A 115,343-nucleotide genomic window follows, 5' to 3' on the forward strand; every position below is an offset into this window, starting at 1 on the left:
GGTGAAAAACAAAGACTCGCGCCCAAGAATTCCCACCGACATATGAGCTAGCAGATTATACTCAGCCCCGTGAACACCATAAAGCTCTTGCAATTCCGCTTTATGCGCGACCAAGGCATGAATGAAAAGACGAACTTTTTCCGTACGCACTTCTTCGTGGGTTGGAAGCAACAGGATGTCACAATTGGCACAATCATTTTTCATCCACTCCCATTTTTGATAGCCATTACTATCTAATAGAGAGTGCTCCTGGATCAGGGTCTGTTCCAGAGGTGAAAGGGCAAAGCTGCTGTCAACAAAACCGACAGAGACAAATAATGCCACTAAAATTGAGAGCCAAACGCGATTTAAAGACATTACGTCCTCCGCCCGCCTGTTATTGCAACTGGCACACCAGGGAACTAGTTCTGCGTTTTCTTAAGATGAAATATAAAGTCTGATTCAAATATGTTTGCTGGATCGACTTGCTCTTTCATTTTAAAGAACGATTGAATATTTTCTCTATCCCGATGATTGATTTGATCAACACTCCACCATCTGTGGTAGGGCCAATAGAAAGTGCCACCAAGGTCTTGGGATCCCTGAATAAGCTCCTGAGTCCAGACCGAGCCATCGTACTGAACTTGAAGACCATTTCTTAGATTCTTTGCCTCTTTGATATTGAAATACAAAACCACCGCGACCAGATCTTGCTTATCCGAGTATGGCGACAATATACCGTCATTTTTCTTTTCAATTTTAGGGATATATCTCATGGTCACATTCATCAGGTCTAACTGATGTTTATTCGTGGTCTCTTTGAGTCGCTCCAGAAATGGTTCGAGCTTATCCACGGGCAAGAAGTACTCTTGTAGAATATCCACAGATTCTTTTTTATTATAAAAACTATCAAACAAGAACTGAACGGGGTTGTTCAGAATATTGTTTTTTGTTTTTCTGGCCCCTGTCTTTGGCAACCCCAAAAACTTGTCGAGGAAGTCCTTTACATACTTTCCAAAGTTGGATGTCGGGCGATAGCGCATGAGATTCATGACCATCGCTGATGCCCATCTGTTCTTTTCAACCAAATCCAGCTTCCACCCCTTCCAAGTTGCAGGTTCAGCCTTCTCATTGATTGGCTTCCACTCCACATAGCTGACTTTCTGAAAGGACTGATTCCCAGAAATATTCACTCGCGCATAGTGCATAATATCGTCAGGTTTCTGGGGTAGATTTTTGAGATATTCCATGTATTCGCTCACGGAAACATCTTTGGTCGAATGAGCTTCATAGAGATAGTTTTTCTCAACCTTCAAAGTGACTTCGGTAATCACCCCAAATGCGCCGTAACCACCGATAATGGCACGAAAAAGTTCAGGCTCGATTTCGCGACTGACTTTCCTTTCCACTCCATTCGCATCGATAAATTGAATCGCTTTTATTGAATTCGCCAAAGGGCCATGCACATCTCTACCATGAACATTTGTCGATACACTTCCACCGATACTAAAAATATTCGACGATTGCTCTGTCATCGCAGCAAGACCCCGCTCATTAAGAAAAACTGAAAGGTCTTTCCAAGTGACTCCGGATTGCACTGTCACTTCATTCAACGCAGGTTCAAATTTAAGAATTTTATTATAACCGATCATGTCGAGCTGAATAGCTCGGGGATTTCCATGTGTGTCTTCAGATTTGCGATTGTGCCCGCCATGACTGTGATTGGTCCCTTTGACGGTGATCTTCAAATCATGCTCTTTGGCGTAAGCAATCGCCTGAAGAATCTGCCCTTTGCTTGAAGGCGCAGATATATAGGTCAGGGCCTTTTCCGTTCGCGAAACATCCATCACCTCACGTGTCTCAAACTGAGACTTGACGTCAGTGACAAAGATGGCCTCACATCTGTTTGCAGAGTGCGCAGTAGCCCCCACTAAAAATGTATTTAATAGCAAACAAATGGTTAATTGCTTCATGACAATTAATCACTTCAATTTTGATGCTCAATTTTATGGGCGAACTAACGAAATGAGGCTCACCCCCCAAGCCCGAAGCAAGGGGGAGAACTTAAATTGATTCTATCTAGGGATTCAACTTCAGAAGCGTTTCAACAGTCTTCTTTAGCTTCTCAACATCAAAAGGCTTTTTGATGTAATCATCAGCGCCGATTTCGAACGCTTTCTTCATGTCTTCTTCAGAAGCTTGTCCTGAAACGAAGACCAAGGGAATTTTCTTAAGGTCTTTGTGCTCTTTCAACAATTGCGCGAGCTCAAAACCATTCACCCAAGGCAAACCCACATCCATCAAGATCAAATCGACAGAGTGATCATCCAGAACTGTGGACAGCTCTGTGGCATCAGCCGCCATCTTGATCACATGCCCTTCCATTTCCAAGATTCTTTTCATCGCGTGGCGCATAGTTTCGTCGTCTTCGATAACCAAAATCACTTTTGGGTCGAGCTTCTTCTTTACTTCACGGAACTGATCTAAAGACACCACATCCTGACTTGCGATGCGGGCCTTTGTCATCTTCTCAATCTTGGTAACCAAATCCTTGGTATTGATCTTTTTCATACTATCCTTAGTGTGATTCTTGACCTTCAAGCCATCTTTCAGCATCAATTGCCGCCATACATCCCGTACCCGCTGCAGTGATTGCCTGACGATATACGTGATCTTGTACGTCTCCCGCGGCAAACACACCGGGAATATTCGTATAAGTCGTATTTGGCTGAGTCACAAGATAACCTGTCTCGTTCATATCGAGAACACCTTTAAACAAATCAGTGTTCGGCTTATGACCGATGGCTAGGAACAGACCCGTCACTGGCATCTCTTTAACCGTTTCATCGACCACATTACGGATTTTAGCGCCCGTCATGCTCTTACCGTCACCGATAACTTCGATAACTTCAGAATTCCAGATCACTTCGACCTTAGGATTCTTCATAGTTCTTTCAGCCATGATTTTAGAAGCTCTGAAATGATCGCGTCTGTGAACAAGGTAAACCTTTGAAGCAAAGCGAGTCAGGAATTGAGCCTCTTCCATTGCCGTATCACCACCGCCAACAACGACGATCTCTTGATTGCGGAAGAAAGCTCCATCACATGTTGCACAAGCGGAAACGCCGCGGTTCATGTAAGTTCTTTCAGAAGGAAGTCCCAAGTACTTCGCACTTGCACCCGTCGAGATAATGATAGTTTTCGCAAGGTGAAGTTTGTCACCAATCCAGACTTTGAATGGACGTTGAGAGAAATCAACTTTAGTGACGTTGCGAGTGATGAAACGTGTTCCAAATCTTTCGGCTTGTTTTCTCATCACACCGATCAACTCTGAACCAGTCACACCGTGTTCGAAGCCTGGGAAATTTTCAACTTCAGTTGTAAGCATCAACTGACCGCCGGCTTCTTCGCCTTCGATCATCAATGGAGCCAAGTTCGCGCGAGCGCTATAAATAGCTGACGTCAAACCCGCTGGGCCTGAACCGATAATAATAACGTTTTCAATTTTTGTATCTTGAACTTCTTGAGACATAGGTACCTTTCACACTTCGGTTTCACCGAAGTAAGCTCTACACTTCGGCTTCACCAAAGTAAGACCATAATTACGGACTTAGGCTATCAATAAACACCCCCCTTTTCATTAGTTCTTTACTTGTTTTGGACCGCGTCAGTACAATGAGCCATGCCTTTGATTTCTTTTAAGAAAAACAGAACTCCCCTAACAGTTCCCATGGGGGCCAACCTGATGCAGGCCCTGCTCGACGCTGGGTTGCCGGTCGCCTCCAGCTGCAGCGGGGATGGGGTTTGCGCCAAGTGCAAAATTCAAGTCATTGAAGGGATGCGGAATATTAGCCCGGAAAATGCTACTGAGAGCTTTCTTCGTGAAAGCAAAGGCCTTCCCGGGGATCAGCGCATAAGCTGCCAAGTTCAGGTCCTTGGGGACATTACCATCGATACTACTTACTGGTAAAAGTTCCGACTTCATTTTCTCACTAAACCTATGTTGAAACTCACTCGAATCTCCTAAGTGTTGATTTGAAAGTTTGCTGTAGTAGCTTATTCAGAAGGCCCGTCTTCGATGGGAAAATAGCGATCTTCACACAGCGAATCCCCATCAAGATATTAGGGAGTTAACTATGTTGAAACGTTTCTTGAGCTCTCCAATTTTAAAAACAGCACTGGCTCTCTTTTGTTTTTTAAATTCTGGGCAGGCCCTGGCAAAAAGACCGCGCATTGGCTTGGTCTTGGGGGGCGGCGGCGCCCGCGGATTCTCTCACGTCGGTGTTATCAAAGTTCTCGAGGAAAACCGCATCCCCGTGGATTGCATCGTCGGCACCAGTATTGGCTCCCTGGTGGGCGCGTCTTATGCCGCAGGTCGCACCCCAAAGGAAATGCAGGAGCAAATCGAAGCTGTCGACTGGGACGACATCCTATCTTCAGAAGTCCCACGCCAAGCCAATACTTTTCGCAAAAAACAAGATGATTCGCTTTCACTGCTGGGTCTCGAGGCTGGAATTACCGATAAGGGCGAACTCAAATTGCCTCTTTCAGCCATAAGCACTCAGAAAATTGAATTTTTCTTACGCACTTTAACCTTTGGTGGAACGACACCCACTTTTGATCAACTCTCGATTCCCTATCGTGCTATTGCTACGGACTTGGCCACTGGCGATATGATTGTACTCAAAGATGGCGATCTCGTGACCGCTATGCGCGCCAGTATGGCCGTGCCAGGTGTATTTCCCTCTGTACCTGTAAAAGGACACACTCTTGTAGATGGTGGGCTGGTTCGAAATCTTCCTGTCGATATCGCGCGACAGACCTGCGCCGATGTTGTCATTGCGATTGACGTTGGCTCGCCTCCGTTGAAATCGGATGAACTCAATGATATTTTTACCGTCGCCGATCAATACACTCGTCTGATGATGATACAAAATGTCTATCCGCAAATTAAAAGTTTATCGGCGGATGATTTGTTAATTACACCACAACTTGGTTTATTGAGTTCTTCAGATTTCAAACAGAACAGAGCCTTCATCGATGCCGGGGAAGCGGCGGCCCGCGCGGCATTACCACAATTGAAGCGCTACTCAGTCAGTCCGGCAGAATATAAAACCTGGCAGGATCAGCATTTCTCCAAACGCCTGAAGCCAGCACCTGTAAAAAATGTGATTGTCAGTCCAAGCAAATGGGTCAATCCCGAAGTGATGAAAGGCGCTCTGGATGTGAAACCAGGAGCTCTACTTCCACAACAAACCTTTCACTCTCGCCTCCTTGAACTTTATGCCCGCGGTGACTACAGCCAACTTGACTATGAATTGCTCTACAACCCTGAAGGACAGACTGTTTCGCTATTACCTGTAGAAAAAAGCTGGGGGCCGAACTACCTCAATTTTGGTCTTAGCTTAGGAACAGATTTCCAAGGTTCAAGTCCCTGGAATATCGCAGCGATGTATCGCCGCACCTGGGTGAACTCTTTGGGGGCTGAGTGGAAAACAATCGCGCAGATGGGTAGCTCAACACTGCTTAGTACTGAATTTTACCAACCACTCCAGCTGAGTGGTTATGCCTTCACATCTCCCTACCTGGTTTACACAGAAAATCCATTGGCCCTTTGGAAAGAAGATTCAGAGATTGCTGAATATCGATACTCTAAAACTTCGACAGGAATAGACATAGGTTCCGGATGGACCCGATTTGGTGAAGTGCGGTTCGGGCCTCTTTACAGCACCTATCGCGGCACTCGGCAGATTGGATCAGCGCTTTTGCCAGACGTTAGAACTTTTGATTACGGCCTGCGTTTGAACTTACTCTATGATCAACTAGATCACTTTTTCTTTCCAAGATCCGGTCAGTATTTGAATATCTATGGGTACTACTCACTGGGAGGCGAAGACGTCATTAGCAACTACAATCGCTATGGACTGAACTTTCGCGCCGCCATTCCCACCGGGCGCGGTGGTGCCTTTCAAGTAACCCTCAAAGGACAAAATGCCAATGGCGACCGTCCCGCATTTGTGGATGTGAATTGGCTGGGTGGATTCCTGAATCTTTCAAGTTACCGCTATCAGCAACTCATTGGTGATCAATATGCCTATGGATCACTTCAGTACTATAAGATGTTTGATTTCTTATCTGGGAGTTACTGGGGCTTAGCCATGGAGGGTGGACGGTTGTTCAATCCTGTGGATCCATCGGTGACAGATGCGTGGCATAGCTCTGTCACAGCTTATTTAGCTTATGACAGTATTTTGGGACCGTTATACTTTGGTGGCTCCTACGGGGACAACCACCAATCGCGTTTCTATTTGATGCTGGGGAAACAGTTCTAAGCTTTTTGCAAACGCACGAAGTTGATTTTGATTCCTTCGCGCAAGAAGATTTTTTCGAAAGCAGTTTCGAAGTTTTCTTCTTTGATAGGCGAATTGTGCAAATCTTGTGTTTCAAAAAGAATTTTGTATTTGGACTGACGGATTTCATCCATGGCCCATAAGAAATAAACCAAAGAATCCGTTTTGAATTCGATGATAGATCCCGGTTTTTGCATTGAATGAAGAATGTCTAAATTTCTTTTACAAACCACGCGATTTTTTGGTTTCTTCGGTGAAGTCCATGGATCCGGGAAGTGAATAAAGACATTGTCGATTTCACCCTCAGTGAAAAGCTCTTCAATATTGAAAGCATGAAAACGTGCCACGGCTGCATTTGAGCAGTTGGCATTCATTGCACGACGGATCGTCTGGATAAGAGGTTTGTATTTCAATTCCAAACCAACTAAAAGACGTGATGGATTTTTTTGTACGTAATGCGCGAAGTGAGTTCCATTGCCAGTACCGATCTCAACGTCCATGGGAGTTGCAGCCTCAGCTTTGAAAACGTCAGAGCGCCATTTTCCTTTGTTTAAAGGAGCACGAACCTCATCAAAAGCAACATGAGAGTACTCACCATTCAGAGCCAAAGTGTACTCTGTTTGATGAGGCAAATTCGTGGTGATATTAATCTGACGTCTAGTTGGATCGATTGGCATTTTCATAGGCCAATGGATTAGTCGCCGCCGGCCCGCCGGTCAAGCTTTTCACTGTGAACGGACGCAAAGTTTTAAAAGGAACCCGTCTAATTGGACAATTTTCGAGATCACAGATTTCACAAAAGGATTTTTTACAAGGATCCAAGTGAAAGGCGATTTCGCCATCCACGGGATAATCTTGAACCACTTTTCGCTCAAAATCATGAGTTTCGTTATGAGCTTGCAGCATATTCCAAAACTCCGGAACAACTAAATGTGCATCCACGTGATGAAAACTTCCCGAGCGAATGATGCGCAAGTGATGAATATCAATAATCCCTGGCATACGGTTTTTCTGAAGGGCATTGGTCAAATTTTCTAAAGAGCCCTCATCCATTTCATCCAGCAGTCCGCCCCAGGATTGACGTACAATTTTGAATCCCTGGAAAGCCAACTGCAGGCCCACCAAAATCGCAATTGCCGGATCCAGCCACTCAATCTTAGTCCACAGAACCAAACCAAGACCCACCATCACACCGACAGTCGTCGTCACATCTGAAATAACGTGGGCACCGCTGGCTTGCAAAGCTTCAGAGTGATGCTTTTTGCCCATCTGCTTAAGATAAACGCCCAAAAGCAGATTCAAAAAGGCCGCGCCACCAATAATCAAAACACCCAGCTCAAGTTTCTGAGCGGGTTCGTGATTAATCAAGGCCTTCAAACTCTCGCCAATGATCATCAGGGCGGCGAAGAAAATCAAACCGCCTTCAAAGGCTGCAGAAAAATATTCTGCCTTGCCATGCCCATAGGGATGTTCGGCGTCCGCTGGTTGAGATGCAAAACGAATCACGAAAAGCGCAACGATGGAGGCCACAACATTAACGATACTCTCAAGAGCATCAGACAAAACCGCCGCTGAGCCCGTCAGACGGTAAGCTCCCATCTTGATAAGGAAAATGAATACGCTCGCAATCGCGGAAATCCATGCGGCTCTATTGCGATATTTTTCTGAGGGATTAACGTTAGTTGCAACCATATTAGGGTTGTCCTAGCTTAGACAAAGACAGTCAATGAATTACTGTGTGGATTATTCGCCCGCGGCTTTTTTGCGCTTTTGCGAACCGGTTTTTAACTCGACAACTTTACTGATTTCCGGCTTGTGAAAGCAAACCTGATTGCGGCCGCCGCGTTTTGCATCATAAAGGGCATGATCGGCTCTGCGCACTAGTTCACGAGCACTCAAAGACTCCCCTGGAATCGTAATCGCAAAGCCCAAAGAGGCCGTGAGCTTAATTGAATCTTCTTCTGTTTTAAACGTCGTCTTTTCAATATTCTCACGCAAACGCTGACAGAAATGCATAGCGCCTTCGTGATTGGTTTCAGTCAGCACAACCAGGAATTCGTCACCGCCATAGCGCGCAGGAATATCGATATTGCGAGTGCAAGCTCGAATGATCTTACCCACCTCGGAAAGAACATAACTTCCGAATAGATGATCATGACCATCATTTACAGTTTTAAAATAGTCCATATCCATCATCACGACGCAGACATCACGATTGAAACGTCTTGCACGCTCCATCTCGAAGTCAAGACGTTGATAGAGTGAGCGCATATTGTACAGACCCGTAAGATCATCGGTATCAACCAGCTCTTTGAGCCGCTCATTTGCATAGAGCAATTGCTCATTCAAATCACGAATGCGCAACTGTGTCCGAATGCGGGCGAGAAGTTCAAGAGGAACAAAAGGCTTTACGATGTAGTCGTCAGCTCCCGCATCCAGAGCTTCAATGATCGCTTCGGTGCTTGAGTTCTCTGAAACGAAGACACAGGAAACATGAGCCAGACGTTCGCGCACCGTTTTCAAAACACGCAAACCCGCCATTGATGGCGCCATCCAATCCAAAATCACAACATGAGGAACCCACGACTCAATCAACTTATGGGCATCTGCTTCCGTGGTTACACCACGGGCATCGTAGCCTTCCCAACGGAGAGGCTCGAGCAAGATTTCCATGCTGTCTTGGTCATCGTCGATTACTAGAATGCGGCGACTTTTTGGATGTTTAATAGTGCCCTCGAAATTCATCTTACATACCAGTGTAACTTCAGAGCTTCTTCTCGGTTAATTTGTCGATTTTATTTAGGACAAAATCTCTTCCTACGTCTGTCCTTCGACTTAGATCTCGGTCGGGTTCAGAGGGCTGGGAGAGCTGCACTCATCGCTTCGGACAGTCCTCGCTCGACTGGGCTTGGGTCTTGAAGTAGACCTTTGCCGAGCTTGCGGAACTCGCGCTGAGTGCAGCTCTCCCAGCCCTCTGAGCCCGCGAAATTTATGTCTTTGATGTGTGTTCTTAGGGTTTGAATTGTTGTGAAATTTTCGGTATTTACATAGAGGTTCAAAGAAGCTTTTTGGGAAGTTTTGCGTGAGTGGGATTTTCTGGGGGTTTTCTTCGCTTTTTTATTTTTTGTGGAGCGTGTTTTTATGGGTTTGAATTTTAGTGAGTATGAATCGAAGTGGCAGAAAAAGTGGGCTGAGGCTAAAGCGTTTCAAGCTGAGACGACTTCTGCGAAGCCTAAGTATTATGCTTTAGATATGTTTCCTTATCCTTCTGGATCGGGGCTGCATATTGGGCATATGGCTTCTTATACTCCGGGGGATATTGTTTCGCGCTACAAACGTGTAAATGGTTTCAATGTTCTTCATCCGATGGGCTATGATGCGTTTGGTTTGCCGGCTGAGCAGTATGCTATTCAAACTGGAATTCATCCCGCTATCACAACTGATAAGGCTATTGCCAGCTTCCGCAAAACACTTCAGTCATTTGGGTTTAGCTTTGACTGGAGTCGTGAGATTTCCACTTGCGAGCCTAAGTACTACAAGTGGACTCAATTTATTTTCTTGAAACTCTATGAGCGCGGACTGGCTTATCAAAAAGAAGTTCCTGTGAACTGGTGTCCAGCTTTGAAAACTGTTTTGGCCAACGACGAAGTCATCGATGGAAAATCAGAGCGTGGTGGACATCCGGTCATTCGCGTTCCAATGAAACAGTGGATGCTTAAAATCACTGATTATGCGGAACGCCTTTTGAATGATCTGGATAAAGTCGATTGGCCTGAACGCACGAAAGAGGCACAACGCAATTGGATTGGAAAATCTGAAGGCGCGCGCATCACTTTCAAAATTGAAGGAGAGAGTGAAACCTTTGAAGTCTTCACCACCCGCCCTGACACTTTGTTTGGCGTAACTTTTATGGTGATGGCTCCAGAACATCCACTTGTTAAAAAAATCACTTCTCAGCCGCAGCATGCTGCTGTCGAAGATTATGTTTTGGCGACTTCTCGTAAATCTGAAGTTGATAGAAAAGCGACGACTGACAAAACCGGTGTTTTCACCGGTGCTCATGCTCTTCACCCAATCACGGGAGAGAAAATTGAGATCTGGATTGCTGACTATGTTCTGACTGATTACGGTACCGGTGCAATCATGGCAGTTCCTGGTCATGATGCTCGCGATTTTGAGTTCGCGAAGAAATTCAATTTACCGGTGAAGAGAGTCCTGTCTCCAGCCGCCTCTGGCGGTGGTGAAGGTGGCGATGAGTTGCCTTTCGAAGGCGAAGGCACGTTAGTGAATTCTGATTTCTTGAATGGTCTTTCTAAAGCAGAGGCCATCAAGAAAATGCTTTCTCACTTGGAATCTAAAAAATTAGGAATTCGCGAAGTTCAATACAAGCTTCGTGATTGGCTCTTCAGCCGCCAACGTTACTGGGGTGAGCCCTTCCCTATTGTGAACTTCCCGAAAGCAGGTCAATTGGGCGTCCCTGTGAACGAACTTCCTGTGATGCTTCCAGAAGTGGCGGACTACGAGCCATCAGATTCGGGTGAAGCTCCGTTGGCAAAGATCGCTGACTGGGTGAACTATGCTGGCAAACCTGGATTTGGCGAAGGCGAACAAGGCCGTCGCGAAACAGACACGATGCCAGGTGCTGCCGGTTCTTCTTGGTACTTCCTTCGCTACATCGACCCGAACAACGACAAGGCTCCGTTCAGCCCTGACGCTGAAAAATACTGGATGCCGGTAGATTTGTACGTCGGCGGGCCGGAACATACTGTGGGTCACTTGCTGTACTCTCGTTTCTGGATGAAGGTGCTTTTTGATGTGGGCTTGGTCACTCATGATGAGCCTTTCAAAAAACTGGCTCACCAAGGGATGATTTTGGGACCTGACGGTCAGAAGATGTCAAAGTCTCGTGGCAATGTGATTTCTCCGGAAGAGATCGCAAAAACTCACGGCGCTGACTCGATCCGAACTTTCATCAGCTTCATGGGGCCTTTGGATACCGACAAACCTTGGTCTCCGACAGGAATTGATGGCGTGAAGCGCTTCTTGGACCGTGTGGGTCGCTTGGTTGTGACTGACGACGGTCAATACGTGGCGACGAAGGATGCTTTGCCGCCAGCGACTGAGAAATTACTTCATAAAACCATCAAAAAGGTCACAGAAGACATCGAGAGCATGAGCTTCAATACAGCCATTGCGGCGATGATGATCCTCGTAAATGACCTGTATAAGGCAGAATGCCGCTCGGAATTAGCTCTCAAACCTTTGACGCAGATCCTGGCTCCTTTTGCTCCCCATTTGGCAGAAGAATTGTGGGAAAAATTGGGCGGAACGGGACTTTGCTCTTTGGCTCCATGGCCAAAATATGATAGTACCCTCTGCGCTGATGACACTGTAACTATTGGCGTGCAGGTGAACGGAAAAATGCGCGGCACGATTGAGCTGGGCGTGACGGCTTCCGAAGAGGAAGCACTTGCGGCGGCGAAAGAAGTTTCAACTGTTGCAGCTGTTCTTGCTGGTAAAAATCCCGATAAGGTGATCTACAAAGCAGGAAAAATTTTGAACTTGATTGTTAAATAGTTTGTTTGCACTCCGACTTCGTCGGAGTAGGTATGACGGTAAGTCAGAAAGGTCTACAGAGATGTCACAGACACCAAATTGGAGTCCTGAAAAGAGCGCGGAGCTTTACGGTATTAACAACTGGGGCAACGGTTATTTCAGAATTAACGGATCAGGCAATGTGTCTGTTACTCCGATGGGTGCAAATGGCCCCGCTGTAGATCTTCATGAGTTAACTCAAGATCTTTTGGATCGCGGTATCCGCGTTCCAATCATGATCCGCTTCCCTGACATCATCAAATCTCGCGTTGAGCTTTTGAACGGTTGTTTCAAAAAAGCCTTTGCGGATCATGGCTACAAAGGCAACTACAACGGCGTTTACCCGATCAAGGTGAACCAACAAAGACATCTCGTTCAAGAGATTGTGAAATACGGCAAAGACTTCCAAATGGGTCTTGAGTGCGGCTCTAAGCCTGAACTTCTTGTCGTTCTTGCTTTGATGAACACGGAAAACGCGTTGATCATCTGCAATGGCTTCAAAGACGCTGAGTACATCGAAACAGCTATTCTTTCGCAAAAACTAGGTCGCAACACCATCATCGTTGTTGATCGTAAAGAAGAATTGAAAATGATTGTGGAAGTGGCGAAGAAATTCAACACTCGTCCAAAAATCGGCTTCCGCGCGAAATTAAATACGCAAGGCGCTGGTAAATGGGTTGATTCTTCTGGAGCACGTTCTAAGTTCGGTCTGACTGCAACTGAGATCGTGGACGGCGTTGAGTACTTGAAAACTGAAGGCATGCTAGATTGTCTTGAGTTGATGCATTACCACATCGGTTCACAAGTTCCTGCCATCCAAAGCATCAAGTCTTCTTTGAAAGAGGGCGCACGTTTCTATACTGAACTTGTAAAAATGGGCGCGGGCCTTAAGTACATCGACGTCGGTGGCGGTCTTGGCATCGACTACGACGGCTCTGGCCACTCTGACAGCTCTGTAAACTACTCTGAGCAAGAATATGCGAACGACATCGTGTCTGTTCTGCAAACTCTTTGCGACGAAAAAGGCATCCCACATCCAAATATCGTGACAGAGTCTGGCCGCTTCCTAGTGGCGCATCACTCTGTTTTGGTGTTTAACGTGATGGGCGTGAACGATCTTCATCGCCAAGAACCACCTCGTCCTGCAACGAAATCTGATCCATCGATCATGAACGATATGCAGTACATCTTTGAAAAAGTGAACAAAGACAATATCAACGAATGCTTCAATGACCTTGAGCAATCGAAACAGGAAACTTTGCAGCTTTTCACTTATGGCGTTCTTTCACTTGAACAACGCGCTTGGTGTGAAAGCATGTACTTCACTATCGCAACTAAGATGGTGAAATTGGCGAAGACTGTTCCTGATACGGAAGATATCGTTACCGCTCTTTCTAAAGAGTTGTGCGATACTTACTACTCAAACTTCTCTTTGTTCCAATCGCTTCCTGACTCTTGGGCCGTGGGACAACTGTTCCCAGTGATCCCTATTCACCGCTTGGGTGAAGAGCCTGTGCGTGAAGCCACATTGGCCGATTTGACTTGTGACTCTGATGGTGTGATCGAGAAATTCATCGATACAGAATCTGGCGAACCAAAGGAAACTTTGCGCGTACACCAATTCACAGAAGGTCAACAATACTACTTGGGCGTATTCCTCACGGGTGCTTACCAAGAGATCCTAGGCGACTTGCACAATCTCTTCGGCGATACCGATGCAGTCCACATCTCTTTGAACGGAATTGGTTATACAATCGACCATTATGTTCCTGGCGATACTGTGACTGAAGTTTTGTCATACGTTCAATACGGTCGCTCTGAGATGGTAGACAACGTTCGTCAAGCAACGGAAGAATCCATCCAAAAAGGCACGATCACGAAGCAAGAAGCTAAACTTTTGATCAAGCACTACGAAGAAGGCCTCTCAGGTTACACATACCTCGAAGAAGCCGAATAGGTACCTGCTTCCTATTAGTTCAACAAAGTACACAAAAAGGCGCTCAAAAGGCGCCTTTTTCTTTCAAGAGGTACCTGCTTCCCTTTGTACCAAAAAGTGCTCAACGTTGTTAAAATATTCAAGCAATCCAGAATCCATGCATCGGACCTGAGAACTTATTTGAAGCTATTAGAATAGCTCCCAACTGTCTGGGGAAATTGCATACCCTTCCGACATATGCCAAGAAAACAACAAATATACACTTCAGAGTTCCCGTATCACATATCAGCGCGGTGCCACAATAAGGAATGGTTTGGTCTTCCTTTGGAAGAGGTTTGGGCCACAATGTCGAATTATCTATTTTTTATTTCAACAGCCTACAAAATTGAAATTCACTCTTTCGTTCTTATGAACAACCACTTTCATCTTATTGCCAGGTTTCCCGAAAACAACATGTCAGAGGCGATGAATTATTTTATGCGAGAGACTTCTAGAGTCATTTCTAGATCCTCTATGCGAATCAATCAAACTTACGGCGGAAGATATTTTCGTTCAGCCATCACCAAACCTCATTATCTTGAGCACGTGTATAAGTATGTTTACAGAAATCCCATCGAAGCTGGTCTTGCTTCAAATGCTGAAGAGTATCCTTACAGCACACTCTCGATTCTTCTTGGCAAGAAAAATGGAATAATCCCACTAATTCGTGACCCTCGCCTCGAACCGAAACTGCTGGAATCTACCTTGAGATGGCTTAATAAAAAGCCTGTTAGCGAAGACAAAGAAGAGGTCCGAAAAGCTTTAAGAAAACCTCAATTCACGTTAACAACGAAGGCAAAAAATATGTTCGTACACCATCTTGAGGTAGACCGATTGTAGAATCGAATAGAATGATGTATCCGCTGAAAGTGGAAAGCAAGAAAGCTGCCTTTAAAGCGCACTTCGAAATGTCGCACACAATAGAATATGTCACAAAAGATCTAACAGAAGTGGTGCAGCACTTTCAAACCGACAAGTTATTGAGTCTATGAAAATAAAAAAGACGAAGTCGCCTTCGTCTTTTTATCTTTTTAAATCTATGTACCAATTCTTACTAAAAGGAAGCAGGTACCTTTAGACTACATTTTAGAGTCGAAAGCGTCGCGGACTGCTGTACCGATGTTGTTCAAAAGAATCAAAGTTACAACGATCGCTACCAACGGACCCCACACCAACCACTCAGCGATGGTGAACCATTTTTGAGCTTGTGCCATCAACTCACCCCATGAAGGAGTAGGCGGACGCAGACCCAAGCCCAAGTAATCCAAGATCGACAAAGAGTACACGTTTGCAGAAATCGCAAACGGTGCAAATGTGATGATCGGAGTCAGAGCGTTCGGCAAGATATGTTTACTGATGATACGTGTGTGATCTGCACCGATAGCGCGAGCCGCTTCCACGTATTCACGTTTACGCAAAGACAAGAACAGGGCACGCATATAAGCCGAGATACCTGTCCAGCCGAACAACGCTGAGAATACGATCAACAAGCCTAAGCTTGGAGTGAAAATCGAGATAATCGTAATCAATACGAAAAGGTACGGGGTACTTTCAACGATCTCAACCACACGTTGGCCGACCAAGTCCCATTTACCACCAAGATAACCCATCATCGCACCGAAGGTGATACCGATAAGATAAGTCACCGCCCAAGCACCAAAAGCAAAGATCATCGTGTAACGGAAACCATAAAGAAGACGAGTCATGACGTCACGACCGCTTTCATCTGTTCCGATCCAATTTTGCTTCGAAGGAGCTGAAGGATAAGTGTCTACAGATTTATTGCTTTCATAAGGGTCCCACTGAATAACCGGCCAAATTGCCCAGTCATCCTTGCCCATTTCCAAAGCGCGATAGTCCATCACATAGATGTCTTCGCGATCGAAAGCTGTTGGATGGTAATCTACAAACAACGGGAAGAAAGTCTTCCCATGGTAATGCATGATATGAGGACGGTTGTTCGCCCACAATTCAGCAGTAAAGCTGAAGAAGAACATCGCCAGAAGGATCCAAACAGACGCAACCGCAACGCGATCACGTTTGAAGCGCTTGTATCTCTTGAGAGTAAGCTCATTTTTAATAAGGTATTTCTGGATCATTTGAAGTCAATCCTTGGATCGATAAGAACATAGATGATGTCGCTCAAGATACGACCCACCATAAGTAGCATTGATGAAATGAAGGTCAAACCCATGATCACGTTATAATCACGAGACAATACAGATTGGTAACCGAGCAAACCGATACCATCCAGATTGAACATTTGCTCGATGATCAAAGAACCCGCAAGGAAGGCTCCCAAGAAGCCACCAAGACCGGTCGCAATTGGGATCAACGCGTTTCTAAGAGCATGCTTGAACACAACCACGCGTTCAGAAAGACCTTTTGCACGAGCTGTTCTAACGAAGTCAGACTTAATAATGTCCAACATCGAGTTACGCATCAAAATAGAAAGTTCTGTAAATCCACCGATCATGTAACAGATCAAAGGAAGTACAAAGTGATGAACACGGTCAACGATCTGCTGCCAGTTTGTCATTGAGTCATAGTCATCAGACTGGAAACCACCAATAGGGAAAAGATTAAGCTTCCCGGCGAAAACAACGATTAAGAAGATACCGAGGATGAGTGGCGGAATCGCATATGTGAAATTGAGAATAATAGAAGAGATACGATCGAAACTTTTTCCTGCCGTAATCGCTTTGCGCACTCCAAGCGGAATACACACAAGATAGGTCAGGATCAAAGAAGCAATACCGAAGGTAATAGATACCGGAAGTTTGCTTTTGATGACGTCGATAACTGGCTCTTGATAGGTGAAGCTTTCACCGAAATCCAGAGTTGATAGGTTCTTCAACCAAATCAAATATCGTACGTGCATAGGTTTATCGAAGCCGTATTGTTTTTTTAAGGCTTCGATAACTTCTTGGTTTACAGACGTGTCACCACGGCTGTTAGCACCACTTGATCCGCCGCCGCTAGCAGCCGATCCGAAACGGATCGCCTGCAGCTTCTGCTCAATAGGACTCCCTGGAGCCAAATTAATTAGGACAAAGGTAACTACAGTGATCCCGAGAAATGTCGGGATCATTAGCAATAATCGACGGATAAGGTAAACGAACAAGGCCCTACTCCAAATTTCTTCTTAAGGTTTCATCCACCAGTAGTCTTTACCAATATCGAACTTGAAAGTCTCTGCTGGCATACCTACTTTTGAAGAATTTGCATAAAAATCGAACTTATCGTTGAAAAGGAACGCGTACGGAGCATCGTCAGCGATCTTTTTGTAAACTTCTTTAAGCAATTTCACGCGTTTAGCTTTAACTGGCTCAACACGAGCTTCGTCGATCAATTTGTCAACTTCAGGGTTTTTGTAAGCGATGAAGTTAGATCCGCCCGGAACTGCGCCAGATGAATGCCAGATTTGTTTAGGATCTGGATCTACTGAACCGCCACCCCACGCCATTGTCACAGCGTCGAAGTTACCTTCATCAACCAATTTCAAGAATGAGTTCCATTCAAGATACTTAAGCTCAAGGTCGATACCGGCTTTTTTAAGGTCTTCGCGGTACATTGTGTAGTATTTCTCAACGTCTTTGTTCGGGTAGATCAACGTGAATTTGAATTCAGTCTTTTTACCGTTCACAACTTTATCAAGAACACCGTTCTTGTCTGAATCTGCCCAACCAGCTTTAGCCAAAAGTTCCTGAGCTTTTTTCGGATTAAACTCAATCGCTTTGTTGCCAGGGTTGTATTCAGATCTCAAGTAAACAGCACCGTTTGCAAGATCAGACATTCCATAACGGAATTTTTTGTTCATCTCTTCGCGGTTCAACAAGTGAGCTAGCGCGATACGAACATCTTTGTCTTTGAAAAGATCTTTACGGAAGTTCCAACCGATGAAACCGAAAGATTTCGGAGCGTCGTTAGCAACTTTGTGTTTGATAACTGTTTTGCCCCAAGGAGCGCCTTCAGTTTTCTTCATGAAAGACTCGATACGGAGATCGATGTAGTCCAACTCACCTTTTTTAGCGCGCTCAAGAACAACGTTGTCGTCTTTGTAGAAACGCATAGTGATGTTTTCGAAATTGTACATGCCTTTGAAAGCAGCGTCTTTGTTGCCGTACCATTTGTCGAATTTTTTCAACTGGATCAATTGACCACGGTCGAATTTAGACAAAACGTAAGGACCCGCACAGATCAACTCTCTGTTCATTTTTTTAGACTTAGCAACATCGCCGTAAACGTGTTTCGGGATGATTGTCATAGTCGCAGCAGATTCGAAGTTTTGGAAGTAAAGGTCTTTTGCTGTGATTTTCACAGTCAAAGGATCTACAACTTCTACTTTTGCCAAACCTTCATAGTAAGGGCGCAAGTGAGCCGCTTCATATTTTGGTTCAAAGATAGCATCGAAAGAGAATTTAACGTCTTCAGCAGTTACAGGCTTACCGTCGTGGAAAACGGCATCTTTGCGAAGTTTGAAAGTGAAAGTTTTGTTGTCTTTAGAGATCTCCCACTTTTCAGCCAGACGTGGAGTCCAGTTGTAAGTTTCGATATCGTGAGTCGCCAAAGTATCACAAACGTAGTTCTGAACATAACGTGCGTATGTATCAGTAGCTGTGATCGGGTGAACCGTCGGTGGTTCGCCACCTAGGTTGTAAACGAAATTTCCGCCAACTGGAGCATTTGCATTTGGTGCAGCAGCCATAGCGGGAGCGGTCAAAGCTGAGCTCAATACGAGCGCCAGTAGTCCCATCATTTTCATTGTGTCTCCTCCAAAGAATTTCGTAGGGAATTTCAATAGTTCCCAAAGTGGGCTTAAAATCGGTTATGCCGGAAAAATAATCAAGTTATTGCTCGATTAACGCTACGCCCAAATGCTATATACGTGGAGAATTTTCAAGGAGAAAAAGATGTCTGAAAAGACAGCGGAAAACGCATCAAAAAACCCAGCCAGCCAAGCACCAAAGTTCGACCCAACAACAACCATTTCTGCCGAGTTCGGAATCTTCGGAATTCCGATGACTGAAGAAGAATCCAAAGTGGTTCTCGTCCCGGTTCCTTGGGAAGTGACGACTTCTTACGGCGAAGGTGCTTCTCGTGGCCCTCAAATCATCCGTGCTGCCAGTGAGCAGATCGACCTCTTCGACATCGAAGTGGGCAAGGCTTACGAAGTCGGCTACCACATGCGCGACCTCTCTGAAGACTTATGTAACATGAATGACAAATTCAAGGGTGTTGCCCAAGAACTCATCGGCATGCGCACAAATATGAGCACTGACACAGCAAAGATGAACTCTTTGGCAGCGCAAGTGAATGAAGCCTGCGAAGAGATGAGCCAATGGGTCTACGATCAATGCTCGGATGTATTAAAAAAGGGCAAGCTTCTGGGTCTTGTCGGCGGAGACCACTCCACTCCTCTGGGTGCAATTCGCGCCGTGAGTGATAAATTCAAAGGTGAGTTCGGTGTTTTGCATATCGATGCCCACGCGGATTTACGTAAAGCTTACCAAGGCTTCAAACAATCTCACGCCTCAATCATGTACAACGTAATGACGGACGCGAAGAAGCCGCAGAAACTTGTCCAAGTCGGTATTCGCGATTTCTGCGAAGAAGAATATGACTTCAGCGAGTCTCGCAAAGACATTAAAACTTTCTATGACCTAGAGTTGAAACGTCGCCTTCTAAAGGGTGAGACTTGGGAAAAAGTTTGCCAAGACATCATCAAAGAACTTCCGCAAAACGTTTATATCTCTTTCGATATCGACGGTTTGGATCCGGCTTTCTGCCCTCACACTGGAACTCCGGTTCCTGGCGGCTTGAGCGTGGATCAAGTGTTCTTCCTTTTCCGTGAAGTTCACGCTTCAGGTCGCAAGATCATCGCATTTGATTTGAACGAAGTTTCTACCGGTGGTCTGGACGAATCCGAAGTTGAATGGGACGGCAATGTGGGCGCACGTATTTTGTATAAAATGTGCGGCTGGTTGGTGAAGAGCAATGCTTAAAGTTTACGAATACGCCAAGTGCTCAACTTGCGTAAAAGCATTGAAGTTTCTAGATGCGAAAAAAGTTTCGTACCAGAAACTTCCTATCGTGGATAAAGCTCCCTCACAGACAGAACTGAAGAAAATGCTGACTGCGCTGAAAGAGCGCGGCGGCAGCATCAAAAATCTTTTTAATACTTCCGGTGTTTTGTACAAAGAATTCAAGATCAGCGAAAAGCTTCCGAATATGAGCGAAGCCGAAGCCTTGAAACTGTTGTCTGAACACGGAAAGCTCGTCAAAAGACCATTTGTTTTGGGCGACGATGTCGCCTTGGTTGGTTTCAAGGAAGATGATTGGAAAAAAGTTTTCTAGTCTGACTTCTGACACAAAATCGGCAATGCGAATATTTAGCGTAGGTTAAATATTGTAAGCTGATTGTGACCAAGGAGGTCTATATGGTAAGCCTCTCGATAGTAGTCTTAACCGTGGCGATCGTCGGCACGGGGCTTTGGATGGTTTTCCGCTTCTCAGCAGGTGGCGAGCTGAAAAAAGAAACCTACCATAAAATTCCCGCCCATCATTCAGATAAAAAAAGGAGAGTATAAACTCTCCTTTTTTTTTACAAACTGATCGCTAAGCTATTAGTAGCAAAGAGTTGCGCCCATCTCAGGAGAGCAACCATTCCAGTTTGTAGACTTGCAGTACAGATTTTGCGGAGTTCTCCACTTCCCTTTAGCCATACAAGATTCCCAGTAAGGGCTTTCAATATCTGCAGCTTGCGCCTCAAACTCACGATTCATGGAAATCAAAAGGTCACGAGACTGCGCTTCTGACATATCTAGTTTTGTCGCCAAAGATTTAATTGCAGCCGAAGACGGCAGGTCATGCTTCATCAATGTTTCGATATCTTTTTTATTCAAACCAATTTTTGCCAATGAAGACAGACCCTCTGTTTTTACTCCATTCAAGGCAGTCTGCACCTTCTCTGCCGCTGTCATGCTAATGTTGTGTTTCAGAGCGAAGTCAGCGGCTGCAACGTTTGCAGACTCGCCCGTGGTTGGCAAAGTGATACTGGCAGTGGAAACGAAGTTGCGGCGACCTGGACGAACTGGGCGATAAGGGGCTGGGCGGCGATCATGGTGATGATGGCCATCGCCAAGACCAATACCGATGATCACGCCAATCGCACCGGCGGTGATTTCTTCGTCAGTACAGCCAGCGTTGAATAACATTGCAATCGTGAGGACACTCAAAAGAATAACTTTTTTCATGGTGGTGGTTCCTTGTTTTATTTGGCTTCGCGATGTCACAATGTCACCGCGTTTTTGCGAAAGAACCTTAAAGCAACTTAAGTGCCAGCCTGACTTAGCCGAAAGTGCACCACTTTAATTAGATAGCGAATTTTAACTGCGAGGTTACAGGTTCGTTAGATACTTTGTTTTGAGTGCCCAGCCTAACTCCCAAGCCCACAAGGCGAACTGCGACACCACGGCGCGACCAGGCTCGTTCCAAAAGTCTTTCAAAATCTTTCTCGGTGGGAATTCCATGAATCACTTCTTCATGCGTTGTTGATTTGAAATCAAAGAACTTCAACTTCACAACCATACCGCGCACGCGATCTTCGTACTCACCTTGAATGAGGCGCTGATAGAAATCTTCGTAGAGAGCAGGAATGCGCTTTCGGCACTCCTCATAGGTTTGCAGATCAGTATTATAAGTCTCTTCCACAGTCAGAGATTTTCGCTCCCACTCGGTGACAACCTCGCGATCATCAATACCTCGCGAGAAATCATAAAGCTCTTGAGCGCGTGAACCAAACCAACGATGCAACTCTGGCACAGAAAATTTTTGAATATCAGAACAGGTGTACAAACCAAGCTCGTGCATTTTTTGAGCGGTGACTTTACCGACTCCGAAAATCTTTTCCACCTTCAGGTCTTTGACGAAACCTTCCACGTCTTGAGGCCGAACGACGAATTGCCCGTTAGGCTTTTTCCAATCGCTGGCAATCTTGGCGATGAACTTGTTGGGTGCAATGCCCGCAGAGGCTGTCAGATTCAGCTCTTCAAAGATAAGGCGGCGGATTTCCTGGGCGATCAAAGTGGCACTGCCACCAAACTGCTTACAATCAGTCACATCAAGATAAGCCTCATCCAAAGAAAGGGGCTCAATCTTGTTCGTGAAGCGTTCAAAGATTTCGCGAACCTTGCGGCTTTCCTCTTTATAAAGATCAAAATGCGGAGGGATTAGAATCAACTGCGGGCACAAACGCACCGCCTGGGAAGAGGGCATCGCCGAGCGCACACCAAACTTGCGCGCTTCATAACTCGCCGTGCAAAGTACACTGCGAGTATTCGGTGGCCCGCCAATGCCCAAAGGTTTCCCTTTAAGTTGAGGGTTAAATTTAACCTCAACCGCAGCATAAAAACAGTCCATGTCGATATGGATGATCTTCCTCATTTACACATTATTTACATATCTAATTATGAGGGTCAAGGCAGAAAGTTTCAGTCCAAGACCAAAGAATGCCCGCTACCTTTTCCGAAAATGTGACAGGCACCTTTTCGGAGAAAACGGCAGGCACCTTCTAAGTGGTTTCGAGTTCGGGAGGAACTGCAGGGACTGCGATGCCTTTTACTGGGACAAACTTTTCTGAGATCAGGCTGTGTGCTTTGTCAGCGATCAAGCCGCGGTCGTCTTCCGGGGTTGTGTGAATCTGTTCTAGGAACTCGATTTCGGCGTGCAATGATTTAAGCGTCAGAGCTTTCCACAAAGAGGTCGCGAACGTGATGTCGCCGTACCAGCACAAGTGATCGCGCCATTTCAAAGAAAAGTCTTCTCCGTTCACTTTGCGGAAGTTGACTACTGCAGGCTGAATTGGAACTCCAGCGTGGGAAGCAGCCATCATCAAGGTTCTCTTGAAAGGAAGTACCTGCTCCCCGTTTGTCGAAGTGGCTTCAGGATAAAGCACGATGCGGAAACCATTTTGCAATGCCGTCACGATCGACTTCATCTCATCCAGGATTTTAGTGCGACTGCGACGTTCAACGTACATGCAACCACCCATCTCGGTCAGAAGACCCAAGAAAGGAGTTTCACGCATTTCGTTGGAAGTTACAAAAAGCAGCGGAAAGATCGAACCCATCAACAAGATGTCGACGAAGCCCATGTGATTGCTCACCAACAAAAACTTTTCGCCGTCTTTAGGTTTGTTCTTCACGGTGAGATTCATTCCGAAAGCTTTCAGAATGATCCGACAGAAGAAGGTCACATTTTTTGAAAATTGCGCTCTTCGTTTTTCAGGATTGCGGATCACCAAATGACAAAGGAATGACCAAGCCAAGAAAGTGACAATAACTAGAACGAAATAAATTAGATTTAGGACTCCGCGGAGCCCAGCTTGAATCTCTTCCACAGAGTTCTATTTAAATCTTCTCTGTGCAGAATGGTCAAGAAGTCTATGCATTGGAACTCTTTATCCCAGGCTGGCTCTCCGCCTATGTAGGCGCCAATCTTGAGGTAGGCTCTACATAGCGGGGGCAAAAGCTCTTCTGCTTCTTCTCGTTGCGTCTGAGTCAGAGGATTGCGCAGTTCATCCTTAAAGAAACTAAACATCGGCATCGTATATGCCAAAGTCGGGCGAGTTCTAAATCCAGGATTAATTCGGCCTTCTTCTTCAAAGTACCGGGTTAAAAGAGCCGCATCGCGAGGATCATCCGTTTTCACAGTCGCGCAACCAAATAGAAATTGCGAGTCGGAGGCCGCAAGATAGTCAGCAATTCCTCGCCACAACAAAGAGATCACAACACCTCTGCGGAAATCCTTGTGAATACAAGCGCGACCGAGTTCAAGCTTCACTCCAGGTTGTTGAAGGATGGAGCTCATCATGAACTCTTTCGCGGAATAAAATTGATTTGTAAATTCAGAGCAGCGCACGCGATAAGTGCCGACCACTTTGTTCGAACGCTTTTCCTTGATAATCAAGTGATCACAGTCAAAATCGAACTCGTCGATATCCAAGCCCCAGGGAGTCGTCTTGCCAATCATCTCTCGATGGAACACTTCAAAGCGAAGTGCCAAGGCCTCTTTCAGCTCTTCGGTCGTCGTCACTGTTTTAATCATGAAGGGTCCCACCTCAGATTGAATCGCAATCTTCGGCTTGAACTTATGCATGTTATTAGAGCGCATTTGATAGAAAGACTGAATGTTCTGAGAAATCCGTTCAACCATGCATCCTCCGTGGATAGCATCAGGCTAACAAACTTCAGATCTCAACATTGTCAGGACTCAGTAAGGAAACTGTCAGGACTTAAATGATCAGGCTCGCGGCTTTATTTAAACGATCGAACAAAGACTCCCAGCGCTCCCCGACCTGATGTTCTTCGCGGTAGAAGATAATGATATCTTTGCCTTTGGCTGCTACGTCGCGCAGATGTCCGTAAAATTCACGGGTTGCCAGCAGGGGATCTTTGGAAAGGTTCAACACTTCCGCAGAATGGACTCCATTTTTAGGTTTGATGATCTTAATGCTTTCGATTTCCTCTGGCAGCGTCGACAGTTTTTCGTTCACCTCTTGGATGATACTTTCAACTGAGCGGTTCTTTTCAGTGCAAACAATCAATGGAACCGGCGGCATATAGTGATGCTTCATATGCCCTGGAGATTCCCGTTTATCGACTTGTTCCAAGAATTCAAACTCAAAACCTTTTTCGGCAAGAACTCTTTCAATATCTGATTTCAGAATATGCCCACGACGTAAAATTGAAAGCACAACTTTGTCAGGGCGATGACGAATCAACAGCACTGTCGATTCAATACCGATTTGACAGTCTCCGCCATCCAGGACAAAAACATTTTCATTTTTGAATTCAACGCGCACATGGCTTGCCGATGTCGGTGAGGTTCTTCCAAATTTATTTGCACTAGGCGCAGCAAGCGGAATACCCACTTCCTCAATCAACTCTAAAGCCAACGGATGATTCGGCATGCGAATACCCACTGACTCCAAGCCAGACGTGATCATTCCATTCACAGAGGGATCTTTAGGCAGAATCATCGTCAATGGACCCGGCCAGAAAACTTCAGCCAAAGCCTGAGAAGCAGGCCCCCAGTAAGCCGTCACTTTTTTGGCCATCTCGATCGAAGAGACATGCACGATCAAAGGATCGAAAAACGGGCGCTCTTTGACCTTAAAGATCTTTTCAATCGCTCCAGGGACATCAATGCGCGCAGCCAAACCATAAACAGTCTCAGTAGGAAGCCCGATGACTCCCCCTTCTTCCAATATGACTTTCGCTTTAGCAAGACCCTCGTTGGGCGACATCATGAAAAAATCCTTTGATGTCCCCAACTTACCGCAAAACCCAAACCCGCGCTATCTCAAAAACCAAAAAGGTGCCTGCCATCTTTTCCGAAAAGATGGCAGGCACCCCCGGGAACTTAGGATTCGCGGAGGATGCTGAGGGCGCTTTCTTTTACTATGTCGAGGCTTGCGAGGAAAGAGATGAGCAAGCTGAGGGCCGTGATGATGAGGACTGAGATGAGAGGTTGGGCGAGGGAGAACTCGAAGGAGCCTTCGAAAAGGAAGCGGTTCAGGGCGTAGCTGACTCCGATACTGAGGAAGGCGCCGACGAAGGAGCTGATAAAGGCTAAGAAGGCGAATTCAGTCAGGATGAAGCCTGAGACTTCCTTGAAGCTGGCGCCTAGGATTTTTAGCATGTTGAGTTCCCAGCGGCGCAGTTTAATTTGGCTGCGCACGATTGAGAACAACACGATGTAACCGGTGATCAGAGCCAGATAAGCCATCAGCTCCAGGGACCAGCTCATCTTTTCTGCAGTACTCAAAATTTCATCCACCAAACGAACCACGTCGATAACGGATACGTTTGAAAACTTCTGCGCAATTTCTGTTTGCAGATGATTTCGCATCTCTGCATTCAAAGATGGTACCGAGGTGATAAAGGTTTTAGGAGCATCATTTAGAACTCCGTTTTGAACCAAAATAAAGAAATTCGGTTGGAAGCTGGTCCACTTCACTTTGCGGAAGTTGGCAATTTGCGCTTCGACTTCCACCCCTTGAACGTCGAAGACGACCAGGTCATTCAAATGAAAGCCCATGCGCTCCGCAAACTTCTGCTCGACAGAAAGTTGCGGATACTTTTGCTTGCTGGCGTCGAAGTCACCTGTGATCGGTTGCCCCTCGGTGATCTCTTCCGTTTCAGAGAGTTTAGTCCGATAGGACAAGTTTACGCCGCGATTACGGAAGCGTGCTTCACGCTCTTCTTCGCGGGTTTTAAATCCTTGAGCTTCGATCTTTCTTTCATAGTCCTGACCGTTGACCTTAAGGATACGCGCGCGAACCATCGGTGACTCACCCAAGGCTTGCACTTTGTTGTCAGCAAGAATTTTTTGAACTCCACCGAGCTGTTCATCCTGGATATCAAACAAGAACAGCGAAGGAATCTTTGAATGACTGTCGACGCGGAAATCAGCCTGCAGGGAGTTTTTTAGCTGAGGCAGAATATTGATCAGCAACGCTCCCATGCCTAAAGCCACAAACACCGCCAAACTGGCAGCGGCTCTTCGGGATACGCTCAAGAAACTAAAGCGCATGAACCAACGGTGAACGTTTTTCAATAGTCCCGCACCACGCACGGTCAGATATCCCACCGAGACAAGGACTGCGACTACGACCAGCAGCGCCCCCACAAAGATCGAACCAATCTTCCACGAGTGAGCTTGATAAACCGAAAGACCAAAGAACAACACCGCCGTCGGCACATACGGCCAGTATCTGCGCGGTCCTTCACCGACTGAAAACTTCTCTTCACTAAAGAGCTTGGCGGCGCGAAGGTCAAAGATCTTAATCATAAATGGCAAGCTGACAACAAAACTGCCCACCACCGCCATCAACAAACACAAGCCCCACGCCTCAAGAGTCACCCGCGGTTGTAAGTTGAAAGGAGTAAAGCTGCCTAGCAGTTTGGTCAAGAGTGGCAATACCAACTCACTAAAGAGCAAAGTCGGAATCGTCGCCAACAGCCCCAGCAAAGAAGCTTGAATCACATAGACACCGACAGCTTCTGCACTTTGCAAACCCAAAGTTCTTAAGATGGCGATCTCTTTCATACGACTTGAGAGGAACAAACGATAGATATAGGCGGCTCCCAAAGCCGACATAAATAAAGCGACCAAAGCCACCAGACCTAAATAGTCTGACAGATAACCTAACTGCCGCCCTGAATCCTCACCCGCGGTAGCGGGGGTATCCACAGAAACCTGCGGGTCGGTGAGTTTCTTATACAAAGACTCTTTAAGAGTCTCTTCCTGCGCTGCCACAGGAAGCTTGAATAGATAAGCTAAGGAAAACGTACTGCCGTACTGAATCAAGCCTGATTCCGGCAACAAAGCGCGGTTGATAAACACCCGCGGCGCCATAGTGGCCGCTCGGAAAGTCTGTGTTTCATCTTTGGTGATCACATCAGAAATTTTTAACTTAAGCTGTCCCAGTTGAACATCATCACCGGTCTTTAAGCCCATCTGAGATTCGAGCTCTGGATACACCCAAGCTGTTTTCTCTCCGATGATGTCTTTGGGACTGCCGCTTGCGATCCGCTTTCCTGATTGCAACTGCAAGTCACCATAAAACGGATAAGCTTGATCGACCGCTTTGACCAAAACCAAGCGCGAGCCTTTTGCTGAACTGAGCATCGCAAAGAATTCGTAGTTCTTTGCCTCCAAAGTTCCCTCTGGCAAAGCACTGCGCATGTCTTTCAGTTCAGTCTCTGTCAATTCACGGCGAGAAGACACGGCAAGGTCCGCAGAAAGAATCGACTTCGCGTTGTTTTTGATTTCACTCTCTAAAGCACTGTTAAAGGCCTTCAAAGAGACAAAGCCCGTCAGCCCCAAACTAAGATTGAAGATGAAAAACAAACCAAAGCGCCAGCTGCGCCTCATTTCCCTGATGGCTAAGCGAATTAAAATCATCGCTCCCTCAATTGACCATCTTCAAGGCGCAAAGTGCGTTCGCATCTTTTTGCAAGGGCCTCACTGTGAGTCACTAATATGGTGGTAATCTTGTGTTTGCGAATAACATCGAAGAAGACATCCATGACTTTATCGCCGGTATGAATATCCAAGTTTCCACTGGGCTCATCGGCCAAAAGGATTTTTGGTTTTACGACAAGGGCACGGGCGATTGCTACACGCTGGCATTCTCCCCCGCTCAGTTGACTTGGAAAATGCTCTAAGCGATGTCCCAGGCCCAACTCGCGCAAAGCTTCTTCAGCACGTACTCTAGGGTTTTCCATTTTCAAAATTTCCAACGCCAACATCACGTTCTCGAGCGCAGTTAGGTGCGCAATCAAATGATACTGTTGAAATACGATGGAAATATTCTGCGCCCGAAATAGAGTCAGCTCCTGTTCAGTCATTGGAACAAGATTGGCTTTATCCACCAAGATATCCCCACGATCCGCGCGCTCCAAGCCCGCAAGAATAGACAGCAACGTGGATTTGCCGCTTCCGGATTGACCAACAATCGAGACAATCTGTCCTGGCTCAATATTGACATTCAGTCCTTTGAGAACTTGAATCTCGACATCCCCCTGATGAAAACTTTTGCGAACATCGTTTAAGATCAAACTCATAAAGAACCTTTCAAGGCTGTGAACACAGTATCGGCGATAATTTTATGACCTTCTTCATTGGGATGAATGCCATCGGCGAGATTGTATTTGGGATTACCCGCCACTTTATCCAAAATGAAGGGAACGAAAGTCAGCTTGTATTTTTTCGCCAGGGATTCGTACATTTTTTTAAACTTGTCAGAGTAATCTTTGCCGTAATTGGGAGGCATATAAAGTCCGCCTAAAATCACGCGAACTTTTTGGGCTTGAGCATACTCGATCGCACTCGCAAGATTCTTCTCACTTTCGTCGACTTTCAAACCGCGCAAACCATCATTGGCTCCCAAGGCCAAGAACACGGCATCTGGTTTCGATTTAAAAATCCATTTCATACGACCAATACCAGAGGCGGTGGTTGAACCGCTTACGCTGGCGTTAAACACGGTCCACTCTTTCTTGCCAGCTTCATGCAATTTCTTTTCAAGCAATACTGGATAGGCGGCATCTTTCGCAACGCCGTAACCTTCGGAAACAGAATCACCGAGGACAACTAATTTTTTTTGTGCCGACGTTTGCGCGAGTGCGGAGGAAAAACTCAAAGAGGAAACTATAAGAAGAGCTGCAAATAAAAAAGGTCTCATAGTTTCCTATGAGACCTTTTATGAATTCTTAATTCAAGGCTGACTTAGTCAAACTGGCTCTTATCAACATCTGATAAGGACTAATTAACTACGACGTCCAAAGTTTCAACTAGCGACGACCGCCGCCACCGAAACCACCACGTCCGCCGCCGCCACCGCCGCCGCGTCCGCCACCGAAGCCACCACGACCACCGCCGCGACCACCTTCACGTGGTTCTTGTGGACGAGCTTCAGATACATTGATCTGACGACCGTTCAACTCAACGCCGTTTGCTCTTTCGATAGCAGCGTCAGCAGCTGAATCATCAGCCATTTCAACGAAGCCAAAACCTTTTGAACGGCCTGACTCTCTGTCCATGATAACTTTTGCTGAATCTACTGCACCGAATTGTGCGAAATGAGAGTGCAAAGCCTCGTCATCAACTGAATAAGGCAAATTGCCTACGTATAACTTCTTAGCCACAAAGACCTCCTGTGGATTTGTTAAACCCGAGGAAGCCTTCGAACAACATAAAATCGAGAACAATCACTTCGGGACCTGTACCTATAAAAAACCTACTTAAAGGCTAGCATAGCGTAAGTCCCGTGCAAGCCCAATTTTACGATCTCATATTATTAAATTGTAAGGGTACTGCGAAGCTTCCCCCTCGTACCAGGGCGATACATTCCTGAAGATCATCGATACTTTTACCAGAGACCTTCAGTTTATCATCAGCGATTTGCGGCTGTACTTTGAGCTTGGAATCTTTGATGACTTTAATAATTTCTTTAGCAACTTCGCGGTCAATGCCTTGCTGTAAAGTGACCTTCTGGCGGAGCATTTTGCCACCAGCTGGTTCAACTTTATCAAACTTCACAGCTTTGATATCCACCCCACGGCGATGGAGCTTGGTCTGCAAGATGCTTCCCATCTGCTCGATCTTGTAATCATCTTCAGCGTTCAAAGTAATTTCTTTTTTATCTTTGTCCCAACCGATTTCAGACTTGCTGCCCTTAAAATCATAACGACCATCAACCTCTTTACGAGCCTGATTAACAGCATTATCAATCTCTTGAATATCAAGTTCAGAAACAATATCAAACGAAGGCATTGTGCTCTATCTCCGAAAAAAATTAGTGACCGTGGTGGTGACCAGCGTCTCCGTGCAATCCGTGTGGATGTCCGTGCTGAAGTTCTTCAGCAGTTGCTTCACGAATTAGAACCATTTCGATTGCGAATTCCAGAGGCTGACCTGCCAATGGGTGATTTCCATCAAGAGTTACGTGAGTGTCTGTGATTTTTGAAACGCGAACAATGTGGGCTCCACCGCTCAACTCAAGGCGAAGGTGCGCGCCGATTTCAAGTTGTGGCAAATGAGCAAGTTCTTCTTTAGGAACTTCCATGAACATGTTGTCACGAACTTCGCCGTAAGCATCTTTCGCTTCCAGCTTAACAGTTTTTTTATCGCCTTCTTTAAGGTCTTTGATTTCTTCTTCAAGTTTAGGAAGGATTTGTCCAGCGCCTTCAAGGAAAGGAAGTGGTTGGCCTTGCTCTGAAGCATCCAAAACTGCTCCGTCAGGTCCTTTTAAAACATAGTTAAACGCCAATACTCTTCTCATTTTGAGGCTCCTTTTTTATGGGGGCAGGTATCCCATTGAACTGGACCTTTGGCAACCGTAATGCCCCGTATTTCTCAATATTTAACAGCGGGGGCTTGAAAACCCTAGGCCCACTTAGGTATAATTAAGATAGAGAACGCACCAGAAGGGGGATTCATGCATCACATGGCCTCAGTGAGGTCTTTGTTGCTCAACGCAAGTTACGAGCCCATGCGGATTGTAAGTTGGCAAAAAGCCTTGGTTTTGTGGTTTCAGGATAAGGTTGAGATACTCGAATATCATTCAGCCTTCGCTCGGTCGGTCCATTTAAGGTTTAAGCTGCCCAGTGTTTTGCGGCTGAGGACCTACGTTCGACCCCGGGCCAATCATGCCGTGCGGTTCTGCCGCGAAAATGTATATATCCGCGATAATTACACCTGCCAATACTGCGGCACAAAGTTTCACGCCAAGCAGCTCACTCTTGATCACGTCGTCCCCGCATCTCATAACGGACCTAAAAATTGGACAAATGTTGTTTCCGCTTGTCGCGATTGCAATCAACGCAAAGCAAATCGCACGCCGCGAACAGCAAATATGCCTTTACTGACAGAGCCGCGTGCTCCATCGTGGTTACCAACACTGGAATTAGAAATCAGTGCCGACCACGTTCCGCCCGATTGGGCGCCCTATTTAAGGCTTAAAACAGGATGACATCGAAGTACGAAATCAGGCTGAACTCCAAGATTGATATCCGACGGATATACACAAATGAAACTCTTCCTTTACGCAAAAAAGTTTTAAAACCTTTTCTGACAGAGGAAGAGTGCATAAACCCCGGTGACGACCTGACGTCGACTTATCATTTCGGATTGTTCCAGGAAAATAAACTCATCTCGATCTCGACCTTTATTCAAGAAGGTCATCCTGATTTTCTCTCGACATTTCCTTATCGCCTGCGCGGAATGGCCACGGATACAGAATTTCAAGGACAAGGTCTTGGTGGAATTCTGCTTCAACACGGTGTTGAATATTTGCGACAAAAAGAATGCGACTTTTTATGGTTCAATGCTCGCATCAAAGCATTTCCTTTTTATGAAAAATTGGGCTTTTCATACTATGGTCCACTCTTCGACATCAAGGACATCGGCCCCCATAAAGTCATGTACAAGATTCTTATTCCCAAGTAGTCTTTCCAGATGCATCTGCTAAGGAGAAACCGGTGAATAAGGATATTCATAATCAACTCGTTTCGGCTTTGACCACGATCATCAGCGAAACCAACGGCATCTCCTTATCCGACACGATTGATCTTCTCTTGTCGTCCGATTTGCAAAGAACTCATCGCGAAGCCTACGATCTCGTTTTCGAATTTCGGGATTTACTCAACCGCTTTCAAATAAACCAAGTTGTAATCTCGGCTTTATTGAAGCACCCGGTTTCTGCGGCGCTTTTTGAGTTCTTTAAAAACTTCCCTTTAAAATATCATGAAGAGCATATCCATCTGACTGGAGCGATCTCCGCAGAGTTTCTATATCCTCGCCTGATGAAGCTTCTGGAAGGCCCGGATAAAAAACTTTATGAGGAAAAAATCACGGAAGTTTATGGCGCCGATGCTTTGCCGATCCGCACGGTGGGCGATGTCGACCGCTTGATTCGCCTGCAAGAAAACGAAGGCTTTTCACGCTATCTTAAAATTTTGTATTTGCCGAAGTTGATCTTCCTCAATCGTGAAGTGCATGCCGAAGCCGCCTATCATATGGCAAACGAACTGCGCGAAAAGTACAACGTGGGCTCCATCCGCCTGAAGTTCTCATTGTCGCGTTCGACTTCCAGCTCTTCCGAGCAGATCCCGGGTATTGAAAACGTCACCCCGGAAGATGTCGTCTTGGGTCTTTATGATGGCTTTAAAAAATTCAAAGATGAGCATCCTGATTTTAATTTTATCCTTTCGCCGTCATTCAGAAAAGAAGCCAATCACTTTGACTCAGAAAGATTTAGCAATCGCAAAGATCACTTCATGGAGCAAATTGACGAGCTGGTGCAGATGCTCGACAAGCATCCGTTTCTTGTGCCCCATATGACGGATGTGGACACTGTCGGCGATGAGCGCGAGCTTTACCGCAAAGAGCATTTCAATGAGATGCAGGCCGGGTTTAGAAAGTTGCAATATCGTGGCTTTAAAATCCGCTCGCATCACGGAGAAACTTGGCACACTCTCAAGAAAGGCATTCAAGCCGTCGACAATGCCATGAACATTTGGCATATCGACACGCTCGAGCATGGAATCAGCCTGGGGATTAATCCCAACAAGTATTTCCATCGCCTGTATCAGGAAATCTTGCGAAAGAACCAGGGCGGACTTCCAATCACGAACAAGGACCCTCTTTACCGCGAGTTGACAGAGCTTGATTGGGGCCACCACCACGCTGTCCTTGAAAAACTGAAAAAGGGTGAACCGCTTAATGAACAAGAAGATATTCTTTTCGTAAAGGCGAAGTTCCATACAGCACGCGAAGTGGAGCACTATCAGCATGACGTTTTGAATCGTATGATTCAAAAAGGCGTGACGCTGGTGTCGCTCCCCTCTTCAAACAACAAATTGACCGGTAAGTTTGAGGACTACAAAGACCATCCGTTCTCATGGTGGGAGAAAAAAGGCGTACAATTGGGCGTCGGAACCGACAATCACATCACGCTGAACACCAACTTCATCTATGAAATGCTGATTTTGCTTTACACGGACGCTGTAAATCTTAAAATCACTAAGCTTCTTATGGTTACCACTGGCGAGACTCGTCGTCCGTTCATCAGTCATCTGCTGTGGACCATGAAAAAGAATTTACGCAAAGTAACCTCGTAAAATATTCTCTTAACAGAAAGATTCAGCACGGAATGACAGCAAAGAAAAATCTTCTTAAAGAACTTCTCAGCAAACAGATGCTTATCATTTTCCTTCTTGGCTTCTCCAGCGGTCTTCCGCTGGCGTTGACGGGCGGAACTTTGAAAACCTGGCTCTCCCGCGAGCATGTGGACATCAGCACAATTGGTTATTTTAGCTGGGTGGGCATTGCCTACTCTTTGAAATTCCTTTGGTCGCCACTTTTAGATCGTTTTACTTTGTTTAAAGTCGGTCGTCGTCGCAGCTGGATGCTGACCATGCAAGTGGCCCTCATCGGCAGCTTGGCATATATGGGAACTTTGGAACCAACTTTGAACTTGCCGGTGATGGCAACCATGGCCGTTTTGATTTCATTCTTCAGTGCGACTCAAGACATTGCGATCGATGCTTATCGCCGCGAGCTATTGACCAATGAAGAACTGGGACTGGGGTCTTCGCTCAATATTTACGGCTATCGTATTGCCATGTTGATTGCTGGCGGTGCCGGTATCGGTTTGGTCGGTTCAAGTATTTGGCCGATTAGCTGGGGTCAGCTCTATTTCCTTATGGCCGGCTGTATGTTCGTGGGTTTGATTACAACACTTCTTGCCCCGGAACCAAAACTCGACAGTCCTCCTCCAAAAACTTTGTTGCAAGCGATCGTCGATCCCTTTGCAGAATTTTTGAAACGTCCGGGGGCTTGGTACATCCTGGCTTTCGTTTTGTTGTTTAAACTTGGCGATGCTTTGGCGATTGCCCTGTTGAACCCTTTCTATGTTGAGATTGGTTTTAGTAATGCCGACATCGGCTTGATCGCGAAAACTTTCGGATTGATCTCTTCACTGGTGGGCTTCTTCTTGGGTGGCGTGGTGATTTACTATCTAGGTATTTACCGCTCCCTGTGGACCTTTGGCATCTTGCAAGCCATCTCCACGGCGTCTTTTGCAGTGCTAACATACACCGGCGCGCAACTTGTTCCGTTTGCACTAGTTGTAATCTTCGAAGATGTCAGCACGGGTATGGCCACTTCTGCTTTTGTCGCCTTCATGGCGGCGCTAAGTAACAAGAAGTACACGGCCACTCAATACGCTATCCTTTCTAGTATTGCGACTCTAGGAAGAACCTTTTTCTCTGGTTTTACCGGAGACATGGTGAAATATTTAGGATGGGCGAATTTCTATTATGTGTGCGCCCTGATCGCAATTCCAGGATTGTTAATGCTTCTGGGAATGCGCAAATATCACACTGATGACATGCTCAAATCTGCCTAGTGTTTTGTTACACTGGATCTGTCTTCAAAAAAATGTGCCCTCTAAACTGGGGGCATGTATCTAGAAAACTTTTATTCAATAAAGCCGCCGTATTCAAGCACTCAAGAAGAGTGCTTTCTTTGGTTGTCTGAAGCTCACCACATCGCTCAAAAGGATCGGCATGATACGACGGAAGGGTACCTAAAACTCTTTCACCGTGTCGGCTGCACGCAAGGACAAATTGGACGTCGTTACTTTTTCACGTCCGACTTGTCTGAAGGCGATTGGGATCACAAACAGATCTACCCAGTGCACGCTTCCGCTCGCGGAGCAACCATGCAACAGCGGCATGAGTTCTTTCATAAAACCGTCAAAAAATTATTTGATGATATTTATGAAGAACGCCCATTCCCGAATGACATCATCCATGTCAGTTGCACGGGTTATATTTCACCGAGTGCGGCACAACTGACGGCGCTCAAATCAAAAAAACCTGTCACCGTCACTCACTCTTATCATATGGGCTGCTACGGCGCCTTTCCCGCTTTGCGTATGGCTTCGGGATTTTTGGCGAACCAAGAAATCCTGGGCAACAAGAAATCCGTCGACTTGGTTCACACCGAACTTTGCAGCTTACATTTGAATCCCCAGGACAGCAGCCTGGAACAACTGGTGATTCAAAGTTTGTTTGCGGACGGATGCATTGCCTACTCGATGACCCATGAAGCGCCCAAGCAAGGATTTAAATTATTATCCCTTTATGAAGAGCTGATTCCCGAAACATCAGATGCGATGGAGTGGATGGTTTCTGATTGGGGTATGAAGATGACTCTCTCCAAAGATGTACCCAGCATGGTGGGCTCGAAAGTCCGCGATTTCACTTTCCGATGGCTCAAGGATCGCAATTACAATATCGACCACATTCAAAAGAATGCCATTTTCGCCGTTCACCCTGGCGGGCCGAAAATCATTGATCAAGTAAAAGAAAAACTCGAACTTCGCGAAGACCAAGTCGCCGCGAGCCGTGAATTGCTGCGTGAACGCGGCAACATGTCTTCCGCAACTTTGCCTCACCTGTGGCAAAAAATTCTTAATGACGACAAAGTTCCTTCAGGCACGCCCATCATCAGCTTTGCTTTCGGCCCAGGTCTGACGATTTGTGCAGGATACATGGAGAAACTCTAATGAGCGCCTTTCTGATCGTTTCCGCCATTCAAGGGACTTCCATCCTGGTCGATGAATTTTTCTTTCATCACCGGCGAACGATGCCCCGCTGGGAACGCCTGGGGCATCCGATCGATACGGCCACAGTCTTGGCTTGCTTGTACTTTCTTTATTTTACGGATCCGACCCCACTCAACATTACGATTTACTACGTGATGGCCCTGGCATCTTGCCTTTGCATCACCAAGGATGAGTGGGTGCACTGGAAGTACTGCGGCCCGACCGAGATGTGGCTGCACGCTATGCTCTTCGTCACGCACCCCTTACTGCTGTTTTCAGCGATGGCCGAATGGCAAACCGAGCGCCCCGCCTTCCTGATGGTCGCCCTGGGGGTCACGGTCTTTTTCGTCTATCAGATCGTCTTCTGGAATTTCCTAGAGCCTTACCTTCGCAGGCTAAAGGCCGAAAAGCGCAATCGCGCAATTTCGAAGGATGAGTTGTATGAATACTTTGGGGAATAGCTAAAATTTAAGGCCTAGAGCTCTTGCTTTGCCACTTTGCGACATGTTATCTTGATCTTCCTATTGCGGAGGGTTGGCCGAGTGGCTGAAGGCGCTCGCTTGGAAAGCGAGTTTACACCAAAAGTGTAACGCGAGTTCGAATCTCGCATCCTCCGCCATTTTTGATAGTAGTCGAACCCTCGATAGGGTGAACCTTAGAATCCTTTAAATTTGAATAGCCTCCGTAAACCCCAAGCCTCAGCTTGGTCGCGTGTATTTCTGCGAACTGAATGGCGTTATCAAAGACTTCGCGGTGCTTTTCTTTTGGGGCCTCGCTGAGGTGTTTGATGGCATACTCAACCCGAGCCTTTAAGGAGCTTTCGCTAACACTCGATTGCGAGGACTTTCTTTTTTGGGACTCTAACTCCAATAAACCTGCCTTAAGCTCTTGGGTTTTTTTATTGATTTCCGTTAGACGTTTATAAAAAAGCTCTGCGGAAAGCTCCGAAGGAAGCTCTTCTATCCGTTGTATAATATTTTGCGCCTTCTTTTCGTTGACCTTGATGTCTTCGGCAATTGTTTTGATTCTGGATTCAATCAAAGGCAGTTCTTTATTATTCGCGTTTTCATAGGCTTCAATTGCTTTAGCCATAAGCTCTGGTCGCGCAAGGATCTGCTTGAGGGAACTTAAAACTAAATCCTCGAACTTCATAGCTCGGACTCTTTGGACTTGGCATTTGTGCTTTGCGACTCCGGCCATGTTCAAAGTGCGGGCATGATCGTAATAAAAGTGCTTCTGGATTTTGCCATGAGCACTCTTACCATTGAGATGCTTGCCGCATTCACCACAAATCACTTTCCCTGTGAGCGGATAAGGATAGGTCTTCCATTCATCGGGTTTGAATCTTCTTCTGTTTGATTCAAGGATATTTTGAACCGCTGCAAAATCCTTCACCTCGATGATTGATTGCCATGAAGCCTTCACTTGACGAACATCGCCGCGTTTCTTATTGATCTCGCGCATTCCGATAAAAGTTGCATTAGTTAATAAATGATAAAGACTGGCCACTGTGAATTTGTTGCCGCCTTTGGATTCACCTTTGCCATTGATGTAAGACTTGGTGCGAATACCAAGGTCATTTAATTTCAAACAAGTCTGACGCAGGTTTTTTATCTCTAAGAAAATCTTAAAAATTATTTTAACGGAATCAGCGTCCGTCTCATCAATTAAAAGACTTCCCGGATTTTCAGGATTGCGCTTGTACCCAAGCGGAATCACGCCGCCATTCCATAGGCCACGTTCTGCGCGACTGGTAAAGTTGGCGGTAATCCTTTCACCAGTTTGTTTTCTTTCGAACTGATTGAAGTTCACAAGATTAAACATCATTAGCTCGCCAGCCGCCGTGGTCGTGTCGAACTGTTCACGAAGGGTGACTAGCTTGACCTTATGTTCTTTGAAAAAATCTAACAGACCACAAAAGTCTTTGATGGATCTTGATAGTCGCGAAAGTTCCGACGCCAGAACCAAATTGATTCGGCCAACGCGAATGTCTGAAAGAAGTCTTTGGAATTCAGGACGGTTCATGTCCTTGCCTGACTTAGCTTCGTCGCAATAGACATCGACGATAGTGCCCCAGTTGGGCTCGCGTCGATTTTGTCCATCGATGTATTCTTCAGCTCGTCGTCGTTGTGAAACTAACGATCCTTCAAGAATCTTGGCCTGCTCTTCTGTAGAAACGCGAAGATAAATTCCAATCCTATTCATGCGGCCTCCTTCCAAACGACCTCTTCTTTTCGGTCATTCCGTGTGATTTCTAAAAGCTTTGCATTTTGATTTCTTAAGAGTGTTTCAATCTCAAGCAGTGCCGCCACTAGCTGAACTCTTTTACGGTTTAATTCGTTCTCACTAATGCAAACTTCGCGCTGTTCGATCTTTAAGTCCTCTATAATCAATTTAAAAATTCCTTCGCCACAAAATACCTCCTTTTAAAATTTGTTACCTTTGCCTTTTTACTTCCTTTTTTTCTACTTCTCTCCTTTCTTATCCACATTTCTTTAACTCACTACTTACACTAAACGCCCTCATTCCATCCCCCTCTCGGTTCTCTACTCCTGACCCCTTACCACCACTCGTTGGGGGTGAGGGGTCAGGAGTAGAGAACCCGCCACGCAGTGGCGCTGGAAAGAGGGAGTTGGGTTGTAAATCCGAGGGCTTAGGTGTTGCTTCCAACTGCTCCCCCGGATCGTTTTGCCTGCTCACCCCTTGAGCGGGGGTGTGAGCGGGGGAACTGATCGTTAGATGATCAAATAAGATCCGCGTTAACGGCATCCATTCAGGTTCTTGAATAGGATAGATATCGGGTATTGGTTCTTTCAAAAAATTTGAAGTAATTGAAAAGAACAGATTGCCTTCATCAAAACCGAAGGTTCTTTCTGCGGCCTGATATATTTTGAAAAGATCCTTGGTGTCGTTTACGAAGTACCAAATGATGTCGTAACGAAGATCTTTGTATTCCCTGAATATGCGCTTGTAACGTGCTTCACTTTTCCTGGTTAACTCAACTTCAATGGCAATCCTTTGCGGTTTTCCCGACATAAGTTCAATCATCAATCCGTCAGGGATTACTCGTTCCTTGGCGTGCTTGTAGCGATAGTTTCTGAAGGTCTCAGCTTTAATTTGATATTCAGGTGTCCACTCTGAGGCCAGCCCAAATGACTCGAGTTTCATTCTGACGTCGTTGACAATGATGTCATGCCGAATAGTATTGCGATTTGAAAACTGCAAACGATCCTCAATTGCTTGTTGATGCTTTCCTTTGAACGCTAGTGTCCAAGTATTCGTGGCATCTTCCAATGGAACTGCTCGGCGAATAAAGTGACCTGCCTCCAATGCACGAAGACGTCTTAATGCGGTTTCTTTTGCGATCCCGACAAAGTGGAGGCGTTGTATTTGCGGTGTGGAGAGTACTCCGAATTTTTTTAGATTCTCCAAGAGCAAAATATCTCTTAATTGAAGAATCACGTTAAAAGCCAGCCTCTTTGTGGCTGAAGCATTCAAAAAATTTGAATAAGTCCATAGCTACCCCCTTGGTTGTTGATATTTTCCTTTTTAGACTTTTCTTAGTTAATTCGGGAAGTTGCTAATTTGTTCCCTGAAAAATAAGGTCTTTGAAGAAAAATACTTCAACCCATAGACAGCACTATGTGTGCCAATGTTGCTGGGGTGTTGAAATAAGAAAGGCGCTGAGTTTTTAGAAGTCAGCGCCTTATGGTAAAATTTTTGGCTAAGTTAGTAGGGTCATCTGACCGAGACAAAGACCATTGCATCGGTCCACCCTTCGCTCATCGGAATAAACCTGCGCCGAATTCCTTCCTTTTTCATTTTTAAAGCACGAGCAACTTTGATCGAGGCCTTGTTCGAGGCAGGCATCACTGCCTCAATTCGGTGAAGATCTAAGAAGTTGTGCCCAATTTCTAGAACAGCCGCAGCGCCCTCTTTGGCAAAACCTTTGTTTCGATAGTGACTATGGATTTCATATCCTAGGTTAGCCCATCGAAAATTTCGTCGTACGATGATGTTAATTTCAATTTCACCAAGATGTTCGTTTGTTTTTTTATGAAAGATGCCAAACACATAAGATCGGTCTTCCTTCCTAAGCTGCCTATTTTTCAGAACTTTTTTTCTAAATGAATCCTTGCCCCCATCTACCTCACAAGCTCGAATAACAGCTGTCGACCAGGACTTATAATCAGATAGCTTATAGGGACGAACACATAGTCGGGGAGAAACTCCATTGAGCTGGTTATTACTTTTCATGACCCAATTCTAAAGTCGACATATTCCCTGAGCAACCATCTTGTTCATTAATTATTTAAGCCACTGTCTGACCAGAAGGGCTCACCCCAAACCAAATGGTTTCAATAGTTACCATAGTCAACAGTGCGTGGACTTGTAGGCATCGCTTGGGTACTCAGATGGACGAAATAAGAAAATCAAATTTTGTTGCGCCATAGACACAGAATCTACGTCGGTCGTACCCCCCCCGCCACCGTGGCGGTGGGCTGTATAAACCATTAGCTATCAATCCAAAAAATATCGCCAATAAAATTGGCCATATCAGCGATCACTCTGCGCGAGAAAGTTTAAAATATCCTGATGGGCCATGGAACTAATTGGCTCAGCTTCGTTATCAATCTCATGAAGGGCACCGTGATACTGTTTCAGCGAAAAGTGCGGTGCTGTCCTTCTAAGAATACGCCGTGTTTCCTTGGCATCGACGTAGGTGTCTTTGTTACCAGAAAGAAGCACAAATCCCTTCATTCTTCGACTCATGGGCGTGGACCGCATCATTTTGGCGGTCAGGGCCAAGTCGATTGAAAAGCAGGGGATTTTAACCGGAGAGTCTGGCTTAATCGGATCGATGTGAGGGTCTAAAATTCCCTCGCCATAAATTTGTGTCGTTAAAGTCGGAATGGTGATCAAATCTATTTCGCCACGAAGGGGATGCTGTTCTCCTACGAAGTATTTGGGCGATATTCCGGGAGCAATCAGTACGACAGTGTCGACGTCGCCTTCAAGGGCTGCTTGGGTATAAGCGGCCAGGCCCCCCGTAGACCAGCCAAGGATTGTTTTCTTTGGAAAGTTCGTTAAATCTCGAGCGTGCAAATTCCAAATCTTATTTCCCAGTTTGCCAATCTCCAAAATACGCGTGTCGTCCATGGAGCCACTGGAGCCGCCTTGTCCCATGTAATCAAAAGCGATCACTCGATACCCAGCATCTGTCAGTTTTTGAAATAAAGGTTGATGGTTTACCATCGAATCGCCAAGCCCCTCGTAGAAGATGATGTTTCCGTTAAAGGGAACATTTTGATTTTCTTCAAGGTAGCCGTTGCGAATAAATACGACTCCGTCAGTCTTTAAAATGAAAGGGGTAACTTCACAGTTCCACGGAGCCGGGCAGGGGGTTAAAGAAGGCTGCTCGCTGGCTAGGGCTGATAAAGAGAGAAACAAAATAGTTAACGCCAATAGGGGTCTAGTCATTTTACTTTCCTTTAAGGTGAAGTGCTAGATGGGTTATAGTTGCCCTTGGGACCTTTTTCATTTACCTAGGTTAATAAATGGATGCTTATACTGCTTTAAAAGACTCTCTCGCGGCTTATCTGCCTATTCCCCCTGATCAATGGCTTCAGTTTGTTCGCTATTTGAATGTCAGGAACCTGAAGGCCGACGAGGTCTATTATTCACAAGGACAGAAATACGAAGAAATTGGTTTCGTCGTGAAGGGCCTCGTTTATAATTTTTATTCGAATGATAAGGGCGAAGAGTTTGTAAAAAACTTTGTTGCTGAAGGCAGTACTGTTGCAAGTTACATGAGTGTGGTTCGAGAGCTTCCCGCCGTTTATAGCTGTGTGGCTGTTGAGGATACCCATTTAGTGACTGTTAAATATAGCGATCTAAAAAAGCTCTACGAGTCCCATTCTTGCTGGGAGCGACTGGGAAGACTGAACGCGGAAGAATGTCTTTTTGAAACCGAACAGCGCGAGCAACAGCTTTTAATGATGAATGCAACGGAACGCTACGAGCTTTTCATGAAGCAAAACGCAGCGCTTGCCAACCGTTTGCCACAATATTTAATCGCATCCTACATTGGTGTGTCGCCAGTGACTCTTAGCCGAATTCGCGGCAAGTAGCCTGCGCATACGTTATCGACTAAAGGCACTGACTTAAAAATCAGGCCTTTTCTTACCTTCAGCAAAAACTTGGTCTCTACAAAGCAACTTCTGTAATTTGAAGAGTTCCTTTGAAAATCAGAGCCTTAACTGCCCATGGGCCTCGCGAGCTATCTCGTACTATTTTCGCAGACCACCCTCTCAATTGTTGGCTTACAATTGGGTAAACAGAATTTTCAGTCACACTTAGCGGGATGGTTAAAGTAGTTTCACTCATAAGAGGTCTTCCAGCGAGCGCTGTAAACTGCAACTTCAAGCTTCCGGAGCCATCAGTATTTTGAAGAAGAGCTTTATAGAAAATTGTTGGTGAAATGCAGCTGCCATCGCCTCTGAAGTTTTCGCAGGCAACTGACACCTGTGATGACGATGAAATACCGCGTTTCACAGGAACCACATTGTTAGCAAAGCTGGCCGCATTTGTGATGCGAGCATCGTGTGATGTGACGTCAGCTTTCTCTGGAAGAGTTCTTAAAAATTTATAGACAACTTCATGGTTAATAAGAGCGGCTTTGCTTAAAGAGTCCAGCGAAAACCAGATTTCCTGGCTTATTTCTACTTGATCAGTTCCGTCATAATAGATTGCTAGTTGTTCAATACTGCAGTTTTCGGGCACAGAGATCACACTTCCAATGTCGCCGACGTTCGGTAGCTTTTCGTCTTTAGGCAGCCATTTTACTCTATTTTCGAAGCGCGTTAAATTATCTCGAATTTCTTGTTCGGAAGCGGGTGTTACAACTCCTTGCAGTCGGTACCCATTTTTAACTGCACGAGTGTAATCTCGGAAGACATCGCCGGTTGAAGGCATTATATCAAAACCTAATTCTTGACGTGCTTCGTATAAATCCAAGACCTCAGCAGCTTGAATCTTTCCTTCTTGATTGCGGCAGACGACGGCATTTCCGCCGCCACTAGTTGACGGCCCTACAAGGCCCCATGACGAAGAGCAAAGTAATAAACTTGCTAACAATACTTGAGATTTCATTTCTATCCCCCTTTTCGTATAGCAAAGATAGGGAAACTTTTCGATGGGCTCAATTATTTAGTTATAACAAATAATCTAAATTCGTGATAACTTATAACGATGAAAAGAGTCTTTGGCTATCATTCCTATAAAAAGTACCTAAAAGATATTTCCGAAATGCAAGGACGGGGAGCGATTTCAAAACTTGCAGAGGCTGCAGGCTGTGATCGAACGTATTTATCTCAGTGTCTTTCATCAAAGGTGCAACTTACACCAGATCATATATTAGGTCTTGCTGAATATTTAAATCTTTCTGAAGCGGAAGAAGAATACTTCCTCCTTCTTTTGTTATTTGAGCGATCTGCTTCCAGAACGGCGCAACTTAAAATCAAGAAAAAGATGGAAAAACTTAATCAGGCAGATTTGATATTGAGTAAGAAGATCGCCCAAAAGGACGACAGCAATGAACTCACGGAGATTCAAAAGGCAAAATACTATTCCAGCTGGAAATACGCGGCCCTTCATACGTTATCAAGCATCAACGAATTTCAATCTACTCAGACGATGACCCGAAAGGCTCGTTTGTCTGAAATAGAAGGCTTAGGTATTCTCAAGGATTTGGAGAAAGCCGGGCTTCTGTCTTTCCAGAATGGGAAATGGATTCATTCGGGCAAGAATATCCATATTCCAACAGGCTCGTCCCACAATGCTCAAAACCACATGAACTGGAGATTGAAGGCCGTCGATAGTGTGAACAATAAAAACGCGATTCACTACACAACCTTATTTTCAGTTTCCAAAAAAGATTGGGAACTCTTGCGCACGCAGCTTCTCGCTTTTATCGACCGACAAAGAGATACCATTCATGCTTCCGGCTCAGAGGAAATGTATTGCTTTTGTTGTGATCTTTTCCAGCCGTTTGATTGATGATGAACCACCGCCACCGTGGCGGCAGATTCCGGGCATAAAAAAGAAAGAAGCCAGCGCACTTCGTGGCAGGCTTCTAGTTTCACCCTGATCTATTTTCGCTGTTTAGTTTTTCTTATAAATTAAGAACTGTACTCCTTTAATAAGAAACATATATTTCGAAGGATTAGCTATCGTTCCGGCGCGAGTGAAACCATTTTTTGCTAAGCGGTCGGTCAATAACTCAAGCGAGTTGCTTTCCATGTCGCCATCTTCACAAATCAAGGTATGCGGATATCTGCTATCCGCTGGAAACACTTGAACGATGCAATAAGTTGCAGTGTTGTCATCGGCATTTGTCGAAAATAGATCTAATTTATTCGCAAAAGTTGATAGAAAAGTGATGCTATGCTTTTCTTCCACCAGCTTGCGAGTGTCCTCTTGAAACTTCGGAATATTAGTTTCTTTTAAAATATATTTTTGTGCTACTAGATCCAGATCATTTGTTTCGCAAGATAGATAATATTGATAATTCCAATATCCCGGAGAAGTAACTCTTCCCACACAAAATTCACCTTTATGTTTTAGTTCAGCAGGTTTCACTACGAGTTTTTTGATTGTCACATCTTCCAAGAAGCCCGAAATTTGATTGGAAGTGTCGTACTTTGAGTCGGCCTGATCCGGTAATTCGATCTGAGCAAGTCCCGCGTACTCGTGATGAATTAGGACGTACTGATCCGATTCGTTTGTTGCATTGAATTTTGATAAATCACAGGTGATCGAACCTCTATCGGCTTGATCAAATCGGCAAACTTTCGGGGTCTTTCCAATCATGATTGGAAAGCCGCGATCATTTGGGCCCACACAGCTGATTTTAGCAGAGTCGATCTGTGCCATCATTTGATCGGAATATTGTGCGACAGTTAAGCCGCCGGGCAACTTAAGCCCGTTGGGACCACCATCTAGTATCCATTTTCGTAGATCCTCGCGAATAACCTGAATTCTGTCTTCACAAAGATCGCCACCGCCACTGTTCATTCCGCCCATGGACTTCGTTAGTGCTTGAGCACTTTTGGAGTTCAATGCCGCCTTTTGTTCCAGTTTATCAACGCTCTGAAGATAGCTATTCAGGCCCTTGCCTTCGCTTTCGTTAGCGGGTGAAGTTTTGATGGCTCGACCGTCTACAATCTTTACGCTGGACAATTTTTGTTGAGGGCCTGGACTTTGTGCTGGTGCTGTCAGCGGTAACAACAAAAATAGCGCTACTAGGTTCTTAAAAAGCACTTGTGAACTGTTCATAAGGTCTCCTTCGGTTAAATGATTCAAAAGTGGGACCGTTATAATGCGACGGGCTATTTATCTCCATATCAATTTATTAAACGATTGACGATAACTTTTATTATTTAATAAAGAATGTTAAGTAAATATCCGATATAACAAAGGTATGTCTATTTTTGAATTTAACGATTACAAAGCATTTTTAAGATCCGAAATCAAAAAACGCCCTGGAGCAGGAAGGGGCGAGCTATCTCGGTTGTCAGAGTTTTTGGGCATCAATGCGACGATGGTTTCGCAAGTTATGTCAGGCCCAAAAGACTTCACTTTAGAGCAGGCAAAAAAAATTGCTGAGTATTTTGTTCTTCCAAAAGTTGAAACGGATTTTTTCATTACTCTTATTCAAATCGAGAGAGCTGGCACTCAGGATCTTAAAAATTATTTCCGAGAAAAGCGCGACGAAATAAAAAAAGAATCCCTGAAAATTTCTAATAGAATTGTCAGCGAAAAAAGACTGACTGATTTAGAGCGGTCTATTTTTTATTCCAGTCATTTATATTCTGCAATTCATCTTTTTTGTTCGGTGGGCAATGGGCAAAGCCTTGAATCTATCCTGAAGAAATTTGAAATCAGTCGACAGCGCGCCCAAGAGATTTTGCAATTTCTTCTTTCAAATGGTCTGTGCATTCAGAAAAATGGACTTTATATGATGGGAACCCAATCGACTCATGTGGAAAAAGGTTCTCCTTTTTTGATTAAGCATCATTCCAACTGGCGTATTGCTGCTATTCAGAAAAGTGAAAACATCGCCGACAACGAAATGATGTTCACCGCTAATATTTCTTTGAGCCAAAAAGACTTTGCAAAGATACGCGAAACCCTGATGCAAACGATTCAAGAAATTTCTGAAACTGTCAAAGCCTCTCCGGCAGAAGAGATCGCGAATTTAAACATCGATCTTTTTTGGATTGATAGCTAATGGTTTAGATAGCTACCTTCCCCACCGCCACCGTGGCGGCAGATTCCGGGCATAAAAAAGCAAGAAGCCTGCGCACTTCTTGGTCTTCTTATCGATAACAAGTGGTTATTGGCACTCAGGATAGGTGCGCATTAAAGACAAACACTTGTTGTAAGTTTGAATGTCTTCGTTGGTATGTTCAATTCTAAAAACAGGATCATCGTTATACTGCTTCAAAGCAGAAATCACTGCTTTGTTTCCTGAAGAATAATCAAGCTTCATGAATGAAATTTGGTAGTACCCTCCATGAGTGATGTCCTCACAGGCGCAATAGTACTTGCCAGTTGGATTGCAATTACTTGCATCTGCATAAACATTTAATGAACCAAAAAAAATGACTGCGGCAATTGAAAAAAACTTTATCATTTGATTTCCCTTCAAGATCGGGACTACACGATGTAATCAATCACTACCTTCTGCAAATGAAAGGCCAGGTTACTAATTGCAATGCGCACCATGCGGGGTGTTAGTTGAGGCAAATCTCTAAGAGCCTAAAATCGAATATATTCGCGCTGGCTTATTGATTCCCCGCTGTCGTGGCCTAGCGCCATCATATCGGTATCGGTCGCCAAAGGGGCGCCGCCAAAGACCAACCCCTAATAACCAACATTACAAGCGATCTTAGCCGGAGACAAAATTGTCTGGTTATGAAGCCAACGCCAAGATTTGCCGCCGAGACCCCAAAAAGATTGGATTTTAATCACAACTTGAACCTATATCATTTCTAGATACACTTATACGTATGAGTGAGAACGATGTTTGGCAAAAATATAGCGCGGTAACTTCAGAGTCAGCTGCGCGCCCAAGGCTTTTGGAAACTCTTAATACTTTTTTTCCTTCTTTTGCAGGGATGGCGCTAGATCTCGGTTGCGGAGGCGGAAGAGATACAAGAGAGCTTCTCAAAAGAGGCTGGTCCGTTGATGCTCTTGATGCTAATGAATCAGCGCTTACACTGGTATCAAGCCTTCAGACCAATGATAATCGTTTAAATTTGATCCCTCAGCATTTTGAAGACGCTCGCTTTGAAAAAGAGTATTATGACTTAATCAATGCAAGTGCATCACTTCCTTTTTGTTCTTTAAAAGAGCTGAAAGTTTTGTGGCAAAAGCTACTATCGTCATTAAAACCTGGTGGGATTATTTCTTGCGATTTCTTTGGAATCAATGATGAGTGGAACGATGGAACACATGGTTCAATGTCGTTTTTGTCTAAAGCTGATGTTGAAGAACTACTTGAGAATTTAAAAACCGAATCTTTGGCAGAAAAAGAGATGATCGGCCCCACCGCATTAGGTGCTTCCAAGCACTGGCATATTTTCACATGCATAGCTCGCCGAATTTGACTATTTAGCGCTAGATTCTGTCCCGTGTTTTGCCAAACAATTCACGGGACCACAAAATCAAGCCAAATCCCTCAAAATCAACAAGGCTTGTCTTCTTAATAACCTTCTTACTTCTTCCGCTTCTTACCATCACTAAGCCGCTGCCAAACATGCGCCTGGCTAGCCCCAATATGCTTAGCTACCTTCACCGTCGATCCAAATACCCGCATTAGCGCCTCCAGATCCACCGCAGACGCCGCCTTAGGCTCCGGATAAGCCTCCAACTCAAAGATAACCACCGCACAGTGTTCGTCTACTTTGCGGCTCTCTCCGCCAAATTTTGCGCCAGCAAAATTTAATCTATTCTCCAGATCCATTTTCTCTGCGATGCCGTTAGGCGAGCTAGTCTTCCCGTGCGCAAAATTTAGATAATAGATTTGGAAAATGGAAAATTGATTGATGCGGGGATCGGATAATACTTTTATCTAAGTATGCTCTCTCTTCTGTCAGCCCGAGTCTGAGGATTGCACTTGGGCCTTGCATGGCATTTCCATTTGAAAATCTTGACGTTTATAAGCGCTCCATCGAATTCAACACCGCTATCGCAAGCATCTTAGAACGCAAAGGCATCACACGCACTCTCACCGATCAACTTTCTCGTGCGGCCCTTTCCATTCCCCTCAACATCGCGGAAGGTAACGGGCGGTGGCATAAAGGTGACAAGCGCCAATTCTTTTGGATCGCGCGTGGTTCTGTTTTCGAATGTGTTCCTTTGATCGAGATTCTAACGATCAAAAAAATACTAACTACTGAAGAGAACGAAACCTTCCGAGAACAACTCGAGGTCTTGGGAAAAATGCTTACAAAGCTTGCCCAGATAAATGAAGTAGATAATTCTACCGTCTGATTTTGGCCAAATGAATCCGATGCGTCTACTCTATCGAACCATCTAAAAACTGAAATGTAACTGAGTGATCTTTCTCTGCAACTAAGCGTATCGGCGAAAGTTGCGGAACAGAGATCATTGGGACTGTGTGACTACAGTCAAAGTTGTAAATAATCGGATACCGACGTGGGCCAATGATTTCCTGAAAAAGATCTTCGTAGTTAAATGGCGCGCCTTCTTGATTATAGACTTCAGGCTTACCAATAACGAGTCCGCTAATTTGATCAAAAACCCCAATAAGTTTTAACTGTTGCAAACTTCTTTCCGTTCGACTCAGCGGCGCTTCCATATCTTCAAGAAGAAGAACTTTCCGGCTGAAATCGGGCCAAAAAGAAGTTCCAGCACTACTCATGAGCGTGTTTAAGTTTAGCGCAAGAATAGGCGCTTCCACGGACCCTGGGGTGAGTACTCGCCATCCATCGTTCTTCTGCCAAGCTCGTGGAAGAGTTTTCCATTCGTCGTTATCCCAACGACGCTTGTGATTGCTCCAGCGCGAGGGGGCATCTACGCTCCGTACACCAGACTTGTGATTTACGGCTGCATCAAGAAACCAGGCTGAACTCTCCTCAACTCCATTTGGCCAATCGCCAAACCAACACATCACGCTTGGACCATAGAGAGTTCGAAGGCCCGCGAATTTTAAAATTGATACATGAAGAGAGGTTACATCACTGAATCCACAGATCAATTTTCGTTCTTTACGAATAAGATCAAAATCTAGAAATGGAATGAGGCTAGAAGAATTCATGCCACCAATAGTGGACATTAAAGCATTCACTTCTGGATCACGAATTAATGACATGAATTCGTCGGCTCTGTCTTTTGGGGTACCAGATCGATATCCTTGATGCCCACGACGTGCAGTAAGATTTCCTAACTTGACCTTGAAACCGAGTCGCTTCAATGTTTCAAGTCCATTCAAAAACAGACCTTCATTCCATTGATAAGCCGGCGATGAGGGTGTGAAAATTCCTATTGTATCGCCAATTTTTAAAGCTCTGGGTTTTATAACTTGCTGAAACATGCCTAAGACTATCAAGTAAACGAATTTGAGCAAACTGTTTCGAAGGAAACTCGCCCTGCCGCAACGAGGAACGGCTTATTTTAAAATAGGCAGTAAGTCCTCGCACCCGGTTCAAAACTCATCTATTCGTGTCCGCCATTTTTTGCTCCAAAAAAATTCCTCTATTGCTCCAATTTCCAATTTCAAAGCGACGCCGCCAGGCCAGCCAATCATCCCGTGCGCAGATCCTTTCACGAAGTAAGAATTTACATCCATCCTTATTGATGGCAACATCCTCAACATATGCTTTCATGGAAATTCTATCACAACCCCCAATGTAGCAAGAGTCGCGAAGCTTTAAGCTTGTTAGAAGCTGAAGGACAAGATTTTCAAATTATCGACTATATTAAAGAACCACTTTCCGTTGAAGATCTCTTGAAAATGATTGCTCAGCTGAGGGGACCACTTTCATCCTTAGTGCGAGCAAAGGAAGCAGATTTCTTCCATGCTCCGTTTGATTTGACCTCGGCTGAAGAGGTCGCTTTGCGCCTTTCTGAAAAACCGCATCTAATGGAACGTCCTATTCTGCAAGGAAAGGGTTCCGCGGTTATTGGACGTCCTTTAGAAAACTTAAAAGCCTTACTTAAAGGCCAATACACGACTCAACCTGCATTTAAGTTTTTATCGTTTCCCGGAAAAATTCATCTCATCAACACTGATCAAGAGCTCCAAGCGATTGCGCTTGCACTTGAATCCCATAAAGAGCTTGGTTTTGACACTGAGACTCGTCCCGCTTTTAAAAAGGGCGAGTCCTATCCCGTGGCCTTGTTGCAATTGGCGACGGATACAGATGCCTATATTATTCGTCTTAAGCACATCAAAAATATTGAAGTTATTAAAAATATTTTTGAGAATCCTGCAGTGGCTAAAGTAGGTGCTGCGATTAGAGATGACCTCAAACAATTGCAGAAGCGATTTCATTTCCAACCGCACGGCTTTATTGAACTGCAGACCGTAGCTAAAAATAAGAATCTTAAGAATATTGGTCTGAAAGGTATGACTGAAGAAGTTTTGCAGGCCACGATTACCAAAGGGCCCAAAACCACAAACTGGGAAGCGCAAGAATTAACTGAGAAGCAAATTCTGTATGCGGCAACGGATGCCTGGATCGGCCTGAAGCTTTATCAAAAGCTGACTTCCGATCCTTAGCGATCCTTCAATTAATTACATCCCTCTTGACTATCTCGGCTGCAGTCAGCTTCTTCTTTGCCGACATAGAGAGGATACTTTGTCATGTATGCAGAGAATCGCGGCACATACTGAGGTCTTCCGTCCCCACGATCTATAGTCACCTCAACTTCGAAATCAAAGTTAAGCCTCATGCGTGTATAGCCACCATGATATCCATCCGCGAAAGTAACAACTGCTCTCAACATCTGAGTTTTTTCATTAGACCCAGGAAGGCGTACAATCTTTAAGTTTCTTGCATCAAAATTCTGACAGTAAAGTGCATTGCGATTGAAGTATGACTTCCCCTGAGAAGCATTGCGACCATTGTTGCCAAGCTCTGCAAGAATATCGGCGACCTGATCGCGCATGGCAGAGTCATTATTGAATTCATCACGAATGCCAGACTCATAAACACTCAATTTATTAAGATTTTTTAGCGGCTCTTGATTTACCATCAATGATCTGCGTTCTCGTTTCGCAGCTGCGATGGCAAGAGCTTTGTTCTTTTCGATAGTTTCTGGATCTCTGTAACAAGACGGGACAGCTAAGGTCACGCTGCCGACGTCACCAACACCAGCAGGGTTACGCGGATCCGATTTAGTTGTGCTGTGACTACAAGCCGTAAGCAAGGCGAAAGTTGAAAGGCATAAGACGTACTTCTTCATATAAACTCCCTCTAATATCGTTATAAGAGATCCATCTGCATAGTTACAAATGTAATCATTTTGATGTCAGAGGAGTTTTTTATAATCTGGACCTATTTCCGACTAGGACATAATTTCCGTACTCGGAAAGAATGAAAAATTGAGCTGGTACAGTCTTCGATTGAATAAGTGATCGACGTTTCTTTTGGCCGACTGCTCCTGGACAAATGTTTCGAAATCTCTCAGGAAATCCTCGAACTCGCTCGCGCTCATCGCAACAAAAAGATTTCTAAAACGACGTTCGTGCGCTTCATATTTTTCGATAGCTTCTTCCGCACGCCTCCAAGCGTCCTTATAAAATTCTTTGTAACCAAGACCTCTGAAGTTATTTGGAAGACGCCATGATTTTTTCACCACGACCCATTTGCTTTCGCCGCCGACCTCTTGCTTTTCAAGCAGTCCCATTTTTTCAAGCTTGCTGCACGAATCAAAGAACTTCTGTACTGAGATCCCCAGAATCTGCGCTGCTTTCGCAGTGTCTTTTGCAACATCTTCAAAACTTAGAAGAGTCTGAATTCGGGGCAATAGTTCATCGGCTAGAAACTCATAGTGATTTTCAACCTCCAAGAAGTCTTCTGCGTTCATCTGAAAGCGCAAAAGTTTTTTAGCAAAAGTACGTTTTTGTTCACCGGTTTTACATTGATTGTAGTTAACAAGGGTCATGAAGTAATCAGATTCTACATCGTTGAACTGCAATGCCGCGACAAATGCCTCTGCGATACTTTCACTGATTGGGCGTTCACCCATAACAACCATACGTAAGTAAGCTCGATTCTTTAAGCCGAGCTCTTGTGCCCACTTTGTATAAGAGAAAACATCCAGACCTTTTCGATACTCATAATAGTGTTGAAGAAAAAGGACGACATTTTGATAAGAAAGAATGGCAGGCTTTTGAATCATTCCAAAAGCATTATCAATTCAACTGCCTTTTGCAATGCTGAAATAAATGGCTGATTGATCTGCTTCCTCCACTCCGCGTCAGGACCTTTAAGTCTTAAAAAATATCTCTTTACCTTGCCCTAGGGGCGGGCTCGAGCCTTATAGTCAGAGGTCGATGATGAAGAACTGGCTATCTATTGGAGAATTTGGCAAGGCAACGGGTCTTTCGATTAAGGCTCTGCGTATCTACGAGGAAAAGGGAATTCTGATCCCCTATACTCGCAGTGAAAGCCGCTATCGCGTTTACACCGCCGAGCAAACAGCCATTGCTCAGCAAGTGGTGCAATTTAAGCGATTAGGATTTTCTTTAGAGCAAATCAAGCTGTTACTGCAAGAAACCGACGGACGATCCCTGCAAGAAATCCTGGAGAGACGTCTTCAAGAAAGTCGCGTGGCGGTCCATATTCTCGCAAATCAGATTGAAAGTTTGGAAACCATTTTGACCTCTTTAAAACTCGGACAGGAATTGTCCGAACACGAAAGGGGTCAAATTATGAATAACGTTTTAGAAGTCAGTGTTAATAATTTAAAACGCAAAGGAATCGTTGATCAGAATTCCATTGCTCAGGTGAGTGAAGAGGTGTCCCTTTATTCGCCTGAGAAAATACACTTCATCAACGAGTTTCGAAAGATTCTGGATTTTGCCAAGAAAGAAAATATCCTGTTGGGGCCAGGCAGAGGAAATTCTGGAGGCAGCCTAGTATTATTCGCAGAAGGCTACTCCCCGATGAACCCCCTTCAGTATGGCTTACTTCCGGAACTATTCAGCGAAAGCAAATATATTTGGTTAGATGTCGAGTACTCCCAACATCAAAAAATCGGTCAGATGTGTGACGAACTTGCTACCAAAACCTGCTTCGAAGTCATAGCTTACCGCAGTCCCATCCTGGATATTTTAAAGAAATTGGAAAATCAAATCGGCAAGATTGAGTTCGACTCCTTTTCTGATCTTGATCCAATGATTTTGCAAGCCCCTCAGCACGGGACCCGCGGATTATTTTGGCTCGAATGGAATCCCAATTTTCATGCCTTCCAGGATATGTCATTGCAAATGCAGGAAGAATTCAACTGGGACAACGGTGTCTTAGAACGGTTTTATGCTGAGCATGGATTCAGCAGTCCCATGGACTATATCATTTTGGATTGCCTAAGAAGCCTCATGGAGAGGGATCTCTTTTTTTCTTATCCCCGAAGAGCTGTAGATGCCTGCCCCGACTCCCTTCCCGAATTGCAATACACCAAAGGTCTTCTGATCTTCCGCGAAGATTGGATCAAGCTTTTAGCAAAACATGCAAGCGTGAGCATCAGTGAAGCAAATAGAATTCACAGGGCCCTATTGAAAGACCCTCAGGGAGTTGAGCGCGAAATCCTAGAACAAATCGCCATCCCTGAAGTAAAAAATCTTTTGCTTGAACGTGTAAAAAAAGTTTACTCCAAAGCTCACGCTATAACGGGATGGTGGCACTACAAACGCACAGCCATCTTAAAAAGCCTGTGGCCGAAAGAATATCTTGCTGCTTTGGAAGAGTGGGAAGCAGAACACAAAATGGTCTGGTTCGAATTTGGCTACAAAACCAAAAATAATGATTTTTATCTAAAGGCAAATTCCTAATTAAGGTACTTCATCAAAAATATTTAAACTAGAAGCGCCAGGGAGCAGGTCTGGCGCTATCTTCGGTGCTGTTCGAAACTCAGCTCCTCTCCCAGTCCGAGCGCAGCAGCCCAAAGATAACCATGTCTGAAACTTGCCCGTAACGAATCATGTCCTGACGTAAATAGCCTTCTTGCTGCATGCCTGCCTTGAGCATCACCTTGCCTGAGGCGGGATTGTGAGCGAGGTGTCGCGATGTAATTTTATTCAAAGAAAAATGCTGAAAGCAAAAATCAATTCCAGAGATTGCAGCTTCGGTACAGTAGCCTTTTCCCCAGTACTCCTCGCCGATCCAATATCCCATCTCAGCTCGTTTGTGGGTCTTGCTCACACCATAACTGATGCAACCAATTAAGTTTCCGGAAGACAGTTCCTCCAAAGCCCAAGTCACTGCATCGCCATCAGTGAACTGCCCCAGGTGAGTCGAAATCCAGCTTTCCGCCGCGCCGTCTGGATAGGGATGTGGAATGGTGGCCGTCATCTGCGCCACTTTAATACTTCCCGCCATTCGTTGAACTTCAGGGGCATCAGCCAAAGAAAATGGGCGAAGCTTCAAGCGCGTCGTTTTAATCGTTGGAATTGCGGCGAGAGTAGTGCTGGTCACTTTAGAACTCCTTGGAAATCTAGCAGATCCCATTGCCTCAAAATTTTCACCTCAGCGCAAGAATATTTCCACTAGGTCATCGCCACCAAGAAGCCCTCGGCATTTCCAGCTCTCAACCCATCCGTGCGGGTAGCGAAATACTTTTGATAAATATCTTCACCTGAAACATATTGCGTATTTTTAAATCCAGCGTCCTTCGCCATCGCCAATATCTCAAGCGGAGAGAAGAGACTCAGGAAAGGTGTTCCCGCCTCGCCTGCTTTCTTCATCACGAACTCGAGGATTGATCTTTCTTTGGCTTCAAGAAGATCCAGCGCAAGCATGAAAGTCATCGCGAAGGTCGATCCATGAGCCAGCTTTGCTAGCTGCTGAAAGGTCGCCAAATTTGTTTCTTTTGTGAGATACATAGAAACCCCTGTGGAAACCACAACGGCAGGCTTGCTGGTATCAAAGCCAGCAGCAATCAACTGCTCCCACCACGATTGTCCCGCCTCAAAGTCGACGGGGACGAAATGCAGCCATTCTGGAGTGGCCAAGCCAATCTCAGCAAGACGTTTTTGTTTCCACGCCTGAGGCCCTGGCTGATCCACCTCAAAAACATGCAGGTGCGAAGCGATTTCTGGACGGCGTTGTGCGAAGGTGTCCAAACCCGCACCTAAGATCACATACTGGCTCACGCCCTGCTTGGCTTGATCTTCAACGATGTCTTCAATAAAGCGAGCACGTCCAACAATGGAAGCGCGCATTCCCTTTGAAAAATCAGGGTTCATATCTGGACGAAGGCGCCAATCCTGTTCGCCAACCAGTTTTAAACCGATTTCGTCGTTAAGTACGTGTGGTTCAGGATCAATTTGCACATGCAAGGCTCGCCATAAGGCAACTCGGACGGCTGTATGCTCTGGTGCTATAATCTGCTTGTCTGATGTCATGTATTTAATCTTACTGGATGAAATTTGTGAGTGTAAGTAGAAATCTAAATTATTTACTCTGGCTTTTCGCAGATATTTTTTGAATGACACGCTCACGTGACTTCTTAGCCACATCAGCATCTCGAATGCGTATACATGTCGGCCCATTTTCAAACTCATTCACAAGATAGTCGAGCTGATCAAGAGACTTTTGCAAAGATACTTTATCAGCTCTTTTCTCAAAACACTCAGATATCTCTAGAAATTTTTGAACATAGTAACTCGTATCGGGACATCTTATGTCTTTCGTAGATTCATAGGTATAAACAGAAGTTGGAAATAGCATTTCAAAATAGGTCATGTTTTTGGTTTCGTTCGGACAACCATAGCGGCATCTTCCCATCAATATAAAATCCAAACCAACAGTTACTGGAAGTGTACTAACGTACGCGACGTAACCAATAGTACCCTGATAGATTCTAAGAAACTGGGTGTCGTCTTTTTCTAGGGGAACATTATTTTGGGCATACTCACACTCCCCCTCGACAATGCTTTGGCGATACGAAGTGGTATAAAGCTTATTAGGCTTTGAGCTACACGACACCATGATCCCAAATAAAAGAAGGACTGCAATCTTCATCATAAACTCGAAATAGATTATCAAAATTTCAAGATGATTGAAGCTCCAAAAAAGATGCTAGACCAGAAACTAGTCACATCCTCAGAGTGCGGCCGTCTAACTTTTGATCAAAGAACTCAGAACAGAGAGCACCTTACATCAAAGTTTTTTGTGTGGAGGAAAAAATAGAAAAGTACTTTCCGCGCCGGTGTTGCATTCCAGCATTGGACGATCCGACAACGAACTTCCGCAATATTCACGGCTCTTGTTTTCAAGAAGAAAAGCCCGCGCTGCCGCGGGCTTTGGAATAGAGTAAATTCTGACTCTAATGCTTCGGTTTAGGTGCTTCCATTTCGAAACCTGTGACTGCGAACCATTTCTCTTCTGACCCAGCCATCACAAAAACAATCGGAGCTAAACATGGTGAGGGAAGCTTCACCTTTCCGTTGATCTCTGAGTTTCCTGATTTCGTTGCGGGAAATCCGGCTGTTAGAACATTTTTCGTAGAAACTCCCCCACTGGCAGTTTCAGACATGCAACTGACCATCCCGCGAAATTCTTTTTCGTCGTTGATTCCGCGAAGTTCAGGTGGGACCACATCATCATCACTAAAGACCAAACCTTTGACACTGATCTTTAGATCTCCTGCTGTGGAAAGAGACCCCGTTGCACTTTTAATTGTCCACGGCAGCTCATCACCAAGGACTCCACGAATTTGGGTTCCACCCACAAAGGGACCATCGACACCATACATGGTTTCAAATTTAACGATGGAGGCGGCACTCGCAAAGACAGGTGTTAAAATGGCTAACGCTAAAAGTAATGATGTTTTCTTCATACAAACTCCGATTTGAAATAGTTTTATTGGTTATGCTTCGAAGTAGGATCATCAAAACACTCAATGGAATAGGCAATTTTCTATTTCGGAATGTGCAAAAGATCATCGCACGAAATGTCGATACTCATTTCGGATAGGTGTAGCCTGTTGTTTCTTCTTTCGTTTTAACAGGACGTACTTCAATACGTGCCGTTGTGCCATATTCAAATTCAGGATTGTTCTTCGCAATCTCGACGGCCTCATCCAGGTCCCTAGCAAGAATGTGATAGTAGCCAACTTGAATTTCTTTCTTCTCATTGATTGGCATCACAGTCCAATTTCCCTTAGAGCCAGTAATAGACCTTCCCTCCCTCACAAGAGGTTGTGCAATTTTAAGCTTTCCATCTAGCTTCAATTGGTTGATGTAGCCTTCACAACTTTTGAGAAACTGATGATGATGCTCTGGCGACCAGGATTTCTGATGATCGATTTGATTGTAGATAAGGAGCATATATTCTTTGATAAGTTCCTCCCTGCGAATTGCCCTTATTGAACAAGAAGACATTGGAATACGTCAAACGGAGTGGGAACCATCTTGTCATCTCACTCTGTTTGATCGAGGACAGGACTCACCTTATCCGAAGTGTGGAAGTCCAATCCTTGAAAATGCTCATATTTTAAGCATTAAATCGGCGATTTTTACGTTTTTTTTACGCCCACGTGGTTTGAAATTAACATATGTTCAGGACACAAAAGCTTCGGCTATAAGCTTTCTGTTTTAATACTGTCTTTATGGAGTATGAGTGGGCGTCGTTCGTCGCATCAAGAGAACCCTGGTTGGCAATCCTTTAACCTTAGAACATCAATCCCACGAGTTGATCCCAAAATGGAAAGCCTTGGCAGTTCTGTCGTCAGACGCCCTGTCATCCGTGGCCTACGCAACAGAAGAGATTCTAATTCCCTTGTCTTTGTTTGCGGCTGGAGCCGTGGCGTGGTCTCTTCCTATTGCGTTTGCTGTCGCGGCTCTATTAGTTATTATTACGCTTTCTTATCGCCAGACTATTGATGCCTACCCGAATGGTGGCGGTGCTTATACTGTTGCCAAGGAAAACCTGGGAAAGAAAGCTGGCCTGGTTGCGGGCGCCTCCTTGTTAATTGACTATACTCTCACAGTCGCCGTTTCGGTCGCTGCCGGAGTAGAGAATTTCACCTCCGCCTTCCCCGGCCTGGCTGAGCACAAGGTTTTGATTGGCGCTGCAGTTATCTTGTTTGTGATGTTGATGAATTTGCGTGGCGTAAAAGAATCCGCCAGCATCTTTGCTCTACCGACTTACTTCTTTGTTCTTTCGATCATTGCTTTGGTCGTTGTCGGTGGCTTCAAACTGATGATGGGTTATGAGATTGCGAAGGCTCCCCTCGTTCATGAGATCTATCCCGAGATTCCGATCTTCCTTTTGCTGAGAGCTTTCTCGTCGGGATGTTCGGCCTTAACCGGTATTGAAGCCATTTCAAATGGGATTCCCATCTTTAAGCAGCCCGCACAGAAGAACGCCAAAATCACCATGGTGTGGATGTCTGGGCTTTTGGGATTCATGTTCTTAGGAATCACTTTCCTGGCGCATGTCATGGGAATTGTCCCTCATGAAGGTCAAACAGCTGTGTCACTCTTGGCATCGCAAGTTTTCGGCATGAATTTTATGTATTACTTCGTGCAGATCTCGACGGCCTTAATTTTGTTTTTGGCGGCGAATACCAGCTATGCGGACTTCCCCCGCTTGGCAAGTTTGCTGGCAAGAGACGGATACTTGCCTCGACAACTTGGAAGTATTGGTGACCGCCTGGTCTTTTCAAATGGCATCATGGGACTTAGCTTTGCCGCGATCTTTTTGTTGATCCTTTTCGGAGGAGTCACCCATCACCTGATTCCTTTGTATGCCGTGGGTGTCTTCTTATCTTTCACTTTGTCTCAATCGGGAATGATTCGTCATCACCTGCGATTGCGCGAGAAGGGTTGGATTCGAGCTCTCATCTTTAACTCCATCGGTGCCTTGACCACCTTTGTGATCTTGCTAGTGATCGCCATTACGAAGTTCACAAGCGGCGCATGGATCATTGTCCTCCTCATTCCAGGACTCGTTTGGTTTTTCCTGCAAATCAAAAATCACTATCTGTATGTTGCTCGTCGCTTGGGAAGACTGTCTGGAGATCACTCTTTAGAGGTCTTGCCGTCATTCCACACCGCACTGGTTCCAGTCTCAAATCTGCATCCCGGCGTGCTGCAGGCTTTGCATTACGCTCGGTCGATCTCTCAAGATGTTCGTGCTTGTTACGTAGAACTCGGGGCAGAGCAAACTGAAAGACTGAAAGAACAATGGCAAAAAGTCGTACCTGAGATTCCGTTAGTCATCTTACCTTCACCATTTCGTTCTGTCATAGAGCCAGTCTTGGACTATATCGATCAAGTCAAGGATGAAGGAAGTCAGAAAAAACTTGTGACCGTCATTATCCCCGAATTCGTGACCAGAAAATGGTATCACCAGTTCCTGCACAATCAGACGGCCTTTGTATTACGCGCTTACCTATGGTTGAAACCCAATACCGTTGTGGCAAGCGTTCGCTATCATATATAAAGCGCTTGTTTCCCTACATTGCTGAACAAATAAAAAAAGGGAATCTCAACCAAGAGATTCCCTTTTTATTTCTTAACTAAAATTCAATTCTTAGAAGTGCTTTTTCACAGTATCGCAAACATACTGAAGTTCTTCAGTTGTGATGTAAGCGAAGCAAGGAAGATTCAAAACCGCTTGAGAAATGTAGTGAGCATTTCCATTATCGATCTTACCAGCCAAGTGGTCTTTTGCTCCAGATTGAAGGCTCATCGCACCTGGATAAATTGTTCCGTGACCGATGTTAGCTTTTTTCAAAGTTTCAATAAGAGCCGGTCTTAGAGCAGGATCAATCATACCAACCTGGCAGTATCCATTCTCAGTCACTTTCGCACCAGCTCTTACTGGCTTGAATGGAAGACCTTGCAAAGCTTCTGTGTAGAACTTCACAGCCTTCATACGGCTTTCGATACGTGCACTGATATGTTTCAAAGACATATTCAAGAACAAAGACTCATAAGCACCGATACGTGAATTCCAACCGATCATACCGTGAGAGTAGTGATCTGTTCTTCCGTGATTGATCAAAGTACGGCAGTTTTTTGCGTACTCATCATTCGCAGTGAAGATTGCTCCGGCATCACCTGATGCACCCAATACTTTTGCAGGGTAGAAGCTGGTTGTCGAGATCAATGCAGAGCCAAGAATAGATTGGCCTTCAATTTCAGTTCCAAAACATTGTGCACCGTCTTCGATCAAAAGAACGCCTGCGTCCTTCGCAAACTTTCTGATTTCCATAGTGTCTGGTGAAGCCCAACCGTAAAGGTGAACCATCACAGCAGCTTTTGGCTTAAATTGCTCAACTGCTTTTTTGAAAGTTGCCAAATCCCAGTGGCAAGTGTCGCGATGAACGTCCACAGTCACAGGATTTGCGCCCACGTTTACAACCGCTTCAAAGGTTGCCCAGAAAGTCATATCTGGAACAAGGACCTTGTCATTCTTTTCAACGCCCACCGCGCGAAGAGCAATCTGGATCGCATCCGTTCCATTTGCACAACCGATCGCGTGTTTTGATTTTGTGAACGCTGCCAAGTTCGCTTCCATTTCAGCGACAATTGGACCACCTACGAATTGAGTTTTATCAAAAAGAGAAGCGACGCCGTTTAAGAATTCATCGCGGAAGCCAGGTTCAAAACGATTGAGTGTGATAAATGGGACTTGTTGAATGCTCATGTAAATCTCTCAAGGAAAGGTGTTAAAACAATAACAAGATTTTCCAATAGACCGAGATAAATTGCAACTGTGCCCGACTATCAATTATTCCTAGGTCGCTGGTGTATCTTTTTTCACCACAAAATTTGGTGCTTTCTTACATCACCACACAGCGAGTCGTCTGGAAAAATGAACATTTATTAGAAAAACAGACAACCTCGAGACCGCCGAGCGCCATTTATGATGGCGCCAAACGGTCCTGGCCCAATTTAAGACCGAAGGATTACAAGAACTACTTACGCTTAAAGAGCTGCTTTACAGCGCCAGAATAAGGCTGTGCAAAGAATGAAAGATAGATCATCAACAAGCCCAGCACGATCGCCAAAGGCAAACCACTTGGCGCCATGAACGCGTGGACCAGGAAAATATTCAAAACAACTGGAGCGAGTACGACAAGAGCTAGCGGGACAAAAAATCCAGTCAAAAGCATCAATCCACAGATTGTTTCTACTGATTTAAGGAAGGGCAAGAAATAGACGGACGCCGCAAGACCATTGTTAAATGTCACCAAACGTTCCGGCAAATCCGGAGGCACGGGAACCAGATTGAGCAGTCCCGCCAAGCCAGAGGCGAAGAAGACAAAACCAAGAAGAATACGAGCGATCAAGGGAAGTTTAGATTTCATTGTTGAGGATCTCCTTTTCCTTATCCCATCCTATTTCCAAGACGAGGGCTAGAAAATTCAATCCATCATACCAAAATTTGTTTTATTTTTTCTTACGCTTTGATTTCTTGAAGGTGTCTTCGCTATCCAACAAGTCCTGCAGGCTTGCATCGATCGCTGACTCTGGCTGAGAAGCGATGATCTGGTAGTCCTTCTTACTGACTTTGATGACTTCGATTTTTTTAGTCAGCAACGTTTCAATCTCAGCCAACAAGGGCTTCTCTTCCTGACTGCAGAAAGAAACAGCGATTCCTTTATTAAAGCCACGGCCTGTGCGCCCGATTCGGTGCACATAGTTTTCAGGTTTTTCCGGAAGGTCATAGTTGATCACATGAGTGACATCAGGGATGTCGATGCCGCGAGCACTAAGATCTGTGGCAATCAAGATCTTGCAGTCTCCGCTGCGGAAAGCTTTCATCACCTCGGCACGGTCTGTTTGGTCTTTCTCTCCGTGAATGGTCAAGGTCTTGATATCAACTCTTTCCATGGCCTTTGCCACGCGCTCTGCACGGACGCGAGTACGAACGAAGATGATAAATTTGCCTTCAGGATTTTGTTTCAAATATTCAGCCAAGAAGAAACGCTTGTCATCCATCTCAACGTTCATCACGAAATGCGAAACATTCTTAGACACTGGATCTTCCGGAGAAATCTGGATACGAATCGCACTGCTGCGGACTTGAGAGAACGCAAGCTTCTTAATTTCAGGACTGATAGTCGCAGAGAAGAACAAGGTTTGATGACGACGAGTCATTTTGCGCTTAATAGATTCGATGTCGTCGATAAAACCCAGATCTAACATGTGATCGGCCTCATCCAGAACTAGAGTTTCAATGTGGCTGATATCGATAAACCCCTGACTGATCAGATCGAACATACGCCCCGGAGTCGCAATCAAAATATCAATTCCATCCTGAAGTTTTTTAATTTGCGCATCCTGTTCAACGCCGCCAAACAAAGCAAAAGGTTTCACCTTCGTGTGCTTTGACAGACGATTGAAAACCTCGCCGATCTGCTGAGCCAACTCTCGGGTTGGCACCATGACCAAGCATTTGATCCCCAAAACACGCTTGCTGCTTTTATTGCTGTGAATTCCATTGATGATCGGAATCGCAAAAGCGGCCGTCTTACCGGTTCCGGTCTGCGCGATTGCCAAAACGTCTTCGCCCTTCATGATCGAAGGAATAGCCTTGAACTGAATATCCGTCGTACGGAAAAAACCGTTATCATTGAGATTGCGCAAAAGATCTTCAGACAGGTGGAATTTTTCGAATTTCAACGCAAACCTCACAATGGAAAGACAGGGAGTTAAAGGAAGCATTTACCATGCAAGACTCACTGGATGGAACCAGAAAGTAAAAAAGACCAAAAAGCCTGTAAAGATAACCCCTTATTTCGTCTTAGGATGGTCTAAAAAGAACTTCCAAATGATCATCGAAGCATCCACCTCTTTACTGACTTTGCCAACCAGACGGCCGGCATTGGGGTCTCCACCGGGCCAAGTGTGACCTCCCCCCTCAATCACATATCTTTGAATCTCTGCGGAGCTCTTACAGCCTGGGTATTTTTCAATCATCACACGAGTGCCGTCTTTGGGATCGTTATCCATAGGCCCAGTGACCACTGGAGTTTTACTGCAACCATCCGTTTCCAACCAAAGCTGAAGGGACTGATCGGAGGAAAGGACTTTACCCAGTTTTTTAAAACCGAACGGGCCTTTGACCTCACCGCCTTGAAACGGAATGATTTTATCTTCTGTGCCCACAAAGTTAATGATCGAAACCGGAACCTTGGGCTTACAATTTTTGGAGATCAGTTGGCCCATATGACCAGCCACAGGCGCAATGGCTGCGAAAACCTCCGAACGCTCACAAGCCAGGCGATAACTAAAAAGAGCCCCGTTGGATATTCCCGTAGCATAGATTCTTTGGGTGTCGATTTTGTGATCTGTCTTCACGGCTACCAAAAGTTTATCAATAAAGCCCAAGTCATCAATTCCTGGGGCAACCTCAGGGCGTCCGTCATTCCAATTGCGATCAAGCCCGTTGGGGTAGATCAGGACAAAGTCATTTTTCTCAGCAACCGTCCGCATGTGAATATTTTCTTCAAGTCGATCCCCTCGCCCCATCCCTCCGTGAAAGGCCAGCACCAGTGGGCAGATCTCTGCCATGCATTTCTTCGGAACATACTCCCACCAAATTCGCTTTTGCCCCTCGTGGGTCAGAGATTTCTCGATGAGTGCCGCATGACTCACCGAGGTTCCCAAATGAACACATAACATGAGAGCGATTGCTTTGAAGAGTTTCATCAGAATCCTTTCGACGACATCACAAGTATAACCACCTGTCATGATGCCGAAAAGGAAAAACTCTAAACCACTAGAGGCATCGACCTTGGCCACTCATTCTAAAAGTAGTGACATATCCGCCGTCATCTCTTTGCGAGCATTCCGACCAAACCATCGCGCGCAATTCTTTATTGAGCAATTGGCACTGCTTGCGAAGTTCTGATCGCACCAATCTCTCGACATCATAGCAGGATTCCATGGATTCATTGGTGGTTGCGACGTCCCAGTCAGACGCCATACTGACGCTCGGCCGCGCAAGAACCAGAAACAGCCCCAACAAAACAGGTGCGATTGCAAATCTTGGAACTTTTGAGCCCGCGACCTCAACGGTCTCCATGAACATTTTGAGTGGACGAGCCCAAATCTGACCTTCAGGGTTGGAGTAAAGAGCCTCATAGATTACCAGTTCCTCTAAAGTTTCGCTGGACTTGGCAATCTGCAAAACCCTGTATGAGTTCCCTTTGAAATGCTTATACACCTGACCTACTTCAATATTGTTCATATGCGATCTCCTATTTGCCAAACGGTGTACCACCTTTATTAAGTAATAAAAAATGACATTTATTTATATTATTGGTAACTATTAGTTACTATGAAACCTGAGAACTTGAACCTCAATGCTTTAAAGTACTTTGTCGACACAGTGGAATTGGGTAGCTTCTCCCAAGCCGCAGAGAAGAACCATGTGTCCCGGCCGGCCATCAGTCAGTCGATCCTTCGACTCGAAGATTCGATCGGTTTTGCGCTTTTAAATCATAAACGCAAAGCCTTTGCGCTGACAGAAGAGGGTCACAGCTTCTATCACAAAGCAAAAAAATCCCTGGCGCTCGTAAGTGAAATCTTTAGTTCTCCATCCTCTGACAAAGCGGGCCTCAAAATTGGCTGTTCTGCAACCTTGGCGGAGTTTCTCATTATTCCAAATTTGGAAAAGTTCACCAAAAGCACTCAGACTGAACTGCAAATTCAATTTGGTACAACCGCAAAGGTACGGCAACTTATTGCCGATGATGAAATCAATCTTGGCTTTCTTATCGACGACGGCAGCACTTTCGAATTTCAGACGGTCCCTCTTTTTGAAGGACATTTCGTATTGCTTTCAAAATCAGGTGAGCTGGCAAATCCTGTCGTCACAACCTTTGCACGACCGGAAACTCTGCAGCTCCAACAGCATTTGCATAAACGCAAGCAAACCGTGAAGAGGGTTCAAATTGATAGTTGGAAAATGTGTCATCATTTTGCGGCTTCGAATTCAGGAACCTGTCTGGTTCCTGACCTTCTTCCCGGAAAAACGTTAAAGCCGGTATCACTCCCCGGCTTTAAACCTACTTATAAAGTTTTAGCAGTGATGAAGAATCGAAACTTGCTTTCTGAAAGCGAACAACGACTTCTTAAAGAACTTGAAATGAAGTATTCCAAGTAGGTGTTACACACCCAGGACGGCGCCCAACTTCAGCAACATCTCTCGCAAGATCTTCGATTGCTCTGCGAGTTCCTGAGATGAAGCGGCACATTCCTCTGCAGAGGCCGCATTGCTCTGAGTGGTTCGATCAAAGTCATTGATGGATTTATTAATGGCATCAATTCCTCGCGCCTGCTCTTCGCTGGCCACTGAGATTTCCGTATTGATATGGGTGACTTTTTCGACTGCCGCGACGATTTGATTGAGTGCTTCCCCACTGGACTCAGCAACGCCCGAACCATATTCGATTTTATCGACACTGGATCTGATCAGATCAGAAATTTCTTTGGCCGAAGTGGCACTTCTTTGTGCCAAAGTTCGAACCGCATCGGCGACGACAGCAAAGCCCTTACCCTGCTCACCGGCGCGAGCCGCTTCGACAGCCGCATTCAGTGCCAAAAGATTTGTTTGAAAGGCGATGTCGTCAATGACCGTGATGATCTCTTCAATTTTCTTCGAGCCCTGAGCGATCTCACCCATCGACGTGATCAATCGCACGACTTCCTGCTGCCCCTCTTTGGCTTTTTCCTGAGCAATCCCCGAGATGTCTCGAGCCTGTACCGCCCCTTTGGCGTTTTCTTTAATAATGCTTGAAATTTCTTCCGTCGATGCCGTGGTTGTTTCGATCGTCGCCGCCGACTCAACAGCCGCAGAGCTTAGTTTGTTTGCGGCATTCGCAATTTCACCGCCGGAGGTCGCCACCTGGAAACTTGAGCTTTGTAAATCCTGAAGAAGGCGACTTGCTTCCGTCAGCTTCGTTTTGAGCATTGCAAAAGCCACAACCATGACTAACAAAGAAACGCCTGCCAAAATAGCCAAGACCAAATTCAGATTGGCCTCTGCTTGAGATAAATCCTTACCCGAAGTCATTTCTTCGGCAATTAGCTTTTCAACCAGGGCGTCAATTTCGTTGGCGATTACCAATGAAGAGGCATCCAATCCTGTTTGAGGGCGCTTCATGATCAGATTCCCCTCATTCTTACCTTTTTCGGTATAGGCAGCAAACATCTCCATTCCTACGGCATGCAAGGCTTTGGCTTCTTCAGCAAGTCGATTGAAGGTGGATGCATGATGAGGTGCGAGAACTTTCATCGCTTCGATATTTTTATGAACGTCGTCGAGGTGTTTCTTAGCTTCATCCAAACCATCACGATCCCCCGTCAAAGAGGCATCCGTAACAAACTGTTGGATCTGCACGATATGATATTTAACTTTAGAGGCATCCAAGGCTGCCTCAGTTGTTTGAGATAGCTTCAATGTCGCCTGTTCAATTCGATAAACTTCATATCGAACCGCCAAAAATATAAGGGCAATCAGCAATCCAATGGTCAGAAATGCAAAGGAGAAAAGTTTTTTAATGTTGATATTGGCTTTCACAGGAACATCCTTGCTTTCGCGTTGAGCGGAAACTTCGCTCAAATTTATCGGTAAGCAAGAATGAAACTTGACAGAATCTTAACACCCATGGGACCCCAAAGGCCCCGACCAGATTTAGGTCTACAATCCGTAATAGTCGAAAACCCTGTGAGCAAAGAAAAACTCAGCCTCTAAGTCCAATGGATCCTCCGGCATATAAAGAGGATCCTCTTTTGCTCCAGCGTGCATTTTTGAAAGCTTCGCTTGCGCCACTTTCCAATAACGCTCCTGCCATTGAGGATTGGTGATTCGCGTAAAGAGCTCATTCAATTCCAGTCCCCGACGAACAGCATCTTTGTTCATCTTCTTTTGCCCCGGCAAAACGTAATCAACGGCCTTTAAAATATCCTCGGGATTAATAAGCTCCAAGGCATAATAAGTGGCACTTAGAAGGGCGAGCAAATAATTGCGATATTCCCCTTTTGATTTATCAAACCATTGGTCTTCACCGCCAGAACGATAGATGACCTTCAAGTTCTCAAAAATTGGCGATGTCTTTTTTCCCAGCTCATCACCCAGGGCAAGATCCAAGGTCACAACCAGGCTTTCGGCAAAATTTAAATAACGACAAAAATCACGCTCTTCAGACGGAGGCGGAGGAAGCAAGCGCCACAACACGCGGTGGTTCTGTTCATGATAAAGAGAAATCTCATTAAAGCGCATAAGAGCATCAATTCCAAATTCAGGATCGACCACTTCCTGCGAATGATCTTTAAACCACATCAACTCGGAAGCCGACGGTGAAAACTCAATTTCATCTTTAAATAGATCCTGAGCGCTCAAAGAACGCATGGTGGAACACATCTTTGGCGAGAAGACACCGCCCAATGATAAGTAAAGCTTACGGCTTTCCCGATACAGGCGACTTGCATTAAGCAATTGGCCATCAAAAGGATACTCCTCAAGAAGTAACTTCGCATATTTTTTAGAAGTAGGAAGTCCCGCGAGTTGCTGGACATCTTTGATGAAGTACTGAACTTCAGAATCTTGTGCTGGAGCTTTTGATTTTTTCGCCATGAGGCTATCTTAGATGAAGACACCCCTTGAGGCCAGTTACTTTCTATTCCGTTCGAGAAAGAACTTGGAGAGTTTGCCCCCAGTCGCTACGATAGTCAGCAATGTTAGGTCGTTTCTGGTTTTTCATTCTGACAATTTTCTTAACGGCAGTTCCCCTGCAGGCCGCGGAAGAAAGCAAGCCTCTGCGTGAAGAGGGCAAGCCTCTTTGGGAGTATGGGTTTGGTATCGGCTATGCCCGTTACGCTCAATATCCGGGATCAGATGAATACTCAGAACTAGTTCTGCCCTTCCCGACCTTTCAATACCGCGGAACCATTCTTCGCGCTGACGATCAAGAAGGTGGTCGCGCTTATCTTTTAAAAGAAAACAAATGGTCCCTCGAGTTTTCCGGTGGTGGACGTCTGCCGCTAGACTCCTCGAAGAGTCAGGCGCGCGAGGGAATGGAAAACTTACCCCTGGTTGTGGAGATTGGTCCGCAATTGATTTACTCCGTCGATCACAGTTGGGAATTCAAACTCGCGCTTTTTCCCTCGATGGCAATTTATGGAAGCTCCATCCGTCAAAACGGGGGGCTCGCCTCCATCGAAGTCCAATATCGGTGGCACGATGAATGGGGCGGAGTTTTTGAGTCACCACTGATGCTAAGTGGAATTTTCTCTCTAGAGGCAAAAACGGCCTCTCAGGAATTCAATGCCACCTACTTCGAGGTTCCACTGCAAAATGCCACCGCTACGCGCCCCGCATACAGTGCAAGCGCTGGATTTTTAGAGAATCAAATTTCATATTTTCAAAGACTGTCTTCAGGGAAGCTGACTGTGTATGTGGGAGGGTCCTATTCGGACTTTTCTAATTCCGCAAACAAGCAAAGTCCTTTACTAAGAGCGAACTCGAACTTCGAGTATGCGCTGGGCCTTACCTACGTTCTGGGAGAATCAGCAAGACGCTCAGTGCCTATCGAAGACACTGAGGGTTTGATCAACAGAGCCATGCAAAAGCGCAATGACCATTTGAAAAGGTTCGAATAATTTTTGCTATTTCCAAAGACCCATAATGGGTGGGGCTGTCAGGTCTGCGCGTCCCAAATTCCCAAGCTGCAACTGATCTTCAATCAATTTCAAAAGACTGATGTGATTGTGCGCTTGTGGAATCTGAATGCCAGCCTGGATATTTTCACCCAACAGAACAGTGTAGATCTTATTTGTTAAGCGCGATTCACTTTCATCAAAGGTAACAACCAATAAAGTGTCGCGAAGTCCATCTGGTGAATTCAAAAGATTGGCAAACTTCTTCGAGAACCACTTTCCAGCATACTCCACACCGGTGTTGTGACCATCATCGCGAAGGTTTGGGATGTACATTGAAAACTCAGAAAGTTGCTGATGTTCAAAGTCTGAATCAAATTGATCAGCAGGAACAATTTTTTTGCAACGTTCAGAATCCTTGCTGACATTGGTGAAGCTAATAAATGGATTGTGTTTGCGGGCATAGTTGCCGCGAGTCGCACCGGTAAAGCAATTTCCCGGATAGTCTTCAGCATAAACTCGCCAGTCCTTACCGGCAGCCTCTAACAAATCGCCCAGGTGTTTTCCTGAGATATCCGCATTGCCATCACCACGAACCCCCATGGTGTCGCCAGCGATCATCGCAATATAATTGGCCTGAGAAGGATGACTTTCGCCATTGAAATTTTGAAAAGACGCACCCATTTGAGCAAGTCGCGCAAAGTCGGCCTGAGCCATCGCCGACGCATAGTCGGTATTTTCCAGAACAACCCAAATAACCTTCTGGAAATAGGGCCCCTTAGCTTGGGCCCCAGAAGATACAAAACAAATCAGAAGAGCGGCCAGCGCCACTTTGAACTTCCCTGTCATAAAATGCCTCCGATGCAAAATTGGAAATGACCTATGGATTGTACTTGTCGTGACCTTCGTGCTTGATGTCGTTCATTTGCTGCAAAATAGTTGCTGCTGCATTGGTGTCATTGGATGCAAAAGCGGCTTGAAGTTGGGTCGCCAAATCGATCTCTTGTTGGATCAAGTTTTGGAAATCCTCGATTGCAGCTTGTTGTTGATCTGCGGGAATATCCTGAACACCGTCAGCGGCTTGATTGTAAACCAACTGGAAAAGAGCAACCAATTGTGCGGACTTATTCGCGTTGTCTTGATCTTTGCTAGAGTCTTTGACGGTCGCTACAATTTGCTTCGTCAAAGAGCCAATTTGTTTCATATTTTGTTTCAACGAACTGCTTGCATCTTGTGCGAAGCTTGCAGCTGGTAATAACAAAGCCATCATAGTTACGATAAATAAACGGCGCATATTGTTTCCTTTTCGTTTTAGTTAGAATCCCCGCAATCGTGAACACTCAATGGGGGGAGGTTCACGATTTGCAGGTCTTGCAAAGCTTGTTTTTGAATCATCACGGCTTCATCTTCATCAAGTCCCATGATCTCTGTGTACTCATGAGCCATCAATGCCGCCGCCTGAACAGGAATCTGGTCGGCTTGCACTTTGCGAGAAAGAGCAAAGGCGCTGACACAGAATCTGTTCGGAAGAGAACCTGCCACGCTGGCATCCACAGGCTGCATGTTGTAGTCATAGCAAGGTCCACTTTCGCGAACATGCGGACGAACATTTTGCAGAACAGTGTCGAGATCTCTGGGACCGGAAAATAATTTTTTATAAACAGGTAAAATTTCTGATGAAGCTTCACCGTTTGCGAACTGAGCTTTTGCATGGGCGAAGAAAATCTGAGTGTAAACTGCGGAAGCCTTCACAATATGCTCAGCCTCTTCCGGATCCACCGTAGATGTTGGCATTTGTGGATTGATAACATTGCCGCCGCCTCCACTGACACCACCCTCGCGGATCATTCCTGACCAAGCCCAGGTGTTCGCTGAAAGACTTAGAAGTATGAAAGCAAAGAACTTTACGACAGACATGCTGACCTCGTGGGCACAGTCTTATTTCCGCAGTACTTGACTTGCAAGACTATTTAATTAAATAAACAAGGTGAAAATTTAATATTACTAAATTTTGGGGGCCTATGAACACCATCTCTGTCTACGAGTACAAGGATTACAAGAAGTTCATAACGGATTGGATCGCCAATGGTCCTCACAAAGGAAGAGGTCTTCGCAAGCAATTGGCAGAGGCCGTAGGCTGCCAAACAGCCTTTATCACTCATGTTCTGGGCGGCGACTATCATTTCAGTCTTGAGCAGGCAGAGTCATGTGCGCGCTGGATGGGCTTGAACGAGTTGGATTCAGAGTTTCTGCTCCTGTTGGTCATGCACAAGCGCGCAGGCTCCAAAGGTCTTCAGAAAATTTTTCAAAAACAGATCTCTCAGAAGCGCGAAGAGCATTCCGTTCTTAAAAAACGTGTGAATATTTCAGAGAGCTTATCTCTGGAAGATCAGTCCACCTACTACTCCAGCTGGCACTATGCCGCGATTCACATGGCTTTGCTCAATCCTGCCTTGCAGTCCTTGGACAATCTGCAGAAATACTTTCAGCTGCCCACAGCTTCTCTTCATTCGACTTTGGAATTTTTAACCACGCGCGGGTTTGTGAAACACGAACAGGGTCTTTACAAAGTTTTGAAGCCAGTACTGCATCTTGAAATGTCGTCACCGCTGATCTTGCAGCATCATACGCAGTGGCGGTTGAAATCCATCGAGGCGATCGGCACTCGAAGACCGGAAAATCTTCACTACTCTGGAGTGATCTCTTTATCTGAAGATGATTACGAATGGGTCCGAGAAAAACTTTCGCAGCTTTTAAAAGAAGCCGTCGAGCGTCTTCAGTCTTCGCCCGACGAAAAGTTGGCCTGCCTGAATTTTGATTGGTTTCAGGTATAGAAAATCCGACTTACTTCAACGGAATGACTTTCTTGAGAACATAAGAGTCAAACTGGCCCGGGTCTCCGCCTGAATAGAGCTGAATTTCCGTGCTGGTGATTCTGATTCGATCGACCCCCAACTTTGTTAGGTCACCCCAAATGTTGGTCAAGACTTCCTGCACCTTTTCAACAATCGCGAACGGCGCTCCAATCAACACCAAGGGCGTTCGACGAAGGCGATTCTTGAAAATGTTTTTAATCCCCATCAACGGCAAAGGCTTTGGCGTGATCGGCTTGATACGATTATTTCTTAAGAAATACATAACGATTTCTGTTTTTGCAGCATCCTTCGAGTCAAAGTGCGCGCAAAGGTAGACTGAATCGCGGTCTTTTTTCATTTCTACCATGAATAGAGGAAGCGGCAGAACCTGGAAGGCCCCGTCTTCATCAGGACGAACATAAACTTCATAATCGCCCTCGCCAAAGCTCTCTTCTTCAGAATCAGAAATAGTTCCTGACACGTTGCCTTGAATAAGCGCGGTGTTTTGCTCTTCTCCGTCGATACCTTGCCATAAAATCTTTTGCGAGATGGCTTCAATATCACCAGCAGGGACCAGGCACTTTCCATGACTTAAAATCGGAGCAAAGAACAACAAAATCAAAAGAAGGGATTTCATGGCAAAGTCTCCTCTGTTGATGGCACATCCGCACCCGTGCCGGAAGTTCTCATCTTCGCATCAAGAAAGAATGGCCTTTTCAGAAGCATCACATTTACATTCGTACGTAGATGAACAGTCGTCGCCTGCGAAGTACCTTCGTCACTTGATTTGGGAGTCAAAATCAGATCACCGGTAAAAATAACTTTTCCTTTTTCATTTCCAGTTGTTTTCAACTGCAAACTGACGGACTTCACTTTACTAAGATAGTTCTTAGCCCAACTGCCGCCTTTTTCCGCCAACGCAGACAAAGCCTCCGGATCTTCAGGAAGAATGATCTTCAGGTCACCCAGAATGAAATCGCTATAGCGAACCTTCTCTTCTTCAAGGCCCCAGATATGATCGCGAATCCAGTACAGTTGTTTTTCCATTTTCATTTCAAGAACTTGATCAATGATTTGAGACCAGCCACCCACCGGTGGACGCCATTGAATTTCAACAGGATGAAAGCGGCCCTGGCGGTCTTTAATCCACGTATACACTGCGCCCGCGCTTTGATCGGTCTTCATTGACTTCAAAAAGGCCTTCACCAAACAGGGACCCACGCCAAGATAAGAGAAGTCCTTGGCAGGTTGATTTTGCCTGAAGGTGCACATCACGGATTCGATGCCTTGCTCTTTTAAAACAGCATCAATATCCAGAACCATCTTTTTTATGATCCAATATCGAACGGCTTCAAAGCCACCGACATTGACTTGCGCAGGACGAGCCGCTGAGGCATCCGTTTCTGCGAAGCTCTTGGTCGCGCCAAGAGCGATAGTCATGATCAAAAAAAGCATTCTTATTTTCATAATTATTGATTCGCGTATTTGAAGTGAATTTTATAACCTTTTTCAGTCATAGTTCCGCTAAAACGGCAGTCCACAGGAACTTGCTTGTTTTGCCCCGTAGTCAGATCCAATAAGATTTTATCCGACTCACATGTTCCAGAGATATCCTGAATATTTGGATTCTTGTCGTTCGCTTTTTTAACTGCTTTGAGAGAGTGCATACGAATCGTCATCAAAGCCATATTCATTTGATTCGCCACCTTCAAAGTCAAAGGACGAGCGATCCATTTTTTGGCCTTGCTGTCATAACGAGAAAAGAATCTTGCATCAATAGTCACTGAGTTCGCGAGCATCTTCAAATCAACCGCAAGTTTTAAGTCCTTCGCATCAGCCAAGAGCTTAGGATTGATTTTCTTTAATGAGTCGTTGGCTTTTTCGTCGGAAGAAGGAGGAACCAATTCGACCTGCCAATCACTGCCGAAGCTGATCATCCCCGAAAGACGAACGCTGTCTGTAGTCACCTGTTTCGCCTCAGAATCAATGGAAATACCATCAATATTCAAGTCCACCGCCGATTGTTCGACCGAGTTTAGAACCTGCTCCAACATTTGCGTCATCACCGCATTTTCGGAATTTGATTTGGTATCTGCCACCGCAACCGTTGAGGTCAACAATAGGCCCAGGATGATTTTTCTCATAAAGTCCTCCGAGAGAACTTCTCAGCAAAGAGCAAACCTGGGCGCGAACCGTGTAAAATTGAGATGGTCTGTAAACAGAATAGACAGTGACGTTCTTGAGAGTTGAGAGGAGGTCAGAACCCATCCTCTCAAACTTTAAATCAGGAGTGGGCGTGGACTAAAACCAAGCCTCGAACTGGTAGCCGAAGCTCATGCCGGAACTTTTGTTGGCAAAGGTCGGCGCACTCGCTCCAATGTACTTCGGGTCTTCGTTGTTGCTATTCCAAAAGGAGTAAGACGCAAAGGCACGCAGTACTGGGCGTCCCCACATACTCTTGCTCATAGACAACTGTGGAGCCACTGTCACACGACCCAGTTCACGATCCCCAGCGGGCTGACCATTCGTCAAAGTTTCTGATTCATCTTTATAGTGAGAATAACCTGTTTCAAAAACCCATTGGAAGCGGTCAGTTACAAAGTAAATCGGACGAATACCAATTTCTTGCCACTGCACAATGTTTTTAGAATCTTTGCCATTACTTCCATAGTTCGCAGCAACGCCAAACATGATCGCCCAGTAGTCTGTCACGTCTCGATTCCAATCGTTGACCAGACGCACATTCCAAGCACGATTCTGCGACGTATCTGTCGCGGGAACAGCACTGTTGCCATAGATATTAAAATCTTTCATAGCACCTTGACCAAACAATAGCGCAACATTGTTGTGCCCAGTAAATGCCGGCCCCTCCAAACGGCTCGCAATTGCATAGCCATTAGTTGGATTGTATTGTGTCGTCCCCTGCGTACTTCCTGGAGCCCATGCATACGCCGTCCAGAAATTGATCTTTTGGCTTCCCACCGGCACAGACGTGTAGCGCAAATCCAAAACATTTAAAACCGGTCGTCCCACTGATGTGGAGTTGAGATCCTCATTGGACTGAATCATGTGAGCGATCGCCAATTGTCCTGGCCCTACGGACAAAGCTTCCACCCCGGCACCGACACCGCTCATGTCAGCGTAGTAGTACCAATCGAAAATATGCAAATCGACGTCACGGTAGAAACGCTTCCCGACCCAAAACTCTCCTGGAACTTCAGAAAATCCTCCCGCTTTGACGTAGGCTTCAATTTCATTATTAGGAAGCTTTACTGTTCCCGGTGAGCCATTGACTGATGAAACAGTGGACTCCCATTGACGCAGACCTTTAGAGCTGTAGGCGAAGCGAACTTGCGTTCTAAAAAATACAGGGTCGTCAGCAGTGGCTTTTTTATGATTAAAAACCATCGCCAATTCTGTATAGAAATCGCACTCATTCCCTAAGCGTAAGAAATTACCCGGCAATCCTTGATTGTAGAAGCATTCCCTCTGCCCTCCTTGAAGGTTCAGACCTGATCCCCCACGCAAATAGCCTAAAAAATCAGCATCTAGCGCAAAGCTAGGCTGTGCAAACAAAGTAACTAATATAGCCCAAATTATACTTTTCATTATCGTCCCTTGAAAAATACGAGCCTTACCCATAAAGTCCCGCCCTGACTACAACTTATGCATAGAGCTAGAACTCAAATTGAGGGGGAGTGCTTGCTGAAACAGTGCTGGGGACGTGCTTTCAGGACAATGCTGATTTTGTTTTTCCCGTTATTTATTAGCGGTATAGCGCATGGTCGTGGGGGACCGGCGCGCGCGCAATGGCTGAACTCTCAGCAACTTCTTCTTAAACTTCCCCAGGGCCTGCGTGCGACTGACAGCACGAACTTCGTGTTAGCGACTGGCGATATTTCTCTTCAGAAAAATCCAAATAAGATCACCCTGCCCCTGCTTGAAATTCGAAACAATTACGCACTGTTGAGCTCGGCAGGAGTGGACAGAGCGACTATTCAAGAGTTGCTCCATCATCCACTGAAAGTCTTTGTCACTGACAACACCAATCAGGTTTTGGATTCGACAGCAATTCAATATGCAGGTCTCCTCGATGAAATTTACGCTTACCAGGGTGAGGATTTAGGGCTGACGGTTCAAGGATCGCAAATGCAATTGAAGCTGTGGGCTCCCACTGCTTTAGCTGTTCGTCTTTTCCTTTATTCTTCCAGTGCCTCCGATGCTCATCAACCCTCTCAGATCCTTCCGATGAATTGGCAAGACGGAGTTTGGGCAGCGACTTTATCTCAACAATACCAAAATAGTTTCTATCTCTATGAAGTGACCGTTTATCAGCCACTCACCGATCAAATTGAAACTTCTTTGGTAACTGATCCTTACAGTTTCAGTCTGTCGATGAACGGCACCATGTCGCAATTGATCGACGTGCAAGCCTCTGACTTGAAACCTTCAGGATGGGACAACTTACAGAAGCCCCATCTGAATTCATTCAAAGACATCGTGATTTACGAATTGCATATTCGTGATTTCAGCGCCAGCGATGAGACCATTCCTTTCCCTTATCGCGGCACTTACGATGCGTTCTCTTTCCCACAAAGCAATAGCAATCGCCATTTGCGATCATTGGGGCAAGCAGGCCTAACCCATGTTCATCTTCTGCCTTTCAATGACTTCGGCTCGGTCAACGAAAACAAATCCACCTGGCAGACAGTCAATTCTGGCAATGGAAATTTGCAAGATCCACAGGATGCGCTTTCAAGAGTGCGTGCGACAGATGGATTCAACTGGGGATATGATCCTGTTCATTTTCTTGTTCCAGAGGGCAGCTACTCGATAAAACCAGATGGTGTTTCCCGCGTGCGCGAAGTGCGCGACATGGTTCAAAGCCTGAACACGATGGGTCTTCGGGTGATTCAGGATGTGGTCTTTAACCACACTTTTGCCAGCGGACTGGATCGCTTGTCTGTATTCGATAAAATCGTTCCTCTTTACTACTATCGTCTGAACGATGAAGGAACCACCTACAACACTTCCTGCTGCAGTGACACCGCAAGTGAACATCGCATGATGGAAAAGCTCATGATCGATACAGTAAGGCACTGGGCCCGCACTTATAAAATCGACGGCTTCCGCTTTGATCTCATGTCATTCCATTCTCGCGATACTATTTTGAAGATCAAAGACGCAGTTCGCTCTCTGACAGTGTCTGATGATGGCGTGGACGGTTCAAAAATTTATCTGTATGGCGAAGGTTGGCCTTTTGGCTCTTTCTATGATCGCAATCCGAAAGCAGCCATGACCCAGGTAAATTCCTACGGTGCAGGAGTCGGCCTGTTCAATGATCGCTTGCGTGATGCAGTTCGTGGCGGCACGACAAACTCTTCTGAAAAATCAGATCAGGGTTATGCCACGGGACTGTATTTTGACTTTAATAAAGAGCCGGCAAACCGCAATACTCCGACGAATCTCAATGATCAGCGCGACAAGCTTCTTCACTTGGGTGACGTCATTAAAGTGGGTCTTGCAGGGAACTTGCGTGACTTCACCTTCCGCGAACACTTGGGTTCGGTCATCCGCGGAGGTGATTTACTTTATCGTTCCAGCCAGGTTGCAACTTCAGCTCAACCGATTGAGACTATTAACTATGTCTCTGCTCACGATGGCTACACTCTTTGGGACTCTGTTCAAGCCAAAGCGCCATTCTACACAGAGGGTCGCTCCCCTGCATTGGCCTCTGTTGAAAATCGTCAGCGCATGCACCAATTGGCCATGGCCATTCCTTTACTCAGTCAGGGAATTCCATTTATCGAGGCTGGCACTGAAATCTTACGCTCGAAAAATGGCGATCAAGACAGTTATGATTCCGGCGACTTTTTCAATCGTCTTGATTGGTCAGGCGCGACAAATCATTGGGGTGAAGGCCTTCCTCCAGCTTGGAAAAACTATGATGATTGGTCTTTCTGGCAGCCACGTTTGCAGACACCTGCTTTGCAAGCTTCAGCTAGTTTAATTGCACAAACAAACAACTACTTTAAGGCCTTGCTTCGAGTCCGCCAAAGTACGTCATTGTTTAAGATGAATTCCCTCGATGAAATCATGAGTCGTCTGACCTTCATCGATAATGAAAACCGCAGCGAACCAGGTCTTATTGCTATGATCTTGCACAACGACCAAGAAGCCTTGTTGATCTTCTTCAACAGCTCTCGTGATTCGCGCATTTTTTCAGACAAAGTCATGAGCTACGCCTGGGAGATTCATCCTTTGTTTGACTCTAAAGTTGATTCTGCTTTGTCACAGGTTGTACTTCTGCCCAAGCAATCACAAGTTCAAATACCGGGTCTTTCGACTGTTGTCTTAAGAATGTCTCTTGGAAATAAGGCCCGACTCCACTTCCGAGGTGTTCGATAATGCGCGCATCTGCATTGCTGCTGATTTTGTTTTCCTCTTTGCTTGCTCACGCCAAGCCAGTTCATATCAATGTTTGGCATCAGATGATCTATGGCCATCGTCAGGTTCTGGCAGAGGCCTTGAAGAAGTTTGAAAAAGAAAATCCCGATATCACAGTGCAAGCGACTTATCGAGAGACCGAAGAGCTGCGCAGCAGTTATCAATCTGCGGCTATGGGTGGCGCCGGTCCTGAATTAGTTTACGGGCCCAGCGATCAAATTGGTCCATTTGCGACGATGGGAATTATTCGACCCTTAGACACCGTGTTGGAAAAGGCTGACTTCTCTGCCTTGGATCCTCTGGCGACTCCGGAATTTATGAATCAGCACTACATGGTCGGCGATGGCGTCGGCAATCACTTGATGCTGATCTACAATAAGAAGCTGATCCAAACACCCCCTAAAAACACCGATGAACTGATTGAGATGGGGCGTCGCCTGACTATTGATCAAAATGGCGATGGCAAAGTGGACCAATGGGGATTGGTTTTCAATTATACAGAGCCTTTCTTTTTTGCTCCTTTCATTTCAGCCTTTGGCGATGATTTCATTAAGAACGACTCGGTTCCAAACCTCAATACTCCGGCCTTGCGTAGCACTTTCCAATTCATTTTGGATATGCGCGATAAATATAAAATCATCCCTAAAGAGTGTGACTATGAGACTGCCAATGCTCTTTTCAAAGGGAACAAGGCAGCGATGTTGATCAATGGTGACTGGTCATGGGGTGACTACAAGGAAGCCAAGGTCGACTTTGGCATTGCCCGTATTCCTATGATTTCATCCACAGGACGCTGGCCAAGTCCTTTGGTTGGAACTAAAGGTTATTCTTTGAATGTGAACATGAAGTCTCCGGAGCATTTGGCGGCAGCGATCAAGCTCTTGAAGTTCCTCACTTCAGAATCAACTCAGTTGTTATTCGCCGAAAAAGTGGGAATTCTTCCTTCCAACCTGAATGCCCGCAACTCTGAGATCGTAAAAAACAATCCTCTTCTTAAAATTTCCTCAAGTGTCATGGAAGTCGGTCATCCGATGCCCATCGCACCTGAGATTCGCGCTATTTGGGACAGCCTTCGCACTCAATACCAAAAAGTCCTCGCGGGAAGTGCGACTCCAGAGTTAGCTGCTAAAAGTGCTCAAGAAGTCGCAGAAAAACAGATTCATGAAATGAACGAAGTTCTGGAGCCTACGGGTGGCGCTTTGGTTCTGAAGATTCTTTTTGCCATCATCCTGATTTGTGTCGCTTGGCTTTCAAGAAAATCTTTTGCGGCATTCGTAAATGGATTCCAGGGGCCGCAAAAGTTTGCATACTATATGATGCTTCCGGCTTTCCTGGGGATCTTCGCCGTCATCGTGTATCCCTTCTTCTATAATATCGCGATTTCATTTTCGAACTTCAGTTTGCGCACCTTCCAGGATTGGTCGATTGTCGGCTTCCAACATTATGCGGAAGCCCTCACGGATCCCCGCTTTTATTCTCTTTTCCTCAAGACTGTTATCTGGACTGTTGTGAATGTGGTTTTCCACGTTTCCATCGGGGTTTTCTTAGCGATCATCATCAATCAAGTGATGCCCGCAAAAGGATTCTGGAGAGCTTTGCTCATCATTCCTTGGGCAGTTCCTCAATATATCACCGCACTGACTTGGCGAGCTTTGTTCAATCAGGAATATGGACCGATCAATATCTTCCTTCAGCAGTTCATGCACCTGTCTCCGGTACAGTGGCTCAGTCAGCCCTTCACGGCTTTTGCAGCCTGTGTGATCACCAATGTGTGGCTGGGCTTTCCGTTTATGATGATTGTTGCTTTGGGTGGCTTGCAATCCATCCCTCACTCTCTGTACGAAGCGGCCGTTTTAGATGGCGCTAATGCTTGGCAAAGATTCCGCCATATCACCTGGCCTTTGCTTTTGCCTGTGATGGTGCCGGCTGCGCTTTTGGGATCTATTTGGACTTTCAATAACTTGAATGTGATCTGGTTGGTCTCTAACTCTGGGGAACCAGGAGATCAAACTCACATCTTGGTGAGCTATGTTTATAAAGCGGCCTTCAACTTGTATCGCTATGGCTATGCCGCTGCGGTCTCAGTCCTGATTTTCCTGATCTTGGTGGTTTGGGGATTGAGTTCTTTGAAGGCTCAATACAGAAAGGAGACTCAGTAATGCTTAAGAAAATTTTTGCTTGGGCGAGCATTCTGCTTTTTTCCGCGTTTTCACTGTATCCCATTCTTTATGTGATTTCAGTGTCCTTACGTTCTGACAATGCTTTCCAAACCCAGTCTTTGGAAATCATCAGTGCGAGTTCAAACTTTAAGAATTTCTCTTCATTATTTTTTGAAACGGATTTCTTGCTGTGGTTGCGCAATTCCCTGTTGATTAGTGCCGTGACAACCTTTGCAGGTGTGGTCTTGGCTTCGACAAGCGCTTACGCCTTGTCGCGCTATCGTTTCCGCGGCCGCAACACCATGCTGTTTTCGCTGCTTGTTTCGCAAATGTTCCCGGCAACCATGTTGATGCTGCCTTTCTATATCATTCTTTCGAAGTTGCATCTGATTGACAGTTTCCTGGGGCTTTTTGTGATCTATTCCTCCACAGCTTTGCCATTCTGTATCTGGCAAATGAAAGCCTACTACGACACCATCCCTCGCGAGCTGGAAGAAGCGGCCTTGCTGGATGGTTGCTCAAAATGGATGATTTTCACGAAGATCATCTTGCCGGTATCGTCACCGGCTTTGGTCATTACGGCACTCTTTAGTTTTATGAATAGCTGGAGTGAGTACGTGATTGCTGCGGTGGTTTTGCAAGATCCTGCGCTTTACACCTTGCCCTTGGGACTTCGGTCTTTCCAGGCAAGCTTGGCGACTCAATGGGGTCTTTATGCCGCTGGCGCATTGATTGTCAGCGTTCCTGCTTTAATTTTATTTATTAGTATCTCTCGCTACCTTGTCTCAGGTTTAACAATGGGAAGCGTGAAGGGGTAAATATGGCTAGTATTGATTTTGTAAAATGCGAAAAAAGCTTCGGCAGCGCAAAAGTTCTTAAGGGCATTGATTTGCAGATTGCTTCAGGCGAATTCCTGGTTTTGGTGGGCCCTTCCGGTTGCGGCAAATCGACTTTACTAAGAAGTCTTGCGGGATTGGAAAAACTTGATGCCGGCAGCATCAGCGTCGGCGGCAAAATCATGAACGACATCGAGCCTCAGAACCGTGACATTGCCATGGTTTTCCAAAGCTACGCCCTCTATCCACATATGAGTGTTGCCGAGAACATGGGCTTCAGTTTAAAGCTGCAAGGTCTTTCGGCAGAAGAGATCTCTCGCCGCGTGAAGGAAATTTCAGACCTTCTGCAAATTTCTCATCTACTAGAGCGCAAACCTAAAGAACTTTCGGGCGGTCAACGTCAGCGCGTCGCCTTGGGCCGCGCATTGAGCCGCCAAACACCGGTGATTCTGTTCGACGAACCTCTTTCAAATTTGGATGCCCACCTCAGATCACAAATGCGTGTGGAGATTAAACGCCTTCATCAAGCTTTGAAAAGCACTATGATCTATGTGACCCATGATCAAATGGAAGCGACAACGATGGGTGACCGTATTGCCGTTCTTCGCGATGGTGTGGTCGAACAAATCGGCACGCCGACAGAAATCTACCACCGCCCTAAAAACATGTTTATCGCGAGCTTTATTGGTTCGCCGGAAATGAACTTCATGGAAGGATCAATTTTAAGCAAACTCCCTTGGCCTGAAGCTAAAAAGCCTGGGCAAGTTTTGGGTGTTCGTCCTGAATCCATGAAGCCTGCCACGGGCTCTTTGGAACCACATGAAATTGCTTTGGGTGATTATCACGTTGAGCTTTCAGAAAATCTTGGCGGCCAACAAATGCTTCATGGCAAACTCGATGGTCAGTCCGTAAGAATGCTGGTCGATTCAATGGACAATTTTTCGATTGGCCAACGAGTCCCATTGAAGATCGACCTGACAAAAGCCCACCTGTTTGATAAAGCTACGGGTCTAAATCAACGCTTGTAGGAGCTGGATTTTGAATAAAATCAACGTTCGCTTTTTGATTTTATGCCTTTCTTTCGTGGGGCTTTCCGCGCAAGCCGCTCCGCGAACTGTTTTTGCACAGCTCTTTGAGTGGCCGTGGAAAGATATCGCTCGTGAGTGCGAAACCTATCTGGGTCCGGCGGGCTTTTCTGCCGTTCAAGTTTCTCCTCCTCATGAACATATTCACTGGAAGAACAATCCTTGGTGGGAGCGCTATCAAGTTGTCAGCTATAAAATCGAATCCCGCAGTGGCAATGAAGCTGAGTTTGCAGATATGGTTCGGCGCTGCCACCGAGCAGGTGTCGATGTCTATGCGGATGCCGTTCTTAATCATATGACCGGTTTTTTGGATGGCATCGGTTCCGCGGGAACTCCATTCACGCACTACAACTATCCCGGTCTTTATAGCTTCAATGATTTCCATCACTGCGGTCGCAATGGCAACGATGATATCGTCAATTACCACGATCTTTATGAGGTCCAAAATTGTGAATTGGTGGATTTGGCGGATCTTGATACGGCCTCCCCTTATGTTCAGGGGCGCATGGCCGAATACCTCAACCATCTTTTGGATTTGGGAGTTGCTGGCTTCCGCTTAGACGCCGCAAAACATATTCCAGCAAAGGATCTGAAAGAGATTCTGGGCCGTTTGAAAAGATCTGCCTATGTCTATCAAGAAGTCATTGCGGATCCTGAAGGCATGATCAAGTACAGTGACTACACCGGAAATGGTGACGTTACCGCCTATGATTACCCTTTCCGTTTAGGCGGAGGACTCAAGTCAGGCAATTTGAACACCCTTTTCCACATTGATCAGAAGCTTCCCGCAAGTAGTGACTCCATCGTATTTATTACGAATCACGATCTGGAGCGGACCAATGACTATAGCATTCTTAAATTTTCAAGCGACGACCAAAAACTGTATCGATTGGCGCAGATCTTTATGCTGGCATGGCCTTATGGCTATCCCCAGGTTTACTCTGGCTTTAACTTTGCGTCCTATGATGAGGGGCCGCCGGTCGATGAGAACCTTCGCACGCTGGGGATCTTGAATTCCCAAAACCAGTGTCAAGCTCCGTGGACTTGCGAACACCGTCTCCCCGAGGTGGCGGCGATGGTTGATTTCCGCAATCAGACTGACAAGGCCTTCTTCGTAAATAACTTATGGAGCAACAGTCAGAATCAAATGTCTTTCAATCGCGGTCGCATTGGCTTTGTCGCAATCAACTTTTCCAACGGGCCTTTGAGTAAAATCTTCCAAACCAATCTTCCGGCGGGCCAGTACTGCAATATTGTCGGCGCTTCCTACAATTGGATGACTCACACTTGCACCCAAACTCTCACTGTTGACAGCAACGGTGTTTTGAATGGGACCTTACCTCCTCAATCAGCTTTAGTTCTTTTAAATCGCAATCTTTCTTCTAAGAAGAGCTCACTATGAAAAAGAAAACTTATACAATTGGATTTGATCTTGGTGGCACAAAGTTAGCCGCCGCCCTTCTTGCAAACGATGGGACAATGTTGGACTTCGTTAAAGTCCCTGTGGATATGAAACGTGAAAATTCAGCGACGAAAACTCAACAACGAGTTATTCAACTGATTGCAGATATCGCCATGGATTTCAAACAACGATTCCCGAAAGAAACGGCAGCTGCGGTTTTTAAGGGTGTGGGATTGGCCAGCGCGGGTCCCCTGAATGCAGCTGAAGGAAAGCTCATTCATCCAGTGAACTACCCTGGCTGGAAGATCGTGCCCATTCGCGATCTTGTTCAGAAAGAGATCATCAAACGCGGCTTTCGCACGAAAGTATTCTTCCAGCACGATGCCACAGCCGCAGCTTTGGCGGAAGGCTGGGTCGGCGGTGGGAAGAATATGTCTTCTTACGGTCTTGTCAGCGTGGGCACAGGTGTCGGTTCTGGCATCATCTTCAATTCATTCCCTTGCCAAACTCAGGGCATGGGATCCGAGTACGGCCATACGATTGTTGATTTTCAAAAATTCAAAGCGGATCCATCGAAACTTCACCATTGCACGGTCGAGGGGCTAGCTTCGGGCACGGGCCTTCTTCGTCGCGCTAAGGAAATGGGCTTCCAGGGAAATTCTGTCGAAGAGCTTGTCGCCAGCAAAGATGCAAAATATCAAGTTTTGTATCAGGACATGGCTTTGGCCCTAGCCTGCCTCTGCTACAATCTTTCAATTGGATACAATCTTGAGCAGATCTTCATCAGCGGCGGCTTGATCAAAATCAAACATCTCTATTTCAAGGAAATGAAAGCTCACTATCAAAAGATGATTCGCCAAATGAATCCTGCCTTTGAATGTAAGATCGAAATCGCCAAAACTAAAAATCATGCCGGTGTACTAGGTGCTGGATATCTTCCATATCTTTATCAAAAAGGAATGCCATGAGTGCAAGTAAAGTCTGGTGGAAAGAAACCGTTGTCTATCAAGTCTATCCTCGCAGTTTCATGGACTCTAATGGTGATGGAGTTGGTGATCTAAAGGGTCTCACCTCCAAATTGGACTATTTGAAACATCTCGGCATTGATGTCATCTGGATCTGCCCCATGTACAAGTCACCTCAAGACGACAATGGCTATGACATCAGCGACTACCAGGACATTCATCACGAATTCGGTACTATGCAGGACTTCGACACTCTTCTTTCTGAAGTCCACAAGCGCGGCATGAAACTTCTGATTGACCTGGTCGTCAATCACACCAGCGACGAACACCCATGGTTTATTGAATCTAAAAAGTCCAAGGACAGTGCAAAGCGCGATTGGTATATCTGGCGTGATGGCAAGAATGGCAAAGAGCCCAATAACTGGGAAAGCATCTTTGGCGGTTCTGCCTGGAAGTACGACGAGCAAACCCAGCAGTACTTCATGCATGTCTTTTCGACTCGCCAACCGGATCTTAACTGGGAAAATCTGGAAATGCGCCAACACATCTATCAGATGGTGCGTTGGTGGCTAGATAAAGGCATTGATGGTTTCCGAATCGATGCTATCAGCCACATGATGAAGGAACCGGGCTTGGCAGACATGCCGAACCCCAAGGGTCTTGAATACGTTCCCTCGTACGACAAGCATATGAATGTGCCTGGCATTCAGAACTATATCAGTGATCTTTGCAAGAACACCTTCGTTCACTACGACATCATGACTGTCGGCGAAGCCAATGGTGTTTCTGCTGACAACGCTGAAGAATGGGTTGGAGAAAAACAGAAGAAATTTAACATGCTGATCCAGTTTGAGCATGTTGGTCTTTGGGATTCAAACCCTGAGAAGCGCATTGATCTATTGAAGGTCAAAGAAGTTTTTGGTCGTTGGCAGAAAGGTCTGGAAAACCGCGGTTGGAATGCCTTGTTCGTTGAGAATCATGACATCCCTCGCATCATTTCCAAATGGGGTGATGCTCAGAACTTTTGGCAGGAAAGCGCCACAGCCATTGCTGCCATGTACTTTATGATGCAGGGGACTCCTTTCATCTATCAAGGGCAAGAGATCGGGATGACCAATACAGTCTTCACGGGACCTGATGATTTCAATGACGTATCTGCGAAAAATCATTTTGCGATTCGCAGAAAGCAAGGCGCTACGGATGCAGAGATCACAGCAGAACTTGCGAATTCTTCGCGAGACAATGCGCGCACACCGATGCAATGGAGTTCGGCAGCTCACGCGGGCTTCACAACCGGCAAACCTTGGTTAAAAGTGAATCCGAACTTCAAAGAGATCAACGTTGAACAACAGCTTGATCAACCACGCTCTATTTTTAATTTTTACCGTTCATTGATTCAACTGCGTCGTTCGAATCCTGTATTTGTCTATGGGAGCTATGATCTTTTGATGGCTGAAGACACTCAAGTCTATGCTTACACCAGAACTTTGGATAACACCAAAATGGTTGTGATCAGCAACTTGACTGGGAAATCTGCGAAGTATGATGTTCCCAATATGCCTCTTCAACACAAGAATTTACTTCTGGCGAACTACGATGTGGCACCTCACACAGAGTCTGCGCAGTTTGAACTTCGCCCCTATGAGGCCCGCATTTATAAGTGGACTTAAGAAATACGCTGGTTTTTCCTAGGGTCAGCACCCAGTGCTGATCTTCCAAAAGACCAGCGATTCCGTCTAGAAATAGGCTAAATATACAGTCCAATAGAGGGATTCGAGCGTTCCTAGACTCGAATTATCATTCAATGTCTCTACCATTGAATGCATGCGTTCTTTGAATCTAATATTTTTCTTTGCCTGCACATTCATTCTTAGCTCTTGTGCTAATTTTCCTTTACGGCGAGATGCCTTCTATGAAAAAGGGCCCGCATCCTGGTATGGAAAGGAATTCAATGGCCGGATGACCGCCAATGGGGAAAGATTCAATATGTTTGAGTTGACGGCAGCTCATCGCACACTCCCCTTCGGGAAGCAAGTCAAGGTAACCAGCCTGTCCACAGGTCGAACAGTCATCGTTAGAATCAATGATCGGGGTCCCTACCATGGGAATCGCATCATAGACTTATCCTATGCTGCCGCCAAAAGATTGAAAATCGTAAACAAAGGTGAAGAGCAGGTGACCTTACAAGTGCTCTAATTAGAATCTTCAGTCATTGAAGATCTTTTCACGAATGGCCCAAAAATATTTTTGCTTGCGGGCGACTACAAACATCGGCTTTCTAAATAAAGACACATTTTTAAGAACATCCTCAACATTGCGAACAAAGATCTTTTTCTCAGGAAGGCGATTGTGCATACGGATGAAGTTGAAATAGAAAGCATGGCAGTCTTCCGTGGTGTTTAAATAGAAGTACTCTGTTAAAGCTTGAGCATCGACATCATAATATTTCACTTCCAAACGAGCGTTGCCCTTTTTATCGTAGCTACTTTCAAAGCTCATAGATTCCACCCGCATGACGTGGGCGTCTTTCAGTGACATCGCCTCTTTTAGCTTCTTATCGTTGTCGACCAGTAAATTCTGGCAGGCACCACAGCTTCTGGCTGCGATATCATTTTCCTCGCCGCATTTATCACATTTTTTAAAGCGAAAACGAAAACCACACTCTTCCACTTCCCGAGTTACGGGGTCTTCGAAAGCCCCTTTGCATTTTCTGCCAAAATGCTCGACCAGAGCGCCATCATGATCGACCAGGCCCCAAAAGTTATTAACCACACCACAGGAAGGGCAGCTGACTTCGACCATCACTGATTCACTGCTAGGTTTGTTTTGGCCAATCTCTGGTGAAAACAAGTCGTGCCCCTGTCCTGTGTAGTCCAAAATCAAACAATCACTTTTGCCTGGGCTCAGGCGCAGACCTCGCCCGATAATTTGCTGATACAAGCTCACTGATTCTGTGGGCCTTAAGATCGCAATGACATCGACATGAGGAGCATCAAAACCCGTGGTTAAAACAGAGACATTCACCAGGTACTTTAGTTTTTGCTGTTTAAAAGCTTCAATGATTTCATCTCGCTCTTCATCAGCAGTCTCGCCCACCACTAAAGCGGACACATAGGGCGGCAGGCATTTCATAATTTCAATGGCATGGTTGACGGAACTGGTGAAGATCATCACACCCTTACGCTCTTCCGACATTTCTATGATGTTCTTTATAATCAACGGCGTAATACGTTTTTGATCTTTAAGAAGCGCTTCCACTTGGGCCGTGACAAAGCTGGTGCCGTTCAGCTTAAGACTGGAAAAGTCATAACAGGCCACCGGTGAATCAATTTTTATCGGTGGCGTGAGGAACTTATTTTTAATCATATAGCGAATCGACAACTCAAAGATGCACTTCTTAAAAAACCGCTCTGCCGATGTCTGCAACATCTTCTTATGGCTGTTGAATTGATAGATCCAGCCAAGTCCCAAGCGATAAGGAGTCGCCGTCAAACCGAGAATGCACAATTCGGGATTGGCCTTCTGCAATTTTGATATCACTTGAAAATACTGGGTATCACCCTCGACGGAAACGCGATGGCATTCATCAATCACCAGCAACGAGAAGCTTTCAAAAAAATCCTCTGAAGCACGCGCAATTGATTGAATGCTGCCGAAAATAACTTTTTGATTTGCATCCTTCCGATTCAGGCCCGCCGAATAGATCCCCGCTTCAAGACCAAAGGACATATATTTAGCATGATTTTGCTCGACGAGTTCGCGAACATGGGCCAAAACCAGAACACGCCCTTTGGCAAGTCGAGCCAGTTCCGCAATGACCAAGCTCTTTCCCGCACCTGTCGGCAAGACAATCACCGCCGGGGTTTTCTCTTCCCGAAAGTGCTTGAGCGTCGCATTGACGGCTTCCTGTTGATAAGGGCGAAGTTGATAAGTCGTGGTCACGGTCATAAGCATAAATACTTACCAAAATCGCGCACTGATTTGTACTGATTCGTAGCACCTTTATAAATCTTAAGTTAGCCTATTGCGGTGAGTTTAGATTCCTTAAAAAGTTCATTATTCATATTCTCTGTTTTCGGAGCGTTACTCTGCTTGGCGCCTCATCGTGCGCATGCCGGATTCGGCGAAGTGAAATGCTATATCGTGGCCAACTGCGGAAGCAGTTTCGGTGGGGGCTATTCCGGCAACCCGTCCACGGGCAGCCAGATCAAAATCAATCCCTCTTCCGTGCCAACAGAAAAAGGATTTGGAATCGAAGCACTTTTTTTCAAGGACAGTCCCGACTTTGCCTTTGTGCAGGGATTGGGGCGCGTCGGCGCTGCGATCTCCCCTTCCAATAGTGAGGAGACCTTCTTTGGCCCGCCGGGATTTGAATCAATGTCCGATCTTTTCTATAGAAAAGAAGAGAAGGAAAAGTATCCCAACCAGAAAATCACTTTAGCGACAGCCTTCAATCTTTTTGAAAAGACCGGCTCGGTCTTGGGTCGATACTCCCTAAAGCTGGGTTTAATGGGTAAATACAATAAGCTGACCAACAATGTCAGCCCTGGCGGAGGATTGAGTGGCGTTCTCGGTCCGCTCTATTTCGGATATTCGATCTATGATGACGAAGTAAAGTTAGAACAAAGTTATGACGGCAACGATCCCACAAAACCCATCAAGTACCAGGTGCGAACCTATAACCTCGGTCTTTTTCTCAACTCACTGATTCTGGATTACTCTAATCTTCGTATGCAAGAACCACATGAATCTTCGGTCAGTCTGTTTACTGCCAGCTTGATGGTGAGTCGCTTTATTATCACGGCCTCGAAGCGGATCGAAGATTCACCTCGTCCCTTCTACAACTACGACACTCAACAATTGGAATTCAAACAGCTCAAAGAGGACTACTTTGGTGGCGTGCAATACTCCGCCTCAAATCATTTCATGTTCGGCGTGCTGTACAATTACTATTTGCTTCGCGAAGTCTCGGGCTCACTCACCGTTTTCTTTTAGAAGATGGTCTCTTCTTTGACTCGAATTTCTTTGAACGATCAATAAAACTAAATTGCGGATCTACTTTTTCCTCTTTGGCACCTTGCAAATAGGGTTTGATCTTATGGTACATGCGCGTATCCGAAGGAGTGACAAAGGTGATCGCCGTTCCCCGACGGCCGGCGCGAGCTGTTCTGCCAATACGATGAAGGAAGTCTTCTGCTTGGAATGGCAAATCAAAATTCACTACGTGCTCGACATGGGGAATATCCAGGCCGCGCGCTAGCAAATCAGTGGCGACCAAAATGCGAATCTCCCCCTCTCGGAATTCACGCACCACGCGATTTCTTTGTCCTTGAGTAAGACCTCCATGAATCAAGTCAGTTGAAAAACCATATTCTTTTAAATAGTTTCCGACTTCTTCACAGCTGTCCTGGCTGCCAGTAAAAACAATCACTCCATTTTTAGTGGCATTGAGTTCATCCAGCAAACGATCAAGCTTCATTTTTCTGTCGAGGAATAGAACCTTTTGAGACAGGCTCGAAACAGGAGCCTCGGCCTTTTCTGAGCGAATCATGAAGGCTTTGGGATGCAGGAACAGTTGCGCGATCGCCTCAACGTTATGGCCGAAGCTTGCCGAGAACATCAAAGTCTGACGTGGGCCGCGCAAAGTGTTCTGGATGCTCTTCAGCTGTGGTGCAAAGCCCATATCCAGCATGCGGTCGGCTTCGTCGATCACGACGATCTCCACACCTTGCAACAACAGTTTGTTGGTTGCCAGATGATCGTTCATTCGTCCCGGGGTCGCGATGATAAGACGTGGATTCTTCTTCAACTGATTGCTTTGCTTTGAACCTGTCGTCCCACCAATGGCCAAACACACTGAAACGGGCATTTCCGCACAAAGTTCCAAGAAGACCTTATAGATCTGTTGGGCCATCTCGCGGCTAGGTGCCAAAACCAAAGCCCGTGACTGGGGTTTTTTATTCAAAGTCGTCAAAAGAGAAAGAGCATAAGCCAGAGTTTTGCCGCTGCCTGTTTGCGCAATGGCGATGACATCCGAGCCTTGAAGGCTGACGGGAAGGGCTTGGCTTTGAATTGCCGTGGGTTTGGTGATCTTCATTTTTTCAAGAGCAGCCATCAAAACGGGAGCGATGGCCAGGTCTTGAAATTTACCGATATGCAAAGTTGAGGTTTGGAACTTCATAGCGAGGGGTTGTAACAGACTCGTTATTTAAGAGCCAGACTTTTCCCGCAATCAGTACAAAAGCTAATACGGCTTTTGCGAAGGTGTTTATGTTTATCTTCATCACAGCGAACCCGTACCGCCGCATTAAGAACCTCCCCACAATTGGGGCAGAACTTAACGGGGGCATTGGTTTTTCCGTGATTCATATTCGGGCAGCGTGTTTGTGTCTTCATATATTAATTTAAATACTGGGTAGAGAGCACATTGGTCGACTCACTGATTTCTTCAGGTGTCGCTTCACGCGCTGAGATCGTTTCAATCTCAAAGATTAAGTCCTGCCCAGCCAAGGGGTGATTTCCATCCAAGCTCACAAAATTAGAGTGAATTTCCAAAACTCGATAGCTTCGCTTAAAGCCTTTTTTGGAAACGATAATGATCGTTTCACCCACTCGCAACAAAGAGCCTTTTGGAAGCTTCGAACGCGGAAATAAAATCACCTTTTGTGGATCATAGAATCCATAAGCTTTTTCAGCAGGAAGATGTAAAAGTCTTTTTTCGCCTTGCTTTAGATTTTGCAGGCCTTCGGCTAAACCACTTAACATCGCGCCACCTCCCTCAATAGAGGTCATGACTTCACGGTTAAAGGTGGTACTGATAATTTTGCCGGTTTTGTCTTTCAGAATACAATTAAAGGAAATAACCTGAGGATTCATAGCCAACTCCTTTTCTGAAATAATATTAACGAACAAAAAAAGCCGACCGTGAGGCCGGCTTTCCCGTAACAACAACAAAGTAAGAAAACTATTCCGGCTTGGCCGGAATCAAAGCTCTAGTAAGAGCTGCGAGAACTGAATCTTCCGCGTGAACCTTCACGTGGAGCCTGCGGTTTTGCTTCTGAAACATTCATTGCACGACCTTCTAGATCAGATCCGTTTAGCTTTTCAAGTGCAGCTAGCGCTTCACCGTCTTGAGACATCTCAACAAAGGCAAAACCTTTGCTGCGACCTGTATCGCGGTCTGTAATAACATTTGCAGAATCCACCGTACCGAAATCAGAGAATACTCCCGCCAGTTGATTAGAATCGACATTGAATGAAAGGTTGCCGACGTATAATTTTTTTCCCATATTTTAGCCTCCAAAGCCTGGGGCCATTCGCAAAAGACAAAAGGAAATCTAATGAACTGTGAGAACGACTTGTTCCTTCAATAGACCACCCTTCCCCCCTAATAGATACACCTAAAGCAGAATTAAAAATTACTAGACTGAAAACGCCCCCAGAACGATCACGGCAGGACTGAAGCGGATAATTAGACGGTCGCGGCTTGAAAGTGACTCGAAAAATGTTGAATAACTTACTATAAATCCCTACTTGGGACATCGAATGCTGGACAGCAGATAGTGAAAATGACAGACTCGCGACTCAAAAAATTGCTATTTCGGAGTACCCCATGTCTGACAATATTCCAGCGCGCCCCCCTAAATCTTTCCGTATTATTTTGGATTTACCAAGATCTGAAAAAAGAATGGATAACGTTCTTTTGAAGGCGCTGAGAGAACAAAATGACAACGCGAAATTGAAAGAGATTTCCCGCGCCGAATTCAAAGAACTTTTCACCAGCGGAAAAATCCTGATTAAAGGGCAAAGAGCCAAGCCTTCTTCAGCCCTAGCGACAGGAACAACTTACGTTGATATTCTTGGTTACTAAGGTATAAAAGACATATGCAGTTTGAGAACAGAATCCCACTTATTTTAGAACTGGGCTTCCGTGAGGAAGCTTTGCCGCAATTAAAGGCCTATATCGACCTTCTTTGGGCTGCCAACGAAGAGTTGAATTTATTCAGTCGTCAGATGAAATTTGAAGAACTGATCGACAATCACCTGATCGATTGCCTGTTGCCTCTAAAAAAATTCCCAGCCGGCGTTAAAGCGGCGGCAGATTTTGGTTCTGGCGGCGGCCTACCCGGCGTTTTGTACGCTATCCAGTTTCCCCACGTGAAGTATCATCTTTATGAAAAAAGCAAAAAGAAGCAGGACTTCTTAAATCGCTGCAAGACCATTGCTCCGAATCTTTTCATTCACGGAGAAATCCCACTGAATCTTCAGGACATTGACGTTGTCACTGCCCGCGCTTTTAAACCCGTAGACGTAATCTTGGATATCAGTCGCCACTACTACAACAAGGGTGGAAAGTACTTCCTTTTAAAGGGTCGTCGCGAAAAGATTGATGAAGAGGTTTTGTTAGCACGCAAGAAGTTCAAAGAACTTGAAGTTACGATTGAGCCACTGACTTCACCCATTCTTGAAGTTGAACGTCATCTTGTTTTAATCTAGACCCAATGAATACAGCACTCTTAGTAATTGATCTTCAAGTGTGTTATCTCGAGCTCAACTTCTCTCCTGAAGAACGGGAGAGAATCGTTCGCGTCACCAACCATAATATCGCCGAAGCTCATCGCCAGGGCTGGACAGTAATCTATATTAAGCATTACTTCGACAGTTTCTTTGCGAAGATGTTCTTCAAAATATTCTTTAAAGGGGCGGGAGTACGTGGAACCGCAAAGTCCGTCTTCGACCCTCGCATCAACATCATTAATCAAAATCTTTTCGAGAAAAATACCGAAGACACTTTCAAGTCGACAAATCTTGATGCCTTCCTAAAAGAGCATCAAATTGACGAACTCTATATCACGGGACTTGATGGCACCGCTTGCGTCAATGCCACTTCGTGGGGAGCTTTGCAAAGAAACTACAAAGTGAACTTGATTGAGGACTCCATCATCAGTGTTTCACCAAAACGATGGAAAAGCTTGCTGTCCAAGTTGCAAAAACAAGAAAACTGCAAACTTTTGCCAACCCTACGCTAGTGCATATCTGGAACTTCAAAGACTTTTGCACGAACTGCGGCGGGTCTTTGCATCAGTCTTTCCATATATTTCTTAATCACCGGATTCGGCTCAACCAAATAATCCCAAGCCCCTGGAATAATTGCTGCCAGCATAATGTCGGCTGCGGAAAATCCACTCTGCAAAATATAGTCATGTTTGCTCAGAACCGGAATTAGAGCCAATTTGAGAATCTCACACTGCTCTTTCACGAATTCATGAGTTGCTTTTTTTTCCTCTTCAGTTCTGACATGTGTAAACATTCGCGCAATCACACATTCCAAACTTCCAACGGACCACACCATCCACTGCAGGTATAAGCCACGTTCTGGGGAATCAATTTTCGGAGCCAATCCGCGATCTTGAAATTTATCTGCCAAATAAAGACAGATAGCCGCTGATTCATGAATGACAACGCCATGATCTCTGATAGTTGGAACACGTCCCATGGGATTGAGATCACGATATTCCGTTGTATTAAGATGACCGTGTTTCTTTTTTAGATAGTGATCCTTATAGGGCACGCCCAGCTCTTCAAGAAGCCAACGAACTCGGTCACTGCGATCTTGATTCGCCATACAGTATAAATCGATGTGTTGCATGAATACTCCTAGTCCTTCACCTTAAGAACAATCTTTCCAGTATGTTGGCTCGACTCCATAAGAGCATGAGCTTCCGCCGCTTTCTCAAGTGGCAATGTCTTAAAGATCACTGGTTTCATTTTACCCTGGTTAAGCAATGGCCAAACATTTTTTTCGAGTGCCTGGGCAATTCTTGTTTTCTCTGAAATAGCACGAGCTCTCAATGTAGATCCAGTTAAGGTCAGGCGCTTCGCCATCATTTTGCGAAGATCCAACTCTACTTTTGCGCCCTGCAGAGTTGCAATTTGCACCAAGCGACCTTGATTTGCCAATGCTTCAACATTGCGTGTGAAATAATCGCCACCAACCATGTCGAGAATAACATCAACACCACCATTTTGCGTAGCCTCTTTTACCACAGAAACAAAATCCTCTTCCTTATACAGTATCACGCGCTCTGCGCCCAATTCTTCGCAAATGGAAACAGATTCTTTTTTCCCGACAGTTGTAAAGACTCGCGCCCCCAACGCACTGGCCATCTGTATCGCTGTGGTTCCGATACCGCCAGCCCCACCATGAATTAAAATGCTTTCGCCATTTTGCAAACGCCCATCTTCAAAGACATTTGTCCAAACGGTAAAAAAAGTTTCAGGCAAAGCAGCAGCATGAACAAAATCGAAATCTTTTGGCAGTGGCAGACATTGACCTTCGGGTGCAACCGCATACTGCGCATATCCGCCGCCAGCAAGTAAAGCACAGACCGAGTCTCCAACTTTCCAACGCTGGACCCCATCGCCACACGCAATAACCTTTCCTGATACTTCTAGACCCAAAATATCGGAGGCACCTGGAGGTGGTGGATAGCTTCCCATTCTTTGGAAGCAATCAGGACGATTGATTCCCGCCGCATAAACTTCCAGCAAAACCTCACCCGCTGCGGGTTTCGGAGTTTCTCTTTCCTGAATTTGCAGAACTTCAGGACCGCCCGGTTTTTCCATGTTGATGCACTTCATTGTAAATCCTCTCCTTGAGACCAAGATCCAGATTATATCTCTAAACATCCCATGCTTTTGACAGAGTAACAAATGTCAATCGAACCTTAATGCATGCTACATATTATCTTTTCACTTTTAGTATCGATGCAAGCCCCAGCGGCTCCGACCAACTATTCTGTTGTGCAAGACGGCCTTAAGAAAATTGCTCAAGAGAATCCAACCACAACAGAATTGTTTGATATCGGACTCTCTGACTCTGGCGATCCTATCATGGGTTTGAAAATCGGTAACGGCGAAACACCAGATCTTATCGTCGCAACTCACCATGGTAACGAGTATGGATCCACTGGCGTTGCCATGGGTGCCGCTGACGCTTTTGCGAAAAATCCGATTGTTGGCCATACCGTTTATATCATTCCGGTTTTGAATATCTCTGGATACAACAACCGCAATCGTTATGAAAGAACACCAAGTGGCAGTGTCGATCAAAATCGTGACTACCCAGGTCCTTGCGCGACGACACAACCCTTCCGTTCAAAAGCCACAAAAGCCTTGGCTGATTTTATTGATAAAAAGAACATCGTAAGTTCTGCAACCTTGCATACATATTGGCCCGCAGTTCTTTATCCTTGGGGTTTTTCAACGAAGGACATCACGACTTCGTATGAGTCCACATTTATCAACCTGGTGAAGGCCTCTGCGGTTGAAAGCGGTTACGCGGTAGGGAACTCGAAAGAACTTCTTTATGCGGCCGACGGAGCTTTTGAAGACTATGCTTTCTGGAAACACGGTGTTTGGTCTTTGCTATTCGAAATGGGCAAATCTCACAACCCTTCACAAAGTGACATCAAAAGAATGATTGACGTCAATGTCCCGGGCTTCCGCCGCTTCTTCGAGAATGCGCCGAAGGAACGTGCTGCGAATCATGATTTCACCGGAAAATGCGATTACACTCGCGCGCTTCAAAGAACTCACCTCGAGTAGTGTTACGTCAGACAGCTTCCACTGGCTCAGTACTTGAATCTTTCAAGTCAGGTGGAAGCTGCCAAAAGATCCAAGCAGAACTGCATGTGATCACACCCATACAAATAAATGTCGCTTTAAAGGCTTGAAGAGCATAAGCCCCCTCATCCGAGAATCCATAGTGACCCGCAAAGGTACTTAATAAAGCCCCTGCTGCGGCAACCGCAAAACTCATCGCCAACATTTGAATCATTGAAAACAAGCTGTTTCCGCTACTGGCCAACTTCGTCTCCAGATCCTTCAAGGTGAGCGTGTTCATCGCTGTAAATTGAATCGAATTCACGGTTCCAAAAAATAGCAATTGAATCAGTCGCAGCCATCCTGGCTGCGAGAGGCTGAATAAAGAAAAGCTTGCCATTGCCAAGCCCACGCAAAGGGTGTTGCCGACTAAAACATTGCGATATCCCAATCGCAAAATTAGTGGCGTCGCCAAACGTTTTGCAAAGATCCCCGCCAAGGCAACTGGAATCATCGTCATACCCGCTTCAAAAGGAGTGAACTTAAGACTCACCTGCAAGAGCAAGGGTATCAGAAATGGCATGCTGCTGCTGCCAATCCGGGCAAAGAGATTTCCCATCAAACCAATCGTATAGCTTTGAGAGCCAAAGAGCTGCAATGAAAACAAAGGCTCTGTGCTTTTCCTCGCGTGCAACCAATAGGCACAAAGACTCGCCAATCCAAAAATGAGAAGCATCATGACTGTGGCTTGCTGGAAACCCAATTCTGACAAGCCATCCAGAGCGAATGAAATACAGACCATGCTGGAGGAAAGCATCAAGAAGCCTGGAATATCGAAATGCCGGCGCTCGGGTCCACGACTGTCTGGCATATAAATATATGTGGCAATGCAACCCAGGATACCAACCGGAATGTTGATAAGAAAAATCCAATGCCATGAGGCAAATTGCACAAGCCAACCACCCAGCGTTGGCCCTATCAAAGGGCCAATCAATGCAGGAATAGTAACAAAACTAATCGCGCGCAGAAATCCCTCATTCGGAAAGGCTCGCAACACTGCAAGTCTTCCCACCGGCATCATCATAGCTCCTCCCATTCCCTGCAAAACCCTGGAAACCACCAGCTGTGACAAGGTTTGCGAGAAGGCACAAGCTAAAGAGCCAAAGCTAAAAAGCAGAATGGCACTGAAAAATACTTTTCTTGTTCCAAATCTGTCGGCGATCCATCCCGATGCCGGTATGACAATGGCAATCGTCAAAGAATAAGCAATCACCACCGATTGCATCAGCAAAGGACTTTCCCCCAAACTTTTGGCCATCGACGGCAAAGCCGTATTCACGATGGTCGCATCCAAGGTCTCCATAAAAAATCCGATGGCAACCAGCCACAGCAAAATATTCTGTGATCTTTGCTCCGACATGGTGACCTCCTCCCCCAGCATTGAATCCTCTCTATGAAATAGCAAATAAATACCGAAAGTAAGATCCAACATCCAGCCTAGTGTTGGCATGCAAGATACAAATTGGCCTTAACAATTTTTGAAAAGATATCAAGATAAAAAGCAAAGGAGCTTTTATGAAACATCTTTTTCTCTTTTCAATTTTCGTTATTTTAGCTCTGGCCATTCAGCACGCGAAAGCTGCAGACGACAACAGTGTCGGAGCAACAACTATCACCTGTTCAACCAGCGTCATCAACTCTGTCTACATACCAAAACTTCGTGAGGTCGCAGACTGGAGCGATGATGAACTGCGCCCTTATGCCGTGCAACTTTGCAAATTAGAGAAACAGCGAGAAGCCTTGCAAAAATCGATAAAAGCCAGAGCGGATGAATTGCGCACAACCAATTGGCGCATTTGCAAAGAGGTGATTCCTGGCAATCCCAATCCCACTCCCGATGAGTGTCGAATCGCCTATGCTCAAACAATTAACTCCCTCATCGATCACTGCATCGCCGTCGTCAACATGGGGCACAACCCCCATAACGTACAATTGTTCATCAATCCGGTTAAAGTTGAAGTCGCTTGTTTAAAAGGGGTTAATACCGCTCTTCAATGATGGCTCAATGATACAGAAGAGCCCGAGTCAGTATGATGTGTCCCGCAAAGGCCCCGCCAACACAGACGGGGCCAATAAACGCATAAGGCAGATGGAAAGCAATTTGCAAAGGTGGCTGAACTCCCCAACCGAACGACACGGGCGAAGACATCATAGCGACCCAAATCACATTCAAGAGCAATAAGAAACCACCGATATTAAATGTCCATGCCAATCCACGGTATCGCCCCGTAAGAGGCGCAATGATCAATGCTATCACTCCGGTTGCGACATCAAAATTTCGCCCCGTCCAAGTCATCGTGGCAGGAATAGTTCCCTGCTCAACCCATAAATCCAAAATCAGCTCGAGGGGTAATCGAAAAACATGAAATCCCACCAAAAATGCAATCGGGATCGCCAAAGACATCTGGGTCCCCTTTCGGGAAAAAGCAAACCAAGATGATACAAGAACAATCGAACCTATAAACAACGGAATGCCCGGCAAAATATGCTGCTCAAGAATTCCACTCCCGACCACAAAATAGACGATGCCCAACCAAACAAGCAAGAGCGCCGCACTTTTCAGAGTCGCCTTCAGAGGATTCTCGAGAAGTCTTCGGCTTGAATAGTGAATCCCGGTCAAAAACATATAAATAATGGCCAGATTGACTATGCCAAAGGCTATGAGTGACGCGGAACTTGCTGGAGTAAAATTCATAACCTATTCTAGGACGATGAAAATATTCACGTCACTGTTATTCACATTCTCATTTCACTTTGTGTCCGCTGAAACCTGTCTACAAAATCGCGGCAGTCTGGATATTGGATCCGGGACAACAAAAGGATTGGTTGCGGAAGTGAATGTCTGCGAACAAAGAATTGAAAAAATTGTTTTCGAAGATCGTCTGCCTTTGTCATTCAACGAAGCTCTTGAAAAATCTCCTGATCAAAATATCCCCCAAGCAATGTTGGATGAAGCCATTCCAAAAATGAATGCCATGCTTGTAAAAATGCAAGAGCACAAACCCATAAATATTGAGGCGGTGGCAACCTCCGCATTTCGAGTCGCCAAAAACGGGACCGCAGCTGCAAAGCAGATTTCAAATGGAATAAAGATCCCAGTCACTGTCATTTCTCAAGAACAAGAGGCCGAACTGGGTTTTTTCTCGGCCTTGGCCGGCACAAAAACTTCATTAACCAGACAATCACTCAATAAAATCATCGTCTGGGACATCGGCGGCGGATCGATGCAAATGTTCGCCTACAACAACGGAAAACCACAAATCTACAAAGGCGATCTGGCTTCAGTGACTTTCAAAAACAAAGTCCTGCAAGTCCTCCAATTCAAAGACCCAAAAAACAACACATCACCAAATCCGCTTGAAAAAAATCGCGAAGCCGCCCTCCAGTTGGCAAAAAACCACGCCAACCAAAACGTCCCATCTTATTTCAAAAAGAAAGCCCCAACAGCAACCTGGCTAGCAGTAGGCGGAGTCCTATCAACCTCCACCCAAGACCAAGTAAATAAAGAAAAATCAGAATTCACCCAAGAAGAACTCAACAAAACCCTGATCGAAAGATCAAAACTCAACGACACCCAAATCCACACCGACTACAAAACCACCGACATCACCAACCTGGCATTGGTCCTCGGCTACATGCAGGCCCTAAAAATTCAAAAAGTAGAAACCATCAAAGCCTCCCTAGGCCAAGGCTTAATGATCAAAGACTTCATAACCAAAAATAAAAAATAGTAGAACCTTGGTTAGCCCCTTGAATTGAAAGCAAAATTTGGTGAAGAGTTAGAACTTTACTGACCGAAGAGAGGCCTTCGCCGGCGCCACGATGGCGCGAACCGGGCAAAGCCCGGCGGCGATTGAGCCCGGATGGCGTGCCGAACGAAGAGTCAGAAAAGTTCTAACTCTTCACCAAATTCCCCGCATTTAAGCCAAGCCAGTTAACAAAGCATTCAAGATTTAAAGTACTTCTTAAAACCCTGCCAGCAATTCTGATAGTCTTCCTGCAAGAATCCCTTCTGCATGGCAAAGTCAGTCACCATGTAAGGAACTCGGGATTCAAACATAAAGGCCATCGTATGATCGATCTTATGAGCCTTGAGTTCAACCTCACTGGCTTTTTCGAAAGTATCTGCATCAGGTCCATGCGCTGAATAGAAGTTGTGCAAACTTCCGCCACCAGGAACAAAGCCCCCGCTGGTTTTTGCATCATAGACTCCGTAAATCAAACCCATGTATTCACTCATGCAATTGCGATGGAAATAAGGAGGACGGAATGTATTCTCCGCCACCATCCACCGTGGTGGGAAAATCACAAAGTCCACATTCGCAGTTCCAACGGTGTCGCTTGGCGAAGTCAAAACCGTAAAGATCGACGGATCCGGATGATCGAAGCTCACCGTATTGATGGTATTGAACTTCTTTAAGTCATACTTGTAAGGAGCATAGTTCCCATGCCAAGCCACGACGTCCAAAGGTGAATGCCCCATTTCAGCAGACCACAACTCGCCGGCAAATTTGCCGATCAGCTCAAACTTACCTTCAAGATCTTCGAAGGCCGCGACAGGAGTCAAAAAATGACGAGAATGGGCCAAACCATTCGCGCCGATAGGTCCTAAATCAGGCAGATGAAAAGGAGCCCCGAAGTTTTCACCGATATATCCATTGCAAACAGTCCCTTTGAGAGGATTGACTTGAAACTTGATTCCGCGAGGAACAACAACGATCTCTCCGGCTTCAGCTTCAATATTTCCAAACTCCGTTTTCACTTCCATAGAACCTGACTGCGGAACGAAAAGAAACTCCCCATCAGCATTCATGAAGTAACGAGAGCCCATGGACTCAGAAAACGAATACAAGTGAACATGAAGGCCACGTTGTTCGTGGCTGCTGCCCGTACCGCAAACTGTGCGAATACTTTCAACAAAATGTTGCTTCCCTGCTGAGCTTGGATTTGGATTCCAGCGCATTTGGTTTGGATTCGTGTATTTCGGCTTGAAAAAAGTTTTTTCAGTCAGTTCTTTCAGAGGCTGGAAAGACTTGTGCATCACTGAAGGACGAATTCGATACAGCCATGAGTAAAGATTGCTCGCTCGGGGTGCCGTGAATGCTGTACCACTGAGCTGTTCCGCATAAAGTCCCTGCGGAGCTTTTTGTGGCGAATTTTGATCCAGAGGCAGGGTGTGAGGACGAGCTTCTGAAGAAAAATGATTTCCGAATCCAGTTTGATATTGTTTTTCCATAGACAAAAGCTAATCAGGTTTGCCGTGTCAAAGTCAACTAACCAGATTGGTTTCTCCTCCTACCGGGATTGATCTACTTCAGCTCATTAAAAATTATTTTATAAATTCTTGGACGTTTTTACCCAGATCGAGAAGAATTTTTCGAGTGGCGTCATAGTGCTGATCCGTACAATCTTTAAATCCTGTCAAATGATACAGATTCTTGAGGGCCTTGCTGCCTTCGGGAGTTGAACCAAAACTCTTCAAAGCAGAAATCAGCTTCGCCTCAATTGCGGGCGAAAGACCTTTTCGAAAAACCACCGGATCGCTAGGAATCGGGCCGGTCAATTTTAGAATTCGAACTTTTTCATAAACATCAGGAAACTGTGCAACGACCAATCGACGAGCATCCTGAGGGACTCCATCTTCGGCTGGAGTGTGGTAGGTCGCTCCGGCATCAATTCGCCCCTGATAAACCATCGTCACGACGCTGTCATGCTTGCCAGCAAAAACAACCTCAGAGGGTTTTATATTTTCATCTTTAAAAAGCTTCGCAGCCAGCAGATATCCCGAGGTGGAAGCCGGGTCCACAAAAGCCACTTTTTTACCATTCAGATCCTGAAGGGTTTTGATCTTCGGATTGCTGGTAATAATTTGCCCCCAATACTCCGACCGCCCCAGATTGACGCCTATCAATTTTGCCGAGGCCTGGTATTTATCATGTGCCAGGATGTAACCAAATGTATTCAAGATCGCCACGTCAACCCGCTGCGAACCCAATCCTTCCACAACTGCAATAAAACTCGTCGGCACCTGCATTTTTACATAGAGCCCGGTCTGCGAGTGGATCCACTTCTCCAAAAGCTTCCCATTTTCCAACAAAACTGCGGAATCCTGCCCTGGAACCAAGGCAAACTGTATCGGATTACTTTCGCTTCCTAACTCTTTTTTTGAAGTGCATGATAGGGTGAGTAGAAAAATAGACAGGATTAGAATTTTCTTCAACATGGCAAGGCCCTTTCGCTGGAGAAGGGCTCAATTTACTCCCGTTATTAAATGTATGCAATAAACAGTCGACTAAACTGAAAGGCATTGAAAGATGAGGGGATATTCGGTGATAAGAGGGCATGGCAATGGCAAAAATAAAAGTAGAAATTGACGCTGATCTTCAGGATTTGATTCCACAATTTTTGGAGAACCGAAAAAAAGACATCGCATCTCTTCAAGAGTTGATAGCAAAGCAAGACCTTACTGCCATTGCTCAGTTGGCTCACAAAATCAAAGGAGCGGCTGCGGGCTACGGCTTTGTTGACCTCAGCAATATGGCTTCTGACATGGAGAAGGCTGCTAAAAATAACGACGGCACTCCACTTCCAATTATCGCGTCTAATATGAAAAATCATTTCGATAATATCGAGATTCATTTCGTTCCCATGTAGCAATTATGACAATGCGAGTGCGCCTGCTTCTATTCACAACCCTTTTAGTTCTGGGCGCCATGGCGGCGGCTGGGCTCATTGGCTATAAAGTAGGTAATTCCTCGCTTGAGACCAGTTATGCGGAACGTTTGACCCAGGCACGCTTGGCGAAAAAACAAGCACTTCAAAATGAATTCGAAAATTTTGGCAAGACCCTCATTGTCACCTCTGAAATGACCAAAACCCGCGAGGCGCTCAAAGACTTGCTGCGAGCTGAAAACGATACCTTTCTTTGGCTCAACAAAAATGCGCGTATATCAGAATGGCAAGACCAATTGACTCGAGCCTATAAGGCAGATGACAACCCCGAACTCTATAAAGCTATTCATCTTCTTCACAAACTTCCCCTTTTCCTACAATCCCAATTCCAACAGCAAGCAGCTAGTGAAGATGTTCCAGCCCGAAGCATCGTCACCGTTCATGGCAAAGATAAAGTGCCCTTCTTCCGAATACATGAAAATATTCATCCCTTTTTTTTAGACTATGCAGATCGTTTCAATATTACGGATATTTTGCTGGTCGATAATACCGGAACCATCGTCTACTCTTTGCAAAAATCTTTAAACTTTGGGACCAATTTAAACTCTGGAATTTTCTCCAGCACCGCTCTTGGGGATGCCTATCGTTGGTCACTCACGGCGGCCCCACGAAGCTACAAGTTCTATGACTTCACCGCAAATGGCGGTTTTTCATCCACCCCAGCTGCTTACTTTGTCAGCCCGGTCTTTGATAAGTTCCAACTTTTGGGAGCCGTTATCTTCCAAATTTCCCTCGATCGCGTCGATCAGGTTCTTAGCGACAATCATCAGTGGAAGAAAATGGGTCTCAAGGAAACTGGAGAAGTTTTGGCTTTTGGTCAGGATGGGCTTCTTCGCAATAATTCCCGCGCTTTCTTTGAAAACCCAGCCTTGTTCTTACAGGATTATGCGCGCCTCGGTGGAAGCAAAAAAGTCACCGCTACATTAGAGGAATCTAAGACGACAGCTTTAAAACTGGGCCTCCCCATTGAAAAAACACGCCACTATTTCCGCTCCGAAGACCTCGTCACGACAGAAAAGGACTATCTGGATCAGCCAGGCCTCGCGTCTATAGGAAAAGTGGATCTGCCCGGAGGTGGGGAATGGCTTTTGATTGCCAAAATCAATCGCGAAGAAGCCATCTCACCGCTAAGCAGATATCTGTTCCCGTTCTCTCTGGGCGCCCTTCTATTGTTAGCCGCTTTCATTCTTGCCTTTGTCTTGATTTCCAAACGACTGACTTCACCTCTCCACAACCTGCAGAGTGCCTTTGAAAAATTGAAGCAGCAAAAATGGAATGAACATTTGCAGTACAATACAAAGGATGAGTACGCGCAGGTCTTCTCTGACTTCAATGATCTCGCCGCAACACTCGATCAGACGACAAGATCCAAAGAGACTCTAGAAAATATCATGCATACTTTGCGTGAGCTGTTGTTCATCGTTGATGTAACAAGCGATGCGAATAGTGAGGAATATCAGTGGAGTATTCGGGAAGCGAATGCAGCGGCCAGTGACCTGATTGGTATTCCAGCGGCCTCCCTTATCACCTCAGATCTTAAGCTATGGATAGAGGCGGACTTCAAAAAGATCTTGGAGAAAATCACCAATGGCAATGGCGGAACGCAACCGTTGGAAGGGATGCTCAAAAAGATTTCTGGTGAAAGAATTCCGGTCCAGATTTCCTTTTCTCCAGTGAAAACGTCGAAGGACTGCAAAGCAAGTCTGATCTTTATAGCCACTGACATCAGTCGCCAAAAAGAAGTCGAACGCGAGCTTAAGATGCAGGAAAATCTTTTGCGGGATTCACAAGCCTTGTCGCTGACCGGATCTTTCCGATGGGAAATGCCCACTGGGAAAAATATCTGGTCCGATCAACTCTTCGAAATTCTTGGTGTGGACCCCAAGGGCGTACGACCCACCTTTGATATTTTCAGAGGATTGGTTCTGCCCGAAGACCTTCCACTGCTCGACGCCGCCTATAAGGAAGCGCAAAAGAATTTACTCCCGATTAATATCGATCTTCGTCTGCGAAAGGCTGACACCCATGAACTCATTTGGGTGCGCATGATTGGCCAGGTTGAATATGATCAATACGGAAACCCTATGACCACCTCGGGGGTCGTGCAAGATGTTACCAATCTCAAAAAAACTGAACTCGCACTGATCTTCGCCAAAGATGAAGCACTAAAGTCTTCTCAAGCGAAATCTGAATTCCTGGCACATATGAGTCATGAAATCCGCACGCCTATGAACGCAATCATGGGAATGGCCGAACTTCTTAAAGAGACAAAACTAGATCGCGAGCAAGAGTATTACGTCACGATCTTCCGCAAGTCCGGCGAAGTCTTGATGGCTCTTATCAACGACATTCTGGATCTTTCTAAAATTGAGGCCGGGGAAGTCTCTATCGAGAATATTCCTTTTGATCTGAATAAGTTAATGAATGATATCCAAGAGATGCTGAAACCTCGGGCTTTGGAAAAAGGAATTGGATTTTCTTTTGAAGTTGCCAAGGGCATCAATCCTCATTTAATGGGTGACCCGAACAAACTACGCCAAGTCCTCATTAACCTCGCCGGGAACTCCATTAAGTTTACAGAGCGGGGACAAATTCGTATCAACATCACTAAGAATCCGACCAAAAAAGACAGCCTCATGATCAGCGTGAGTGACTCTGGTGTCGGTATTGCACCATCTAAGCAACATCTCATTTTCCAAAAGTTCTCGCAGGCCGACAGCTCTATCACTCGTCGTTACGGCGGCACTGGTCTAGGTCTAGCTATTTCAAAAAGTCTTGTGGAGCTGATGGGGGGACAAATTTGGTTCAAGAGCCGCGAAGGTATCGGCACCACTTTCTTTGTGACCATCCCTCTGAGAGAGCAGATTTACAGTCTTGCGACCCAAAAACCAGTCCCAATGAAAACTCCAGAGCTGGATTTTGTTAAAACTCAGACCCCTAGGGATCCAAATAAAAAAGTACGCATCCTTCTAGCGGATGATACAGAAGACAACCGCATTCTGTTCACGCATTACCTAAAAAATGGACCTTTTGAAATTGTTGAAGCAGAGAATGGACTTCAGGCATTGGATAAGATAAAGTCAGATGAGTTTGATATCGTCTTTATGGACGTACAAATGCCAGAGATGGATGGTTACGCTGCGACAGCGCAAGTTCGTGAATGGGAACAGCAGGTGCACCACGCACATATTCCTATTATTGCACTGACAGCCCACGCCCTCTCTGACGACAGAGATAAATCTTTGAAAGCGGGTTGCGATGATCACATCACAAAACCTTTTAAGAAAGACACTCTGCTAACCGTGATAGATAGATATTCTCACTAAGGAGATGGCTCATGCCAGCCCCAGATGATAAAAGCCGATTACTGATTGTCGAAGACGATTCAGATATTCGTGAACTGCTTAAGCATTTCATGAAGGATTTCGTTGATGAGATCGTTGAGGCGGAAAATGGTGCGGCGGCTCTTCACTACGTGAAGTCACAAGAATTCGATACCATTCTATCTGATATCGAAATGCCACAAATGAATGGCCTTAAATTTCTGGCCTATGTTCGCTCCCTTGGGCATATGACTCCGTTTATTGTTTTGACCGCCCATGGCGATCACACTCGCGCCCTCGAAGCCCTGTCACTGGGAGCCTTTGACTTCATCACCAAAGATTCTAAAAAGAAACTCGTGATTGAAAGTGTTTGCTCTGCCTTAAAGATCGGTCGCGAAATGAAGTCTTCAAAAAATGATGCCGTTCGCTCAAATCACTTGCGCAAACTCTATGCAGATATGTCCAAGTCTTCTGAATTACGCCTCCGTAAAATCATCGAAGACATGAGTTCGTAAATAGAGTATCTTAGAGCCTTATCCAGTCCGCGGAGGCTCTCATGGTAAAAATGTCTGCTGTTTATCAAGGTGAAAAGCATTGCGAAGCAACGCACGAACCTTCTTCTTCCCAAATCGTCACTGATGCTCCTAAAGATAACAATGGCAAAGGTGAAGCCTTTTCACCAACAGATTTGATGGCCATGTCTTTAGGGACTTGCATGCTTACTACCATGGCCATTCATTGTGAAAAAGACCAGGTCAACATCAAAGGGTCTCGCGTAACTGTAGAAAAAGAAATGGCGGCCAATCCTCGTCGAATTGCAAAACTGACCGTCGTTTTGCATCTTCCACAAAATATCGCGTCTGACTATCGCAAGAAACTGGAAAGCTTCGCCCTTAACTGCCCAGCCAAGTTCAGTCTTCATCCCGACGTTCAGGTGCCAATCACATTCCACTACGACATGTAAGCTCTACTTTACGATCACTTGAACTTTCTGAGTGGAAGCATTTCCGCTCAGAAGTTCGAATGTGTGACGCCCTGGTGTCGGAGTCCAAAGATAAGGCTCTTTCGCCGAAACCAATGTCTTGCCATTAATTCTCCAAGAAAATTTCTTTTTCTGCTCCCCTTCGACCAATAAGGGCATTTTTTGATTTGCCAAAGGAATGGCAGGGTCCACCGCCAGTATCATTCCATCTTGAGGATATAGAATGCGAACTTTCGGATAAGGCTTGGGATGTTTTTCTTTCTTCTCTTCAACTAAATGCAAGTTGAAACCTGGAGATGGGTATTTCTCTTGAAGCCAACTCATGACTTGATTCCAGATGGGACCAGCTCCAGTTATCCCCATAACATTCCACATAGGTTGACCATTGAAATTTCCAACCCATACTCCCACCGTAAATCGAGAATTGTAACCAACACACCAGTTGTCGCGCATATCTTTGCTGGTACCCGTTTTAACCGCCGCATCGCTGGTTAAAGACAGAGTAGAGTCCATGCCAAATCCCAAAGCCCGATTTTCTTTTGAGGATAGAATGCTGGTAATGGCTTCGCTCGCTTCAGCCGTAAAAATTCTTTCTGAACTTTGTTGAGCGCCTTTATTGAATTTCATGGACGACCACAGGCCACCACGGGCTAATGTACGATATGCCTGAGTCAGATCTTCAAGATTGATATCCGCAACCCCCAAGGCCAAAGCTGGACCGTAGAAATCAGGGTCATTCAAAGACTTGAAATGCAACAGCTGAAGCTTCTCCCAAAATGAATTGTCATTGAGAAGTTTAAAAACCTTCACTGCCGGAACATTCAAAGACGAAGCCAACGCTGTCTTCGCTTGGACCCAGCCATAGAAAAGATGATCATGATTTTGCGGCTTATAGACACCGCGATCAAAAACAATATCCACGGCCGAATCTTCCAACCACGAATTTGGTTTTAAAATATTTTTTTCAAAAGCAGTGGCATATAAAAAAGGTTTGAGTGTTGAACCCGCCTGTCGCTGTGCCTGAATCCCATCAACATACTGGGCAGAAGCCATCGGACCACTGCCGCCCACATACGCCCACACCTCGCCGGTCTCATTCTCTATGACGAGAACCGCGGCATCATGGACGTTCTGATCTTTCAGTAAACTGATTTGTCCTTCCACTGTCTGCTGTATAAAGGTTTGCAAATCTAAATTGATACTCGTCTGCAACGAACCCGCGACATGGCTCTGCGAAAGTCGTTGAGCCAAATGTAAAGCCTTTTGCCCCTCTTGAGGAAAAGCGCCCAGCCTGGACATGGAGTTGGCAATTAATCCCGGGAACTCGCTGCACAGGCTTGGCTCCTGCCAACAAGCTCGCTGTGTCCAATTTTTCTCAGTGGCATTCGGGGCTCTGAGGAGCACCGCCAACAAAGTCGCTTCCTTCTGAGTCAAACCGCTGGCTGGTTTATTAAAGAGTGCCCAAGAAGTTGCAGACAATCCACGATACTCACCACGAAATGGGGCCAGATTCAAATAGCTTTCAAGAATTTCTTCCTTCGTCCAATGCCGCTCCAGCTCCCACGCTGCCAGACTTTGGCGAACTTTACCCAAAATGCCCTGCCACTTGCGATCTGGTTTGGACAACTTTACCACCTGCATGGAAAGAGTGCTCGCACCACGTAAAGAACTTTTGAAAGCTCTCTGATAGAAGGATGCCGCCATCGCGCGCAGATCGACGCCGCTGTGGCGGAAAAAATTTCGATCTTCCGACTTCAGCAAAGCAGGAACCACGGCGGGCGAAATATTCTTCAATTCGACCCAGGCAAATGCTCTCTTCTGGTTGTCCTTCCGCCATTGATGAAGAAGGCGCCCTTCGCGATCTGTCAAAATCAAATCTGAGCTTTGGTGAGCCTTCCTGATTTTCTCAAACGAAGGTACAGTTGGAGTGGAAGCACTGATATAGAGCCCTCCTCCAAGAACAAGACTTAAACTTGAAATGACTAAAATCTTTTTCATCACTACTCTTTCACCTGCCAAGTAGACTCAGGAAGTTCTGCGAACATGTCCGGACTGTACATCGCCTCAATACGCGAAGCCGGAAGCTTGTAAGTGCCTGCCTGATTGAAGCGCACCGTATACTCCAGGGTTTGGGATTCTGTTGGGAACCAAGCCTGATAGAAACGAATCAATTCGGCCTTTCTTTCCACTGCCGTCGCCCAACTTGCTGTCAAGACCGTCGAACCTGCAGGGATTGGATCTTCAATCACCACCCATGTTTGCGGAGCTTGTGATTTCACCTTCAATTGAATTTTGGCTGTATCTCCGACACTCCATTGACCCTTGACCTTTTGTTCAACGGCGGAAATTTCTTTCTCCACTGTGAAACCGGCAAAGGTGGGTTTGGTGATTGGCAAAGCCGCTTTGGCAGAAACTGTGATCCAAGGTTTACCAGTTCCTTTCTGTTCGAGGCGCACCATTTTCTCGCTCTTCTTCCAGGGTAGTTCCAAGTTGACTGATGCTTGGGACCATTTCGCCTCTTTCTCAACTGAATCCAAAGAAGCTTTGAAAGCACCTGTTACTTTTTCATTCTGAAATACCTCGTCGAATTTTTTCGTCGCCAACCGACCCCAAGCATTGGCGGTGGTTAACATCCAAGCCCCGTCATGTTGCCGAGCCAAAGATCCCTGAATCATCCGCGGCAGATCAGTCTTCCATTGCGGCTCATTCAAAACAGCCAATAACAAACGCAAAGAGGCACCATCTGCATCGCGCATCAGCCAAGGCATGACGTCCAGATTCTCGTCTTTAAGGAGCATCTTTCGAGAAGAGAAATAAAATTTATTGCGCAGAAGATTTTCAATTTCCGCTAGTTTCTGCTCTCTGCCTGGAACTTTTTTCTCCCAGAGCAGAATCTCGTACCACTCTACCAAAGTATTTAAAGGCCACTGACTTCCTTGAAAGCTGACAGTGCTCAACAGATCAATATTCAAGCGTCTGTGGCGAGACAAAGCTTCAAAAACCGAGATCTTCTTAATCACTTCATCAACACGCCCACTTGCCGAGCTCTCCCTCAATCTTCCCTCGGAATAGTTGGTTAAAGCCTCTAACAAGCGAACTTCGTGATCGTCACTGATCTCAAATCCCGCCTCATGCGCAAGGCTGACCACATAGGCGGTCAATGCCACACTGCCCTCATTGCTCGAACCACCCGGGAAGAACTTTAGAAGACCGCGGTCATCAATATATGATCCCAGTTTTTCGTCGATCTTTTTCCACAGGGCTTTGTCATTCAAACTGACCGCTCTGGAAATCTGCTGTTCCAAGCAAGTATACTGATAGTTTTTCCAGAATTCCTTCACACCGGAACTGGAATCTCCCAAGGCGGAAGCTGCTTCGACAATGACAGAGCTTTGCCCCGATTCCGCACCTGCAGGCTCTTGAACGGCAATTTGCTTAAATTCAGGCCATTGACCAAATTCACTTTGATAAATTCGCGTCTGACGAAGCGGAAGAATTTTTTGAGACTTCTTAATCTCATCCAGAAATTTCCCTTGAGCATCACGAGCCGTCAGGACGTAATCAATCTTTTCAGCAGAAGGGGTTTTAATATTCCAAAACACTTCCTGGGAAGCTCCGCCTTCAAGGCGAATCTTCTTGTGGGAAAGTCCTGGAACTGTAGGGACTGTCACCAATTGTACATTCACTTCTTTGGTTTCATTTGTGGCATTTCGAACAGTGAAGCCCGCATTGAAGTCATCTCCATCTCGAGCGACGCTGGCAATCCCAGGCAGAATCATCAAGTCCTGCGAAGACTGAATCGAAGTCCAACCCGTGCCGAATTGATCGGCCTTTTGCTGGGCGATGGCCACAATGCGGAAACTTGTCGTTGAGTCATTCAACTTCACTTCAACGGTCGCTTTGCCGTCTTTATTGAGAGTGACATTGGGGTTCCAATACAGAAGCGTATCAAAGAGCTCTCTACGAAGTCCGCCGCGCCCATCTCCCCCAATTGGCAATGCCTTCAAACCAAAATGTCTTTTCCCGATCACCAAAGTCTGCGCAGTGGCTGTCTTCACTAGATGCTGATGCATTTGCATCATCGCAGTCAAAATATCCCAAGAACTGTTATCACGAAGTTCTAACAATCCCTCATCTACAGCCACCAGTGCAACTTCGCCGGCAGAGGCCGGACGCCCCTGTGCATCCGTAACTGTGACTTGAACTTTCGCGGTGTCTCGAGCTTTATAATTTTTCTTATCAGAACTAACTGAAACCTTCAGGGTGTTTTCTTTCCAGCCAACTTTGATCTCACTCATCCCGAGCTTGAATGCGGGCTTGCCAAGATCGACCAAGGCCGTTGGTTTGGGATCGCCAAGTCGGCCGCGAATAGCAAATGCGGACACCACTACGTTTGGTGCATACTCTTTTTTAATAGGTATGCGAATGACTGGCTTGCTGCTGTTGACCTCGACAACTTCAGAATAAAGAACTGATTCACGCTCCACGGTCACCAAAACACGGGCTTGAGGGAAGGGCGTTCGCAACTGGAACTCGGCCGTTTCGCCAGGTTCATAGTTTTTCTTAAAAGGAATAAGATCGGCCCGATCATTGTCATCAGGTCCAAACCATTGCTGTTCCTCCTTAGAAACAATCCATTGGTGGACATTGGCTTGAGCCTGGCGCCCTTGCGAATCGGTTGCCGAAGCAACAGCGATCACAGATCCCGCATATGAGGATTTTCCGACACAGGTAAATTCGCCCTTCGCATCTGTGACGCCCTTGCAAAGCTCCCCGATTTTTTTTACCTCTTGGAATGAATCATAGGAATAAAATCCCCCCACCAAGCGTTTGCGGTGTGAATAATAACGGCTGGTATAAAGGGAAATACTGACCGCCTGACCTTTGACAGGACGTTGTTGTAAATCCAAAGCGGCGATTTGAAATTCAACTTTATCTTTAGTTGCCGACCAAGATTTAGATTTGATTCCCAAAACTAACGACGACGGCCACAAGTTGAAGGCACGAACCGAGCTTTGAATTTCTCCGTTCGGATCCTTATATTCAGCTTCCACATGGAGGCGCTGAGGCGCCATCGCATACTTTATTTTATTCAATTCAACTTTCTGACCACCAGTTTTGTCCAAGGTGATTTCCTGGCTGCCACTTTGCGGAATCGGACGTGCTGTTTCCTCTTCTCCGGATCGGAACAAACCTTCCTTCACTGCCCCATTCGCAAACGAGTAATCTTGCAATTCATCGTCTTGAATATTGAAGCTGCTTGGCTCGACACTCCAACGAACCTTCATAGGCAGCTTGCTTGCTGGCCCTCCTGAGAAATAGTTTGCGGAAATTTGCACGGGAATCGCAGGCTGTTGAATAAAGTTGGAAGTGGCCGCTTGAACTTGCACTTGTAAAAGTGGCACACGGAAGTTTTCAACACGGACATCCCCAACTGAAACAAAAAGATCCGGGTCCTTTCTTTCAAGATTCAAAATCCATCGGCCTAACTTCGCCCCAGCAGGAATATTCCACTTTAAACTGGCGGTGCCCTTCTTCTTATTCCATTGCAAAGGAATTTTAAATGTCTGCAAGCCCGACTCATGAGCGATATTCAAGTGCGTTGGCCATTCTTTAAGATCCGGCAGACTAAGTCCTGCTTCATTCGGCTTTCTTAAGAACACTTTCGCAGACATTGTTTCTTCCGGTTTCAATAGCGTGCGATCCAAGACGGCATGCCCCACCAACCGTTCTAAACGATTTCCCATCGACCGTTGGAATCTCCAGGATTCAACACCCCGATCCCAGGATGAATGAGTGAACGAAAAGTCATCGCCCTTTTCCGCCACTGCGAAGAAGCCTTCGTAATAATTGCTACCTTCGCGACGAGGCAGGGAATCTATCGATTTGCCTAACTTCACATGAGCAAGGCCTTGAGCATCACTGGTCGCCTGAGCAATTCTGTCGCCCTTAACATCATAGAATGAAACCATAGCGCCCGGAACAGACTGCGCCGTCTTAAGATCAGTAACCCAAACCCAGATCTGATCCTGATTGAATTTTAAATGGACTGCCATTTTCGTAACCAAAGCGGCAGTTCGAACATAGTAAGGAGCTTTTTTATCCAAAAGACGTTGACCCAGCAAGGGACTGGCCATTTCCAGCACGTAGAATCCAGAGCCTTTCAAAGGAATACCAACTACCTCCGTGTCAGTTGCAACCAGCGGCTTATTCACTTGGATCTTCGTCAATGGAGCGTTTCCCCACGACTTAAAAGGCTGAGCGCCAGAGGGCTCCCGTTCCAAATCGCTCAAGGCTTGAATGATGTCTTTAAAGTTCGCGGCTTTCCATTGCCCCGTCCACCCGGCATACTTGGTCTGCACATTCTTCTCAACCCGACGTAAAGTCACCGCTACGGCGGCAGAAGGGTCCGCCTCGATAATTCCGAAGTTAGCAGCAAATTTGAGAAGTGCTGGGTTGTCTCCGGTTTTGACAATCAAAGGGAACTGGCCCTTGTTGGTCAAAGCTCTGCCTTGATCATCTTTAATGTCTCCGGGTATCATTAATTTCATCTGCACTTTTTCAGGAAATGGTCCCTTGAACTCGACATAGCTTTTGAAATCACTATCGGCATCATTCTCATTCAACAAGGGCGCGATCTTTTTTCCATTGGCAGATTCAAGATACATTCGCTTCACATCTTTTACAGAAATTGGTGCTGTAAAAGAAATTGTCATCGGCAAAAGTGGCACACACGGTTTACCTGGAGCTTCGCGGTTGCAATTAAATTCTGCTTTAAATGCCTCCTGCACTGTGTACTCAAAAGTTTCATCCTCCTTGGAACTCATGCCCGAGGAAGATTGTACGGCCTTCGACCAAACCAAGGTCACCTTTGCACCAGCGGGAAAACTTCTTTTAGCTTTTATGACAATCCAGTTTCCATCGAAGTTCTCTTTTTCATACTGATACTGGTGCTTCGCCGCTTCTTTGACTTGCTCTGCTTCACTGCCTTCCACTTGGATCACGGGAATTTGATCCCCGAGGCCTTCCATCACAAAGTAGGCACCGGACAAAGATTCTTTTCTAATTGGCGAATCAAGAATCACAACAAAGTTTTGATCTGCATCAATGGGTTGATACAAACGCGGAAATGTATTTTCAATATGAGGTCCACCGGTATTGAATTGATAGCTCTGTCCATGAACTTTCACGTCGCAAAGGACTCCACCCTTCAATGGCTTCGTGAAATCAAACACCCAATTGCGAGTATCCACCCAGCGACCTTGTCCTTCTTTAAAACAAGCACTCTGCGCCGGAGCTTCCAGACTGAACTCTCCCAACTTTACCATCGGTTTTGCAAATTCGATGCGAACCTGCGAAACGGACTTCACCGTCCCTTGAGGCGTGAAGTTCTTAATTTGAATTTTCTCTTGGGAATAAGAAGTCGAAAGAAAAATAAAAGCGAGAAAGCTTAACACGGGAAACTCCTTGTTGCCCTTTAAGCTTCCCCGCCCCAGGGGAACAGTGTCATCTCTTTATGCTCTACGGCTACAAATCAACTCTGCAGAGGATGGTACATTCGCCTTAATGCTCAATAACACGAGTCTAATAATCAAAATCTATAGCTCTGTTCGATATTATCAATTGGCTCTTATACTTTGGCTGATGAGATACTAGACACTACAAGGGAGGTGATATGACAACACTCACCACAAGACCTACTCTTTTCACAAAAGTCAGAATGGGACGCGCTGTACTTTGGTTCTATTTCATTACACTATTGTCAGTCGAGATTCTCCGCAATATTTCAAATCAGTAGTGACATTCCTGTTTAGACTTGTAAGATATTTTTCATGAAACAATCATAATTGCTCTGACCAAGTCGGAGTAACAACAGGAGATGACATGAAAAAAATCGCTACTGCAGTTCTTATGACTCTTGCTCTTGGAGCCTGTG

At 45.6% G+C, this 115,343-nt stretch carries 110 protein-coding genes and 1 tRNA gene (2 of these 111 only partly in view); 46 read left to right on the forward strand and 65 right to left on the reverse strand.

The genetic code is table 11. The features are described from left to right. From NWE73_RS12280 to trxB, 4 genes are all read right to left on the reverse strand, one after another. Positions 1-357: the 5' end (the start) of a hypothetical protein gene (locus tag NWE73_RS12280; RefSeq protein ID WP_277578625.1), read on the reverse strand. Its footprint begins 444 nt before the window's first position; 357 of the gene's 801 nt are visible here — the first part of the coding sequence; its start codon is at positions 355-357; its stop codon lies beyond the left edge, outside the window. 44 nt (positions 358-401) lie between these two features. Next, a complete protein-coding gene (locus tag NWE73_RS12285; protein WP_277578626.1) occupies positions 402-1,952 on the reverse strand; it encodes an FAD-binding oxidoreductase in 1,551 nt (516 codons plus the stop codon). Positions 1,953-2,058: 106 nt separating this feature from the next. Further along, positions 2,059-2,550, reverse strand: coding sequence for a response regulator (locus NWE73_RS12290; protein ID WP_277578627.1), 492 nt, complete (start codon positions 2,548-2,550; stop codon positions 2,059-2,061). Positions 2,551-2,557: 7 nt separating this feature from the next. Next, positions 2,558-3,511 carry a thioredoxin-disulfide reductase gene (gene trxB, locus NWE73_RS12295; protein WP_277578628.1) on the reverse strand — a complete coding sequence of 318 codons (954 nt, stop codon included), beginning with the start codon at positions 3,509-3,511 and terminating at the stop codon, positions 2,558-2,560. Between the two features lie 198 nt (positions 3,512-3,709). Between trxB and NWE73_RS12300 the strand changes: the two genes are divergently transcribed. Further along, positions 3,710-3,949, forward strand: a complete 240-nt coding sequence (locus NWE73_RS12300) for a 2Fe-2S iron-sulfur cluster-binding protein (RefSeq protein ID WP_328517232.1) — start codon at positions 3,710-3,712, stop codon at positions 3,947-3,949. 166 nt (positions 3,950-4,115) lie between these two features. Further along, the gene (locus NWE73_RS12305) at positions 4,116-6,311 is read left to right on the forward strand and encodes a patatin-like phospholipase family protein (protein ID WP_277578630.1); all 2,196 of its coding nucleotides are present in this window, start codon (positions 4,116-4,118) and stop codon (positions 6,309-6,311) included. On the opposite strand, the gene trmB is transcribed toward NWE73_RS12305, so the two are convergent. Genes trmB through NWE73_RS12320 form a run of 3 tightly spaced genes read right to left on the reverse strand, consistent with a single transcriptional unit; the run spans position 6,308 to position 9,074 of the window. Beyond that, positions 6,308-7,012 (reverse strand): tRNA (guanine(46)-N(7))-methyltransferase TrmB, encoded by a 705-nt coding sequence (trmB, locus tag NWE73_RS12310; protein WP_277578631.1) that lies wholly within the window; start codon positions 7,010-7,012, stop codon positions 6,308-6,310. The genes NWE73_RS12305 and trmB overlap by 4 nt on opposite strands. Then, positions 6,987-8,021 carry a cation diffusion facilitator family transporter gene (locus NWE73_RS12315; RefSeq protein ID WP_277578632.1) on the reverse strand — a complete coding sequence of 345 codons (1,035 nt, stop codon included), beginning with the start codon at positions 8,019-8,021 and terminating at the stop codon, positions 6,987-6,989. The genes trmB and NWE73_RS12315 overlap by 26 nt, the downstream gene beginning before the upstream one ends. Before the next feature lie 51 nt (positions 8,022-8,072). Continuing rightward, complete coding sequence (locus NWE73_RS12320; protein WP_277578633.1) at positions 8,073-9,074, reverse strand: GGDEF domain-containing response regulator; 1,002 nt, start codon at positions 9,072-9,074, stop codon at positions 8,073-8,075. Between the two features lie 396 nt (positions 9,075-9,470). On the opposite strand from NWE73_RS12320, the gene leuS reads away from it, so the two are divergent. The 3 genes from leuS to NWE73_RS12335 all read left to right on the forward strand — a co-directional run bounded on the left by leuS (position 9,471) and on the right by NWE73_RS12335 (position 14,739). Beyond that, positions 9,471-11,906 (forward strand): leucine--tRNA ligase, encoded by a 2,436-nt coding sequence (gene leuS / locus NWE73_RS12325; protein ID WP_277578634.1) that lies wholly within the window; start codon positions 9,471-9,473, stop codon positions 11,904-11,906. 61 nt (positions 11,907-11,967) lie between these two features. Then, the gene (gene speA / locus NWE73_RS12330; protein ID WP_277578635.1) at positions 11,968-13,881 is read left to right on the forward strand and encodes a biosynthetic arginine decarboxylase; all 1,914 of its coding nucleotides are present in this window, start codon (positions 11,968-11,970) and stop codon (positions 13,879-13,881) included. A gap of 324 nt (positions 13,882-14,205) precedes the next feature. After that, positions 14,206-14,739, forward strand: coding sequence for a transposase (locus NWE73_RS12335; RefSeq protein WP_407652951.1), 534 nt, complete (start codon positions 14,206-14,208; stop codon positions 14,737-14,739). Between the two features lie 239 nt (positions 14,740-14,978). Here NWE73_RS12335 and NWE73_RS12340 read toward each other — a convergent pair whose 3' ends face one another. From NWE73_RS12340 to NWE73_RS12350, 3 genes are read right to left on the reverse strand one after another with little or no spacing between them, the layout of a single operon-like run. Continuing rightward, positions 14,979-15,998, reverse strand: a complete 1,020-nt coding sequence (locus tag NWE73_RS12340) for an ABC transporter permease subunit (protein ID WP_277578637.1) — start codon at positions 15,996-15,998, stop codon at positions 14,979-14,981. Further along, the gene (locus NWE73_RS12345; RefSeq protein ID WP_277578638.1) at positions 15,995-16,990 is read right to left on the reverse strand and encodes an ABC transporter permease subunit; all 996 of its coding nucleotides are present in this window, start codon (positions 16,988-16,990) and stop codon (positions 15,995-15,997) included. The genes NWE73_RS12340 and NWE73_RS12345 overlap by 4 nt, the downstream gene beginning before the upstream one ends. A 54-nt stretch (positions 16,991-17,044) precedes the next feature. After that, complete coding sequence (locus NWE73_RS12350; RefSeq protein WP_277578639.1) at positions 17,045-18,664, reverse strand: peptide-binding protein; 1,620 nt, start codon at positions 18,662-18,664, stop codon at positions 17,045-17,047. Positions 18,665-18,812: 148 nt separating this feature from the next. Between NWE73_RS12350 and NWE73_RS12355 the strand changes: the two genes are divergently transcribed. From NWE73_RS12355 to NWE73_RS12365, 3 genes are all read left to right on the forward strand, one after another. Further along, the gene (locus tag NWE73_RS12355; protein ID WP_277578640.1) at positions 18,813-19,904 is read left to right on the forward strand and encodes an agmatinase family protein; all 1,092 of its coding nucleotides are present in this window, start codon (positions 18,813-18,815) and stop codon (positions 19,902-19,904) included. After that, the gene (locus NWE73_RS12360) at positions 19,897-20,256 is read left to right on the forward strand and encodes an arsenate reductase family protein (protein ID WP_277578641.1); all 360 of its coding nucleotides are present in this window, start codon (positions 19,897-19,899) and stop codon (positions 20,254-20,256) included. The genes NWE73_RS12355 and NWE73_RS12360 overlap by 8 nt, the downstream gene beginning before the upstream one ends. A gap of 83 nt (positions 20,257-20,339) precedes the next feature. Continuing rightward, positions 20,340-20,489 carry a hypothetical protein gene (locus NWE73_RS12365; protein ID WP_277578642.1) on the forward strand — a complete coding sequence of 50 codons (150 nt, stop codon included), beginning with the start codon at positions 20,340-20,342 and terminating at the stop codon, positions 20,487-20,489. A 36-nt stretch (positions 20,490-20,525) separates the two neighbouring features. On the opposite strand, the gene NWE73_RS12370 is transcribed toward NWE73_RS12365, so the two are convergent. The 12 genes from NWE73_RS12370 to NWE73_RS12425 form a co-directional block, all read right to left on the reverse strand. Then, positions 20,526-21,155: a hypothetical protein gene (locus tag NWE73_RS12370; protein ID WP_277578643.1), complete on the reverse strand. Its 630-nt coding sequence runs from the start codon at positions 21,153-21,155 to the stop codon at positions 20,526-20,528. Between the two features lie 118 nt (positions 21,156-21,273). Then, entirely contained in the window at positions 21,274-22,344 is a 1,071-nt protein-coding gene (gene dinB / locus NWE73_RS12375) for a DNA polymerase IV (RefSeq protein ID WP_277578644.1), read from the reverse strand. 127 nt (positions 22,345-22,471) lie between these two features. Next, positions 22,472-23,299, reverse strand: coding sequence for a lysophospholipid acyltransferase family protein (locus NWE73_RS12380; protein ID WP_277578645.1), 828 nt, complete (start codon positions 23,297-23,299; stop codon positions 22,472-22,474). Beyond that, complete coding sequence (locus NWE73_RS12385) at positions 23,263-24,114, reverse strand: GNAT family N-acetyltransferase (RefSeq protein WP_277578646.1); 852 nt, start codon at positions 24,112-24,114, stop codon at positions 23,263-23,265. The genes NWE73_RS12380 and NWE73_RS12385 overlap by 37 nt, the downstream gene beginning before the upstream one ends. Before the next feature lie 79 nt (positions 24,115-24,193). Beyond that, on the reverse strand, positions 24,194-25,210 hold the full coding sequence (locus NWE73_RS12390; RefSeq protein WP_277578647.1) for an L-threonylcarbamoyladenylate synthase: 1,017 nt from the start codon (positions 25,208-25,210) through the stop codon (positions 24,194-24,196). Positions 25,211-25,323: 113 nt separating this feature from the next. After that, complete coding sequence (locus NWE73_RS12395) at positions 25,324-27,840, reverse strand: ABC transporter permease (protein ID WP_277578648.1); 2,517 nt, start codon at positions 27,838-27,840, stop codon at positions 25,324-25,326. A 26-nt stretch (positions 27,841-27,866) separates the two neighbouring features. Then, entirely contained in the window at positions 27,867-28,532 is a 666-nt protein-coding gene (locus NWE73_RS12400) for an ABC transporter ATP-binding protein (protein ID WP_277578649.1), read from the reverse strand. Further along, entirely contained in the window at positions 28,529-29,152 is a 624-nt protein-coding gene (locus NWE73_RS12405; protein ID WP_277578650.1) for an arylesterase, read from the reverse strand. Before NWE73_RS12405 ends, NWE73_RS12400 begins: the two co-directional genes overlap by 4 nt. Positions 29,153-29,261: 109 nt before the next feature. Further along, entirely contained in the window at positions 29,262-29,615 is a 354-nt protein-coding gene (locus tag NWE73_RS12410) for an RNA recognition motif domain-containing protein (RefSeq protein WP_277578651.1), read from the reverse strand. A gap of 136 nt (positions 29,616-29,751) precedes the next feature. Next, positions 29,752-30,243, reverse strand: coding sequence for a YajQ family cyclic di-GMP-binding protein (locus tag NWE73_RS12415; RefSeq protein ID WP_277578652.1), 492 nt, complete (start codon positions 30,241-30,243; stop codon positions 29,752-29,754). 22 nt (positions 30,244-30,265) lie between these two features. Continuing rightward, complete coding sequence (locus NWE73_RS12420; protein WP_277578653.1) at positions 30,266-30,751, reverse strand: FKBP-type peptidyl-prolyl cis-trans isomerase; 486 nt, start codon at positions 30,749-30,751, stop codon at positions 30,266-30,268. 306 nt (positions 30,752-31,057) lie between these two features. After that, positions 31,058-31,237, reverse strand: coding sequence for a hypothetical protein (locus NWE73_RS12425; RefSeq protein WP_277578654.1), 180 nt, complete (start codon positions 31,235-31,237; stop codon positions 31,058-31,060). On the opposite strand from NWE73_RS12425, the gene NWE73_RS18115 reads away from it, so the two are divergent. The 7 genes from NWE73_RS18115 (at position 31,151) to NWE73_RS12455 (ending at position 36,701) form a co-directional block, all read left to right on the forward strand. After that, the gene (locus NWE73_RS18115; protein ID WP_407652957.1) at positions 31,151-31,441 is read left to right on the forward strand and encodes an HNH endonuclease; all 291 of its coding nucleotides are present in this window, start codon (positions 31,151-31,153) and stop codon (positions 31,439-31,441) included. The two genes, NWE73_RS12425 and NWE73_RS18115, sit on opposite strands and share 87 nt — an antisense overlap. Further along, positions 31,438-31,917 (forward strand): GNAT family N-acetyltransferase, encoded by a 480-nt coding sequence (locus NWE73_RS12430; RefSeq protein ID WP_277578655.1) that lies wholly within the window; start codon positions 31,438-31,440, stop codon positions 31,915-31,917. Before NWE73_RS18115 ends, NWE73_RS12430 begins: the two co-directional genes overlap by 4 nt. A 32-nt stretch (positions 31,918-31,949) precedes the next feature. Continuing rightward, entirely contained in the window at positions 31,950-33,590 is a 1,641-nt protein-coding gene (locus tag NWE73_RS12435) for an amidohydrolase family protein (protein ID WP_277578656.1), read from the forward strand. Positions 33,591-33,622: 32 nt separating this feature from the next. Beyond that, positions 33,623-34,879: an AmpG family muropeptide MFS transporter gene (locus NWE73_RS12440; protein ID WP_277578657.1), complete on the forward strand. Its 1,257-nt coding sequence runs from the start codon at positions 33,623-33,625 to the stop codon at positions 34,877-34,879. A 54-nt stretch (positions 34,880-34,933) separates the two neighbouring features. Continuing rightward, entirely contained in the window at positions 34,934-36,043 is a 1,110-nt protein-coding gene (locus tag NWE73_RS12445; protein WP_277578658.1) for a 3-oxoacyl-[acyl-carrier-protein] synthase III C-terminal domain-containing protein, read from the forward strand. Continuing rightward, entirely contained in the window at positions 36,043-36,543 is a 501-nt protein-coding gene (locus NWE73_RS12450) for a hypothetical protein (RefSeq protein WP_277578659.1), read from the forward strand. The genes NWE73_RS12445 and NWE73_RS12450 overlap by 1 nt, the downstream gene beginning before the upstream one ends. A gap of 67 nt (positions 36,544-36,610) precedes the next feature. Continuing rightward, positions 36,611-36,701, forward strand: a tRNA-Ser gene (locus NWE73_RS12455). Here the strand turns inward: NWE73_RS12455 and NWE73_RS18120 are convergent. The 4 genes from NWE73_RS18120 to NWE73_RS12470 all read right to left on the reverse strand — a co-directional run bounded on the left by NWE73_RS18120 (position 36,656) and on the right by NWE73_RS12470 (position 41,563). After that, the gene (locus NWE73_RS18120; protein WP_407652958.1) at positions 36,656-38,287 is read right to left on the reverse strand and encodes a recombinase family protein; all 1,632 of its coding nucleotides are present in this window, start codon (positions 38,285-38,287) and stop codon (positions 36,656-36,658) included. The two genes, NWE73_RS12455 and NWE73_RS18120, sit on opposite strands and share 46 nt — an antisense overlap. A gap of 276 nt (positions 38,288-38,563) precedes the next feature. Further along, positions 38,564-39,544: a replication-relaxation family protein gene (locus tag NWE73_RS12460; RefSeq protein WP_277578660.1), complete on the reverse strand. Its 981-nt coding sequence runs from the start codon at positions 39,542-39,544 to the stop codon at positions 38,564-38,566. Between the two features lie 276 nt (positions 39,545-39,820). Further along, a complete protein-coding gene (locus NWE73_RS12465) occupies positions 39,821-40,339 on the reverse strand; it encodes a GNAT family N-acetyltransferase (RefSeq protein WP_277578661.1) in 519 nt (172 codons plus the stop codon). A 300-nt stretch (positions 40,340-40,639) separates the two neighbouring features. Continuing rightward, on the reverse strand, positions 40,640-41,563 hold the full coding sequence (locus tag NWE73_RS12470) for an alpha/beta hydrolase (RefSeq protein WP_277578662.1): 924 nt from the start codon (positions 41,561-41,563) through the stop codon (positions 40,640-40,642). A 77-nt stretch (positions 41,564-41,640) separates the two neighbouring features. Between NWE73_RS12470 and NWE73_RS12475 the strand changes: the two genes are divergently transcribed. Further along, complete coding sequence (locus NWE73_RS12475; protein ID WP_277578663.1) at positions 41,641-42,213, forward strand: Crp/Fnr family transcriptional regulator; 573 nt, start codon at positions 41,641-41,643, stop codon at positions 42,211-42,213. 76 nt (positions 42,214-42,289) lie between these two features. Here the strand turns inward: NWE73_RS12475 and NWE73_RS12480 are convergent, their stop codons facing one another. After that, positions 42,290-43,234 (reverse strand): hypothetical protein, encoded by a 945-nt coding sequence (locus tag NWE73_RS12480; RefSeq protein WP_277578664.1) that lies wholly within the window; start codon positions 43,232-43,234, stop codon positions 42,290-42,292. Positions 43,235-43,333: 99 nt separating this feature from the next. Here NWE73_RS12480 and NWE73_RS12485 point away from each other — a divergent pair, with 99 nt between their 5' ends. Beyond that, positions 43,334-44,140 (forward strand): TIGR02147 family protein, encoded by an 807-nt coding sequence (locus NWE73_RS12485; protein WP_277578665.1) that lies wholly within the window; start codon positions 43,334-43,336, stop codon positions 44,138-44,140. A gap of 105 nt (positions 44,141-44,245) precedes the next feature. Here the strand turns inward: NWE73_RS12485 and NWE73_RS12490 are convergent, their stop codons facing one another. Continuing rightward, on the reverse strand, positions 44,246-45,418 hold the full coding sequence (locus NWE73_RS12490) for a hypothetical protein (protein WP_277578666.1): 1,173 nt from the start codon (positions 45,416-45,418) through the stop codon (positions 44,246-44,248). Positions 45,419-45,563: 145 nt separating this feature from the next. Between NWE73_RS12490 and NWE73_RS12495 the strand changes: the two genes are divergently transcribed. Continuing rightward, the gene (locus NWE73_RS12495) at positions 45,564-46,373 is read left to right on the forward strand and encodes a TIGR02147 family protein (protein WP_277578667.1); all 810 of its coding nucleotides are present in this window, start codon (positions 45,564-45,566) and stop codon (positions 46,371-46,373) included. Between the two features lie 105 nt (positions 46,374-46,478). Here the strand turns inward: NWE73_RS12495 and NWE73_RS12500 are convergent, their stop codons facing one another. Further along, on the reverse strand, positions 46,479-46,778 hold the full coding sequence (locus tag NWE73_RS12500; protein ID WP_277578668.1) for a hypothetical protein: 300 nt from the start codon (positions 46,776-46,778) through the stop codon (positions 46,479-46,481). A gap of 376 nt (positions 46,779-47,154) precedes the next feature. Here NWE73_RS12500 and NWE73_RS12505 point away from each other — a divergent pair, with 376 nt between their 5' ends. Continuing rightward, the gene (locus NWE73_RS12505) at positions 47,155-47,754 is read left to right on the forward strand and encodes a class I SAM-dependent methyltransferase (RefSeq protein WP_277578669.1); all 600 of its coding nucleotides are present in this window, start codon (positions 47,155-47,157) and stop codon (positions 47,752-47,754) included. A gap of 107 nt (positions 47,755-47,861) precedes the next feature. Here NWE73_RS12505 and NWE73_RS12510 read toward each other — a convergent pair whose 3' ends face one another. Then, the gene (locus tag NWE73_RS12510; RefSeq protein WP_277578670.1) at positions 47,862-48,110 is read right to left on the reverse strand and encodes a hypothetical protein; all 249 of its coding nucleotides are present in this window, start codon (positions 48,108-48,110) and stop codon (positions 47,862-47,864) included. Between the two features lie 164 nt (positions 48,111-48,274). Here NWE73_RS12510 and NWE73_RS12515 point away from each other — a divergent pair, with 164 nt between their 5' ends. Beyond that, complete coding sequence (locus NWE73_RS12515) at positions 48,275-48,640, forward strand: four helix bundle protein (protein ID WP_277578671.1); 366 nt, start codon at positions 48,275-48,277, stop codon at positions 48,638-48,640. A gap of 25 nt (positions 48,641-48,665) precedes the next feature. Here the strand turns inward: NWE73_RS12515 and NWE73_RS12520 are convergent, their stop codons facing one another. Then, complete coding sequence (locus NWE73_RS12520; protein ID WP_277578672.1) at positions 48,666-49,703, reverse strand: S66 peptidase family protein; 1,038 nt, start codon at positions 49,701-49,703, stop codon at positions 48,666-48,668. 282 nt (positions 49,704-49,985) lie between these two features. Between NWE73_RS12520 and NWE73_RS12525 the strand changes: the two genes are divergently transcribed. Continuing rightward, complete coding sequence (locus NWE73_RS12525; protein WP_277578673.1) at positions 49,986-50,891, forward strand: ArsC/Spx/MgsR family protein; 906 nt, start codon at positions 49,986-49,988, stop codon at positions 50,889-50,891. Positions 50,892-50,902: 11 nt separating this feature from the next. On the opposite strand, the gene NWE73_RS12530 is transcribed toward NWE73_RS12525, so the two are convergent. Both NWE73_RS12530 and NWE73_RS12535 read right to left on the reverse strand, forming a co-directional pair. After that, positions 50,903-51,577 carry a hypothetical protein gene (locus tag NWE73_RS12530; protein ID WP_277578674.1) on the reverse strand — a complete coding sequence of 225 codons (675 nt, stop codon included), beginning with the start codon at positions 51,575-51,577 and terminating at the stop codon, positions 50,903-50,905. 102 nt (positions 51,578-51,679) lie between these two features. Then, the gene (locus NWE73_RS12535; RefSeq protein ID WP_277578675.1) at positions 51,680-52,516 is read right to left on the reverse strand and encodes a TIGR02147 family protein; all 837 of its coding nucleotides are present in this window, start codon (positions 52,514-52,516) and stop codon (positions 51,680-51,682) included. 154 nt (positions 52,517-52,670) lie between these two features. On the opposite strand from NWE73_RS12535, the gene NWE73_RS12540 reads away from it, so the two are divergent. Then, positions 52,671-54,167: a MerR family transcriptional regulator gene (locus NWE73_RS12540; protein WP_277578676.1), complete on the forward strand. Its 1,497-nt coding sequence runs from the start codon at positions 52,671-52,673 to the stop codon at positions 54,165-54,167. A gap of 79 nt (positions 54,168-54,246) precedes the next feature. On the opposite strand, the gene NWE73_RS12545 is transcribed toward NWE73_RS12540, so the two are convergent. The 5 genes from NWE73_RS12545 to NWE73_RS12565 form a co-directional block, all read right to left on the reverse strand. Then, positions 54,247-54,810: a GNAT family N-acetyltransferase gene (locus NWE73_RS12545; RefSeq protein ID WP_277578677.1), complete on the reverse strand. Its 564-nt coding sequence runs from the start codon at positions 54,808-54,810 to the stop codon at positions 54,247-54,249. Between the two features lie 71 nt (positions 54,811-54,881). Then, positions 54,882-55,739: a class I SAM-dependent methyltransferase gene (locus NWE73_RS12550; protein WP_277578678.1), complete on the reverse strand. Its 858-nt coding sequence runs from the start codon at positions 55,737-55,739 to the stop codon at positions 54,882-54,884. 49 nt (positions 55,740-55,788) lie between these two features. Further along, entirely contained in the window at positions 55,789-56,361 is a 573-nt protein-coding gene (locus NWE73_RS12555; RefSeq protein ID WP_277578679.1) for a hypothetical protein, read from the reverse strand. 301 nt (positions 56,362-56,662) lie between these two features. After that, positions 56,663-57,175: a hypothetical protein gene (locus NWE73_RS12560; RefSeq protein WP_277578680.1), complete on the reverse strand. Its 513-nt coding sequence runs from the start codon at positions 57,173-57,175 to the stop codon at positions 56,663-56,665. A gap of 124 nt (positions 57,176-57,299) precedes the next feature. Next, positions 57,300-57,665, reverse strand: a complete 366-nt coding sequence (locus tag NWE73_RS12565) for a YciI family protein (RefSeq protein ID WP_277578681.1) — start codon at positions 57,663-57,665, stop codon at positions 57,300-57,302. Between the two features lie 292 nt (positions 57,666-57,957). Between NWE73_RS12565 and NWE73_RS12570 the strand changes: the two genes are divergently transcribed. Further along, positions 57,958-59,784, forward strand: a complete 1,827-nt coding sequence (locus tag NWE73_RS12570; protein WP_277578682.1) for an APC family permease — start codon at positions 57,958-57,960, stop codon at positions 59,782-59,784. Between the two features lie 90 nt (positions 59,785-59,874). On the opposite strand, the gene NWE73_RS12575 is transcribed toward NWE73_RS12570, so the two are convergent. From NWE73_RS12575 to NWE73_RS12595, 5 genes are all read right to left on the reverse strand, one after another. Beyond that, positions 59,875-60,993: a DegT/DnrJ/EryC1/StrS family aminotransferase gene (locus NWE73_RS12575; protein ID WP_277578683.1), complete on the reverse strand. Its 1,119-nt coding sequence runs from the start codon at positions 60,991-60,993 to the stop codon at positions 59,875-59,877. A gap of 271 nt (positions 60,994-61,264) precedes the next feature. Next, positions 61,265-61,657 (reverse strand): DoxX family protein, encoded by a 393-nt coding sequence (locus tag NWE73_RS12580; RefSeq protein ID WP_277578684.1) that lies wholly within the window; start codon positions 61,655-61,657, stop codon positions 61,265-61,267. An 82-nt stretch (positions 61,658-61,739) separates the two neighbouring features. Then, entirely contained in the window at positions 61,740-62,975 is a 1,236-nt protein-coding gene (locus NWE73_RS12585; RefSeq protein WP_277578685.1) for a DEAD/DEAH box helicase, read from the reverse strand. 111 nt (positions 62,976-63,086) lie between these two features. Beyond that, a complete protein-coding gene (locus tag NWE73_RS12590; protein ID WP_277578686.1) occupies positions 63,087-64,004 on the reverse strand; it encodes an extracellular catalytic domain type 1 short-chain-length polyhydroxyalkanoate depolymerase in 918 nt (305 codons plus the stop codon). A gap of 70 nt (positions 64,005-64,074) precedes the next feature. Further along, a complete protein-coding gene (locus NWE73_RS12595) occupies positions 64,075-64,545 on the reverse strand; it encodes a DUF1653 domain-containing protein (RefSeq protein ID WP_277578687.1) in 471 nt (156 codons plus the stop codon). A 90-nt stretch (positions 64,546-64,635) separates the two neighbouring features. On the opposite strand from NWE73_RS12595, the gene NWE73_RS12600 reads away from it, so the two are divergent. Continuing rightward, positions 64,636-65,463, forward strand: coding sequence for a LysR family transcriptional regulator (locus tag NWE73_RS12600; protein WP_277578688.1), 828 nt, complete (start codon positions 64,636-64,638; stop codon positions 65,461-65,463). 3 nt (positions 65,464-65,466) lie between these two features. Here the strand turns inward: NWE73_RS12600 and NWE73_RS12605 are convergent, their stop codons facing one another. Next, positions 65,467-66,921 (reverse strand): methyl-accepting chemotaxis protein, encoded by a 1,455-nt coding sequence (locus NWE73_RS12605; protein ID WP_277578689.1) that lies wholly within the window; start codon positions 66,919-66,921, stop codon positions 65,467-65,469. A gap of 78 nt (positions 66,922-66,999) precedes the next feature. Further along, positions 67,000-67,935, reverse strand: coding sequence for a hypothetical protein (locus tag NWE73_RS12610; RefSeq protein WP_277578690.1), 936 nt, complete (start codon positions 67,933-67,935; stop codon positions 67,000-67,002). 101 nt (positions 67,936-68,036) lie between these two features. On the opposite strand from NWE73_RS12610, the gene NWE73_RS12615 reads away from it, so the two are divergent. Continuing rightward, the gene (locus NWE73_RS12615) at positions 68,037-68,960 is read left to right on the forward strand and encodes a MipA/OmpV family protein (protein ID WP_277578691.1); all 924 of its coding nucleotides are present in this window, start codon (positions 68,037-68,039) and stop codon (positions 68,958-68,960) included. Positions 68,961-68,966: 6 nt separating this feature from the next. Here the strand turns inward: NWE73_RS12615 and NWE73_RS12620 are convergent, their stop codons facing one another. The 3 genes from NWE73_RS12620 to NWE73_RS12630 are packed head-to-tail and all read right to left on the reverse strand — an operon-like array spanning position 68,967 to position 70,874. After that, entirely contained in the window at positions 68,967-69,806 is an 840-nt protein-coding gene (locus NWE73_RS12620) for an alkaline phosphatase family protein (RefSeq protein WP_277578692.1), read from the reverse strand. 31 nt (positions 69,807-69,837) lie between these two features. Beyond that, complete coding sequence (locus NWE73_RS12625; protein WP_277578693.1) at positions 69,838-70,251, reverse strand: cytochrome b562; 414 nt, start codon at positions 70,249-70,251, stop codon at positions 69,838-69,840. A 17-nt stretch (positions 70,252-70,268) separates the two neighbouring features. Continuing rightward, on the reverse strand, positions 70,269-70,874 hold the full coding sequence (locus NWE73_RS12630) for a hypothetical protein (RefSeq protein WP_277578694.1): 606 nt from the start codon (positions 70,872-70,874) through the stop codon (positions 70,269-70,271). A 104-nt stretch (positions 70,875-70,978) separates the two neighbouring features. On the opposite strand from NWE73_RS12630, the gene NWE73_RS12635 reads away from it, so the two are divergent. Next, positions 70,979-71,791, forward strand: a complete 813-nt coding sequence (locus NWE73_RS12635) for a TIGR02147 family protein (protein WP_277578695.1) — start codon at positions 70,979-70,981, stop codon at positions 71,789-71,791. A 10-nt stretch (positions 71,792-71,801) separates the two neighbouring features. On the opposite strand, the gene NWE73_RS12640 is transcribed toward NWE73_RS12635, so the two are convergent. From NWE73_RS12640 to NWE73_RS12655, 4 genes are all read right to left on the reverse strand, one after another. After that, positions 71,802-72,449, reverse strand: coding sequence for a hypothetical protein (locus NWE73_RS12640; protein ID WP_277578696.1), 648 nt, complete (start codon positions 72,447-72,449; stop codon positions 71,802-71,804). After that, positions 72,446-73,279 carry a hypothetical protein gene (locus tag NWE73_RS12645; protein WP_277578697.1) on the reverse strand — a complete coding sequence of 278 codons (834 nt, stop codon included), beginning with the start codon at positions 73,277-73,279 and terminating at the stop codon, positions 72,446-72,448. The genes NWE73_RS12640 and NWE73_RS12645 overlap by 4 nt, the downstream gene beginning before the upstream one ends. 2 nt (positions 73,280-73,281) lie before the next feature. Beyond that, the gene (locus tag NWE73_RS12650) at positions 73,282-73,956 is read right to left on the reverse strand and encodes a hypothetical protein (RefSeq protein WP_277578698.1); all 675 of its coding nucleotides are present in this window, start codon (positions 73,954-73,956) and stop codon (positions 73,282-73,284) included. Positions 73,957-74,113: 157 nt separating this feature from the next. Then, positions 74,114-75,421, reverse strand: a complete 1,308-nt coding sequence (locus tag NWE73_RS12655; protein WP_277578699.1) for a carbohydrate porin — start codon at positions 75,419-75,421, stop codon at positions 74,114-74,116. A 129-nt stretch (positions 75,422-75,550) separates the two neighbouring features. Here NWE73_RS12655 and NWE73_RS12660 point away from each other — a divergent pair, with 129 nt between their 5' ends. The 8 genes from NWE73_RS12660 to NWE73_RS12695 all read left to right on the forward strand — a co-directional run bounded on the left by NWE73_RS12660 (position 75,551) and on the right by NWE73_RS12695 (position 86,902). Further along, positions 75,551-78,220 (forward strand): alpha-1,6-glucosidase domain-containing protein, encoded by a 2,670-nt coding sequence (locus tag NWE73_RS12660; RefSeq protein WP_277578700.1) that lies wholly within the window; start codon positions 75,551-75,553, stop codon positions 78,218-78,220. Continuing rightward, positions 78,220-80,418, forward strand: coding sequence for an extracellular solute-binding protein (locus NWE73_RS12665; RefSeq protein WP_277578701.1), 2,199 nt, complete (start codon positions 78,220-78,222; stop codon positions 80,416-80,418). The genes NWE73_RS12660 and NWE73_RS12665 overlap by 1 nt, the downstream gene beginning before the upstream one ends. Continuing rightward, the gene (locus NWE73_RS12670) at positions 80,418-81,236 is read left to right on the forward strand and encodes a sugar ABC transporter permease (protein WP_277578702.1); all 819 of its coding nucleotides are present in this window, start codon (positions 80,418-80,420) and stop codon (positions 81,234-81,236) included. The genes NWE73_RS12665 and NWE73_RS12670 overlap by 1 nt, the downstream gene beginning before the upstream one ends. 2 nt (positions 81,237-81,238) lie before the next feature. Beyond that, positions 81,239-82,282 carry an ABC transporter ATP-binding protein gene (locus tag NWE73_RS12675; RefSeq protein WP_277578703.1) on the forward strand — a complete coding sequence of 348 codons (1,044 nt, stop codon included), beginning with the start codon at positions 81,239-81,241 and terminating at the stop codon, positions 82,280-82,282. A gap of 10 nt (positions 82,283-82,292) precedes the next feature. Then, a complete protein-coding gene (locus NWE73_RS12680; protein ID WP_277578704.1) occupies positions 82,293-83,741 on the forward strand; it encodes an alpha-amylase in 1,449 nt (482 codons plus the stop codon). After that, a complete protein-coding gene (locus tag NWE73_RS12685) occupies positions 83,738-84,709 on the forward strand; it encodes an ROK family protein (protein WP_277578705.1) in 972 nt (323 codons plus the stop codon). The genes NWE73_RS12680 and NWE73_RS12685 overlap by 4 nt, the downstream gene beginning before the upstream one ends. Then, entirely contained in the window at positions 84,706-86,376 is a 1,671-nt protein-coding gene (locus NWE73_RS12690; RefSeq protein ID WP_277578706.1) for a glycoside hydrolase family 13 protein, read from the forward strand. Before NWE73_RS12685 ends, NWE73_RS12690 begins: the two co-directional genes overlap by 4 nt. Positions 86,377-86,530: 154 nt before the next feature. Then, positions 86,531-86,902, forward strand: a complete 372-nt coding sequence (locus NWE73_RS12695; protein ID WP_277578707.1) for a septal ring lytic transglycosylase RlpA family protein — start codon at positions 86,531-86,533, stop codon at positions 86,900-86,902. A gap of 9 nt (positions 86,903-86,911) precedes the next feature. Here NWE73_RS12695 and NWE73_RS12700 read toward each other — a convergent pair whose 3' ends face one another. Beyond that, on the reverse strand, positions 86,912-88,660 hold the full coding sequence (locus NWE73_RS12700) for a DEAD/DEAH box helicase (protein WP_277578708.1): 1,749 nt from the start codon (positions 88,658-88,660) through the stop codon (positions 86,912-86,914). 174 nt (positions 88,661-88,834) lie between these two features. Between NWE73_RS12700 and NWE73_RS12705 the strand changes: the two genes are divergently transcribed. After that, positions 88,835-89,701 (forward strand): hypothetical protein, encoded by an 867-nt coding sequence (locus NWE73_RS12705; RefSeq protein WP_277578709.1) that lies wholly within the window; start codon positions 88,835-88,837, stop codon positions 89,699-89,701. On the opposite strand, the gene NWE73_RS12710 is transcribed toward NWE73_RS12705, so the two are convergent. The 4 genes from NWE73_RS12710 to NWE73_RS12725 all read right to left on the reverse strand — a co-directional run bounded on the left by NWE73_RS12710 (position 89,685) and on the right by NWE73_RS12725 (position 91,995). Next, positions 89,685-90,887: a DEAD/DEAH box helicase gene (locus NWE73_RS12710; RefSeq protein WP_277578710.1), complete on the reverse strand. Its 1,203-nt coding sequence runs from the start codon at positions 90,885-90,887 to the stop codon at positions 89,685-89,687. The two genes, NWE73_RS12705 and NWE73_RS12710, sit on opposite strands and share 17 nt — an antisense overlap. A gap of 23 nt (positions 90,888-90,910) precedes the next feature. Then, a complete protein-coding gene (locus NWE73_RS12715) occupies positions 90,911-91,102 on the reverse strand; it encodes a hypothetical protein (RefSeq protein WP_277578711.1) in 192 nt (63 codons plus the stop codon). A 3-nt stretch (positions 91,103-91,105) separates the two neighbouring features. Beyond that, positions 91,106-91,582, reverse strand: coding sequence for an FKBP-type peptidyl-prolyl cis-trans isomerase (locus NWE73_RS12720; RefSeq protein ID WP_277578712.1), 477 nt, complete (start codon positions 91,580-91,582; stop codon positions 91,106-91,108). 116 nt (positions 91,583-91,698) lie between these two features. Continuing rightward, positions 91,699-91,995: an RNA recognition motif domain-containing protein gene (locus NWE73_RS12725; RefSeq protein WP_277578713.1), complete on the reverse strand. Its 297-nt coding sequence runs from the start codon at positions 91,993-91,995 to the stop codon at positions 91,699-91,701. 323 nt (positions 91,996-92,318) lie between these two features. On the opposite strand from NWE73_RS12725, the gene NWE73_RS12730 reads away from it, so the two are divergent. The 3 genes from NWE73_RS12730 to NWE73_RS12740 are packed head-to-tail and all read left to right on the forward strand — an operon-like array spanning position 92,319 to position 93,735. Then, positions 92,319-92,576, forward strand: coding sequence for a hypothetical protein (locus NWE73_RS12730; RefSeq protein WP_277578714.1), 258 nt, complete (start codon positions 92,319-92,321; stop codon positions 92,574-92,576). Between the two features lie 14 nt (positions 92,577-92,590). Continuing rightward, positions 92,591-93,202, forward strand: coding sequence for a 16S rRNA (guanine(527)-N(7))-methyltransferase RsmG (locus NWE73_RS12735; RefSeq protein WP_277578715.1), 612 nt, complete (start codon positions 92,591-92,593; stop codon positions 93,200-93,202). A gap of 5 nt (positions 93,203-93,207) precedes the next feature. Continuing rightward, entirely contained in the window at positions 93,208-93,735 is a 528-nt protein-coding gene (locus tag NWE73_RS12740; protein WP_277578716.1) for a cysteine hydrolase family protein, read from the forward strand. Here the strand turns inward: NWE73_RS12740 and NWE73_RS12745 are convergent. Together NWE73_RS12745 and NWE73_RS12750 are read right to left on the reverse strand one after the other, a co-directional pair. Beyond that, complete coding sequence (locus tag NWE73_RS12745; protein ID WP_277578717.1) at positions 93,732-94,355, reverse strand: glutathione S-transferase family protein; 624 nt, start codon at positions 94,353-94,355, stop codon at positions 93,732-93,734. The genes NWE73_RS12740 and NWE73_RS12745 overlap by 4 nt on opposite strands. 8 nt (positions 94,356-94,363) lie before the next feature. Next, positions 94,364-95,347: an NAD(P)H-quinone oxidoreductase gene (locus NWE73_RS12750; RefSeq protein ID WP_277578718.1), complete on the reverse strand. Its 984-nt coding sequence runs from the start codon at positions 95,345-95,347 to the stop codon at positions 94,364-94,366. Between the two features lie 93 nt (positions 95,348-95,440). Here NWE73_RS12750 and NWE73_RS12755 point away from each other — a divergent pair, with 93 nt between their 5' ends. Continuing rightward, on the forward strand, positions 95,441-96,313 hold the full coding sequence (locus NWE73_RS12755; RefSeq protein WP_277578719.1) for a M14 family metallopeptidase: 873 nt from the start codon (positions 95,441-95,443) through the stop codon (positions 96,311-96,313). Between the two features lie 7 nt (positions 96,314-96,320). On the opposite strand, the gene mdtD is transcribed toward NWE73_RS12755, so the two are convergent. Beyond that, positions 96,321-97,730 (reverse strand): multidrug transporter subunit MdtD, encoded by a 1,410-nt coding sequence (gene mdtD / locus NWE73_RS12760; protein WP_277578720.1) that lies wholly within the window; start codon positions 97,728-97,730, stop codon positions 96,321-96,323. Between the two features lie 155 nt (positions 97,731-97,885). Here mdtD and NWE73_RS12765 point away from each other — a divergent pair, with 155 nt between their 5' ends. Continuing rightward, on the forward strand, positions 97,886-98,368 hold the full coding sequence (locus NWE73_RS12765; protein ID WP_277578721.1) for a hypothetical protein: 483 nt from the start codon (positions 97,886-97,888) through the stop codon (positions 98,366-98,368). Between the two features lie 4 nt (positions 98,369-98,372). Here NWE73_RS12765 and NWE73_RS12770 read toward each other — a convergent pair whose 3' ends face one another. Then, positions 98,373-99,065: a hypothetical protein gene (locus NWE73_RS12770; RefSeq protein ID WP_277578722.1), complete on the reverse strand. Its 693-nt coding sequence runs from the start codon at positions 99,063-99,065 to the stop codon at positions 98,373-98,375. A gap of 16 nt (positions 99,066-99,081) precedes the next feature. Here NWE73_RS12770 and NWE73_RS12775 point away from each other — a divergent pair, with 16 nt between their 5' ends. Next, complete coding sequence (locus NWE73_RS12775) at positions 99,082-100,101, forward strand: Ppx/GppA phosphatase family protein (RefSeq protein ID WP_277578723.1); 1,020 nt, start codon at positions 99,082-99,084, stop codon at positions 100,099-100,101. A 215-nt stretch (positions 100,102-100,316) separates the two neighbouring features. Here the strand turns inward: NWE73_RS12775 and hmgA are convergent, their stop codons facing one another. Together hmgA and NWE73_RS12785 are read right to left on the reverse strand one after the other, a co-directional pair. Continuing rightward, positions 100,317-101,606: a homogentisate 1,2-dioxygenase gene (gene hmgA / locus NWE73_RS12780; protein ID WP_277578724.1), complete on the reverse strand. Its 1,290-nt coding sequence runs from the start codon at positions 101,604-101,606 to the stop codon at positions 100,317-100,319. Between the two features lie 93 nt (positions 101,607-101,699). Further along, positions 101,700-102,593: a phosphate/phosphite/phosphonate ABC transporter substrate-binding protein gene (locus NWE73_RS12785; protein WP_277578725.1), complete on the reverse strand. Its 894-nt coding sequence runs from the start codon at positions 102,591-102,593 to the stop codon at positions 101,700-101,702. Positions 102,594-102,718: 125 nt separating this feature from the next. Between NWE73_RS12785 and NWE73_RS12790 the strand changes: the two genes are divergently transcribed. Genes NWE73_RS12790 through NWE73_RS12805 form a run of 4 tightly spaced genes read left to right on the forward strand, consistent with a single transcriptional unit; the run spans position 102,719 to position 107,389 of the window. Next, on the forward strand, positions 102,719-103,024 hold the full coding sequence (locus NWE73_RS12790; RefSeq protein WP_277578726.1) for an Hpt domain-containing protein: 306 nt from the start codon (positions 102,719-102,721) through the stop codon (positions 103,022-103,024). A gap of 5 nt (positions 103,025-103,029) precedes the next feature. Next, positions 103,030-106,428 (forward strand): ATP-binding protein, encoded by a 3,399-nt coding sequence (locus NWE73_RS12795; protein ID WP_277578727.1) that lies wholly within the window; start codon positions 103,030-103,032, stop codon positions 106,426-106,428. 11 nt (positions 106,429-106,439) lie between these two features. Continuing rightward, entirely contained in the window at positions 106,440-106,940 is a 501-nt protein-coding gene (locus NWE73_RS12800; protein WP_277578728.1) for a response regulator, read from the forward strand. A gap of 41 nt (positions 106,941-106,981) precedes the next feature. After that, positions 106,982-107,389: an OsmC family protein gene (locus NWE73_RS12805; RefSeq protein ID WP_277578729.1), complete on the forward strand. Its 408-nt coding sequence runs from the start codon at positions 106,982-106,984 to the stop codon at positions 107,387-107,389. Between the two features lie 3 nt (positions 107,390-107,392). On the opposite strand, the gene pbpC is transcribed toward NWE73_RS12805, so the two are convergent. Beyond that, positions 107,393-109,405 (reverse strand): penicillin-binding protein 1C, encoded by a 2,013-nt coding sequence (pbpC, locus tag NWE73_RS12810; RefSeq protein ID WP_277578730.1) that lies wholly within the window; start codon positions 109,403-109,405, stop codon positions 107,393-107,395. A gap of 2 nt (positions 109,406-109,407) precedes the next feature. After that, positions 109,408-114,864 (reverse strand): alpha-2-macroglobulin family protein, encoded by a 5,457-nt coding sequence (locus NWE73_RS12815; RefSeq protein WP_277578731.1) that lies wholly within the window; start codon positions 114,862-114,864, stop codon positions 109,408-109,410. A 427-nt stretch (positions 114,865-115,291) separates the two neighbouring features. On the opposite strand from NWE73_RS12815, the gene NWE73_RS12820 reads away from it, so the two are divergent. Continuing rightward, positions 115,292-115,343: the beginning of a superoxide dismutase family protein gene (locus NWE73_RS12820; RefSeq protein ID WP_277578732.1), read on the forward strand. It continues 500 nt past the right edge of the window; 52 of the gene's 552 nt are visible here — the first part of the coding sequence; its start codon is at positions 115,292-115,294; its stop codon lies off the right edge, out of view.

The organism is Bdellovibrio svalbardensis, from assembly GCF_029531655.1.
Lineage (GTDB): Bacteria > Bdellovibrionota > Bdellovibrionia > Bdellovibrionales > Bdellovibrionaceae > Bdellovibrio > Bdellovibrio svalbardensis.

What these genes read in the sequence shown, in the direction of transcription:
- NWE73_RS12400 (WP_277578649.1), bottom strand. Translation starts at nt 28,532, where the DNA reads ATGAGTTTGATCTTAAACGATGTTCGCAAAAGTTTTCATCAGGGGGAT.
- NWE73_RS12590 (WP_277578686.1), bottom strand. Translation starts at nt 64,004, where the DNA reads ATGAAACTCTTCAAAGCAATCGCTCTCATGTTATGTGTTCATTTGGGA.
- NWE73_RS12575 (WP_277578683.1), bottom strand. Translation starts at nt 60,993, where the DNA reads ATGAGCATTCAACAAGTCCCATTTATCACACTCAATCGTTTTGAACCT.
- NWE73_RS12420 (WP_277578653.1), bottom strand. Translation starts at nt 30,751, where the DNA reads ATGAGAAGAGTATTGGCGTTTAACTATGTTTTAAAAGGACCTGACGGA.
- NWE73_RS12390 (WP_277578647.1), bottom strand. Translation starts at nt 25,210, where the DNA reads ATGATGTCGCCCAACGAGGGTCTTGCTAAAGCGAAAGTCATATTGGAA.
- NWE73_RS12755 (WP_277578719.1), top strand. Translation starts at nt 95,441, where the DNA reads ATGCTACATATTATCTTTTCACTTTTAGTATCGATGCAAGCCCCAGCG.
- NWE73_RS12315 (WP_277578632.1), bottom strand. Translation starts at nt 8,021, where the DNA reads ATGGTTGCAACTAACGTTAATCCCTCAGAAAAATATCGCAATAGAGCC.
- NWE73_RS12505 (WP_277578669.1), top strand. Translation starts at nt 47,155, where the DNA reads ATGAGTGAGAACGATGTTTGGCAAAAATATAGCGCGGTAACTTCAGAG.
- NWE73_RS12765 (WP_277578721.1), top strand. Translation starts at nt 97,886, where the DNA reads ATGAAACATCTTTTTCTCTTTTCAATTTTCGTTATTTTAGCTCTGGCC.
- NWE73_RS12595 (WP_277578687.1), bottom strand. Translation starts at nt 64,545, where the DNA reads ATGAACAATATTGAAGTAGGTCAGGTGTATAAGCATTTCAAAGGGAAC.
- NWE73_RS12355 (WP_277578640.1), top strand. Translation starts at nt 18,813, where the DNA reads ATGTCTGAAAAGACAGCGGAAAACGCATCAAAAAACCCAGCCAGCCAA.
- NWE73_RS12660 (WP_277578700.1), top strand. Translation starts at nt 75,551, where the DNA reads ATGCTGATTTTGTTTTTCCCGTTATTTATTAGCGGTATAGCGCATGGT.
- NWE73_RS12675 (WP_277578703.1), top strand. Translation starts at nt 81,239, where the DNA reads ATGGCTAGTATTGATTTTGTAAAATGCGAAAAAAGCTTCGGCAGCGCA.
- mdtD (WP_277578720.1), bottom strand. Translation starts at nt 97,730, where the DNA reads ATGTCGGAGCAAAGATCACAGAATATTTTGCTGTGGCTGGTTGCCATC.
- NWE73_RS12415 (WP_277578652.1), bottom strand. Translation starts at nt 30,243, where the DNA reads ATGCCTTCGTTTGATATTGTTTCTGAACTTGATATTCAAGAGATTGAT.
- NWE73_RS12725 (WP_277578713.1), bottom strand. Translation starts at nt 91,995, where the DNA reads ATGGGAAAAAAATTATACGTCGGCAACCTTTCATTCAATGTCGATTCT.
- dinB (WP_277578644.1), bottom strand. Translation starts at nt 22,344, where the DNA reads ATGAGGAAGATCATCCATATCGACATGGACTGTTTTTATGCTGCGGTT.
- NWE73_RS12370 (WP_277578643.1), bottom strand. Translation starts at nt 21,155, where the DNA reads ATGAAAAAAGTTATTCTTTTGAGTGTCCTCACGATTGCAATGTTATTC.
- NWE73_RS12405 (WP_277578650.1), bottom strand. Translation starts at nt 29,152, where the DNA reads ATGAGACCTTTTTTATTTGCAGCTCTTCTTATAGTTTCCTCTTTGAGT.
- NWE73_RS12600 (WP_277578688.1), top strand. Translation starts at nt 64,636, where the DNA reads ATGAAACCTGAGAACTTGAACCTCAATGCTTTAAAGTACTTTGTCGAC.
- NWE73_RS12470 (WP_277578662.1), bottom strand. Translation starts at nt 41,563, where the DNA reads ATGACTAGACCCCTATTGGCGTTAACTATTTTGTTTCTCTCTTTATCA.
- NWE73_RS12360 (WP_277578641.1), top strand. Translation starts at nt 19,897, where the DNA reads ATGCTTAAAGTTTACGAATACGCCAAGTGCTCAACTTGCGTAAAAGCA.
- NWE73_RS12740 (WP_277578716.1), top strand. Translation starts at nt 93,208, where the DNA reads ATGAATACAGCACTCTTAGTAATTGATCTTCAAGTGTGTTATCTCGAG.
- NWE73_RS12695 (WP_277578707.1), top strand. Translation starts at nt 86,531, where the DNA reads ATGCGTTCTTTGAATCTAATATTTTTCTTTGCCTGCACATTCATTCTT.
- NWE73_RS18120 (WP_407652958.1), bottom strand. Translation starts at nt 38,287, where the DNA reads ATGAATAGGATTGGAATTTATCTTCGCGTTTCTACAGAAGAGCAGGCC.
- NWE73_RS12350 (WP_277578639.1), bottom strand. Translation starts at nt 18,664, where the DNA reads ATGAAAATGATGGGACTACTGGCGCTCGTATTGAGCTCAGCTTTGACC.
- trmB (WP_277578631.1), bottom strand. Translation starts at nt 7,012, where the DNA reads ATGAAAATGCCAATCGATCCAACTAGACGTCAGATTAATATCACCACG.
- NWE73_RS12635 (WP_277578695.1), top strand. Translation starts at nt 70,979, where the DNA reads ATGAACACCATCTCTGTCTACGAGTACAAGGATTACAAGAAGTTCATA.
- NWE73_RS12515 (WP_277578671.1), top strand. Translation starts at nt 48,275, where the DNA reads ATGGCATTTCCATTTGAAAATCTTGACGTTTATAAGCGCTCCATCGAA.
- NWE73_RS12790 (WP_277578726.1), top strand. Translation starts at nt 102,719, where the DNA reads ATGGCAAAAATAAAAGTAGAAATTGACGCTGATCTTCAGGATTTGATT.
- NWE73_RS12645 (WP_277578697.1), bottom strand. Translation starts at nt 73,279, where the DNA reads ATGAAAATAAGAATGCTTTTTTTGATCATGACTATCGCTCTTGGCGCG.
- NWE73_RS12775 (WP_277578723.1), top strand. Translation starts at nt 99,082, where the DNA reads ATGAAAATATTCACGTCACTGTTATTCACATTCTCATTTCACTTTGTG.
- NWE73_RS12340 (WP_277578637.1), bottom strand. Translation starts at nt 15,998, where the DNA reads ATGATCCAGAAATACCTTATTAAAAATGAGCTTACTCTCAAGAGATAC.
- NWE73_RS12735 (WP_277578715.1), top strand. Translation starts at nt 92,591, where the DNA reads ATGCAGTTTGAGAACAGAATCCCACTTATTTTAGAACTGGGCTTCCGT.
- NWE73_RS12500 (WP_277578668.1), bottom strand. Translation starts at nt 46,778, where the DNA reads ATGATAAAGTTTTTTTCAATTGCCGCAGTCATTTTTTTTGGTTCATTA.
- NWE73_RS12565 (WP_277578681.1), bottom strand. Translation starts at nt 57,665, where the DNA reads ATGCTCCTTATCTACAATCAAATCGATCATCAGAAATCCTGGTCGCCA.
- NWE73_RS12395 (WP_277578648.1), bottom strand. Translation starts at nt 27,840, where the DNA reads ATGAGGCGCAGCTGGCGCTTTGGTTTGTTTTTCATCTTCAATCTTAGT.
- speA (WP_277578635.1), top strand. Translation starts at nt 11,968, where the DNA reads ATGTCACAGACACCAAATTGGAGTCCTGAAAAGAGCGCGGAGCTTTAC.
- pbpC (WP_277578730.1), bottom strand. Translation starts at nt 109,405, where the DNA reads ATGAAAAAGATTTTAGTCATTTCAAGTTTAAGTCTTGTTCTTGGAGGA.
- NWE73_RS12665 (WP_277578701.1), top strand. Translation starts at nt 78,220, where the DNA reads ATGCGCGCATCTGCATTGCTGCTGATTTTGTTTTCCTCTTTGCTTGCT.
- NWE73_RS12430 (WP_277578655.1), top strand. Translation starts at nt 31,438, where the DNA reads ATGACATCGAAGTACGAAATCAGGCTGAACTCCAAGATTGATATCCGA.
- NWE73_RS12800 (WP_277578728.1), top strand. Translation starts at nt 106,440, where the DNA reads ATGCCAGCCCCAGATGATAAAAGCCGATTACTGATTGTCGAAGACGAT.
- NWE73_RS12655 (WP_277578699.1), bottom strand. Translation starts at nt 75,421, where the DNA reads ATGAAAAGTATAATTTGGGCTATATTAGTTACTTTGTTTGCACAGCCT.
- NWE73_RS12795 (WP_277578727.1), top strand. Translation starts at nt 103,030, where the DNA reads ATGACAATGCGAGTGCGCCTGCTTCTATTCACAACCCTTTTAGTTCTG.
- NWE73_RS12805 (WP_277578729.1), top strand. Translation starts at nt 106,982, where the DNA reads ATGGTAAAAATGTCTGCTGTTTATCAAGGTGAAAAGCATTGCGAAGCA.
- NWE73_RS12620 (WP_277578692.1), bottom strand. Translation starts at nt 69,806, where the DNA reads ATGACAGGGAAGTTCAAAGTGGCGCTGGCCGCTCTTCTGATTTGTTTT.
- NWE73_RS12305 (WP_277578630.1), top strand. Translation starts at nt 4,116, where the DNA reads ATGTTGAAACGTTTCTTGAGCTCTCCAATTTTAAAAACAGCACTGGCT.
- NWE73_RS12520 (WP_277578672.1), bottom strand. Translation starts at nt 49,703, where the DNA reads ATGTTTCAGCAAGTTATAAAACCCAGAGCTTTAAAAATTGGCGATACA.
- NWE73_RS12525 (WP_277578673.1), top strand. Translation starts at nt 49,986, where the DNA reads ATGCTTTCATGGAAATTCTATCACAACCCCCAATGTAGCAAGAGTCGC.
- NWE73_RS12495 (WP_277578667.1), top strand. Translation starts at nt 45,564, where the DNA reads ATGTCTATTTTTGAATTTAACGATTACAAAGCATTTTTAAGATCCGAA.
- NWE73_RS12560 (WP_277578680.1), bottom strand. Translation starts at nt 57,175, where the DNA reads ATGAAGAAAACATCATTACTTTTAGCGTTAGCCATTTTAACACCTGTC.
- NWE73_RS12750 (WP_277578718.1), bottom strand. Translation starts at nt 95,347, where the DNA reads ATGAAGTGCATCAACATGGAAAAACCGGGCGGTCCTGAAGTTCTGCAA.
- NWE73_RS12285 (WP_277578626.1), bottom strand. Translation starts at nt 1,952, where the DNA reads ATGAAGCAATTAACCATTTGTTTGCTATTAAATACATTTTTAGTGGGG.
- NWE73_RS12670 (WP_277578702.1), top strand. Translation starts at nt 80,418, where the DNA reads ATGCTTAAGAAAATTTTTGCTTGGGCGAGCATTCTGCTTTTTTCCGCG.
- NWE73_RS12745 (WP_277578717.1), bottom strand. Translation starts at nt 94,355, where the DNA reads ATGCAACACATCGATTTATACTGTATGGCGAATCAAGATCGCAGTGAC.
- NWE73_RS12290 (WP_277578627.1), bottom strand. Translation starts at nt 2,550, where the DNA reads ATGAAAAAGATCAATACCAAGGATTTGGTTACCAAGATTGAGAAGATG.
- NWE73_RS12450 (WP_277578659.1), top strand. Translation starts at nt 36,043, where the DNA reads ATGAGCGCCTTTCTGATCGTTTCCGCCATTCAAGGGACTTCCATCCTG.
- NWE73_RS12320 (WP_277578633.1), bottom strand. Translation starts at nt 9,074, where the DNA reads ATGAATTTCGAGGGCACTATTAAACATCCAAAAAGTCGCCGCATTCTA.
- NWE73_RS12625 (WP_277578693.1), bottom strand. Translation starts at nt 70,251, where the DNA reads ATGCGCCGTTTATTTATCGTAACTATGATGGCTTTGTTATTACCAGCT.
- NWE73_RS12630 (WP_277578694.1), bottom strand. Translation starts at nt 70,874, where the DNA reads ATGTCTGTCGTAAAGTTCTTTGCTTTCATACTTCTAAGTCTTTCAGCG.
- NWE73_RS12335 (WP_407652951.1), top strand. Translation starts at nt 14,206, where the DNA reads ATGTCGAATTATCTATTTTTTATTTCAACAGCCTACAAAATTGAAATT.
- NWE73_RS12465 (WP_277578661.1), bottom strand. Translation starts at nt 40,339, where the DNA reads ATGAAAAGTAATAACCAGCTCAATGGAGTTTCTCCCCGACTATGTGTT.
- NWE73_RS12445 (WP_277578658.1), top strand. Translation starts at nt 34,934, where the DNA reads ATGTATCTAGAAAACTTTTATTCAATAAAGCCGCCGTATTCAAGCACT.
- trxB (WP_277578628.1), bottom strand. Translation starts at nt 3,511, where the DNA reads ATGTCTCAAGAAGTTCAAGATACAAAAATTGAAAACGTTATTATTATC.
- leuS (WP_277578634.1), top strand. Translation starts at nt 9,471, where the DNA reads ATGGGTTTGAATTTTAGTGAGTATGAATCGAAGTGGCAGAAAAAGTGG.
- NWE73_RS12480 (WP_277578664.1), bottom strand. Translation starts at nt 43,234, where the DNA reads ATGAAATCTCAAGTATTGTTAGCAAGTTTATTACTTTGCTCTTCGTCA.
- NWE73_RS12770 (WP_277578722.1), bottom strand. Translation starts at nt 99,065, where the DNA reads ATGAATTTTACTCCAGCAAGTTCCGCGTCACTCATAGCCTTTGGCATA.
- NWE73_RS12730 (WP_277578714.1), top strand. Translation starts at nt 92,319, where the DNA reads ATGTCTGACAATATTCCAGCGCGCCCCCCTAAATCTTTCCGTATTATT.
- NWE73_RS12345 (WP_277578638.1), bottom strand. Translation starts at nt 16,990, where the DNA reads ATGATCCCGACATTTCTCGGGATCACTGTAGTTACCTTTGTCCTAATT.
- NWE73_RS12720 (WP_277578712.1), bottom strand. Translation starts at nt 91,582, where the DNA reads ATGAATCCTCAGGTTATTTCCTTTAATTGTATTCTGAAAGACAAAACC.
- NWE73_RS12785 (WP_277578725.1), bottom strand. Translation starts at nt 102,593, where the DNA reads ATGTTGAAGAAAATTCTAATCCTGTCTATTTTTCTACTCACCCTATCA.
- NWE73_RS12485 (WP_277578665.1), top strand. Translation starts at nt 43,334, where the DNA reads ATGAAAAGAGTCTTTGGCTATCATTCCTATAAAAAGTACCTAAAAGAT.
- NWE73_RS12540 (WP_277578676.1), top strand. Translation starts at nt 52,671, where the DNA reads ATGATGAAGAACTGGCTATCTATTGGAGAATTTGGCAAGGCAACGGGT.
- NWE73_RS12685 (WP_277578705.1), top strand. Translation starts at nt 83,738, where the DNA reads ATGAAAAAGAAAACTTATACAATTGGATTTGATCTTGGTGGCACAAAG.
- NWE73_RS12475 (WP_277578663.1), top strand. Translation starts at nt 41,641, where the DNA reads ATGGATGCTTATACTGCTTTAAAAGACTCTCTCGCGGCTTATCTGCCT.
- NWE73_RS12710 (WP_277578710.1), bottom strand. Translation starts at nt 90,887, where the DNA reads ATGAAGTTCCAAACCTCAACTTTGCATATCGGTAAATTTCAAGACCTG.
- NWE73_RS12300 (WP_328517232.1), top strand. Translation starts at nt 3,710, where the DNA reads ATGGGGGCCAACCTGATGCAGGCCCTGCTCGACGCTGGGTTGCCGGTC.
- NWE73_RS12610 (WP_277578690.1), bottom strand. Translation starts at nt 67,935, where the DNA reads ATGGCGAAAAAATCAAAAGCTCCAGCACAAGATTCTGAAGTTCAGTAC.
- NWE73_RS12490 (WP_277578666.1), bottom strand. Translation starts at nt 45,418, where the DNA reads ATGAACAGTTCACAAGTGCTTTTTAAGAACCTAGTAGCGCTATTTTTG.
- NWE73_RS12535 (WP_277578675.1), bottom strand. Translation starts at nt 52,516, where the DNA reads ATGATTCAAAAGCCTGCCATTCTTTCTTATCAAAATGTCGTCCTTTTT.
- NWE73_RS12510 (WP_277578670.1), bottom strand. Translation starts at nt 48,110, where the DNA reads ATGGATCTGGAGAATAGATTAAATTTTGCTGGCGCAAAATTTGGCGGA.
- NWE73_RS12425 (WP_277578654.1), bottom strand. Translation starts at nt 31,237, where the DNA reads ATGAGATGCGGGGACGACGTGATCAAGAGTGAGCTGCTTGGCGTGAAA.
- NWE73_RS12690 (WP_277578706.1), top strand. Translation starts at nt 84,706, where the DNA reads ATGAGTGCAAGTAAAGTCTGGTGGAAAGAAACCGTTGTCTATCAAGTC.
- NWE73_RS12650 (WP_277578698.1), bottom strand. Translation starts at nt 73,956, where the DNA reads ATGAGAAAAATCATCCTGGGCCTATTGTTGACCTCAACGGTTGCGGTG.
- NWE73_RS12700 (WP_277578708.1), bottom strand. Translation starts at nt 88,660, where the DNA reads ATGCTTATGACCGTGACCACGACTTATCAACTTCGCCCTTATCAACAG.
- NWE73_RS12640 (WP_277578696.1), bottom strand. Translation starts at nt 72,449, where the DNA reads ATGAAATCCCTTCTTTTGATTTTGTTGTTCTTTGCTCCGATTTTAAGT.
- NWE73_RS12580 (WP_277578684.1), bottom strand. Translation starts at nt 61,657, where the DNA reads ATGAAATCTAAACTTCCCTTGATCGCTCGTATTCTTCTTGGTTTTGTC.
- NWE73_RS12550 (WP_277578678.1), bottom strand. Translation starts at nt 55,739, where the DNA reads ATGACATCAGACAAGCAGATTATAGCACCAGAGCATACAGCCGTCCGA.
- NWE73_RS12385 (WP_277578646.1), bottom strand. Translation starts at nt 24,114, where the DNA reads ATGGTTGAACGGATTTCTCAGAACATTCAGTCTTTCTATCAAATGCGC.
- NWE73_RS12715 (WP_277578711.1), bottom strand. Translation starts at nt 91,102, where the DNA reads ATGAAGACACAAACACGCTGCCCGAATATGAATCACGGAAAAACCAAT.
- hmgA (WP_277578724.1), bottom strand. Translation starts at nt 101,606, where the DNA reads ATGGAAAAACAATATCAAACTGGATTCGGAAATCATTTTTCTTCAGAA.
- NWE73_RS12615 (WP_277578691.1), top strand. Translation starts at nt 68,037, where the DNA reads ATGTTAGGTCGTTTCTGGTTTTTCATTCTGACAATTTTCTTAACGGCA.
- NWE73_RS12440 (WP_277578657.1), top strand. Translation starts at nt 33,623, where the DNA reads ATGACAGCAAAGAAAAATCTTCTTAAAGAACTTCTCAGCAAACAGATG.
- NWE73_RS12555 (WP_277578679.1), bottom strand. Translation starts at nt 56,361, where the DNA reads ATGATGAAGATTGCAGTCCTTCTTTTATTTGGGATCATGGTGTCGTGT.
- NWE73_RS12365 (WP_277578642.1), top strand. Translation starts at nt 20,340, where the DNA reads ATGGTAAGCCTCTCGATAGTAGTCTTAACCGTGGCGATCGTCGGCACG.
- NWE73_RS12530 (WP_277578674.1), bottom strand. Translation starts at nt 51,577, where the DNA reads ATGAAGAAGTACGTCTTATGCCTTTCAACTTTCGCCTTGCTTACGGCT.